General features: G+C 46.8%; 64 protein-coding genes, 2 tRNA genes, 1 other RNA gene and 17 pseudogenes. 35 read left to right on the top strand and 49 right to left on the bottom strand.

Going from position 1 to position 95,222, the window contains the following annotated elements; all coding sequences use genetic code 11:
* Positions 1 to 199: 199 nt before the first annotated feature.
* The 7 genes and pseudogenes from TZ48_RS17265 to TZ48_RS17235 all read right to left on the bottom strand — a co-directional run bounded on the left by TZ48_RS17265 (position 200) and on the right by TZ48_RS17235 (position 5,850).
* Positions 200 to 643: a hypothetical protein gene (locus TZ48_RS17265; protein ID WP_112480070.1), complete on the bottom strand. Its 444-nt coding sequence runs from the start codon at positions 641 to 643 to the stop codon at positions 200 to 202.
* An 11-nt stretch (positions 644 to 654) separates the two neighbouring features.
* Positions 655 to 2,432 (bottom strand): annotated as a pseudogene (locus tag TZ48_RS17260) (S8 family peptidase).
* A 319-nt stretch (positions 2,433 to 2,751) separates the two neighbouring features.
* Positions 2,752 to 3,245: pseudogene (locus tag TZ48_RS17255) on the bottom strand (peptidylprolyl isomerase).
* A 137-nt stretch (positions 3,246 to 3,382) separates the two neighbouring features.
* Positions 3,383 to 3,473: transfer RNA gene (locus TZ48_RS17250), tRNA-Ser, on the bottom strand.
* Positions 3,474 to 3,632: 159 nt separating this feature from the next.
* A tRNA-Pro gene (locus TZ48_RS17245) sits at positions 3,633 to 3,709 on the bottom strand.
* A 65-nt stretch (positions 3,710 to 3,774) separates the two neighbouring features.
* Positions 3,775 to 5,594 (bottom strand): annotated as a pseudogene (locus TZ48_RS17240) (DUF3413 domain-containing protein).
* A 28-nt stretch (positions 5,595 to 5,622) separates the two neighbouring features.
* A complete protein-coding gene (locus tag TZ48_RS17235; RefSeq protein WP_042474173.1) occupies positions 5,623 to 5,850 on the bottom strand; it encodes a YejL family protein in 228 nt (75 codons plus the stop codon).
* Positions 5,851 to 5,934: 84 nt separating this feature from the next.
* On the opposite strand from TZ48_RS17235, the gene yejK reads away from it, so the two are divergent.
* The 4 genes and pseudogenes from yejK to asd all read left to right on the top strand — a co-directional run bounded on the left by yejK (position 5,935) and on the right by asd (position 11,016).
* A complete protein-coding gene (gene yejK, locus TZ48_RS17230) occupies positions 5,935 to 6,933 on the top strand; it encodes a nucleoid-associated protein YejK (protein WP_112480069.1) in 999 nt (332 codons plus the stop codon).
* Between the two features lie 88 nt (positions 6,934 to 7,021).
* Complete coding sequence (locus tag TZ48_RS17225) at positions 7,022 to 8,365, top strand: Hpt domain-containing protein (RefSeq protein WP_112480068.1); 1,344 nt, start codon at positions 7,022 to 7,024, stop codon at positions 8,363 to 8,365.
* A 163-nt stretch (positions 8,366 to 8,528) separates the two neighbouring features.
* Positions 8,529 to 9,722, top strand: coding sequence for a GAT domain-containing protein (locus tag TZ48_RS17220; protein ID WP_112480073.1), 1,194 nt, complete (start codon positions 8,529 to 8,531; stop codon positions 9,720 to 9,722).
* Between the two features lie 176 nt (positions 9,723 to 9,898).
* Positions 9,899 to 11,016, top strand: a pseudogene (asd, locus tag TZ48_RS17215) (aspartate-semialdehyde dehydrogenase).
* Positions 11,017 to 11,089: 73 nt separating this feature from the next.
* Here asd and TZ48_RS17210 read toward each other — a convergent pair.
* The gene (locus tag TZ48_RS17210; protein WP_112480067.1) at positions 11,090 to 11,944 is read right to left on the bottom strand and encodes an ion transporter; all 855 of its coding nucleotides are present in this window, start codon (positions 11,942 to 11,944) and stop codon (positions 11,090 to 11,092) included.
* Between the two features lie 148 nt (positions 11,945 to 12,092).
* Positions 12,093 to 12,731 carry a YchE family NAAT transporter gene (locus TZ48_RS17205; RefSeq protein WP_112480066.1) on the bottom strand — a complete coding sequence of 213 codons (639 nt, stop codon included), beginning with the start codon at positions 12,729 to 12,731 and terminating at the stop codon, positions 12,093 to 12,095.
* A 657-nt stretch (positions 12,732 to 13,388) separates the two neighbouring features.
* On the opposite strand from TZ48_RS17205, the pseudogene adhE reads away from it, so the two are divergent.
* Positions 13,389 to 16,088 (top strand): annotated as a pseudogene (gene adhE / locus TZ48_RS17195) (bifunctional acetaldehyde-CoA/alcohol dehydrogenase).
* Positions 16,089 to 16,215: 127 nt separating this feature from the next.
* Here adhE and TZ48_RS25335 read toward each other — a convergent pair.
* The 4 genes and pseudogenes from TZ48_RS25335 to sodB form a co-directional block, all read right to left on the bottom strand.
* The gene (locus TZ48_RS25335; RefSeq protein ID WP_239670939.1) at positions 16,216 to 16,503 is read right to left on the bottom strand and encodes a Rossmann-fold NAD(P)-binding domain-containing protein; all 288 of its coding nucleotides are present in this window, start codon (positions 16,501 to 16,503) and stop codon (positions 16,216 to 16,218) included.
* Entirely contained in the window at positions 16,479 to 16,889 is a 411-nt protein-coding gene (locus TZ48_RS25330) for an SDR family NAD(P)-dependent oxidoreductase (protein WP_239670938.1), read from the bottom strand. Before TZ48_RS25330 ends, TZ48_RS25335 begins: the two co-directional genes overlap by 25 nt.
* A gap of 231 nt (positions 16,890 to 17,120) precedes the next feature.
* Positions 17,121 to 17,624 (bottom strand): VC2046/SO_2500 family protein, encoded by a 504-nt coding sequence (locus tag TZ48_RS17185; protein ID WP_112480064.1) that lies wholly within the window; start codon positions 17,622 to 17,624, stop codon positions 17,121 to 17,123.
* A 110-nt stretch (positions 17,625 to 17,734) separates the two neighbouring features.
* A pseudogene (sodB, locus tag TZ48_RS17180) lies at positions 17,735 to 18,318 on the bottom strand (superoxide dismutase [Fe]).
* A gap of 299 nt (positions 18,319 to 18,617) precedes the next feature.
* Here sodB and TZ48_RS17175 point away from each other — a divergent pair.
* Both TZ48_RS17175 and TZ48_RS17170 read left to right on the top strand, forming a co-directional pair.
* Positions 18,618 to 18,956: a Grx4 family monothiol glutaredoxin gene (locus tag TZ48_RS17175; protein ID WP_042474195.1), complete on the top strand. Its 339-nt coding sequence runs from the start codon at positions 18,618 to 18,620 to the stop codon at positions 18,954 to 18,956.
* A gap of 749 nt (positions 18,957 to 19,705) precedes the next feature.
* Positions 19,706 to 20,449, top strand: coding sequence for a methyl-accepting chemotaxis protein (locus tag TZ48_RS17170; RefSeq protein WP_420822952.1), 744 nt, complete (start codon positions 19,706 to 19,708; stop codon positions 20,447 to 20,449).
* Positions 20,450 to 20,535: 86 nt separating this feature from the next.
* Here the strand turns inward: TZ48_RS17170 and TZ48_RS17165 are convergent, their stop codons facing one another.
* A complete protein-coding gene (locus TZ48_RS17165) occupies positions 20,536 to 21,603 on the bottom strand; it encodes a PLP-dependent cysteine synthase family protein (protein ID WP_112480062.1) in 1,068 nt (355 codons plus the stop codon).
* A 123-nt stretch (positions 21,604 to 21,726) separates the two neighbouring features.
* Here TZ48_RS17165 and TZ48_RS17160 point away from each other — a divergent pair, with 123 nt between their 5' ends.
* From TZ48_RS17160 to TZ48_RS17150, 3 genes are all read left to right on the top strand, one after another.
* A complete protein-coding gene (locus TZ48_RS17160) occupies positions 21,727 to 22,188 on the top strand; it encodes an Lrp/AsnC family transcriptional regulator (RefSeq protein WP_112480061.1) in 462 nt (153 codons plus the stop codon).
* Between the two features lie 172 nt (positions 22,189 to 22,360).
* The gene (locus TZ48_RS17155) at positions 22,361 to 23,536 is read left to right on the top strand and encodes an iron-containing alcohol dehydrogenase (RefSeq protein WP_112480060.1); all 1,176 of its coding nucleotides are present in this window, start codon (positions 22,361 to 22,363) and stop codon (positions 23,534 to 23,536) included.
* Positions 23,537 to 24,985, top strand: a complete 1,449-nt coding sequence (locus TZ48_RS17150; protein ID WP_112480059.1) for a coniferyl aldehyde dehydrogenase — start codon at positions 23,537 to 23,539, stop codon at positions 24,983 to 24,985.
* A gap of 59 nt (positions 24,986 to 25,044) precedes the next feature.
* Here the strand turns inward: TZ48_RS17150 and tesB are convergent, their stop codons facing one another.
* On the bottom strand, positions 25,045 to 25,905 hold the full coding sequence (tesB, locus tag TZ48_RS17145) for an acyl-CoA thioesterase II (protein WP_112480058.1): 861 nt from the start codon (positions 25,903 to 25,905) through the stop codon (positions 25,045 to 25,047).
* A 222-nt stretch (positions 25,906 to 26,127) separates the two neighbouring features.
* On the opposite strand from tesB, the gene TZ48_RS17140 reads away from it, so the two are divergent.
* Complete coding sequence (locus TZ48_RS17140; RefSeq protein WP_112480057.1) at positions 26,128 to 26,580, top strand: YbaY family lipoprotein; 453 nt, start codon at positions 26,128 to 26,130, stop codon at positions 26,578 to 26,580.
* A gap of 19 nt (positions 26,581 to 26,599) precedes the next feature.
* Here TZ48_RS17140 and TZ48_RS17135 read toward each other — a convergent pair whose 3' ends face one another.
* Positions 26,600 to 26,902: an MGMT family protein gene (locus tag TZ48_RS17135; RefSeq protein ID WP_112480056.1), complete on the bottom strand. Its 303-nt coding sequence runs from the start codon at positions 26,900 to 26,902 to the stop codon at positions 26,600 to 26,602.
* 50 nt (positions 26,903 to 26,952) lie between these two features.
* On the opposite strand from TZ48_RS17135, the pseudogene TZ48_RS17130 reads away from it, so the two are divergent.
* The 4 genes and pseudogenes from TZ48_RS17130 to TZ48_RS17110 all read left to right on the top strand — a co-directional run bounded on the left by TZ48_RS17130 (position 26,953) and on the right by TZ48_RS17110 (position 32,336).
* Positions 26,953 to 27,692: pseudogene (locus TZ48_RS17130) on the top strand (VP0952 family biofilm-associated protein).
* 207 nt (positions 27,693 to 27,899) lie between these two features.
* Positions 27,900 to 27,996: signal recognition particle sRNA small type (ffs, locus tag TZ48_RS17125), an RNA gene on the top strand.
* Between the two features lie 398 nt (positions 27,997 to 28,394).
* Positions 28,395 to 30,536 (top strand): amidohydrolase, encoded by a 2,142-nt coding sequence (locus tag TZ48_RS17115; RefSeq protein WP_112480054.1) that lies wholly within the window; start codon positions 28,395 to 28,397, stop codon positions 30,534 to 30,536.
* 513 nt (positions 30,537 to 31,049) lie between these two features.
* Positions 31,050 to 32,336, top strand: a complete 1,287-nt coding sequence (locus TZ48_RS17110) for a serine hydrolase domain-containing protein (RefSeq protein ID WP_112480053.1) — start codon at positions 31,050 to 31,052, stop codon at positions 32,334 to 32,336.
* A 170-nt stretch (positions 32,337 to 32,506) separates the two neighbouring features.
* Here the strand turns inward: TZ48_RS17110 and cheB are convergent.
* The 21 genes and pseudogenes from cheB to TZ48_RS17005 form a co-directional block, all read right to left on the bottom strand.
* Positions 32,507 to 33,591: pseudogene (gene cheB / locus TZ48_RS17105) on the bottom strand (chemotaxis-specific protein-glutamate methyltransferase CheB).
* Positions 33,592 to 33,596: 5 nt separating this feature from the next.
* Positions 33,597 to 34,421 carry a CheR family methyltransferase gene (locus TZ48_RS17100; RefSeq protein ID WP_112480052.1) on the bottom strand — a complete coding sequence of 275 codons (825 nt, stop codon included), beginning with the start codon at positions 34,419 to 34,421 and terminating at the stop codon, positions 33,597 to 33,599.
* Entirely contained in the window at positions 34,421 to 36,769 is a 2,349-nt protein-coding gene (locus TZ48_RS17095; protein ID WP_112480051.1) for a methyl-accepting chemotaxis protein, read from the bottom strand. The genes TZ48_RS17100 and TZ48_RS17095 overlap by 1 nt, the downstream gene beginning before the upstream one ends.
* Entirely contained in the window at positions 36,757 to 37,251 is a 495-nt protein-coding gene (locus TZ48_RS17090; protein WP_112480050.1) for a PAS domain-containing protein, read from the bottom strand. Before TZ48_RS17090 ends, TZ48_RS17095 begins: the two co-directional genes overlap by 13 nt.
* A gap of 9 nt (positions 37,252 to 37,260) precedes the next feature.
* Positions 37,261 to 37,773 (bottom strand): chemotaxis protein CheW, encoded by a 513-nt coding sequence (locus TZ48_RS17085; RefSeq protein ID WP_239670937.1) that lies wholly within the window; start codon positions 37,771 to 37,773, stop codon positions 37,261 to 37,263.
* 146 nt (positions 37,774 to 37,919) lie between these two features.
* Positions 37,920 to 40,055: a chemotaxis protein CheA gene (locus TZ48_RS17080; protein ID WP_112480048.1), complete on the bottom strand. Its 2,136-nt coding sequence runs from the start codon at positions 40,053 to 40,055 to the stop codon at positions 37,920 to 37,922.
* A gap of 239 nt (positions 40,056 to 40,294) precedes the next feature.
* Positions 40,295 to 40,549, bottom strand: a complete 255-nt coding sequence (locus TZ48_RS17075; protein ID WP_112480047.1) for a hypothetical protein — start codon at positions 40,547 to 40,549, stop codon at positions 40,295 to 40,297.
* Positions 40,550 to 40,661: 112 nt separating this feature from the next.
* A pseudogene (locus TZ48_RS17070) lies at positions 40,662 to 42,397 on the bottom strand (ABC transporter permease subunit).
* A 5-nt stretch (positions 42,398 to 42,402) separates the two neighbouring features.
* On the bottom strand, positions 42,403 to 43,908 hold the full coding sequence (locus tag TZ48_RS17065; RefSeq protein ID WP_112480046.1) for an ABC transporter substrate-binding protein: 1,506 nt from the start codon (positions 43,906 to 43,908) through the stop codon (positions 42,403 to 42,405).
* A gap of 12 nt (positions 43,909 to 43,920) precedes the next feature.
* Positions 43,921 to 44,775, bottom strand: a complete 855-nt coding sequence (locus tag TZ48_RS17060; RefSeq protein WP_112480045.1) for an ABC transporter ATP-binding protein — start codon at positions 44,773 to 44,775, stop codon at positions 43,921 to 43,923.
* A complete protein-coding gene (locus TZ48_RS17055; RefSeq protein WP_112480044.1) occupies positions 44,775 to 45,530 on the bottom strand; it encodes an ATP-binding cassette domain-containing protein in 756 nt (251 codons plus the stop codon). The genes TZ48_RS17060 and TZ48_RS17055 overlap by 1 nt, the downstream gene beginning before the upstream one ends.
* A gap of 158 nt (positions 45,531 to 45,688) precedes the next feature.
* Positions 45,689 to 47,034, bottom strand: a pseudogene (locus TZ48_RS17050) (MATE family efflux transporter).
* A gap of 193 nt (positions 47,035 to 47,227) precedes the next feature.
* Entirely contained in the window at positions 47,228 to 47,863 is a 636-nt protein-coding gene (locus TZ48_RS17045; RefSeq protein WP_112480043.1) for a hypothetical protein, read from the bottom strand.
* Between the two features lie 9 nt (positions 47,864 to 47,872).
* Positions 47,873 to 48,874 carry a 5'/3'-nucleotidase SurE gene (locus tag TZ48_RS17040; protein WP_112480042.1) on the bottom strand — a complete coding sequence of 334 codons (1,002 nt, stop codon included), beginning with the start codon at positions 48,872 to 48,874 and terminating at the stop codon, positions 47,873 to 47,875.
* A gap of 104 nt (positions 48,875 to 48,978) precedes the next feature.
* A complete protein-coding gene (locus tag TZ48_RS17035; RefSeq protein WP_162674635.1) occupies positions 48,979 to 49,932 on the bottom strand; it encodes a hypothetical protein in 954 nt (317 codons plus the stop codon).
* A gap of 78 nt (positions 49,933 to 50,010) precedes the next feature.
* Complete coding sequence (locus TZ48_RS17030) at positions 50,011 to 50,859, bottom strand: substrate-binding domain-containing protein (RefSeq protein WP_112480040.1); 849 nt, start codon at positions 50,857 to 50,859, stop codon at positions 50,011 to 50,013.
* An 84-nt stretch (positions 50,860 to 50,943) separates the two neighbouring features.
* The gene (locus TZ48_RS17025; RefSeq protein WP_112480039.1) at positions 50,944 to 51,858 is read right to left on the bottom strand and encodes a (2Fe-2S)-binding protein; all 915 of its coding nucleotides are present in this window, start codon (positions 51,856 to 51,858) and stop codon (positions 50,944 to 50,946) included.
* A 1-nt stretch (position 51,859) separates the two neighbouring features.
* Positions 51,860 to 52,699 carry an ABC transporter ATP-binding protein gene (locus tag TZ48_RS17020; RefSeq protein ID WP_112480038.1) on the bottom strand — a complete coding sequence of 280 codons (840 nt, stop codon included), beginning with the start codon at positions 52,697 to 52,699 and terminating at the stop codon, positions 51,860 to 51,862.
* Positions 52,699 to 53,664, bottom strand: coding sequence for a FecCD family ABC transporter permease (locus tag TZ48_RS17015; RefSeq protein ID WP_112480037.1), 966 nt, complete (start codon positions 53,662 to 53,664; stop codon positions 52,699 to 52,701). The genes TZ48_RS17020 and TZ48_RS17015 overlap by 1 nt, the downstream gene beginning before the upstream one ends.
* Positions 53,665 to 53,666: 2 nt before the next feature.
* Positions 53,667 to 54,662, bottom strand: a complete 996-nt coding sequence (locus tag TZ48_RS17010; protein ID WP_112480036.1) for a FecCD family ABC transporter permease — start codon at positions 54,660 to 54,662, stop codon at positions 53,667 to 53,669.
* Entirely contained in the window at positions 54,647 to 55,492 is an 846-nt protein-coding gene (locus TZ48_RS17005; protein WP_112480035.1) for an ABC transporter substrate-binding protein, read from the bottom strand. The genes TZ48_RS17010 and TZ48_RS17005 overlap by 16 nt, the downstream gene beginning before the upstream one ends.
* Positions 55,493 to 55,755: 263 nt before the next feature.
* On the opposite strand from TZ48_RS17005, the gene TZ48_RS17000 reads away from it, so the two are divergent.
* Positions 55,756 to 57,888, top strand: coding sequence for a TonB-dependent receptor (locus TZ48_RS17000; protein WP_239670936.1), 2,133 nt, complete (start codon positions 55,756 to 55,758; stop codon positions 57,886 to 57,888).
* Between the two features lie 85 nt (positions 57,889 to 57,973).
* On the opposite strand, the gene TZ48_RS16995 is transcribed toward TZ48_RS17000, so the two are convergent.
* Entirely contained in the window at positions 57,974 to 59,260 is a 1,287-nt protein-coding gene (locus TZ48_RS16995; protein WP_112480034.1) for a DEAD/DEAH box helicase, read from the bottom strand.
* Positions 59,261 to 59,611: 351 nt separating this feature from the next.
* Between TZ48_RS16995 and TZ48_RS16990 the strand changes: the two genes are divergently transcribed.
* The 3 genes from TZ48_RS16990 to TZ48_RS16980 all read left to right on the top strand — a co-directional run bounded on the left by TZ48_RS16990 (position 59,612) and on the right by TZ48_RS16980 (position 62,714).
* Complete coding sequence (locus TZ48_RS16990) at positions 59,612 to 59,911, top strand: hypothetical protein (protein ID WP_239670935.1); 300 nt, start codon at positions 59,612 to 59,614, stop codon at positions 59,909 to 59,911.
* Between the two features lie 124 nt (positions 59,912 to 60,035).
* Entirely contained in the window at positions 60,036 to 61,793 is a 1,758-nt protein-coding gene (locus TZ48_RS16985) for a putative bifunctional diguanylate cyclase/phosphodiesterase (protein WP_162674633.1), read from the top strand.
* A gap of 285 nt (positions 61,794 to 62,078) precedes the next feature.
* Positions 62,079 to 62,714, top strand: a complete 636-nt coding sequence (locus TZ48_RS16980; RefSeq protein WP_112480031.1) for a murein L,D-transpeptidase catalytic domain family protein — start codon at positions 62,079 to 62,081, stop codon at positions 62,712 to 62,714.
* A 93-nt stretch (positions 62,715 to 62,807) separates the two neighbouring features.
* Here TZ48_RS16980 and TZ48_RS16975 read toward each other — a convergent pair whose 3' ends face one another.
* On the bottom strand, positions 62,808 to 64,223 hold the full coding sequence (locus TZ48_RS16975) for a DEAD/DEAH box helicase (protein WP_112480030.1): 1,416 nt from the start codon (positions 64,221 to 64,223) through the stop codon (positions 62,808 to 62,810).
* Between the two features lie 269 nt (positions 64,224 to 64,492).
* Between TZ48_RS16975 and TZ48_RS16970 the strand changes: the two are divergent.
* Positions 64,493 to 65,874, top strand: a pseudogene (locus TZ48_RS16970) (MATE family efflux transporter).
* A gap of 72 nt (positions 65,875 to 65,946) precedes the next feature.
* On the opposite strand, the pseudogene dgcA reads toward TZ48_RS16970, so the two are convergent.
* From dgcA to mnmC, 9 genes and pseudogenes are all read right to left on the bottom strand, one after another.
* Positions 65,947 to 66,911, bottom strand: a pseudogene (gene dgcA / locus TZ48_RS16965) (N-acetyl-D-Glu racemase DgcA).
* A gap of 31 nt (positions 66,912 to 66,942) precedes the next feature.
* Positions 66,943 to 67,948: pseudogene (gene dgcN / locus TZ48_RS16960) on the bottom strand (N-acetyltransferase DgcN).
* A 108-nt stretch (positions 67,949 to 68,056) separates the two neighbouring features.
* Positions 68,057 to 68,951, bottom strand: a pseudogene (locus TZ48_RS16955) (LysR family transcriptional regulator).
* A 131-nt stretch (positions 68,952 to 69,082) separates the two neighbouring features.
* The gene (locus TZ48_RS16950) at positions 69,083 to 69,457 is read right to left on the bottom strand and encodes a diacylglycerol kinase (RefSeq protein WP_112480029.1); all 375 of its coding nucleotides are present in this window, start codon (positions 69,455 to 69,457) and stop codon (positions 69,083 to 69,085) included.
* Positions 69,458 to 69,460: 3 nt separating this feature from the next.
* The gene (locus tag TZ48_RS16945; protein WP_112480028.1) at positions 69,461 to 70,534 is read right to left on the bottom strand and encodes a DUF4056 domain-containing protein; all 1,074 of its coding nucleotides are present in this window, start codon (positions 70,532 to 70,534) and stop codon (positions 69,461 to 69,463) included.
* 145 nt (positions 70,535 to 70,679) lie between these two features.
* On the bottom strand, positions 70,680 to 71,273 hold the full coding sequence (locus TZ48_RS16940; protein WP_112480027.1) for a GGDEF domain-containing protein: 594 nt from the start codon (positions 71,271 to 71,273) through the stop codon (positions 70,680 to 70,682).
* Between the two features lie 26 nt (positions 71,274 to 71,299).
* Positions 71,300 to 72,502 (bottom strand): hypothetical protein, encoded by a 1,203-nt coding sequence (locus TZ48_RS16935; protein ID WP_162674632.1) that lies wholly within the window; start codon positions 72,500 to 72,502, stop codon positions 71,300 to 71,302.
* On the bottom strand, positions 72,499 to 73,590 hold the full coding sequence (locus tag TZ48_RS16930) for an ABC transporter substrate-binding protein (RefSeq protein WP_112480025.1): 1,092 nt from the start codon (positions 73,588 to 73,590) through the stop codon (positions 72,499 to 72,501). The genes TZ48_RS16935 and TZ48_RS16930 overlap by 4 nt, the downstream gene beginning before the upstream one ends.
* A 216-nt stretch (positions 73,591 to 73,806) precedes the next feature.
* Positions 73,807 to 75,811: pseudogene (gene mnmC / locus TZ48_RS16925) on the bottom strand (bifunctional tRNA (5-methylaminomethyl-2-thiouridine)(34)-methyltransferase MnmC2/FAD-dependent 5-carboxymethylaminomethyl-2-thiouridine(34) oxidoreductase MnmC1).
* Positions 75,812 to 75,985: 174 nt separating this feature from the next.
* Here mnmC and fabB point away from each other — a divergent pair.
* From fabB to purF, 11 genes and pseudogenes are all read left to right on the top strand, one after another.
* Complete coding sequence (gene fabB, locus TZ48_RS16920) at positions 75,986 to 77,197, top strand: beta-ketoacyl-ACP synthase I (protein ID WP_112480024.1); 1,212 nt, start codon at positions 75,986 to 75,988, stop codon at positions 77,195 to 77,197.
* A gap of 242 nt (positions 77,198 to 77,439) precedes the next feature.
* Positions 77,440 to 78,572: pseudogene (locus tag TZ48_RS16915) on the top strand (4-phosphoerythronate dehydrogenase).
* Positions 78,569 to 79,582, top strand: coding sequence for an aspartate-semialdehyde dehydrogenase (locus TZ48_RS16910; protein ID WP_112480023.1), 1,014 nt, complete (start codon positions 78,569 to 78,571; stop codon positions 79,580 to 79,582). The pseudogene TZ48_RS16915 and the gene TZ48_RS16910 overlap by 4 nt, the downstream one beginning before the upstream one ends.
* A gap of 250 nt (positions 79,583 to 79,832) precedes the next feature.
* On the top strand, positions 79,833 to 82,205 hold the full coding sequence (locus tag TZ48_RS16905; protein ID WP_112480022.1) for a FimV/HubP family polar landmark protein: 2,373 nt from the start codon (positions 79,833 to 79,835) through the stop codon (positions 82,203 to 82,205).
* Between the two features lie 11 nt (positions 82,206 to 82,216).
* Positions 82,217 to 83,938 carry a FimV/HubP family polar landmark protein gene (locus tag TZ48_RS16900; RefSeq protein WP_112480021.1) on the top strand — a complete coding sequence of 574 codons (1,722 nt, stop codon included), beginning with the start codon at positions 82,217 to 82,219 and terminating at the stop codon, positions 83,936 to 83,938.
* 218 nt (positions 83,939 to 84,156) lie between these two features.
* Entirely contained in the window at positions 84,157 to 84,960 is an 804-nt protein-coding gene (gene truA, locus TZ48_RS16895) for a tRNA pseudouridine(38-40) synthase TruA (protein ID WP_042499217.1), read from the top strand.
* Positions 84,961 to 85,135: 175 nt separating this feature from the next.
* Positions 85,136 to 86,062, top strand: coding sequence for an acetyl-CoA carboxylase, carboxyltransferase subunit beta (gene accD, locus TZ48_RS16890; RefSeq protein ID WP_112461955.1), 927 nt, complete (start codon positions 85,136 to 85,138; stop codon positions 86,060 to 86,062).
* A 42-nt stretch (positions 86,063 to 86,104) separates the two neighbouring features.
* The gene (folC, locus tag TZ48_RS16885) at positions 86,105 to 87,379 is read left to right on the top strand and encodes a bifunctional tetrahydrofolate synthase/dihydrofolate synthase (protein WP_112480020.1); all 1,275 of its coding nucleotides are present in this window, start codon (positions 86,105 to 86,107) and stop codon (positions 87,377 to 87,379) included.
* A gap of 20 nt (positions 87,380 to 87,399) precedes the next feature.
* On the top strand, positions 87,400 to 87,942 hold the full coding sequence (locus TZ48_RS16880) for an SPOR domain-containing protein (RefSeq protein ID WP_112480019.1): 543 nt from the start codon (positions 87,400 to 87,402) through the stop codon (positions 87,940 to 87,942).
* A 61-nt stretch (positions 87,943 to 88,003) separates the two neighbouring features.
* Positions 88,004 to 88,493 (top strand): annotated as a pseudogene (locus TZ48_RS16875) (CvpA family protein).
* A gap of 36 nt (positions 88,494 to 88,529) precedes the next feature.
* Complete coding sequence (purF, locus tag TZ48_RS16870) at positions 88,530 to 90,044, top strand: amidophosphoribosyltransferase (RefSeq protein ID WP_112480018.1); 1,515 nt, start codon at positions 88,530 to 88,532, stop codon at positions 90,042 to 90,044.
* A gap of 80 nt (positions 90,045 to 90,124) precedes the next feature.
* On the opposite strand, the gene TZ48_RS16865 is transcribed toward purF, so the two are convergent.
* Positions 90,125 to 91,000 (bottom strand): LysR family transcriptional regulator, encoded by an 876-nt coding sequence (locus tag TZ48_RS16865; protein ID WP_112480017.1) that lies wholly within the window; start codon positions 90,998 to 91,000, stop codon positions 90,125 to 90,127.
* A 355-nt stretch (positions 91,001 to 91,355) separates the two neighbouring features.
* On the opposite strand from TZ48_RS16865, the gene TZ48_RS16860 reads away from it, so the two are divergent.
* The 4 genes from TZ48_RS16860 to dnaX all read left to right on the top strand — a co-directional run.
* Complete coding sequence (locus TZ48_RS16860) at positions 91,356 to 92,450, top strand: response regulator (RefSeq protein WP_112480016.1); 1,095 nt, start codon at positions 91,356 to 91,358, stop codon at positions 92,448 to 92,450.
* Positions 92,451 to 92,783: 333 nt separating this feature from the next.
* Positions 92,784 to 93,158: a YbaN family protein gene (locus tag TZ48_RS16850; protein WP_112480015.1), complete on the top strand. Its 375-nt coding sequence runs from the start codon at positions 92,784 to 92,786 to the stop codon at positions 93,156 to 93,158.
* A 157-nt stretch (positions 93,159 to 93,315) separates the two neighbouring features.
* Positions 93,316 to 93,861 (top strand): adenine phosphoribosyltransferase, encoded by a 546-nt coding sequence (apt, locus tag TZ48_RS16845; protein WP_112461962.1) that lies wholly within the window; start codon positions 93,316 to 93,318, stop codon positions 93,859 to 93,861.
* Positions 93,862 to 93,873: 12 nt separating this feature from the next.
* On the top strand, positions 93,874 to 95,222 hold a 1,349-nt coding region (gene dnaX / locus TZ48_RS16840), incomplete at its 3' end, for a DNA polymerase III subunit gamma/tau (protein WP_112480014.1).

Here is a 95,222-nt window from a genome sequence, read left to right as displayed (position 1 = left end):
CAGGGCTCGCAGTATCAAGCTAAGTGGTGGACACGAGGAGACAATCCTGCTGATAACTCGGCGCAGTGGGATGTGTGGACGTTGGTCGGCGCTTGTCAGTAGGTAGCAACAGGAACCTGCAGCATGTCTGGCAGTAGTATGGGTGCTGATACGAGTTAAAATGCCTCACGTTTGTGAGGCATTTTTTAGTCGCTCAGCGCTATTGCTGCAAATACTTACCGCTATTAAGCTCAATTTTTGACGCTTTCACTCGGCTATCCGCATTGAGGTAATCACTGATCGCCAGTAGATCTTGGCCTTGTGATGCACGAAGTACTGCTGACTCTCCTTGAGCGAAGACCACATCCAGTTTTAGCTCGCTAGCAACCGCCTTGGCATCTTTCGCATTATCGACGGTAATGAAAACCAGTCCAGTTGCCTTGGAGACGTTACTGAATGGGTTTTTAAACACTTCATCTCCCGCGTGTAGCTCACCCACGTTAGCAATGTCGTCGACGGATAGTTTGCGATATTGTTCGCCATTGACTTCAAGTGCATCAGAAGGGGCAAAGAGATTTGGCGTTGCTTGCTCGACCAACTGTTTTGCATTCACGCTAGAGACAGCCATCGACAGCGCAAGAGTTGAGAATGTAATTGTTTTCATGAGGTGGCTCCTTAATGACCGAAGATACGCATAGACCAGTTTTTGAGAACGCCTGGTTGTGTGTTGTTGGCCATTGGCACTTCAAAAATAGTGGAAGAGTTGAAGTAGGCTAAGTATGAGAACACTTCATCACCGTTGGTATCGATAGCGCGCAGCGTCCATTCACCTTTGGCACTTTCACCATAGAATTGGTTCGATAGCATGAGCTGGTTTTCGTAACCCGCTACGTTTGGCTCAAGCGATTGGCCAACTAGGCCATTACGAGGTGTTTGTAGCACTGAGCGAGTGCCGGAAGGGGAGATAAGCTCAATGGCTAGATCTGGTAGGCGAGTATGATCAAGTGTGAGCTTGATCTGTACCGACTCCACCGTGAGTTCATCAGAAATGCTAATAGATGACTCGCCTCCTGCCAGGCTCGCATCGGGCACCGCAACTTTGGCTGCATTGTTCATCCATGGCGTGATGACTTGTGGCGGTAGGACATTGTTGGTCATGCGAGCGCGTTTCATCGCTTCATCTAAGTTAACCGCACCAAATCCATAGAAGGCATGAAAATCAACACCAGCGGCGTTTTTCTGCCATGGGGAGATCGCTTGATAACTCACCAGTTGACCTTCGCTGTTCTCAAAATCCAGTGACACGCCGGGATCTTCAGCATCGGTGATGCTTGCAGTCTCTGCGAGCAAAGCACGGACATCGCGCGCGGTTAACGCGTGGTTGGTCGACATAATGGCTGCAATGGCACCTGAAGTATTCGGCGCCGCAGAAGAGGTACCGTTCATGGTGCTGGTGTAATTACAGTTTGGATCGAATTCAGTCCCACCATGTAGGCCATTGATACCTAAGTCACTGCTGGTGTTTTGTCCTTGCTCACAGCCCATGAGGTCGGTGGTGACCATTGCAGGGTAGTCTTGACCGTATTCGCCGGCAGGTGCTGCCACCCAGACGTTAGTACCGACCGAAGAGTAGCTCGTGCGAGTGCCATCGGCTCTTAGCGCACTGGTAACGAGGTTGTAGTAGTTGGCGTTGTCGTAAGACTGCTGTGAGTTGTGCATTGGCAGTCCTAGATTATTGCTCCGGCAAAGAAATCACCAGGTAGAACAAAGAAGCGACCTGTGTTGAAGTAGCGATAACCATTACCTGCTGATTTAACGAATATTGCCCCGCGTCCCCATGCGTTATAGTTGCTGACGTCTTCCATCACGTCCAATTCGAGTTTGAACTCAGGATCTGTGTCATCGAAAGGAATCGGTGTGGTAGGGCTAAAGCCATAGCTTTGGTTAAACACGCGAACATCGCTGGTAGACGGGTCTGCCCCGTGAGATATCAGCCAGCCCTCGACAGTTTGGCTATCAAGCCAGTTAAAGCCCACCAATGAAGAGCGAGACGCAACGCCGCGGCCGCCTTCACCATTATTGCCCACAGCGCTTATCAAACCAGCAACAGCGGTGCCGTGACCATTTTTATCAATGGGATAGTCAATTGGAAACTCGGAGTCCTCCACTAGGTTTCGGCTACCGGGAACCACGTTGGCGGCCAGATCCGGGTGATCAATTTGTACCCCAGTATCAATCACGGCGACCTTCACGCCAACACCTGCAATTCCCATCGCTTGGGTGAGCTGTGTGTTTAGGTCATTGCCAACAACACCGGGATTGGCAGCAAAGGAGGTTTGCCCAGTGTTATTTAAGTGCCATTGTTCAGAATAGAGTGGATCGTATGCGGATGCTGTAGGGGCAATGCCTACGGTGAGCATCGCCGCAAATAAACGACTAATGCGAATTTTCATTTGTGACCTCATGTCTTTATTTAGAATGTTCCTGTCTGAAACTCCTTAAAACAGGCGAGACTAAATTAACGAGGAAATAGGGCGGCGAAAACCGTTCACATTGTGTTTACAATTGTTTTTCGAGGCATCACATTGAATTTTGTTGAAATGTGATTTGTTGCATAGATGAATTGCTTGAAATCAGCAGATTAGAGAGAAGGAGTGCGATAGATGGCAAATTTAGCGGTTGGTCAAAGGGCGTAGAAGACACGCACCATTTTTTGTCATGCTGACCTACAACAGAAGATTTGCTGTAGGCCAACGCGACGTATTTTGGGGGTTAGTCAACAATGGTGACCTTGTTTATTTTGATCGTATCTAGCGGCACATCATCATGACCTTTTTTCGTGCCAGTCATGGCTTTACCAATGTTATTGACCACATCCATTCCCGCGGTTACTTTACCAAACACCGCATAGCCCCAACCGGAGTTTGTCTTACCAGTATGATCCAAGAAATCGTTATCATCTAAGTTGATAAAAAACTGCGCTGTCGCTGAGTGCGGCGCATCGGTGCGAGCAAAAGCAATGGTGCCGGTTAAGTTTTTAAGACCGCGGTTTGCTTCATTCACGATGGGGCGTGGGTCTCTTTCTCGGTCATGTCTTCGGTATGACCACCACCTTGGATCATAAAACCGTCAATAACACGATGGAAAATGGTGCCTTCATAGAAGCCCTCTTGGCAATAGCGCAGAAAGTTTTTCGAACTGACAGGCGCTTTGTCCATATTAAGTTCAATTTCAATGTCGCCATACGTTGTGCTTAGGATAATCATGTTAGTTGCCTTGGATGAGTGAATTACGCTGATTGTAGCAGTTTATGGCTGAGTAGCAGTTGGGGTCGCCACAGGGAAGGTTCGCCGGGCATTGAAACGAAAAAAAGCCGCTGAATTATCAGCGGCTTCTTAGAATGTGGCGGAGAGATAGGGATTTGAACCCTAGAACCGCTATTAACGGTTGCCGGTTTTCAAGACCGGTGCTTTCGACCACTCAGCCATCTCTCCGTGTTGATGCGCATAATAATGGGCATCTTACTGTTTGTAAACCCCTATTTTTACTGTTTGCTTTATTTATAAGCAACTGATTCAAAATAATGGTTTGGGTGTCTAAAAACTACACATTTAAGTAGTAAAAAGCCCAAGACGAGTCTTAGGGCTTGAATATGGTCGGACTGACAAGATTTGAACTTGCGACCCCCGACACCCCATGACGGTGCGCTACCAAGCTGCGCTACAGTCCGATGGGATTAATCTAAACCAGAGCGTTTTACTGGTCAAGAGCAATTAATGTGATTAACTGCTTGATTTACTGACTTTTGGCGTAGAAACGTTGCAGCTCAGTGAATCCTTGCATCAAGATGGGAAGCTTCGGATTCTTGTTATCCAGCTTATTGTAATCTTTGTCATACAGGCTGTAGTTACCAAACTTGTCGACGACCGTGGTGTCATTTGCAGTGACCAAAGCGAGCTCCCTTGTATCACCTGCGATGATCCACTTACGTTTTCTTTCATCAAACAGGTTGCGTCCGCTGCTGAAGTTTTTTGCATTGGTGGACACACCGCTGAGATCTTCCAATATGGTAGCCGCAACATCAAGATGGCTGGTCATATGTGTGTAGTCAGCAGCAAGCTTACCTGGCCAGTGAATAACCATAGGTACGCGCAGCTGATATTGGCTGTAGTTGGTATTTGACCCCCAGCTTCGAGTTTTCGTTTCGTTAAACTCAGTGCCGTGGTTTGACGTCAAAATCACGATAGTACTTTCAAGCAAGTCCTGGTCAACCAGGGTTTGCAGGATTTTTCCAAACTCAGCATCAGCAGCCGTAGCGGCAGATGAGTACGCACTTACAAAGCGCTCTTCCGCCGTTTGTGCGTCGCTTTGTGGCTGGTAGTCGCTAAAGTTATCGACAGTGGACAGCTCAATAAAGCTAAACCATGGTTTGCTTGAACCATTAATGATCGCATCGCTCCACTGCTCAATAGCTGAATTGTCAGAGATGGTTTTATCCAGTGTTTCTGACTTGGTTGCGGTCAAATCAACCATTGGGAATTTTCTAAAAATGGTCTCACTGTAGAGATCATCTTCAAAGTTATCACCACTATAAAGCTCAAATCGATAGCCTTGATTGGCGAGGACAGACATCAGTAGAGGTTCAGTGCCCTGAGACTTAATGCTGCTGGCGTAGCTGCTTGGAAGACCATATAGCAAACCGAAAGCGCCGAAGTCGTCATTACTTGAGCTGTAGTGGTTAATGAAGTTTTGATTGTTGAGCGCAAATCCGTACGAAACAGGCATGGTCTCTGGGTTGAGCATGTCACTACGTAGGTTATTGATGCTAACGATCAGTACATTCAAATTCTCAGAGCGGCGATTGAACTCAATCTCTGTTAGCGGGTAGCGAACCAGATCCGCAGCGCCTTCATTATCTTTGAGTTTCTGTAAGTACTCTTCTCTGTCTAGTAAACCATGTTTCTCCATAAATGACTTCGCTGTCATTGGGTAGGAGAGAGGGAAATTGGCTTTTTGCACGGTGACAGGGTTATAGAAAAACGCATCTGCCAGATGAAAATGAGGTGGCTAGCGATAAAGCACACGAAAAACAGCGCTGCCAGTGGGCGACCAACATGTTTGTGAGACAGCTTGCGCTGTTTACGCCATACCCATTCCGCGAGCGCAAGCTCGGCTAAGAAAATCGGTGGGAGGACAATGAAGAGGTGCTGTAAATCCGAGCTAATGGTGCTGTTTTCGTCGCTAAACAGCAGATCCCAAACTACCGGAGATAAGTGCAGATTAATGGTTTGATAGGCCTGGGTATCAATTAATAGGACAGTAAGGCCAAATGTGGCAAAACACACCGCAATTAATCGAAACAGTTTTCGCGAAGGAACAATAAAGGTCAGCGGAAACAGCACTAACAGGTAGAGGGCAAATACCAAAAAGCCAAAGTGGCCAATCCACGATGCGAACAAGTAAAACTGTCCCAGCAAGGTATCCGGCCACGGAGAAGAGGCGATATAGCGGGTACCGATGAGCATTGCCGCAATTATATTAAAGAACGCAAACCAGTGACCCCAGCCCACTAGGCGGGAGACCTTTTCCCCGTATGAGTTTTCGCTATCTACCATCTGCCGTGTAATCTATCCGTTGTAAAGATTAGTGTTGATCTTTAGTTTCTAATGATGAAATCAAAGCCTTAGAGAATTTTTCCGCAATTGCTTGGCGTTGTGAAGGCGCAACGTTTTGATTTAAGACATTGGTTGCGATATTCCCTGCAATCATCAGTGAAAGTTCAGCGCTTGCACCGTGCTTGTCTAGAACAGCGGCAACTTCGGCAAGGATGTCTTCAACTTGTTGGTCGGTATATTTAGATGTAATTGGCATAAAGACTCTGCTAATGATAATGAAAGCGGCTTATGATACCCTACTCTGCATCACAAACGAAACAGCAACCATGATAAATTCACAATGAGTTTGAACCTATCTAACGTAATTTTACACCAGTTAGCGATAAATGAGCAGGAAGAGCTCGTCGTTCAATATCGCGAAGAGATGCTGAACAACGACAATTCAACCGAAACCTTAGTGGCGGAACTGCACCGTGTCTTTAATTCGAAAGCAGGAAAAGGATTTGGTTCCTTTACCAGTGAGAGTGATTTTCAAATTTGGCTAAGCGATCTATTAAAGGGTGAAAAAGACTTCTATAGCTTCTCTCAGCAAAGTGCTGAGCGCCTTAAAACCGAGCTTGCCAAATACCCGTTTGCAGAAGCGGGCACATTGGTGATGGCTCAGTATCAGTCACTCGCAACGGATTATCTGTTTATCGGTTTGCTGCCTTCGTACAACAGTTTGCAAGTCACCGAAGGATTGAACATCGGTTCCATCGATTACCTTGATATTGCAAAAATGGATATCGCCGCGCGTATCGATTTAACCAGTTACGGCCTGGATAAAAGCTCAAACCGCTATCTGACTTATATCAAAGGTCGCGTAGGGCGCAAAGTCGCTGACTTTTTCTTAGACTTTCTTCAAGCAGAAGTGGGTCTGGACACTAAAAAGCAAAACACATTGTTGATGCAAGCAGTAGAAGATTACTGCGCCGACGCACAGCTTGATAAAGATGAAACCGTTAACTACAAAAAGCAGGTCTACGACTACTGTAGTGATCAGCTAAAAACGGGCGACGAAGTGCAAATCAAAGAGCTTTCTGGTGAGCTTCCTAGTAATGAAGGCTCGAGCTTTTTAGATTACACTCAAGAACAAGGCTATGAATTGGAAGAGAGTTTTCCAGCCGATCGCTCGACGGTACGTAAGCTCACAAAGTTTGTCGGTGCGGGTGGCGGATTGAATCTGAGTTTTGATAGCCTGCTTCTAGGTGAGCGCGTGTTTTACGATCCAGATACCGATACTCTTACTATCAAAGGCACACCGCCGAATTTAAGAGATCAACTGACTCGAAATCGTTAAGCAGATAAAAGCGCTACTTGGTAGCGCTTTTTTGCATGCTCAAGAAAGGTCAGGGATAAGCCTTATTGTTGTTGAGAGGGAACGACGGTTGAATGTATTAAAACGTCTTAATGGCTTTGCCGTAACCATAGTGCTGTTATGGTCTATTGCCGTGGCTATAGTGGTGTATATCTCGTCGCAAGAAGAGAAAATTACCCACCTCATTGATGAAATTTCATTTAGCATCGACAAACTAAGGCAAACCCTGTTCTTAGCACAGCCTTATCGCTCACGTTTTTCTGAGCAACTTGAGCTTGAAATACAGCTTATACATGCCCAAACCGTGCAGCTCAAATCATTGACTCAATCGGATTTGCTCTCGGATGTTTCTCATACCGTCTATCTACTTGAACGATTTGTGGAGCAGGCTCAGCTCCTCGCACAAGATGAAGCGCGCATGGATACCTTTATTGCTAGCATTAATGCCAAACCAACACGGCTGAGCTCAGAAGCAGTCTCGCTGAGTGACCGACTCTCTGCGGTGGTACTGGATACTTTATTTAATGACACGGTTGAACCGCGTCAAGTGTATTTGAAGCTTGAAGACATTCAGCGCGAGGCCTATGGGCTCTCTGGCGGAGACCGTGTGCACGTTTTGGAACTCAACTCGCAAGCATCGGTGCTGCTATCACAAGCAGCGAATACTGAGTTTTTGGTTGAACGTGTGGTGAACCATCCCGTTATGACAGAACTGTCGCTGCGCGAAATGCAATCTGAGCGCGCAGTGAATAGACAAGTATTGATAGTCGTATTAGCCAGCCTTGTTGCGATTGTGTGTCTACTGCTGTGCAGTGTCAGAAAACAGCCTGAATCACTATTGACGAGTGGTCATGATGACTTAAAGGCGTATGAACCCGATTCGGTGACTCGTGAGCCACAGTTGAATAAGGCCAATGAACCACAAAAGGTAAAAACCGAAAATCGTACACCACTTGATGACGAGCCTCCGTCTTCTTTAGAGGTAGAGTCGCTGAACGAAGCAGAGCGAGTCGAGCTCGAAGTCGTGGGTGATGAGGTAGTCTCGGAGTCTGAAGAGATGGATGAGGAAGGCGCGCCAATCCAGTTTTCTGAAATGCTCAATACGTTGGATGGAGACAAAGAGTCGATGCTACTACTGCTCGGCGTGTTTGTTTCCGAGCACAGTCAAGATGCCGATAAGTTGCGCAACCTTGCTGAAAGCGATATTGACCAAGCGACCCGTGTCGCCCATACCCTAAAAGGGGTGTCTGGTAGCATCTTTGCCGAGCAGCTTCGTCAAACGGCCATTACCGCTGAGTTGCAACTAAAACAGACCCAAGCCATAGACTCTGAAGCGATAGATAAACTCGAGCAGCGCCTTAAACAAGCGATTGTGTCGGCTGAGGACTACATCTCCAACCAAAGCCAACAATAACGTCTAGTAAATCGCGAAATTTAGGCTATAAATATCAATAGTTAACGTGAATTTTACTTGGGCGATTTATAGTGGCGGTAATATATAGTTTAGTGGCTTCACCGTACTGTTGAAGTCACTAAACACTCGCTACTTTTCGACGTTGAGGCTTACGATGAAACCAATGCACCGCTTGCGCTGCGCACTTCTAATGCTGTTTATCTCTCTAATTTCTGGCTGTTCATTGCTAGAAATTCAGCTCGATAGCCAAACCACGCCACTGACGAAGCAAGAGCTCAATATGCGCTTAATGACGCGTGAGTTTAGTCGTGAGTTCTTTACTCAAGTCGAAGCAACCTCCGACTCTTTAGCCGCCAAGTATGATGAAACTGACATAGTGAATCAATCTCATATTTTACTCTGGAAGATCCATGCTGAAGAAGGGTTAGGGCAATCCGCTTATCAAGTGTCTCCAACGGCTGGTCTCATAGATACCTGGGTATTTACGGTGCAAATGGAGCAGTTTTTTATAAACGGCAATGGTAAAACACTGTTTGTCACTGAAGAGGCGGCTCAAACGGCGACTAAGCTGAGGCAAGAAATCGATCAGTTGGCAAAGTCGTTGTTTAAATCGGATAGCTATGGCTCAACCAAGGCCTTTGTTGACCAGTTTGCGGCGCTACATCCGTTTGAAAACTTAAGCTTTGCCCGAGTGCCGGCTTATCGAGAATGGTTGAAATCCGAGGGTATCGATGAAAGTGAAGTGACGACAACGCTTGGTACCATGCCAGAGGCGCTTTCCGATGTGTCTGATAGATTGTCGTTAATGTCGGAGCAAACACCTAAGCTGATGACGTGGAAAGCCCAGCTGATTGCGCTCAATAGTAATGTGAGTGGTGATGATATTCGCGGCGCGATTAAGAGCTTCCAAATCAGTGCCGATGCGTTTAAAGACTTTGTTGAAAACAACCCTGAATATATGCGCGATTTAGCTCAAAAAATGGCGATTGAACTTCAGCCGCTACTTAACGATTTAGATGTTAAGACCCAAGATAAGCTCACTCAACTTAGTGCAGAGCGTCAGGCACTCGATGACATGGTGGCGCGCGAACGCGAAGAGCTTATTAAGATGATTGAACGTGAGCGCAAGGAGATTGCCGTCATCGTCAATAGCGAGCGAGAGTTGTTAGCTCAAGATCTCGACAAAATTTCTCAGGATGTCGTAACTCTTGCCGTCGAAAAGCTAATTCAGTTGATTAAGAGCACCATTGTTTACTTTATTTTGTTCATTTTAGTGATCTTCTTTGCTCCCCTAGGGCTTGGCTATGCGCTAGGTAAAAGGGCTCAACTGAGAAAAGAAACCAAAACAGCAAACTAGTGGTGAAAAAGGCTCTGAAAAGAGTCTTTTTACTATGTATCAAACGATTATGGGCGGCTAACTGGTTGGGTTTGTGAAAAAAGTTGCTTTAATTTGTGAATTAGCTCTTGTGTTATGGCTCGGAAAATTTTATAGATGGGGGAGCCTTAATTTCAATTCACACGGAGAGTAATTCAATGAGAGTAGGTTTAGTCGGTTGGCGTGGCATGGTGGTTCGGTACTTATGCAGCGCATGGTCGAAGAAAAAGACTTTGATGTCATCGAGCCCGTATTCTACAGCACATCTCAAATTGGCATCCCTGCACCAAACTTTGGTAAAGATGCCGGCCTTCTACAAGACGCTTTTGATATTGAAAGCCTAAAACAACTGGACGCAGTGATCACCTGTCAAGGTGGCAGCTACACTGAGAAAGTCTACCCAGCGCTTCGTCAAGCGGGTTGGAAAGGGTACTGGATTGATGCTGCTTCTACTCTCCGTATGGACAAAGATTCAATCATTACCCTAGACCCAGTGAACCTTGGTCAAATCCAAGACGGTCTAATCAAGGGCACGAACACCTTTGTTGGCGGTAACTGTACCGTTAGCTTGATGCTTCTTGGTCTTGGCGGCTTGTACGAGAAAGGCATGGTTGAGTGGATGAGTGCGATGACTTACCAAGCAGCGTCGGGCGCTGGTGCTAAGAATATGCGTGAGCTTATCTCTCAAATGGGTGTGGTGAACGACTGTGTGACGTCTGAACTGGCCAACCCAGCAAGCTCTATTCTCGATATTGACCGTAAAGTGGCTGAAACTATCCGTTCTTCTTCGTTCCCAACGGATCAATTTGGTGTACCACTAGCAGGTTCACTGATCCCATGGATCGATGTGAAGCGTGAAAATGGCCAGAGCAAAGAAGAGTGGAAAGCCGGTGTTGAAGCGAACAAGATCCTAGGCTTGCAAGACAGCCCAATCGCGATTGATGGCACTTGTGTACGTATCGGTGCGATGCGCTGTCACGCACAGGCGCTGACTATCAAGCTTAAGCAAGATGTACCGATGGATGAAATCGAAGAAATCATCGCAACGCACAACGATTGGGTGAAAGTGATTCCAAACGATCGCGACATCACCGCACAAGAGCTGACGCCAGCGAAAGTGACAGGCACCATGTCTATCCCTGTGGGTCGTCTAAGAAAAATGGCGATGGGTAACGACTTCCTTAACGCTTTCACTGTGGGTGATCAGCTATTATGGGGCGCGGCAGAGCCACTGCGTCGTACACTGCGTATTATCTTGGCTGAGAAGGCTGGTTAAGTTCTCGCTCCTCATTGTTAATGTGAAGAAAGCGTCATTGAAAAGCCCTCGGAAGAGGGCTTTTCTGTCTTTGCTATTTCATCTCTTCCGAATCGACGTCAACAATTCTTTTGTCTGGTGTCGCCAATTCACTACCGCAATGCTTGCAATGCAGCGCATCACTTTCATGACCTGATTTTGAGCAGTTTGGGCATTTCACCAAGTTCCTATGGGTTTTCATTTCTTGATTGAGTTCAGCGGTGATTATCCCGGTGGGAACAGCAAGGATGGAGTAGCCAAGTAACATAGTGAGCGATGCCAAACCTTTACCAAGCGGCGTACTTGGCACGAGATCGCCATACCCAACGGTAGTAATAGTCACAATCGCCCAATAGATGCTTTGTGGGATGCTGGTAAACCCGTTCTCGGGACCTTCTATTACGTAGATGAGTGAACCAAAAATGGTCACCAATATGGCGACGGTGCTGAAGAAAACAAAGATTTTACGGCGTGACATCAACAGCGAACGCAGCAGAACATTCGAGTCTTGCAAATAGCGAACTAGCTTCAGGATACGGAATATTCGCATCACACGAAGCAATCTAATGACACCCATAAAGGTAGCCGAAGGGAAAAGAAGAGCCAAATAGGTCGGTAAAATCGAGAGCAAGTCTACAACGCCGTAGAAGCTAGTAGCATAGGCCCTGGGTTTTGGTGAACAGTACAGGCGCACTAAATACTCAATAGTGAAGAGCGCTGTAAAGAAATACTCGAGCATCACAAAGGTGTGATTCCACTCGGCAGAAAATCCTTCGATTGAGTGCAACACCAGTACAGCGAGTGACATCAAAATAGCAATGATAAGAGTAATATCAAAAATTCGACCCGCACGGGTGTGATGACCAAAGATAATGATGTAAAGCTTGTGCTTTAAGCGGTTGTTTTCCATAGCAAGAGTCTATAAGCCGTCAATATGGCTAGTATATACCCAAGAATCGCCAAGGGGCAGTTTTACGCTTTATAAGAGGAACTCAAGCACTTTAGTGGCAAAGTGCTTGAGTGAAGATAATCAAAGAATGAGAGAGTCGCAGGGCTGGTTATGCAAGGCCAGGGAATAGGGCTTTTAACCCGTTGGCCATAAATTCAATACCCAGCGCACCTAGGATCAGACCCATGATACGTGTGATCACGTTGATGCCTGTTTGTCCCAAGAAGCGAACGATAAGCGGCGCCGAGCGATACAATAACCAAGAGCAGAGCGCAAACACTACCACACTAACAATGATACCAACCGTTTCCACCATCCCAGGATAACGAGCACCATAAACAATGGTCGAACTGATTGCACCAGGGCCTGCCATCAAAGGCATGGCTAGGGGCACAACACCAATCTGCTCTTTACTGACGTACTCGGACTTCTCTTGTTTGTTCTGTTTATCTTCACCGAGTTTACCCGACATCATCGAAAAGGCGATGCTAAGAAGCAGCAAGCCGCCCGCAACACGGAACGAATCGAGAGAAATACTGAACATATCCAAAAGTATCTGACCTGCCAGCAGTGAGGTGATCAGAATAACGGCAACGGCAATATTGGCTGTCGCAGCCGTTTTGTTCTTGTCTTCTGGAGACATGTGGCTGGTTAAAGACACAAAAATTGGCATGATCCCAACAGGGTTTACCGCAGCGACCAAACCTAAGAAAAACTGCAAATAGATTGCAAATTCGATGCTACTCATAGACGAATCTCGATGATAGAAAAGGGACACAATGCAAGGCATTTATGCCCGGGTAAAAAGTGCGGCTAATGTACGACATTGTGGGCAGAGAATCGACTAAAACTTGATGACTATTTTTAACGTATAACGTCAGTGAATCAGCCGTTCGACGTGATGTGAAGATATGAATGGAATGTGAAGGAAAAGTTCGTGCCACAGCGTGGGTAACATACCTTTTTGTTGCTAAAGTGTTGGGCATGTCTAATTTTGATTATTTTTGTGTCATGGGTTGAAAGAAACTAATGTCATCTACATATACTTAGTAGCACGAGAGCGACGTTTTACTTGTTTTTCTGGTACAAAAGTGAAACTTTTTTACACAACTGCATGGGAATATGAAAAAAAAATACTGATCGGTGTTTTTTTGACCTCGGTATTTTACTCGGGTAACACTTTTAAAAACAATAGCTTACGTCGCGCAACCCTTTGGGGTTACTACTATGTAGGTAAATTACTTTTCAGAACTGATCTGAGTCAATTTTTTTCAAAGCGTGAAAGATTATACTCAGCTCTGAAAGCAGTTTACTAAGTAGAGTTGTTCTGTAGTTAAGAGATTCATTAGCAGAAGTAGCTAACTTACTAAAAAGTTTTTAGTTTTTTTATTTTAGGAGATTCATTATGCCTGTAACAAATATGGCTGAACTAGATGCAATGGTTGCACGCGTTAAAGCGGCGCAAGCGGAATTTGCAACTTACTCTCAAGAGCAAGTAGACAAGATCTTCCGTGCAGCTTCTCTAGCAGCTAACCAAGCTCGTATTCCTCTTGCACAGCAAGCAGTTGAAGAGTCTGGTATGGGTATCGTTGAAGACAAAGTTATCAAGAACCACTTTGCGTCTGAGTTCATTTACAACAAATACAAAGACGAGCAAACTTGTGGCATTCTTGAAGAAGACGACAACTAGGCACTATGACTATCGCTGAGCCTGTAGGCATCATCTGCGGTATCGTACCAACCACTAACCCAACTTCTACTGCAATCTTCAAATCTCTAATCTCTTTGAAGACTCGTAACGGTATCATCTTCTCGCCACACCCACGTGCGAAGAACTCTACTAACGACGCAGCGAAACTAGTACTAGACGCAGCAGTAGCAGCGGGTGCTCCAAAAGACATCATCGGTTGGATCGACCAACCATCTGTAGAGCTTTCTAACGCTCTTATGAAGCACGATGACATCGCGCTTATCCTTGCAACTGGTGGTCCAGGCATGGTTAAAGCAGCTTACTCTTCTGGTAAGCCAGCAATCGGTGTAGGTGCAGGTAACGTTCCAGTAGTTATCGACGAAACTGCTGACATCAAACGTGCAGTAGCTTCTATCCTTATGTCTAAAACGTTCGATAACGGCGTAGTGTGTGCTTCTGAGCAGGCTGCGATCGTTGTTGACTCTGTATACGACGAAGTTAAAGAGCGTTTCGCTTCTCACAAAGCATACGTACTAAACAAAGCTGAAGCTGAGAAAAGTACGTAAAGTTCTTCTAATCGACGGCAACCTAAACGCTAAGATCGTAGGTCAACCAGCTCCAGCAATCGCTGAGATGGCAGGCGTTAAAGTTCCAGCTGACACTAAAGTTTTAGTTGGTGAAGGTCTAGGTAAAGTTTCTTACGACGACGCATTTGCTCACGAGAAACTATCTCCAACTCTAGGTCTATTCCGCGCTGACGATTTCGAAGACGCAGTTGCTCAAGCAGTAACTATGGTTGAAATCGGTGGTATCGGTCACACATCTGGTCTGTACACAAACCAAGACGTTAACGCTGACCGCATCCGTTACTTCGGTGACAAGATGAAGACTGCACGTATCCTTGTAAACATCCCAACTACTCACGGTGGTATCGGTGACCTTTACAACTTCAACGTTGCGCCTTCTCTAACTCTAGGTTGTGGTTCTTGGGGTGGTAACTCTATCTCTGAGAACGTAGGTCCTAAGCACCTAATCAACAAGAAAACTGTAGCGAAGCGAGCTGAAAACATGTTGTGGCACAAACTACCTAAGTCTATCTACTTCCGTCGTGGTAGCCTTCCAATCGCAATGAGCGACCTAGAAGGTAAGAAACGCGCATTCCTAGTAACTGACCGTTTCCTATTCAACAACGGTTACAGTGATGAAGTAGTGAAGCTACTTAAAGCTCAAGGCATGGAAGTTCAAACTTTCTTCGACGTAGAAGCGGATCCAACGCTATCTGTTGTTAAGAAAGGTGCAGAAGCAATGCAAAGCTTCCAACCAGACGTAATCATCGCTCTAGGTGGTGGTTCTCCGATGGATGCTGCGAAGATCATGTGGGTAATGTACGAGCACCCAGAAACTCACTTCGAAGAGCTTGCAATGCGCTTTATGGACATCCGTAAACGTATCTACAAGTTCCCTAAAATGGGTCAAAAAGCTGAGCTTGTATGTATCACTACAACATCTGGTACGGGTTCTGAAGTTACTCCATTCGCCGTTGTTACAGACGACGAGACTGGTGCTAAGTACCCACTAGCTGACTACGAACTAACGCCTAACATGGCTATCGTGGACGCGAACCTTGTTATGAACATGCCTAAGTCTCTAACAGCATTCGGTGGTTACGATGCAGTCACTCACGCTCTAGAAGCTTACGTATCAGTTCTAGCGAACGAATACTCTGACGGTCAGGCTCTACAAGCACTTAAGATGCTTAAAGAGTACCTACCTTCAAGCTACGCGAACGGTGCAAACGACCCAATCGCTCGTGAAAAAGTACACAACGCGGCAACTATCGCTGGTGTAGCATTTGCGAACGCATTCCTAGGTGTTTGTCACTCAATGGCGCACAAGATTGGTGCTGAGTTCCACCTACCACACGGTCTGGCGAACGCACTACTAATCTCTAACGTTGTTCGTTACAACGCGAACGACAACCCAACTAAGCAAACTGCGTTCTCTCAATACGACCGCCCACAAGCACGTCGTCGTTACGCTGAAGTCGCTGACCACCTAGGCCTAAGCCAAGCTGGTGACCGTACTGCTCAGAAGATTGAACGTCTACTAGCATGGTTGGAAGAGCTTAAGAAAGACCTAGACATCCCAACTTCTATCCAAGCTGCAGGTGTTGCTGAGTCTGACTTCCTAGCTAAGCTTGATGAGCTAGCGGTTGAAGCGTTCGATGACCAATGTACTGGTGCGAACCCACGTTACCCACTAATCTCTGAGCTTAAAGAAGTTCTGAAAGCGGCTTACTACGGTAACGCATTCGTTGAAGGCGAAACTTTCGAAGGTACAACTGTTATCAAGAAGAAAGCAGACCAAGAAGCGAAGCCAGCTGCTAAAGCTAAAAAAGAGAAAGCTGAAGCTTAATTCAGTAGTAGATTTTCGCTAGCACGAAATTTACGGGAAAAATGACAAAGCCCCTTCAGAAATGAAGGGGCTTTTTACGTTCAAGAAGGAGGTCATGGCGCTTACGTATTAGCTTATCCTAGTTTGCCTAAGCCTCTGCACTTACAACACGGCCGCTAAAGTAGTCGTTACTAACGATGTATTCTGTCGTCCGTGTTAATTCATCTTGAATCTGAGACCAGTTGCCGTTGGCATGATGGCTATGGCTGCTCACCGGTATCACCCCGCCCACTCGAATGTTGTGCTGCTTTAGCTCTTTCGCCCAGCTCTTAGTAAATCCCGTCACCATAGACGTGGTGTTGTCTAAATCACTGTAATACTGATCGGGCTCTTGGGCGACCACGTTGACAATCACGCCTGATTGGCTCTGTGACATTCGCTCTGCAGCGACTTGGCCGAATAAGAATAGATTGGATGCCAGTAAGGAAAACTGGGTAATGAATTTACCGCCAGAGTGCCCCCAGTGAGGGTTTGCTTCGGTAAGGAAGTCCAATGGTTGACTAGAACGTTTGGGGCTCGGCCTAGTTTGGACTCGATAGAAGAAAACAAAGTCTCGACGGTTTTGAGTGATAGGTCACTCACGTGCGCCTTTTCTACGTGCTCAGTGACCTCTAGACAGCGTCGATAGGCTGAGGTCAAAGTGCTTTCATTGACATCGCATAAAACGACATAGGCACCGAGCCTAGCGAAATGCAGAGCAATCATCGCACCTAAACTGGTACCAGCAGATGTCACCAACACGACTGAATTTTTAATGATCATGTTTATCCCCAAAAAGTGGGCTACGGATTACGTATACCATTCCCTAGGTAATAACTTGGTAGAAAAACTGTGATTCAAATGTGAATAACTTCAAGTTTTTGTGTATAGAAATCAGAAAGGGTTGGTAACTTTGGATTGAATCACACTCTGTACCGAAAGAGTGGTCAGCGTTACATTACAAAGCGTCAAAAGTTGGGATAGATCTTAGAGTTTGTACTCTGGTAGTAGGAATTAAAGCTGAATTGATAAGGCGTCTTTTCGACTGGCTGTGGTCAATTGGTTGTAAAGCACATCAACGGACGGCTTTGGCAGTGATTTCTGACCAAGCTGACGCCGTGTATGACCTGATAGGTTGTGATAGACCTCTTCCGCAAGACCATGAGTATCGGTTGGGCTGTAGTTTAAAGGCTCTGGCGTGCTGTAGTGCTGAAGCTTAGCGCTCGATAAGCCGCCGTCATGGAACTGTTTGGCAATAGACGCTGAGACGGCGTAGTCATCAAGTTCGCCCTGTAGCTTTTGAGCGGTCGGTACGTCAAAGCGCTTTCTTAGCAGCGCTTCATCTGTAACTTTAGTATCAACATCTTCTGTTACCGTCGTTTCACGCGAGTCCGGTGAAAACATAGAGAGCATTAAAGCAAAGTCGGCGCGTCTGCCTTGTTCTACGGCGCGATTCAGCGACGTACCACATTGCAGTTCGTTGATTAAATTTGCTTTGTCTAAATGATGAATTTGCATAAAGCCCTCTCGTTACAAAGACTTTATCGGCAAAAGGGCAGGGAGCTTTAGCCTAGAAACAAAAAAGACCTGTCGAGACAGGTCTTTACACGAAACTTGGGAAGAGCGGATTACTTAGCTAGGTTTTCTTCTACGAATGCCCAGTTAACCAGTGCCCAGAAACCGTTCATGTAGTCTGGACGAACGTTACGGTAATCGATGTAGTAAGCGTGTTCCCATAGGTCTACGGTTAGTAGTGGAGTGACGCCTTCTTCAGTTAGTGGAGTCGCTGCGTTAGACGTGTTAACGATGTCTAGAGAACCGTCAGCTTTCTTCACTAGCCAAGTCCAAGAAGAACCGAAGTTGTTGATTGCAGAATCAGTGAACTTCGCTTTGAATTCTTCGAAAGAACCGAATGCTGTGTTGATTGCGTCTGCTACTGCACCTGTTGGTTCGCCGCCCGCGTTTGGCGCTAGGCAGTGCCAGTAGAACGTGTGGTTCCAGATTTGAGCTGCGTTGTTGAATACGCCACCAGAAGATGTTTTAACGATCTCTTCTAGAGTTTTACCTTCAAACTCAGTACCAGGAATTAGGCCGTTCAGCTTAACCACGTAAGTGTTGTGGTGCTTGCGTGGTGGAAATCTAGAGTCTCTGCTGAGATGTGTGGTTCTAGAGCATCTTTTGCATAAGGAAGTGCTGGTAGTTCGAATGCCATTGCTCGCTTCTCCATTGATTATTAGCGGGTTTTTACCCTGATTGCTTCCAAGTATATTTATTGTTGAGTCATGTGATGACCGACTGCTTGCTATTTTAGCAAGTTTTTACTTTATTAAAAGAGTCCGTGATAAAATAATTGTGATGATTTGTTTACATCACCTTTGTTTGCAAGGTATTTGGGTATACTACATCACAACCTAGTAACAAAGATATAACCGCACTATTAATGTGCTTTTTATTCTGCGGCGATTCGCTAGAATGTGAACACATTCGCAGTACAAGTATTTCGAGGACGTAATGGAAACGATCGACAAAATTAAGCAGCAAATCGAAGAGAACACAATTCTTCTATACATGAAAGGTTCACCTAAGCTACCAAGCTGTGGTTTCTCTTCTCAAGCGGCTCAAGCACTGATGGCATGTGGCGAGAAATTCGCTTATGTAGACATCCTACAAAACCCAGACATCCGCGCTGAACTTCCAAAATACGCACAATGGCCAACGTTCCCACAACTATGGGTTGAAGGTGAACTAATCGGCGGCTGCGATATCATCGTGGAAATGTTCCAGAAGGGTGAACTTCAGCCGATCATTAAAGAAGCTGCAGCGCGCAATGCTGAGGAAGGGGACGCTTAATTCCTTCTAGGCTTAAGTATTCCGGCTACCGCAGCTACGCCCGCGAAAACATCAGCGAGGCGTAGCGAGCCAGTAGCTCCTCCCCTTTATAAGGGGAGGCTGGGAGGGGGCTCTTTGTTTTTCAACTTACTAAAATGCAAGAGAAAAGAGCTTAAGAGCATCCCCTCTGACTCCCCCAGCTACGCGCCCCGTTATTAAGGGGGAGAAACTGGCTAGCGACTACCACCACAACGCCCAGCAAAAACACCCACCCAACACCCCTCTAGTCCATACCCCAATAGGGTGATACCACCAACCCCCTATCACAACTTACTCTTCCAGCCATTTTCATTTCCCGCACCAATGCTACCGTTATATGACAATAACGATAAATAAAGCACGAACCGAAAAGTGGTCTTATGTTTGCATCAAAAAAACAAGTACAACAACTCCAGCAGCAGTTGCAGTCTGAAACCGAACAGAAAGATGCCTTCGCTTGCCAACTGGCGCAATTGCAACAAGAGTTAGCTGACAAAGAGCAGCAAATACAAAAACTAGAGTCCCAACTAGAAAGACAAAAGCAGCGCTCGCGACTGTTTTTAAGCAGTGTGACTTCGCAACTTGTTGGCGCCACCGCCAATATCGAGCAGGCGAATAACCAACTGATCAACCAAAGCGATCAATTGCAGGCGAATCTGGGTGTGTTTGATAGTACTCAGCAGCAGTTGGAGGAGATGTACCAATCTTTGGATCAAGTGTCGCAGTCGGCGATGGCGAGCAAAGAAACCGTCGCGGCGCTTCAAGTGCTGACCGGCGATATCACACAGTTTATTAGCATCATTCACCAGATCTCAGAGCAAACCAACTTGCTTGCGCTGAATGCTGCTATTGAAGCGGCTCGAGCGGGTGAGCATGGCCGTGGATTCGCCGTAGTTGCAGATGAAGTGCGCTCATTGGCGGGGAGAGCGAATGAAGCCGCCAGCGAGATCTCGGGTTTGGTAGAGCGAATCGAAAGCAGCACCAACCAAGCGGGTGAAAATATTGAATTGGTGTCAGCGCAAGTCGCGGATGCTTCCACAGGTGCTTCTGACATTGTCCGCGATACCCAATCGATTTTGTCGCTATCTTCCGATACCGTTGATGTGATTTACACCACCACCGTCGATATTTATGCCTCCAGCGCCATCGCGCAATACACCAACATGTGGGCGACAGCGCATTCTAAACTGATTGGCGCTGACTTTGATGCATCACTGCTGACGTTAGGTGAACACGATACGATTTTTGGTCAAGTGATAGCTGGCCATGAGGAAACACAGCAATTGGCATCGGCGGGTGGTCCATTAGAGTACTTCCATATTAAGGCAATGGCGCTTCATGATGGGCTGAGAATGGTCGCCGATGGCAGTCATGATGTGGGTATTGTGGAGCAAATGGATATAGCGTATCGCGATTTAGTCTCTTACATCGCTCTAGCGCAGGACAAAGTGAAAGCGTCGTACGAGCACAAGTAGCGCATAAAAAAAGGGAGTGACGAATCACTCCCTGCCAACTGATGGTTGTTATTTTAAATACTTGTCATCAAGCCAAATGACAGCTATTAGGCCAACTCACCGGTCGCCTCGAATGTCTCGAGCTTATCCAGGTAAGGGCGCAGATCGCCAATATTGTTATTAATCCACTCGTGGTTGTAGTAAGTATCAAGATAGCGCTCGCCACTATCACACAGTAGAGTCACAATCGATCCGGTCTCACCGCGTTTTTTCATTTCACTCGCCAGTTGCAGCACACCATAAAGGTTCGTACCCGTAGAAGCACCGACTTTGCGACCTAAGGTCTTCTCTAGCCAATGAATCGTCGCGATACTTGCCGCATCCGGAATCGTGCGCATTTCATCTACCACACCCGGAATAAAGCTTGGTTCAACGCGCGGACGACCAATACCTTCAATCTTGCTGCCACAATCGCCAGTGATGTTTGCATTGCCTGTTTTGAAGTAGTCATGGAACACGGAGTTCTCAGGATCAACCACACACAGTTTGGTGTCGTGCTGTTGGTAGCGGATAAAACGTCCAATGGTTGCCGACGTGCCGCCTGTACCTGGGCTCATCACAATCCAGCTTGGTACCGGATGATCTTCCATCTTCATTTGGCTGAAAATAGAGTTCGCAATGTTATTGTTACCCCGCCAGTCAGTCGCACGCTCAGCATAAGTAAACTGATCCATGTAATGACCGTCTAGCTCTTCAGCCAGTCGGCGTGACTCAGCATAGATTTGATCCGAGCGATCAACCAAGTGTGCTTTACCGCCGTAAAACTCAATTTGTTCGATCTTTTTGCGTGCAGTGCACTTTGGCATCACGGCAATAAATGGCAACCCAAGTAGACGCGCAAAGTATGCTTCCGATACTGCGGTACTGCCAGAAGACGATTCAATGACCGTTGTCTCAGGGCCAATCCAACCATTACAAATCGCGTACAGAAACAGGGAACGTGCTAAACGGTGCTTTAGTGACCCCGTAGGATGTGTACTCTCGTCTTTAAGGTACACATCGATGCCATCAATGCTTGGTAAGTCAAGCTTGATTAGGTGCGTGTCTGCCGAGCGTTGAAAGTCAGCTTCAAGTTTACGAACAGCGTTGTTAATCCATTGATGGTCAGTACACATGGCGGCGGTTTCCTATTTCACGATTTCGACGATGATAATTTACCTACTAAACGGGAGAAAAACTTTGCTATATTTACTTGGTTTTTGCTAGTAAGTAGAAAAATTTTCTACCTTGGAGCTATTTTGGATATAGATAGTACAGATAAGAAGCTGTTGTCGCTGCTTCAGCAGGATGGCACGTTATCACTGAATGATCTTGCTGAAGCCGTAAACCTCACGACAACGCCGTGTTGGAAGCGCCTAAAGAAGCTTGAAGAGAGTGGTGTGATTGATAAACGTGTCGCGCTTCTAGACCCTGAGAAACTCGGGTTGTCGTTTACCGCATTCGTGCAAATCAAGACGACGAATCACTCCCATGAATGGTACCAAGCGTTTGTCGAAACGGTATCGCTATTTCCTGAAGTGATGGAGTTTTATCGTATGGCGGGAGAGTATGACTACATGATGAAAGTGCTCGTTAAAGACATGAAGTGTTTTGATGAGTTCTATAAAAAACTGGTCAACAGTATCGATGGATTGTCGAATGTCACTTCGACCTTTGCAATGGAACCTTTGAAATACACCACTGCGTTGCCAATACGTTGATTTACCAATGTGTTGATTTACCTATGTGCTGATTGGGTAAGGGTTCTCAACTTAGACTCGGCAGTCTTGCCAGCTCTGAGTAATCACTCTATAACCTATAGACAGTTTCAACTATCAATTGCTAGTGGCGGCTCAAATATAGGTTGATTGATAAAGACGAAGGAGTGTTTTTATGTTGCATCAGATGTTGGTATCGGTGAAAAAACCATTTATCAAAATGGTGCCTGTTCCCGAGCCTCAATGCATCGTTGGAAACGGTAAAGTGCTGGATGTAGCAAGCTATTGCCGTGATCTTTCTGTGACGAAACCCTTTATCGTTACTGACAGTGTGCTGCGTGGATTAGGATTGCTTGATGGTATGCTAGAGGCATTAAAACAAGCCGATATGCCGTTTACTGTATTTGATGAAGTCAAGCCCGACCCTGACTACGCAACGGTTCGCGCTGGGGCAGAACGTTATCGTCAGTCGGGCTGTGATGGGATCATTGCGTTTGGCGGTGGTTCTCCCATTGATTGCGCGAAAGCTATTGCGGCAAGTGTAAAAACTAACAAAGATGTTGCCAAGCTACCCGGCTTACTCAAAGTGCATCGCCCAATCATGCCGCTCATTGCCATCCCGACAACCTCGGGTACCGGCTCTGAAGGGACGGTAGCTGCGGTTGTCAGTGATATTGAGTCCAAGGCCAAGCGAGCCATAACCGATCCATTTCTAGTGCCTAAGGCTGCTGTGTTAGATTCACAAATCATGCTAGGCCTTCCGCCACAAATCACGGCAGAAACCGGCATCGATGCACTCACACATGCAATTGAATCCTATCTGAGCCAATACGCTAACGCCAAAACCGAAACCTTGTCGCTAAATGCGATTGCAGCCATTTTTGAATACTTGCCACGCGCATATCAAAATGGTCAAGACAGCGAAGCCAGAGAGAAAATGGCCGTTGCGAGCTTTGAAGCAGGTCTAGCATTTACTCGAACGTATATCGGGTACGTGCATGCCATCGCCCATCAGCTTGGTGCGTTTTATCACGTACCTCACGGCAGAGCGAATGCCATGGTACTGCCACATGTGCTCAAGTTTATTGCACAAAGAGATAACCAGAGACTGACAATGCTAGCGCGCACCCTCGGTTATAAAAACAGTCAAACATTCATTCAAGAAGTCGAAGCGCTGTTGGAGTTACTGAACATTCCAAAACACATTACTGAGTTAAGAGCTGAGGACATTCCGGCGCTTGCTCAGCAAGCCATTAAAGAAGCCTTTGGAGAATATCCGGTTCCCGAAGAGATGAACGTAGTTCAATGCCAACAAATACTAAAAGCGTTACTTGTTAAAGGAGCACAATAAATGAGTATGGTTACCCTAAATGAACAGCAAATGATGACGCGACTGCAAGAGCAGCAAGCAGCGTTTAAGGAAGCGCCGTTTATCAGTCGTGAGCTAAGAAGGGCAAACTTACTCAAGCTCGAAAAAGTATTACGAGATAACCAAGAAGCCATTTGTGAGGCGATTGGTAAAGATTTTGGTCATCGTTCGTCTACCGAAACGGCGCTACTCGAACTGTTTTCCTCTATTGAAGGTATTGTCGATTCTCGCAAGCAGCTTAAAAAGTGGATGCGTGACAAAAAACGTCATACCTCGATTTGGTTCTGGCCTGCAAAAAACAAAGTTGTCCCTCAGCCTCTGGGTGTCGTAGGGATCATCGTGCCATGGAATTACCCACTCTTTTTAGCGATAGGGCCAATGACGGCAGCGCTCGCTGCGGGCAACCGTGTGATGGTCAAAATGTCAGAAAATTCCCAGCATTTGTGCGAAACACTGGCCAACATTTTTGCGAGTGCGTTTACCCAAGATGAGATCTGCTTTATTGCAGAAACGGGCGGTACCGGACAGGCATTCGCCAAGCTTCCTTTTGACCATCTGATTTTTACTGGCTCTGGTGGTACGGGGCGCAAGGTCATGGCGGCGGCTGCGGAAAATCTTACGCCAGTGACGTTAGAACTGGGCGGTAAATCGCCGACGATTATTGGTCCCGATTACGATATCAAAAAGGCCATGAAACGTATCTTAGGTGGCAAGGTTTATAACTCGGGACAAACGTGTGTAGCGCCGGACTACTTATTAGTACCAGAGGACAAACTGAATCAGGTCGTGAAAGCGGCGAAATCCGTAATGAAAAGTCGCTTCAAGTCCATCGACCACCCTGACTATACCGCTGTGATTGATACGGTCTCTTTTGAGCGCTTACAGGACACTCTAACGCTTGCAAAAGAAGGGCAGGGAGAGGTGATTAACCTGATCCCTGCAAGCGAACCCGATCCAGAAACGCGTCGCTTTCCTCTTCATTTGGTGGTGTCACCGAGCACCGATGAAGCGGTCATGACGCGTGAGATTTTTGGGCCGATTCTACCGGTGATCACTTACAAGTCGATGGATGATGTGTATCACTTTATTGGAGAGCGAGACAGACCGCTGGCGCTGTACCTATTTTCTGATGACAAAGAGCTGCAAAATGCGGTGATGGAAAATACTATGTCTGGCGCGTTTACCATTAACGAAGTGATGATGCACGTGGCTCAGCATGACTTGCCGTTTGGCGGTGTAGGACCAAGTGGAATGGGGCATTATCACGGCAAAGAAGGGTTTGAAACCTTTTCAAAAATGCGCCCAGTGATGCAGCAAGGAAAGTGGGCTTCGACAGGCTTTTTGTACTCTCCGTATTCTGGGTTTGCAAGACGTGTTATTAACTATCTGATTAATAGAAAGTTTGGTAAATATCCAAACCCGAAACAGTAACGTGAATCACGGTAAACGAAAAAACGCGCCTTCTCGATTTGATAAGGCGCGTTTTCATTTTAGTCGTTAAAGCGCAGCACGCCTTCTTGAATCGTCGAGGCGACCAGTTCACCTTTCTGGTTAAAGATCTCGCCTCGTACTAACCCACGGGAATTGCTCGCGTTAGGACTTTCAATGGCATACAGCAACCACTCATTGGTGTTTACTGGGCGGTGGAACCACATAGAGTGGTCAATGGTGGCCATCTGGAATTTAGGAGCGAAGATAGAGACGCCATGAGGGTGTAGGGCGGTAGTAAGGAAGCGCCAGTCAGAAGCATAGCCGAGCACATACTGGTGAATGAGCTCATTGTTTGGAACCTCACCGTTTGCACGGATCCAAAGATATTGCTTGGCTTCAATCTTCTCAGGTTTCAACGGGTTAACAACGTGTACCGGACGCACTTCAATCGCTTCTTCGCTGCAGAACACTTCACGGATTTGCTCTGGCAAGAAATCGGCAATGCGCATCGCAAGCTCTGATTCAGAGGCGAAATTCTCAGGTCCAGCCACTTCCGGCATGGTGCTTTGATGTTCAAAGCCTGGCGCCTCACAGTGATAGCTCGCCGTAAGATAGAAAATAGGGCGGCCATTTTGAATTGCCTTTACTCGGCGAGTACTAAAACTGCGGCCATCTCGAAGATTCTCAACATCGTAGATAATCGGTTTTAGCGGATCACCCGGGTAAAGAAAGTAGCTGTGGAATGAGTGCACGGTGCGATCTTCTGCCACTGTATAACGCGCAGCAGACAGCGCCTGACCAATGACTTGGCCGCCGTAGACTTGAGGCAAGCCTAAGTGCTGGCTCTGACCTCGAAATAGCCCTTGCTCCAATTGCTCTAATTGCAGCAGTTCGAGTAATTCAGTTAATGGTTTGCTCATATATCGGTCTTTTTCTTGTACGTAATGGGCAAAGTGTGGATTTTACTGATGGATTCGTCAAGGGATACGAAGGTTTGTAGGAATAGAGTGGTTTTTTCCGCAAAATGACCGAGCTGAGGCGTCGTAACTGCAGAATTCTGTTATCTTTATTTCATAACGTAGCGATGTGTTTCTAATAGAACTATCGCTAACAGAGTTAATTGCCCCATCAAGTGAGGTCTCATGAAACTATTAAAATTTGGCGCTTTGGCGCTGCTCCTTGGCTTAGCTGGTTGTCAAACTGCGCCGCAAACCGACACGAAAACTGAAAGTAAAGAAATGGCCGCTGCGGAGCAAGAGACTATGGCATCAATCAAAGGCACCATTGCTTATCGAGAAAGAATTGCGCTACCGGCTGATGCCGTTGTGACGGTGAAACTTCAAGACGTGTCATTGCAAGATGTAGCCGCGAAAGTGATCAGTGAGCAAACCTTCACAACGGATGGAGCGCAAGTCCCGTTCGATTTTGAGCTGAGCTACGACACTCAAGAGATCAATCCGAAGCATACTTACAGTGTGAGCGCACGTATCGAAGTGGAAGGTAAGCTGCGTTTCATCTCGGACACCTCTTACCCCGTTATTACCGATGCGAATAGCACAGAGCAAGTGAACTTGCTGCTAGTGGGCGTGAGATAACGAACATGAGTTGGCAGTCTTAGGGCTGCCAACCAAATTCTTTTAAGCGCACTCGCCCCTTCACTGAAAACGTGACCCCTTCTTCCATTAATATCGATCTCTGTCTCAAAAACGAATCCCCCTTTAGTGAGATTTCTCCCTTACCGTTGATGACACGGTGCCAAGGTAAACTGCTTCCTTCAGGCAAGCTACCAAGCGCCTTGCCAACATGTCTTGCGTAGCCCGGATAGCCCGCCATTTTTGCAATCTGACCGTAAGTTGCTACTTTTCCGAATGGAATTTGGTGAATTACTGCAAAGATTTGCGCTTTGAATTGATCCATACTGAAACTGTCCCAGTTTTATTTGCCACGGAAAGGTATGAGGGGGAGCTATGGTATTTTCGGTGTTTCAATTCGTAATCACAAGTGTGCTGGCGATGATTTGTGCCAGAACCATTGGTGTGACTGAGGGTGATATACCGTGTTAGCAGTCATGATCCCGGCATTGTGGATTTTGCCGCAAGGTGGTATCGCAGGTGTGATGCTGCTGGCCTCTATGGTCGTGTATGGCTTAACCTTACCACTGCAATCTATCGCCATGTCTGTTGCCGTCTGGATATTGGTGCCAGTACTTATGGTCGCGTTTTCAAAGCGCAGTAATATTTGGATAGTCAGCATTGTCGGGCTTATCGTGCTTACGCTGAACGTAGGCATTATGCTGACACAATCGGCAGGCAAACTCGGCGGAACCCCTATGGTGACACTCGTCCAAGCCTTCTCGGTGTTCGTTGCTTGGTTTGCGGCTAAAAATTGGAGAGGCTCTACCGAACACAGTTGGTGGTCATTGTTGCTAATCCTACCTATGTGGGCGGCAGGACTTCCATACGCAGCGCTCATCGCACTTTGTATGACCGGCATGCTTGCCTCAATGGAAAGCCTTGGCAAACTGACTAGCTTCAAGTGGAACAAACTGCTTTGTTGGACGCTCCCAAGCGTTGGCTTTGCAGCGCTGGTGGTGGTGCCAACCATTGATGTCCCTAAGCCAGTGTTTGTCGTTTGGCTATGCTTACTTGGTACAGCTTGGATCACTGACTACATCCTCAACATCGAGGATGAACAGCAAGAAGTGTAGTTTCTAAACAACCACCCCCTATAGAAGCGCCTAACATCTTAAGAAACGAAGCAATGTTGGGCGCTTTGTTTAATCTGTAAGCACTTAACAGATAAAGCAAACAGTTTTGCTCGCAAGCCCTTGCAATCATCGCTCCGATGCCAGATAATCCTCCCACGCTTTGCAGCAGTGACCCTTCACCGCGCAACAGCAAAAAAATCTATGGAGCCCTGGTCCTCCCGCAACAATAGCTCGTGAACTCGGTCAGGTCCGGAAGGAAGCAGCCGCAGCGAGTGACTTGTGTGCCGGGATGTGGCTGGGGCTTCCACCCATTAAAAACGCCGCTTTTATTAGCGGCGTTTTGCTATCTGAATCTCATCAAATCAATACGCGTCAGCGTAGTTTTGAGCGTACTGTCTTGGTGTCACTCCACGGTATTTTTAAACATGCGACTAAAGCTTGTTGTGTTGGTCTAGCCCATTCTTTTTGCGACGGTCTCTAATGGCACACCCTAGACAATTTGCTTTACGGCTTCTCCGGAAAGTACTTTCATCTCATCTTACGGGTTGGGTATATTGAGATAGCCATCTAAGTCAGCCTTGACCCCATATCAAACACATATTCCGCCTAACTTACTATACAATTTGTTGAATAATCTTTTTGCTCTCCTATTACTAATTTGGATGTGCCAAAGTCCAATGAGATCTAGTCAAAGGAAAGATTATGAATGCACCATCCAACAGCGATCTATCAAGTTCACACTGCCACCACGAAGGGGAAATACACTGCTCTTGCTGTAGCCCTCTCTGGAAGTATCTACTACCGACCATTGAATTGGAGGAAGGAGAGCTTAGCTATGTAAGCTATGAGGGAAAGGTCAATAAAGCCTCCCCAACCGCTTTGATTTTTCGTACAGAGCAGAGTATCCCCATTGAACAGCGCCAATACTCAGAGTTGGGTTATATACAAACCCTTGAGGCTGGGCAAGATAAAACGGTTGAAGCCGTCGGAGTCGTAGATGGAAAAATTGTTGCGACAGGCAGTTATGAGCTGGTGAGTAAAGCAATCGCAGGTGAAGCGGAAGAGCGTATTGTACATAGTGGTCAAACTTTGCTGCCTGGGCTGGTTGAGCCTCACTTGCATATTATTCCCACTGCTGCTTTTAACTTATTATTAGACGTAGGGCCTTTCGATGGGCAAGAGTTACTGACGAATGTCTCTCCCAACAATCCGTATACCGTTGAATATATCCTTAATCGCTTGAAGTCAGCAGCAGAAGAAAATAGGGGTGATTCTCAATGGATCATGGGGCGTGACGTGGATCCGTCTTTGCTGGTCAGTGAAGATAAAGAGTTTAACGCGACGGTGCTAGATGCCGTTTCACAGACACAACCAATATTCCTTATGAACGCGTCGATGCACCTAGCCTATGTGAATAGTGTAGGGGTTAAGGAGTTAAAACAACACATCACCAGTTTTGACGTCTCTGACGATGGCATTCTGAAAGAGAGTGGTCAGATTATCCCGGTTTTGCAGTACATAACGAATCAGCTATTTCCGGATCGCAGAGCCAAAGAGATGTTTCGACGCCGTTTAGACGAGTCTGTCCGTAAGATTTTTACGCAAGCGAATGAGCGTGGTGTGACCTACATCCTCGATGCCGGGGTTGCTCCGAAAGCGAACGATAGCGATGCAGATACACCATCCGTTTCTAGCTCGTTACCAGCAACGCCTTTTGGGATTGCTGATCCGATTACTAATCAGCCGGCTTATCTAAGTTGGTGTGCATCAAGAGATGATTGTGGAGTCCGTATTTCTGGTTCGTTGGCCGCGACATCCCTTAAGGAGTTCAGTCAAAAAATAGCTGGGCATTATCAGCCAAATGCTGGAAACGAAGAGTTTAATATTGCATTTATTAAACTCGTTGCTGATGGATCGAATCAGGGCTTAACGGGCTACCAATATACACCTTATGCATGTGATGAGAACTATAACCGATACGATCAGTTGGTTGATTCATCAATGTCAGACCTTACATCTGACGACGCTGATCCACTCGCCAAGCAAACAAATGAAGGCATTTTTAACTACGGTTATCCTCTAGAGTTTAACGCTCTTATGAATCAAGCGGTAAACAACGGATGGCCTGTAATGGTGCACTCTAATGGTGATCATTCATCGACACGAACAATCAATGCTTTTCGATTGGCTGGATTGTCTAAGGAGACAAGCCATCTACGTCGAGACCGCATTGAACACGCTTCTCTGCTTTCTGATGAACATTTGGCTCAAATGGAAGAGCTGGGTATCTCACCGAGTTTCTTAATAGGGCATGTTGGATATTGGGGTTGGGTATTTCAGCAAACCATTTTTGGTACAGACAAAGCCAACTTGCTTGACCGATGCGGCTCCGCTGTGAGTAAGCATAATATGAAAATTAGCTTGCACAGTGACAACAGTGTAACGCCTCTTGGGCCGCTAAGGTTTATGGAGCAAGCCATAACCCGAATAATGGAAGGCGCTCCAAAAACGCTTCCTCCTCAGATATTAAACGAAACAGAGTGCCTGACACGTTTTCAAGCGCTTAAGTCCGTTACCTATGATGCTGCTTGGCAGTGCCATGCAGAGCAATGGGTAGGTTCGTTAGAGGCAGGAAAGTGCGCAGACTTTGTTTTACTCGAACAAAATCCACTCACCTACACCTGTGAAGCAGACGGTATTTCCGCCAAAGGAATGCGTAACATACCGGTTTTGGAAACATGGAAAGGTGGTATCAAGCGCTACTCTACGGAAGACGAAATCGAGCAACTTGTTCGCCAAAACCCTTCCTTGAAAGTGGCACTGAAAAAAACGCAGTCGGCTTGATAAATGAAGAGGCTGCAAATATCAATACTACTTGATATGACTTTGCTAGGAAGGTAGCTGCAATCGGGGGCATGATTATGTCCCTAATTGACTGAGCAGGAAAAGCTAGCCTTTCCATGGTTTCTTTGCTGGTTGTGCTTACGTTTCGTTTGTAAAAGGTAAACTTAATCCACAATACTCTCTAACGGCCTCAAACGCTGGCTGTGAAGGTTTTTATTGCAAGCATGGTTTCCACAAATGGTATTGATTAGGTGTGTGGAGATTCTATGCGGAAATGTGAGTTCGAGATAATCGGATATGATGGGGTGACCCTTGAAAATAAGAAGTCAATCAATGGGGCATGAAGATTTACTAAGGTGACTTAATAGAAATGTAGGGTTTGACCCTACATATGCGATTAGTCGTTGGCTAAGAAAACGTTAATACTGAGCCCATCAACACGAGACAGACAAGCTCGAGTTCAAGGTTCACTTTAGACAACATTTTCAGACTTAATCATAAAGAGATGCCAACATGAAAAAACTAGTTGCTTTATCAATTGCGGCCGCTATCTCTTCTGGAGCGGCAATGGCCAATGTAATCGTTAATGAAACAACAACCAACAAAGCCGTTGCTGAGACTCATGACTTTTTTCTTGAAAAAGGAAATCGCGTAAAGCTCCAGTTTCCTATTGAAGAATCGCATTTTGCTTGGCAAAACATTAGCCGCTTTTACAACACGGCTCAGATTGAGCGCGACGGTGCGGTTTATCAGTTCCCATATTCTATCGATGCAAACATTGGGAATATTAAAGCCACGGTTCAAGGGGAAGAACGTACCCTTAACCAGCATTTAGACGATTTTCCTGTGGATGCTTTCCTTGTTGTAAAAAACGGCAAGATTGTTTTTGAGCGTTATAACACAATGCGCAAAATAGACAAACACAACTGGTTCTCAAACTCGAAAATCACCACAGGTATTGAACTTGCAAAACTTGTTGAAGAAGGCAAAGTCAACGAGCAAGATCCGGTTTCCAAGTACATTCCAGAGCTGAAAGGTTCTGTTTGGGACACAGTAAAGGTAATCGATGTGGCGAATATGGCGACAGGTTTGAACGCGACAGAGCACGACGAACCTAATCCAGACTCGCGCACCAACCCAGAGCAACCGTTCTTTAAATGGTTAGTGTCTATCGGGGTATTTGATGGCGATTCAACACAAAAGCCGCTTGATGTACTCGGTGAAATGACGCGCCGCCAAGAAGCGGGCAAAACATTCGAATACAACTCGATTAACACCTTTGTTCTTGCTCGAATCATTGAGAACGTTCGCGGCTTGCCGATGAATGAAATCATTAGTCGTGATCTATGGCAGAAAATGGGTGCAAATAACGATGCTTACACGGTGGTTTCTCCGGTCGGCGGTTATCCTTTGATGTTTTTCTCGATGAACTCAACCATCGAAGATATGGCTAAATTCGGTATGCTATTAACGCCTTCGGGAACAAAACTGGGTGACGGTGCTGTATCTAAAAACGTCGTGCAACGAATCCAAGCTTCCGGCAATCCAGAAGCCTTTGAGGGTGGCTATGTCGGTAAAGTGATGGCGAATTCATTCTATAACGATACGAACTTCAAAAACGGTTACATGTTCGACACCATCTTTGCAGATGGCGATTTGTACAAAGGCGGCGTTGGCGGTCAGGGCATTTACATATCCTCAGACAAAGATCTCGTTGTGACATTTTTCTCGACAAGCACAGGTAAGAACCAAGAAGAAACGTATGCCCGAGAAATTGCGAAATACTTTGCGGACAACTAAAACGGTGTTTACTTAATCTGTATGTGATTAGCAGACAAGTTGTACTGATGGCCACATAGGTTTGCATGAGCCCCGATATATCGGGGCTTTTTTAGAGAAGAATATGTTCAACAATGATCGGGAGTTATACGCGATTAGGCTCTGCTTTTGAGTATCAACCTAGGTTAATTTCAAGTATTAGGAGTAACACTGTAAGAGGTCAGTTGCAGCAGTTCTTCCTCAATAGCCTTCAGTGATAGTTCTTTAGACACGGCGCCCAAGTTCTTGGCCGCTCTTGGCATGCCGTATACCACACTGCTTTGCTCATCTTGTGCGTAAGTTGTAGCACCTGCTTGTTTCATTGCGAGTAAACCACGCGCACCGTCTTTTCCCATTCCGGTGAGTATAATGCCGATACCTTTTTTTCCAGCCTGCTCAGCGACGGATAAGAACAGAACGTCTACGGAGGGTTTATGGAGGTTAACTGGCTCGCCATCGTTGAGTTCTGTGTAAAAACAGCCGGCGCGTTTTTGAATTTTTAGATGGTAGCCCCGGGCGCAATGTAGACATGGCCAGATTTGATCACCTCATCATGGCGCGCTTCCTGTACCTGAACCGTACATAAGCCTTGTAGTCGGGTGGCAAATGAGTGAGTAAAGCCGTTAGGCATGTGTTGGGCGATCACGATTCCAGGGCTGCTCTCAGGCAAGCATCTTAGTAACTTGGTGATGGCTTCCGTTCCACCCGTTGATGCACCAATAGCGATGAGCGCCTGTGACATTTGGCCATTAGCGAGAGTCAAGGGTTTTTGACGAATGGCAGTTCGTGCTGGAATGGTTTGGTTCGTTTTGAGTGCTGCCTGATGTGCGGCTTTAAACTGTGGTACAGCCTCTCGCAATTTTTTGATGACGTTTTTAGAAAACGAGTCAAAGTGTGTCGAGGATTGGGCAGCTAAAATTGGCTTTTGTATACAAGAGACAGCTCCTAGCTTGAGCGCCTGTTTGGCGAGCAGCGGGTTATTGGTGAAGAGCTGAGAAATAACGATCACTGGTGTAGGTCTTAGAGTCATGATTTTACCGAGAAACGCGAGACCGTTCATCCCAATTAATTCAATCGCAAGCGTGACGACATCGGGGTCTAGCTCCTTGATGAGTGCCCTAGCTTGATGGGCGTCGTGCGCGACACCGACGACGCTCATGTTTGTTTGACTGCCAATAATGGTTTTCAGGTATTGGCAGGTACCATAGTTTGAGTCTGTGATCAGTACTTTTAGCATCGTACTTATACTCGCCTGTATGCAGTTTGCTTGAGCAGCTTGAATGCGGTTTGCTCAGCAGGGCAGCTCTCTGAGTGCCCAAGGAATAGTAAGGCGTCTTTCGCTAAATAGTTGGCAAATTTAGTCAAAATAGAATACTGAGTGTCTCTATTGAAGTATATCAACACATTCCTGCAAAAAATGGCATGGAATTGTTTCTTCATTGGCCATTGATGCTCCATAAGGTTGAGTCGTTTGAAGTGAACGAGTGACTGTATTTCAGGCTTCACGGAGTACATCCTCGACGTCCTATCGAGTGAAAAAAATCGTTTTTGTTGCTCGTCAGAAACAGAGCTTAACGCCTCCAACGAGTAGTGCCCTCGTTTTGCCGAAGCAAGGACTTGAGTATTGAGATCTGTCGCCAATATTTTTACAGGCGGTTGATAGCTTTCAAAAGCCTCTGCCATGGTTATCGCAAGGCTGTAAGCTTCTTCACCTGTTGAGCACGCACTACACCAAATCCTGATAGGTTCGGTCATTCTATTGCCCACATAACGGTCGCGAACGTGTTGTTTGAGAAGATCGAAGTGGTACGGTTCGCGAAAAAAATAGGTCAAGTTGGTGGTGAGCGCATTGATAAAGTGTTCCCATTCACCATGCTCTTGATCGTTAAGTAAAGCAATATACTGAGCAAAACGGTTTAGCTGATGTGTCCTTAATCGCGCCACTAACCGATTGTAGACCAGCTTTTTTTTGTTGCTGTGAAGGTCTATGCCCACTCTTTTATAAATAAGAGAGGCGATCGCAGTAAAATCCTCATCGGTGTATTCAAAATGAGTATGTACAATCATCAAAACTCAGCCCAGTCTTCGTTGTCGCTGTTTGAGAGTAAACGGGGGCTAACGGCTCTTAAATGGTTCTCCCGAGGGGGAAGTTTCGACCCACCTGTGTCATCACTCGTATGTTGATCTCCGGTATCAAACACTGAAACATACAGCGCTAAGTTAGCAACTTGTTCTTCCAACGAACTGGCTGCCGCCGAGCCTTCTTCTACCAGCGCCGAGTTTTGCTGGGTAACATCATCAACCTCTAAAATCGCTTGGGTCACTTGATCGATCCCCGTGCTTTGTTCCACCGAGGCTTGGGTGATCTCTTCAATCAGCTGCGCTACATCCTGAATGGAATTAACCACACCAGAAATAGAATCACCCGCTTGGGAGGCTAGCTTTGAACCGGTTTCAATTTTATTCACTGAGGAGTTAATCAGGCTCTCTACCTCTTTGGCCGCAGCCGCAGAGCGCTGCGCTAAATTGCGAACTTCAGTCGCAACCACAGCAAAGCCACGCCCTTGTTCTCCCGCTCTCGCCGCTTCCACTGCTGCATTGAGAGCGAGAATATTGGTTTGGAAGGCAATGCTATCGATGACGGAGATGATATTCATGATCTCTCGTGAGCTGGTATGAATTTCCGACATATTTTCAACTACTTGCTTGACGACTTCGCCACCCTTGCGCGCATTGTCTGAGGTTTGTTTCGCGAGAAGGTTGGCCTGTTTGGAGTGCTCGGAGTTTTGTTTTACGGTAATCGTCAGCTCTTCCATGCTGGATGAGGTCACTTCGAGGCTGCGTGCTTGTTTTTCGGTGCGTTGTGCGAGATCGATATTGCCGATGGCAATCTCCTTGGTTGCCGTATTGATGGTGTCTGCAGAGACTTTTATGTGTTGAATCATCTCTTTGAGTTTACTGACGGTCAGGTTTGAGCTGGTTTTTAGTTCACCAAAAGCACCGGAGTAGTCTGCCTCAATTTGTGCGGTGAGATCCCCCTTGGCAAGTGCTGACAGCACGGAAACGATGTCAGCTAAGCTAACTTCACTTATCTCAAGTAGGCGATTCATGTTGCCACACAACATGGTGAAGAATGGGTTTTTGCCATTGAGATCCATGCGTTTGGTGAAGTCGCCATCAACGGCAGAGGCGATCACGTGCTCAATTTCTTTCTCAACGGCGATCTCTGCGGTGCGATCCGACCATTCAGTGACATAACCAATTTGCTGGCCTGTCGCGTCGATGACGGGGTTACTGACGATGCGGAAAATTCGGCCATCAATATCCACTTCCTGCACCTGCTCTTTGTTTGCCGCAATTTGCTCGTGCTCGAACTCACCGGGCAAGTTGGGTTGATGAGGCGGAGGGCATAGTCCTGGGATATTTAGGTCTTTGATTTTGGTGCCAACGAGCTGAGATGGATCAAAGTCAGGTGACAATGTCTGGAATTCACTCTCTGCTTGCTCAAACATACTGACGATTGCGGGATTCACGTAGATGATAGTATGGTCACTGTCCTCAATCATCATGTTAGTGCTGACATTATCTAGTGCGATCTTGACCCGAGTGGCAGAGATAGCTTTCTGGCGAACGGTCTCCATGTTGTAAGCCAGTTGAACTTTCATTACCTTGAGCGACTGCAAAACATCACCAATTTCATCGTTGTTTTTCACGTCGACTTCAAACAGATAGTCTTGTTTTACTAAACGTTTGAAGTAGCGTCGGATGTCATGTAAACGGTGGCTTATATCTTGACTAAACATAAAGGCAAACACGACGTAAGTGATGATAAATAGAAAGGTGAGGATTGAAGGCATGGCGACCTCAAGCCAGAATACTTGGTCACTTTTTTGGAGTATGTTGGCTGATTGACGGCGGTTTTCGGTAATCAGTGCTTGGAGGTTGTCTCGATAGTTTGCGATTTCAGACATTGCCAGAGAAACGCGCGTTCGGAAGAGTTCACTATCTTGAAGCGCAGCATCACCAGAAAGTACCGTGTTGGTGATTTCTGGCAAGATAGTCGTGGCGAGCTGAGTGCTTTGGTTTGCGATTAGACGATACTGTTCAACAGTTGAAGCGTGTTCGGTATCGAATTTTTCGATCAGCGTTGTACTGATCTGTTCAAGTTTGGTGCTGTTTTGCTTGAACTGCTGGGTTGTGGTCGCCCGCTGCTCTGAGTCGTTTGGAGACAACAACGATTGCAGTAAAAATTGATTCTCAATCCAAATCTTATCTATGCTGTGAAGTCGACTGTAGGACTCTATATGATTGTTATAGAGATGCTCGACCGCTTCCTTTTCGCTGTAGGTGCCGTGAATACCAATGCCCAGAACGGTAAGTAATGTGAACGTTGCTACTGAGACTAAGCCAAACAAGCGTTGCTTGATGGTAAAAGCGTGCAGCGGTTGGTGCGACGATTTTTCACTACCTTGCCACTTCGTATCGAGTGGTCACCTTGCTCTCCTTCTTTAAACTTTGCATATTGTGTTTTGACTTTGTCGAGTGCAGCTTTGTCGGGAATAGAGCGAATTGACATGTAACCAAGTTGAGTACCATCTTTATACAAGGGGGTTATGTCGGACTTAACCCAGAAAAATCCGCCGTTTTTTCGTTTGTTTTTAATGAGCCCAGACCAACAATTACCGGCTTTGATTTCTCGCCAAAGATCTTCAAACAGCTCTTTCGGCATATCGGGATGGCGAACAATGTTGTGAGGGCTACCAATTAACTCCTCTCTTGTGAATCCACTGACGCGTACAAAGTTATCATCCACTGAGGTAATGGTGCCGGACATGTCTGTGGTTGAAACCAGTATCTCGTTTTCTTGGAGAAGGTATTCTAGGTCGTTGTTACTCATGGGCAAACCTCACTGATTATCCTGGACAAGGGAAGCATCGCTATCGAGCTGTTCAAATAGCGCCATGTCGCGGCTAGTCATCAGCTTTTGGATGTGAACTAAAATAAGCATGAGCTCGTTTTGCGTTGCGAGCCCTTGGATATATTTCGTGTCTAGCGCACCGGCGAAGTCGGGGGCGGGTTGTATGTTATCTGCATCAATATCAACAACATCGGCGACGCTATCGACAACAATTCCGACAATGCGCTCGCCAATATTGAGAATTATGACGATAGTCATGTCGTGATAGCACACGTCTTCAAGTTGAAACTTTATTCGCATATCTACAATGGGTATTACTACACCTCGGAGGTTCATCACACCTTTGATGTAGGGAGGCATATTGGCGATGGAAGTCACTTGGGTGTACGTGATGATTTCTTGAACGGTAAGAATATCAATCCCGTAATACTCCTTTCCGAGCCAAAATGTGAGATAGCCTTTTGCATCGGGTTGGTTGTCATCGTTGGAGGAACTGTTCACTATTTTCTCTCCTATTCCCAAAAGATTGCCTCGTTTCATTGGACTAAAATCGCCGTGATTGATCGATTTTTGAACAATTAACTGACATATTTGAAAATAGTCTAGGAAATAGTTGGCCTATACCCACAAAGAGTTGCTAATGACAATTACTGCCTATGCAGAGTGTCTGACTGGCGAACCAAATCCGCCACGTCGAGAATGAGAGACACTCGTCCGTCTCCCATGATGGTAGCGCCAGAAACGCAGGGTATTTTTCGGAAATTGTGTTCGAGGTTTTTGACCACTACTTGCTGCTGCCCGAGCAAGCTGTCGACAAATAAGGCAATAGTTTTACTGCCATGTTCGATCAACACCATGATGCCATCCCTAAGGTCGGTGATGTCAGTGTCTAAGTTGAAGAAGTTGTGCAACCGGAGTACTGGAATGTAGTCTTCATGTACTTTTATCATGGTTTCGCCACTGTTCAGTCTTTTGAGACTGTGCTCTTTGGCTTGCAGTGATTCGACAATATTGGAGAGCGGGATAATGTAGACATGATCACCGACATTGATCGACATCCCTTCAAGTATTGCAAGGGTCAATGGCAGTCGGATTGACATACGTGTTCCAGTCCCAAGGTTGGACTTAACTTCCACAGAGCCGCCCATGCTGGCTATATTACGTTTTACAACATCCATACCCACGCCGCGCCCAGAGACCTCAGTGACCTGCTCGGCAGTGGAGAACCCGGCTGAAAAAATTAACTGAAATATGTCTTGTTCACTTATGTTCTGAGGCAGTGTCAGCCCGTTGTTTTTGGCTTTGTCGAGGATTTTTTGTGGATCAATGCCGGCACCGTCATCATCAACATGAACAATCACATCTCCACCGCGATATACAGCGGACAAGGTAATCGTGCCATAGGGAGGTTTGTTGAGTTTGGCTCTTTGCTCTGGCGACTCGATGCCGTGGTCAATGCTATTGCGAACCAAATGGGTGAGCGGATCGACCAACATTTCGAGCAGTCCCTTGTCGAGCTGTGTTTGCTCACCTTCAATGTTAAGTCGTATCTGCTTATTCAGGGCGTGGGAAAGATCTCTTACGATACGTGGAAAACGACCAAATACGGTGCCAATGGGCATCATGCGTACTGACATGACGGTGGCTTGAAGATCTCTGGTGTTTGCCTCCAACTGGCTGAGTCTGCCGGCGAGCAGTTCATTGCTGTTTAGCCCTAAATCGAAGGTCAGCTTTTGCAACATAGATTGAGTAATGATGAGCTCACCCACTTGGTTGATGAGCTGATCGACTTTTTGCGTGCTCACGCGAATTGAGGCTGACTCCAGAGATTTGGTCGCGTGGATTACGCGTTGGTTGCTGTCGGTTTTTTTCGGCTGTGATGAGGACGTAGGGGAAAGTGCTGGCTCAGGATTAGGGAGTATTTTGCCGCGCCATTGGTTTATTTTTTTCTCCACCAGCCCGGCTTTCATTGGCTTTAACAGGTAATCATCCATTCCTGTTTCTATACATCTTTGCTGCTCTTCATCTCCCGTCATTGCGGTCATGGCGATAATAGTTACGCTCTTGTGTGTCTCTCCCGCCGCGCCTTGTCGTATCTTTTCAGTCGCTTGATATCCATCCATAACCGGCATTTGGCAATCGAGGAGAATCAGTTGGAAAGGCTCGTCTTGCGAGGCCTTTAAGATCTCTAGTGCATGTTCGCCATTTTCTGCAACCTCTACGGAACGAAAGCCAATCTTGTTTAAAGTGAAACTGGCGACTTTTTGTATCACCTGACTGTCTTCAACCAACAGGACTTTGATGGTTGATTTTTCCGCAGCGGACAAGGGGGCGTTGGTGGAGAAAGGGGCGGCTTCTGAATTTGCTGGTGGAGTCTCTGGCGACACGGTTGCGCGCTGCAGCTCGTCACACAGAGTAGTGATTTGCGATTTGAATGACGCTGAGTCGTGATCGGTTTGATAGGAGCCTTTGAGGACGTCGAGCAAGTCACGGGCATTAAGCAGAGCATCAACCACGGCTTGGGTGAGGGTAATTTGATGATTGCGTAACTTATCGAGCAAGTTCTCGAGAACGTGGCTGACGTGAGTAATATCGTCAAAACCAAAAATACCGGAGCCACCTTTTATCGAGTGAACGGCTCTAAAAATAGCGTTGAGTTTATCCGCCAGGTCAGACTCGTCATCATTTTGGTTCATTTCAAGTAACAGGGATTCCATCTCTTCAAGATGTTCCGCCATTTCTTCAAAGAAAATGAGTTCGAATTGTTGGTTAGATTCCGACATCGCACATTGCTTCCTGCATTCTGAGAGTCTGTGAGCGTTCAAAACAGTGATGAACAGTCTTCAGCAAAAAGGAAAAAGGTTACATATCAGTATGGTTGGCAATAGGGAGATGTTCAATTGCGTTCATTATCAAGGGGTAGGCGAGGGCGTTGGAGTTACGCTAGTATGGCGGCAAAATGGAGGCAATTGAGCGCGCCAACTAAGAGAGTACGACGCGCAGAATCTATGTGTTGGTCAACTTACCCAAGCAGGATGGAAGTTTCCAATACGTGCTGAGCATTGTCCAGAAGCTGTGGATATTTGGTCATCAATTGTTTGTATTTGTCATCGATGGACTCAAGAGCACGCATCGCTCCAAACATTTCCACCGTTTGCTCTGGCTGCAGGCTGAGAAGCGCTTTCAAACCGTCTAGGGAAATGTGGTTTGCTGATTCGACTTTAGCGATCGCACCGTCGATCATTTCGAGGGTAATGTGAGAGTGGTTATTGTTCATTATCAGGCTTTTATATTAAGAGCGATGTGAGATCTTAATGATCTCAAGATTTCGTGTTGCGAGATGTTAATCTTGTTGCACGCGTTTTACCTTGATTCGGATCATGGACAGCTTAATCATCAAACAACAAATTGATCGCAACGCCCATCATAACAAGACCTACTATCGGTCCCATTACACCCATTGGTGCTCGTTCTATATAGGTAAGTTCTCCGCAATCATCAACCCCCATTCTGGTGAAGGTGGCTTAGCACCGAGACCAATGAAGCTAAGCGCAGTCAGACTCAAGGTAATGACTGGCAGTCTTAGCAATGCGTGTCTGAGTAGTGGTGGCAGAACGTAAGGTAAAATGTAATGTCTTAGCACTTTTACGCGCCCTGTTCCCCAAATGGGTGCTAAGTGAGTGTAGGGCTGTGCTTTGGCTTCATTAATAAGGCTTGAACAATGTGCCGCTAGCGGTGCCCAAGACACAAAGACGATGGCGATCATGGCGCTACTCGGATGCATCCCGGTCAACCCCGCAACCAGCAGACCCGCAATGATGTACGGTACACCTTTGGTAATCTCGATAAGGCCTTGGCTAATACGGGTGTTGAAGCCCAATAGAATACCAACGAGTAGGCTCAGTAAAGTGGCAATGAAGCCTTCTCTGAAGGTCGATAACATGCCTGCGCCAATGCGCGCCATTAAGTCTCTTCCGATACCATCGGCACCGAGTGGCGCTTCAAGGCTCGGCGCGGCTAGCCTGACGTATTGACTGGTAAAAGGGTCAGCAACCAGTGACCAGCCGACGACAAGGATCAACACCGCAAAAATTGAGTAGGCAGTAATGCGTTTTCCTTTACTCGAAGTAAACGAGAACGTTGAGTGGCTACTGATTAATTTTCCGCTCTTTAAGCTGTGCCCAAGAAGCCATTGCTGGATGAGCAGGCCGATACTGCTAATAAATATCGAGATCAATAGTAGAACTAAAAGCCCACCTTGTAGCATCGGTAAATCTTGTGCTTTTGCCGCCCCAAGAATCAGCCGGCCAATGCCTGGAATTGAGAAAATCTGTTCAACCGCAACCGCCCCGCCAGTCAAACCAATCATGATCATTGAAATCTGAGGGATCAGGCTGCTTATGGCTCGCTTGATCGCAAACCGTAAGATTTGGTTAGGGCTTACATTCGCGCTCAACCAAGTAATAACCCAAGGTTCACTGAGTACCCGTTGTAAGCTGTCTCTAAGCAATCGACTAAACAATCCGCTTGCCGGCAGTGCTAATGCGAAGCTAGGTAGCCAAACGTGTTGCCAGCCTTGCCATCCATAAGGCGGGAAAAGACCTAACCAAATAGATAAAATAAGGATCAGCACTGAGGCCACTACATACTCTGGTAGCGATATCAGCACCGTACTTAAACTGTTGTGAGTTTGAGCGAGTTTGTTCGCTTTCCATCGATAGAGCGTGTGCAGCAATCCTAGGCCGCACAGTAAAAACGTCAGCCCGAGTGCGAGTGACATTAGGAAGAGTGAGGTAGACAATGTCTGCTGAATGCCCTCTGAGACTGACGTGCCATCAATCCAAGACACACCTAAATCACCTCGAAGGGCGTCACTCAACCAATCGAGTAGTCTTTCTGTGGCCGAGCGGTCGAGTTGAAGATCTTCTCGGACCGCTGCAAGCGCTTCGGGCGTTAGCATATGTTGCTGACCAGCACGTGCTCGAAGGATAGATTGGCTTGGGTCGATGCCAGCAATATCTGGCATTAGACCAACAAGGATGACAACGACAATCAGCGACGCCAAACGCGATAGCCATGGGGCGACCGCGTTTAACGATAATTTAGGTGCACCAGCAGACATCATTAGGATTAGTTAACCTTTGTTTTAGCGTTGATTAGGCGACGCTCACTTGGGTCACGGACTGCATCCGTTACACGCTCACTTTCACCTTGAACCACACGCTCATGAAGCAGCGGGATCGCAGCGAATTCACCAAGAATTTTTTGCTCGGCTGCAATGATCGCCTTTTGACGCTGTTCACCAAGAGGCTGAAGGTCTGCGTGAGTCAGTGCCTCATCGACGGTTTTAGAACAAAACTGACCTAGGTTGAATGAACCCTTACAGCCAAAGTCACTTTGCATGTAAGCCACTGGGTCACCCGAGTCTAGTACAGTTGCACGTGACAGGATGAAGGCATCGAATTTGCCAGACAGTGCATCGTTTTCGATTTGCGCGTACTCACGGATATCAAGCTCTACTTGGAAGCCCGCGGCTTCTAGTTGTTGCTTCAGCAGGGCAGCCACTTCTGGCAGCTCTGCACGGTCGGTAAAGGTACCGATAACGATTTTCTCGCCGTTGGCTTTTTTACCTTCTTCTAGAGTTGCTGCTTCTGGACGGATTGGTGAAGCCCAAGTAAGAGCGGGACCCAGTAGACCTTCTGCGATATCAGCATGGTTTTCGTAAACGGTACGGATGATCTGCTCGCGATCAACGGCAGACGCCGCTACTTTACGAAGCTCAAGCTGACTGAATACCTCAGACTTGTTGTTCAGATAAAGAGTGTTGGTGCGCGGCATAGCAACTTCGTGGAGTAGGTTTTCATCCAGTGTCGCGATTTGAGAAACAGGCACGGCTTCCACTACGTCTGCAGTACCAGTGCGAAGTGCGGCTGCGCGAGCGAAGCCGTTTGGTACGTATTCCGCAATAACCGTTTCAATTTTGGCTTTCTCGCCCCAGTAATCATCGAAGCGCTCGAGTTTTGCGCTGGTGGTACCGTTAATTTCTACTAGCTCGAATGGGCCGGTGCCCGTACCCGTTGGGACAACACGGCCATTATCTTGGTAGGCACTGCTCGCTAGGATAGCTAACTGAGGGCTAGATAAACGACTTGGAAGCAGTGGGTCGTTGAAGGTTGTTTTAATTTCAACATGGTTTGCATCTAACGCAGTCACTTCAAGGTCAATACCATCTAGAATGCGTGGTTTTGGCGCGGCATCGAGTGCTTTTTGAAGTGAGTTTACGACCGCATTGGCATCCAGCATTGAACCGTCATGGAATTTAACGCCTTCACGAATCGTGAAGTGCCAAGTCAAAGGATCAATCTGTTCCCAAGACGTTGCAAGCATTGGCTCTGCTTCTGATTTTGGCGTTAGGTTGATAAGCGTTTCCGCTGTGCTCCAACGAGAGAGCTTGAAAGCATCGTCTGAAAGTGGCGATAGGCCTGTGCGCGGAGGCTGCATCATAGCCACACGAATCTCAGATTTTACCGCTGTGTCGGTTGCCGTATTTTGAGCTTCTTGTTTAGAATCGAAACAGCCTGTCAATGGCAAAGCGAAAGCAAGCGCACAGGCTAATTTAATGGAATGGAAACGCATGGTGAGTGTTCTCTATAGTAATTGTGAGTTGGGTTTATTTTTATTAATCGCTGAGGAAAGCGATTGGGCGTGGATTAACGCCTTGGTTGTTGGGTGAGTAGGGGTGTTCATAATGCGCTTTGCGTCATCATGCTCCACTACTTGACCACGGTCTAAGACCATAATGTCATCACACAACGCATTGGCTGCGCCTAGGTCGTGCGTAACTAAAATGAGTTTTAATTTTCTTTGCTGCTTGAGCGTGTTGAGCAGGTCAATAAGTCGCTGGCGGTTTACAGGATCAAGGCTGCTGGTTGGTTCATCGGAAACCAGTAGTTCGGGCTCGACTATAAGTGCTCGTGCAATGGCGACGCGCTGTGCCTGACCGGTGGAAAGTTGGCTTGGCGTGAGAGTCAAAAGTTCATGTCGAAGACCCACTTCTTCCAGTGCTCTTCTTGCTTTTTGTTGATGGTTGCCTTTAATTCCTAGACTTTCCAGCGGCTCAACTAAGATTTGTGCGACGGTGTAATAAGGGTTCAGACTGGTATGCGGCTCTTGTGGAATCAGTTGGATCTGCTTACATAGTTCAAGGCGCTCTTTATTCGAGGCGATTGGCAGGGTGTGTCCCAATACATTGATGTTCCCTTCTTGTGGCGCTCGCAGTCCAAACAAGAGCTCAATCATGGTAGATTTACCTGCGCCAGAAGGCCCGACTATGGCGACGCTGCGATCGGCAACCTTGAGTGACACCTTTTCTAGTGCTCTAAAGGGTTTGCCACCCAGCCATTTGGGCAGTGAGTAGTGGTGTACGCTAACGCAATTAAACTCGATACCTGAGGTCATCGTATTTTCAGACGAGCTTGTAGACTCTAAAGTATGGACTTGCATTACATAAGCCCTCTTAGAGATTGACAGAAATCATGAGTACTGCACTCTAGGGCATGTCGTGGCTCGCCGTAAGCAATCACGCGACCTTCATCAATAACCACCATTTTGTCGCAAGCAAGTGCACTATGGAGATCGTGTGTAATGAGAATGCCAGCCATGTTTGCCTCTCTCACACTTTCTCGAATCAAAGTCAGGATTTCTTGTTCAGTCACAGGATCCAGTGCACTCGTTGGTTCATCAGCAATCAGCAGGGAAGCTTTGCTTAGCAAACCAATCGCAATACAGACTCGTTGCCTTTGACCGCCAGAAAGTTGGCTTGGCAACAGCTTGAGGATTGCTGAAGGGTCAGAAAAACCTAGTCGTGTGAGTAAGGCTACGATGGTGTCTCGGTCGCCTGCTTTAGGCTTGGTTCGCCAACGGGTATGCGCTAGCGTCAGTTGAGCTTCAACTGTTACAAGCGGATTGAGCGCTTGGAGCGCATCTTGAAAAATAAATGCAGCGCGCTGCTCTGGTGGGCGTTCGATTAATGGCACATTGCATACGCTGACATTTGCTAAGAAGATGTCGCCAGAGACCGACAACGACTCCGGAGTAAACCCAGCAATCGCTTTGGACAGCATAGACTTACCAATACCAGAAGGTCCCATAACTGCCAGTATCTCGCCGGCAGCGATTTCAAACTGAATGTCTTGGAACAAGGTTCGTTCTTGCAACTGGATGGAAAGCTGATTAACGGTAAGGATTGGGGGATTCACGGAGTGGCTCTAATGACTTATGTTATAACGTAACAATGGTAACATTGACACCGTTCGATGAGAAGTGGGATCCCAAGCTGATTTTGTCTATTCTCAGCATCAAATAAGCGAACTGTTTAATTAAAAAGCGCTCTTAATGAACGCTTTTATCAATTTACTTAAGCCATTTCTTCTGTGGATGACTGGGAGGCAGCTCTAAACTCAATGCACTTCTCTTTTACTTGGACAATAAATGGATACAAGAAGCCAATGCGGCCACAGTAGAACAACGTAAAGGCGAGCCACAGACCGTGATTACCCCATAAATCGACACTCAATGCCTGAACAGCGATAAATACCATCAGAGTCGCAATGCTTGAGTCTCTTACCGGTCTTGTTGTTCCTGTTCCAGTAAAGATACCGTAAACCGTTAATCCAAAGCCTGCCACGAGGGGGAATACCAATAGCCACGGTGTCATTTGTTGGTACAAGTTGACGATCGAATCCAGGTTTGTGAACAGATAAACCCATTGCGCTTGAAATAGAGCAAGGACGATCGTGAGCAAAACTATCAAACCTGCTGTCCATTGGAAATTGAGGATCAAAACGCGTTCTAGCTTGATGGATTTTTCTCACCGACAGCTTTTCCAGCAAAGACACTCGATGCGTTTGCTACCCCGTCAAAAAGATAGCTGACGATGAATGTCATCTGCATCAAGATAGCGTTGGTCGCGAGTGTATCCGTACCAAGTTGAGCGCCCGTTCGTGCCATCATGTTGAAGAATGTTAGCAAACACACCGTGCGCAGCAGCAGGTCGGTGTTTGATGAAACTATGGTCGAAAGATCGCTTCTGGACATCTTGGAAGCTGTCATTAGTGATGACAACGATATTCCAGTCGTTCTCAAAACCAAGCTCATACCAATGGCGAACATCACAATTTGAGAGATCAAGCTTGCATAGGCAACCCCTGCTACACCAAGGTCAAAGTAGAGCACAAAAACGGCATCGAGTACGATGTTCAGAACGTTGCCAAAGACTTGGGTGTAGAGCGTCTCTTTCGCTTTCGCTTGCCCCATCAGCCAGCCGATAACGGTGTAGTTGAGCAAAACAAAGGGAGCACCAAATATAAGAATTGAGAAGTAGATTTCTGCTTGTTGCGCTACATCTGCCTCGGGTTCAATGATCCAAAGAGCCCCCTGCCACAGCAAAGATTGCAATAGGATAAATATCAGTCCAACAGACGCTGCGAGCACAAATGGCCTCATCAGGCTGCTTGCCAGTAGGTTTTGATCACCTTTACCCAGTGCCATCGCACTTTGACCCGTCGTGCTGACACGAAAGAAGCCAAACAACCAATACAAGGTGTTCATAATCACCGTACCGACGGCGACCCCAGCGATAAGCTCTGCAACGCCGAGTTGGCCAATGACAGCAGTATCGACTGCCCCAAGCAGTGGTTGCGTGACAGTCGAGATAATGAAGGGCAGGGCAATCTTGTAATAGTCTTTGTGAGAGATAGTCATAGTAGAAAACAGAGCGTACAGCGGTGATAATGAGATTGATTTGCGATATTGAATGGTAGTGGTTTCTATGAACGGTGTCATTAAAAGAATTGTGGGGATTGGTCGAAAGGTTAAAAAATCAGCAAGCAGAATGCCGCCTAAGCGTTGGCATTAGGCGGTGTTTGCGATGGTACTCAATACGTTAGGGGCGAAATTAACCTTTAAACCAGTAGCCGCCCAAAAGTGGGTTGATTGACGTCACTTTTAGTGTATCGCCCTCTGTCTGAAGCGTTTGTGGCTCAACCATGGCCATTACATCTTGGTCAAAACAGAACCCTGCTTCAAACTTAACCTCGTTAGCCCCCATTTTTTGCCCAGCTTGCATACAGTTTGCTAGCTCGACATAGATCTGCTCACCAGATTGAACAATCTTGAACGTGGCATCTTCTGAGTTACGATAGGTACCGCTTAGATCCTCTATAGCGATCCAGTCGCTAGGCGCACTAGTTCGTAACTCTATAGTGTTTTGTCCAGATTCACAGTGATAAACACCATTGAGCTGACATTGTATTTCACCCTGATTGAAGCTTAGCTTTCCTGACTGCTCACTGTAGTCACCGGTATAAACCGTTGATGACTCATTGGCATCAGTGATCGTTAGGTAAAATGCGCCTTCGTTGACTGTTAGCCCCAAATGCATGGGTTCCGACTCAATTAATTGGCTGCCAACATATTGACCTTGGTAAGCAGAAATAAAGTCACTTTGGCTCATTGCAGAGCTCGTATCTGAACTGTCATTACAGCCTGCTAACACCGCGGTCGCAGTACTCAGTAGTAATAGCTTTTTCATGCTAACTCCTTAAAACAGCTCGTTTAGCTTGTAGCGAACCCATTCTGACTTGGCTATCGAACCCTGAACGTTAGCTTGAATCGCACTGATGGTGACATAGCCTTGGCCAATAGCAATGCCTTCACTGTTTTCGGATTGATCGGCGTAGTTCGCGTCAGAGTCCATGCTGATACCCGCTTTATCTTTGTACATGCTTCTAGCCATCGCCATAGCCTCGTCCATCGACAGGCTTGGGTCATGTTTCATTAACTCGATAGCCACGTAGCCTATAAACATGTCGCTTGATGATAGATCGTCGGTAAACTTGACGATCATGTTGTCATGACCTGCATTCCATCCAACTTGAGTGTGTTTGAATCCGAGGTGGTTTGCTGGATTTTCAGGAATGTTAACGTTAAGGCCGGTGAACTTAGGCAACAAAGGAGCGCCGTCCGCTGTCTTTTCAACGAGCTGATCGAGAAGCTCAACAACGATGTTCGCCACGTCTTGTGCTTTGCTCGCTTCGCCATCGTAAGCGCTCACGGCAATCGCTGGGATACCACGTGCGATAGAGGCATTAGTAGCACCTAGCGTACCCGACATGTTGGTTGAGTAACCCACGTTATTGCCTTCATTTGGGCCAGAGATAACAAGATCAGGCTGTTTGCCCCAACGCTCCATCGCATAAACATCAATGCCATACAAAGCCGCCATTGTTGGCGTGCCTTCGGTGTAGTCTTCAAAAGCGACGGATGTATCTGTATCACCAACACAAACTTGGTCTTTGTCGAGTTGAGTTCGGTCAACCGACACCTCTTTCATAAAGTGGATAGCTCCACCTTTACCACTTTGCCCAGTGCATGGTGCGGACATGATGACGTCGTGGCCTGCTGCTTTTAGCGTTGTGTGAAGAGTCTGAATATTGGTCGTTGACCAGCTGTCATCGTTAGTCAAAACAATATTCAGTGCGTTTGCTTGAGCACTGATCCCTAAACCGATTGCCAATGTCAACGCAGCAAACTTGGTGTTCATAGTATTTCCCTTTGTGTGCTTGAAAAGTTGATAGTTAAGCTAGAAGGGATAGGTGACAGTTATGTTAAAACGAGATTTCTTCGTGATTAGAGATATCTCTAAATTTAAGTTGTTGTATCTATGGAGAAAATATTCTTATCGAGTTGATGTTGATAGCGTCCAGTTTTTGGGTCTCGGCTCTTATGGAACAGATAAGGTTTTGCTAGAGCCCCAAAATGCCCCAGCATTTCATCCTTAATTTTGTTTCTGTTTTGATCGAGCGTTTTTGCTTTCAGTCCGTGTTGTTCAAGTTCATTAATTGCTCTGGCATGGCCACCAAAACAGCGCATGATTTGCGCCAGTTCTCGGCCTTTTTCAATATCAGGTTTTGAACTAGAAGGATTAATGTAGGCCGGCAAATCGTCGATGCTCCGCTTTACATACCAGTAGTAATAGAAGAATGGTGTTTTGGACATTGCGAAGGTTTGTTCATCGATGGTGATCGTGCGTTTAGTTAAGTTGATGGTAAGCGATGACGCCTCCTTTGATGAAGAGATAGAAGGCTTTAGTTCACTGTCGGTTGCGGTGCTTTCTCCGGGTATCACACTAGGTTGATTCGGGGATTCTATATCGCTAGTTGCGCGGTCTTGCGCAGGTTTTCGTTCAGATGCTGTTCGCTGAGCTATGCAGTACATAAAAGTGGCGCTCATGACACTTATAACAATCATGAGTACTAACGAGAGAGCTGAGATTGGCGCGGTTACTCGCCAATCCATCGCGTACTGCTCATTGCCCAGTTTGAAGAGTAACTCTGCTGAATCCGCCGAGTTTGCTGAAGTTAGAGATATCTCTAAAACCTCAATGTGGCTAATAAGTGGGAGATTAAAGAGCGAAAGCAACTGAGCTGACTCAATCCAGCTTTTTATTGTTGACAGCGAATGCACTAACAGCTGATTGATATCATAGCTATTTACCAGAGCATCATTGAGAGCACTAGGAAGGTGCTCGGTGAGCAATGTTCGAATAACAAGATTTAGTGCGATATCATAGATATAAGTGAGACCAAATAGAGTCATCACACCAAAGCCGGTAGAGAGCAAGATTGCTTGGCGTTTTTTAGATAAAGAGAGAAACGTCATCATGATTGTTTTTCAGTGTTAATCACAGGGGTAACTTTTTAGCTTGTCATTATCCAGTAATTGGTTCATGACTGGGGATTGCTGCATTTTGGCAAGTAAAGATTGGCTAGTTTTGCACTTAATAGCTTTGGGAAGTGCGTTTGAAAGGTACCAACTGCCAGCTGAGGGAATAGTTTTAAGTTCGATCCGATTCTCACGTGGCCACTTTGAGAGTTCCGGCTCTATACCGATGGCAGGAATAAAGTCAACACGGCCAGAAAGGAACGCACTGACTAGGTCATTGCGGTGATGAAACCAACGAGTATTGTTGTTATCCAGTGTAATGCCTTTCTTTCTAAGCTCTATTTCAGGGATCAAGAATCCAGATTGGCTACGTTTATCGTCTAGCAGCCCTAAGCTTCGTTTATAGAAAGTCGCGGAAGACAGGTTCTGAAGTGGAATATGAGCATAAAGGTAGACAGTGTACGCGGGCAGAATCAATGCCTGTTCATAGAATGCCTGATGATCTGGAAGCAAGCCGTTAAGGACTCTTGGGCGGTTAAACAACATATCAAATTGCTGGGAAAGAATATCCTCGGAGTTGATGTGCTCTCGCGGCTTCCATGACAGCTCTACACGTGCATACTCATCGCCTGCAAGCACTGACTCACAAAAGTAACTCATCAGCTCATTGGCTTGCCAGTCAGTCGGGGTATAAATGCGAAACGTTTTGTCTCCGCTTGCGTTTGAGACCAGACAACTGAGCTGACTGAGATTGAGTGCCGAACTCGGAACGAGTGAAAATGGCATGAATAGCAAAGTGCAAGTCGATAACAGTGCGATGAATACCATCCATCGCACGGTTTGAATGCGGGCGTTTTTGAGCATAGTTCTTCCTTGATTATCAAAGAAGCGTACGCGATAAATGTTACGCTTGAGTGACTATGCTCGGTTGTAAGGTTTGGTGGTGGGTTAAATTTGTGAGATGGCCTGCTTAAGAGCGGTCTCGACTAAACCGATTTGCGTATGCGGCTCAATAAGATTGCATGTTGTACATTTTGCTTTACCGTCAATTTTATACTTTAAGCAGCAAGTTTCACGGCGAACAAACCATTTTTGGAAGCTTTTAAACTCTACTTTTTTGATCTCGTTGAGAGCGTGTCCACCGGGATGAATTTGCTCGCTTAGTGATTGAAACCATTGGTTCTGAACAATCAGGTTAGCCTTGGTTGACAGTGTATTAATCGGTTGATTGAACAGTTTTGAATAAGCCAAACCACATGAATAGAGTGCGTTGCCCCAAAACAGCTTTGCAGCGACCTTCTGAGATTTGAAGTGTGGCTGCATAGCTTCACCTAATCGTTTGATAACCTGAGCGAGTTTGCGATCGAGTTCATGATGGCAGGATAACTGCGTTGCATTGGCCACCGAAGGTAGTGCTGTTAGTGCGTAAATGGGAGTATTAGCTGCTATGGATATTTTAGACACGCGATGATCATCGTTTGTTTCAATGTGCAAATCACCAAAACTTAAGTCTGGTACACAGTTAAATCTCAGCCTTAAACCTACTAAAGAGGTAAACAGACAGGCGTTAAGTGTCTTTTGCCAAATTGGTGCTGCAAAGGCTGTTTTAGCTTGCATTAGGTCACTAAACTCGTCAATGGCCGTTGCAAATTGGTCTTCGAACCATATAGTCGCAGGTGTGCCAGCCGGTGCAGACTCTATAGCCAAGCGGAAAAATGCGTCGTGTTGATTTAAGGCAAGCTGCATGTCTTCAAGTGTTTGTGCCTCAACATCAAGTGTTGGATAAGTTTGCGCTAGAGTACTTTGAAAGTTGGCCATAGCCTCATTCAGATCAATGCTGCTGATATTTCCGTCTGAGCTCATTTTAGCCCTCTCTTACAAATGCTTTTGGCAAACAAAAAACGTTTCCGTCGATAACTTGCATCGACCCTTCTACTTTAAACACCGATCTCAGTGTTTCTTCAGTAAGTACATCTAATGGCTTACCTTGTTTGAGGATTTGACCTTTTTGCATTAACACAAGCTCATCGCAGAACTGCGCTGCTTGGCTAAGTTCATGGAGTACATACACAATAGTAAGTCCGCGTTCTTTATTGAGTCTTCGCAGTAGCTCAAGCAGCTCTAGCTGGTGGCCAAGATCGAGATAGCTAGTGGGTTCATCGAGCAGCAGCCATTTTGCTTCTTGGGCGAGACACATAGCAAGCCATACTCGCTGACGCTCACCACCTGACAATGTGCTCACCACACGTTGTTCGTAGCCAGCCAGTCCAACTGAATTGAGGGATTCAGAGACAACTTGCTTGTCTCTTTCGCTGTTGCCCTGATACCACTTTTTGTGCGCAACACGACCAAGAGCGACAAGCTGCTCGACCAACACACCCTCTGGTGCTACGGGGTGCTGTGGCAAAATGGCGATATGTTTGGCTAGCTGTTTTAGCTTCCAGTCACTTAGCGGCTTACCCAAAAAAGAAACGTCACCAGAGCGCGCTTTGATTGCGCCCGTCAACGTTTTCATCAGCGTACTTTTTCCGCAGCCATTGGGGCCAATAAATGAGGTGACTTTGCCTTCCTTCAGCTCAATATCTACACCATTTAATATCAGTGTGTTTTGATAGCCAGATATTAATGCTTTACCTACAAGTGTTGCGGTGCTCTGGTTCAATGAGTTCTCTTGTGCAGAACTAGATACGAGGGACTCTGACATTATGAGTTTCTCCTTAACAGAAACAGGAAGAACGGCACGCCGCATAAAGCAGTAATCACGCCTGCAGGGATCTCAGTTGGATACAGCAACGTTCTTGCGAGCCAATCGGAGCCAGCCAGAAAAACGCTACCTAGAAACATAGTAGTGAGCAGTGTGGGCAAGGGGGCATGGCCACTCAGCATTCTTGCCATGTGAGGAATGACAAGGCCAACAAAGCCGACGGGACCGACAGCAGAAACAGCAGGTGCAGTAATCAGTGCAGTGCCGATTAGAATCAACATTCTTAGCTGTGGCCCTTTGATGCCAACGCCACGAAGAACACTGTCGTCGTAGCGAACCCATTTTAACGGAACGAAGATAACCGCGACAAAAACGAGAGTGGTGATAAACCAAGGTAGTAGGTAACTAATCTGTTCCCAGCCGCGACCATAAAGTCCACCCGCCATCCATTGCAACGCCAGATCGGTTTTACCTTGCCCTATGGTAAAGATTAGCGCTGAGCTTATCGCGCCAATGATGGCAGTGATTGCTACACCGGTAAGCAAGGTTAGTGAAGTCCCTGCCATCTGACTGACCAATAGAATCGGAAGTGTTGCAACTAGACCTCCGAACATGGCAAATGCAATCAGTGCGGTTTCGGTATCAATGCCCCAATCAAACCAGCTAGGTAGCAGCAAGGCACAAACGGCACCGAGCGAAGCGCCAGCGTTGACACCCAATATGCCGCTGTCAGCAAGTGGGTTTTTCAGAGTGGTTTGCAAAAGATAACCAGACAGCGCCAGCATTAGTCCAGCCATTAGTGCAAGGAGTACACGTGGTACCGTGATAGACCAAAACGGGTGATAAGTACCATGTTGCCAAAATTCGTGACCTGCCTGCCAGTATGAATCAGGGGTAGTGATGATCATGGCTACGCTCACCAGGAGTAGGACAATCAATCCAGACTTTTTAATAAAGTGAGTCATGGTTACATCCTTGCTCGGTTGATGATTAGGTATAAAAACCATGGCGCACCCATCGTAGCAGTGAGCACACCAATAGGGATTTCCAATGGGGACAATAAAGTGCGAGACAGGTAATCCGCAATGGTCAGTAAGCTGGCGCCAATCAGTGCTGAAATGGCGATATTTCCTTTCAACATGCGTGCTATGTGAGGCGCGACTAAGCCGACAAATCCGACAGGGCCGAAAGCACCTACGCTTGCAGCCGTGAGGATCACAGCCAGCAGACCAAAGGCAAGCCGATATCGATTAATCTCCACGCCAACGCTTCGCGCGACAGTATCGTCAAGTAGTAAATACCCAAGCTGACGTTGGCAAATAACGAGTAAAATAGAGATTGGGACAAAGGCCATCATGAGCGGCCACAATACAGACCAATTTGCACCGGCATTACTGCCAGTAAGCCAGAAGAATAATGACTCACTATCTACTCGGTCAGAAAGCAAGATATAGGTGACAGCCGCTTGGCAGAAAGCACTCACAGATATCCCAGCCAGTGCTAAGCGAGCTGGCGTCACGCCTTGCTTCCAACTGATGGAAAGTGTGGTGATGCCGCCCATAAATCCACCGATGACGCCCCAAGCAATCATTGGCAATGGCTGCTCAAACATCATCGCAATTAACACTGCTAGTGATGCACCAGACATGACTCCCGTTAGGTTCGGGGAGGCGAGGGGGTTCTTCACAATGTCCTGCATTAAATGACCCGCAGTTGCGAGTGATGCACCACCGATAATAGCGACTAAAGTACGTGGCAGCCTAAGTTCCCAGAACACTAGGTATGCGTTTGATTCGCTAGGTTGAGTAATAAAGTTCCAGACATCAGCGACCGAAAATTGGTAGATACCATCAGTTAGTGACCACATCGTCGTACAGAAAAAACCTACAACAAAGATAAGTAGCTTCCAGTTGTTTGAGCGTGAGGTTTTCTGGTGGTGGGCCAAACTCAGTTCGGGAGACATAATGCCTCCTCTACACGCTCGAGAGTCGGTTCTGTGAACAGCTCTGGGTAGGTTTTATTGGCGATGTCCATCGCGACCCAAAGACGTGAGTAGGGACCTTCGGCTTCGCGCCAAGTCATATCAACGCTATAAACGCGTCGGTTCCTTACTGCTCGTAGGTTTTGCCACACTTTCGAATCGGTAAATTGTGGGTTCGCGGTTTTGTACATAAAGATGACATCTGGGTCGAGTTTGATCAGCCACTCCAAACCAACTTGTCCTGAGAAAGGCGTTTTTGCTGAATATGGGGAGGCGCCGTTAGCCGCCTCGATACCCAGTGCTTCCATCAGGGAAACAGCCATAAAATCAGAATAATAGGCTCTTGGCGTTACCCCTGCGCTGGTCAGAAACATTCCAGTGAGCGGTTTGCCTTTTTGATGCGTTGTTATCTTGTGGTGCATATCCTCTAGTGTGTGTAAGAAGCACTGATTTATTTGTTTCCCTTGCGCTGGTTTTCCAAGAGCGGCTGCACCGACCTCTACAGCTCTTAAACTGTCTTCCAATGTGATGAGATCGAAACCATAGGTGGGTGCGATTTCTGCATACCTTTGATAGTAGGGCGCGATCATTCGCTCTAAACCAAGAACGATTGTTGGATTCGCGTGATACAAGGCTTCAAAGCTGGTGCGAGAGCGTGAACCTAATGATCGCGCAGATTTTAGCGGTCTCAGATAACTTGGAAAGCCTTTAGGGTAGCTAGAGACAGCGACTGGCTGAATGCCTAGTGCCAAGGACAGCTCTGCGCCAAATGTAGAGATGCTTGCAACTCGTGGCTCGCTGACTTCGCTCATATTAATAGTCCTACCCCATCATCGATGAGTGCACTATTGGCAAAACAGGAAACGGAAATCGTCGCAACAAGAAGAGGAATGATTCGAAGGTGGTGATTAAAAAACATCCAGAACAAGAATGATTATCATTGATATTTACATTAATAAAGAAGCTGCTAGACTAGCACGCTTCTAATTCCCAGACAAATAATAATGAGACTCAATTGAGAGCAATAATCTCTGGGAATGTGTCGCGCATTTTTATAAACATCACAGGTAGTATTTTGAAAATTTCCAACCTAAGCCTAGCTATTGGCAGTGTGTTAGCTCTGGCTGCGCCTGCTCTTTATGCCGCAGAAACCGCAAACACAGATGAAACCATGGTCGTTACCGCGAGTCGTTCTCAGCAGAAACTGAGCGATGTGCCTCGTTCTGTCACGGTTATTGAAAAAGAGCAACTCAGCCGTGTGATGGATCAGAGCCGCAACATCAATGAAGCGTTGTCAATGCTAGTACCGGGTATGGGGACATCAGTACACGGTAACCTAAGTAGTAAAGGCCAAAACCAAATTCGTGGTCGCCGTGTTCTACTAATGATCGACGGCGTATCGCAAAACAACAGTTTCCTCGACTTTGGACAAGAGCTGTCTTCTATCGACCCACAAAATGTTGAGCGTATTGAAGTGATTCGTGGTGGTAGTGCGGTTTACGGCCTGGGTGCTCAAGGCGGTATCATTAACGTTATTACTAAGCGCCCAGAAGCTGGCGAAACTCAGTACCGCACAAAAGTAGGCACTAACTTCCAAGAGTTTGGTAGTGACTCGCTAAGCTGGAATGTATACCAAGAAGCACAAGGTGGTAACGACACTGACCAGTGGCGTATTGGCTTGGGTTATGACCAGCGTGGCGGTAGCTATGATGCAAGTGGTCATCGCCTACCGTCAATCAACAATGCTGACGATATGGATAACATCAATATAAACGGTGTTTGGAACCGTGATTTTGATGCAGAACGTTCGTTAACGTTTAACTTTGGTGTTCGACACCTTGAAGACAATGACGGTTGGTGTGCGACTGGTGGTAATGGCGTGGAAGGTAAGCCAGCGGAAGCGGTTCACTGTGGTGCGGGATACGGAAATAACGTAGTGGGCAAAACAACGGTTGGGCCGAATAACGTTAAGCGTACCTTCTCTAACTACCAGCTTCGCTACCAAGACATTGGTTTTGCTTGGGGTATGTTGGATGTAACGGGTTACTTAATGACTCAAGATACTGAAACCTATACGTTTGGCATGAAAGACAAACTGCCGGGTTCTCCAACTCAAGGTCAAACCCTCTACGGACATAACTCCACGGATTTTGACCGCTATGGTATGAAACTGAACATCTCAAGCATGGTGAGCTGGGCAGATATTACATGGGGTATGGATGTTGAGCAGCAGAGCTTCAAACAACCAAACAGCGTTGGTTACTACAATAATACACCGGATGTTGAACAGTTTGCTATTGCACCATTTAGCCAGTTTGCTAGCCAGGTAACTGACAACACCACGCTATCTTATGGTGTACGTTATGAGTATGTACGTCTGGGCGTCGATGACTTTATCGTAGGTAACACGCATAACAATGCTGGCAAAGCGGTGAAAGGCGGCAACCCTGACATTAGTGAGTTCCTAATTAACGTAGGTGCGACTCACTATCTAACAGACAACCATCAAGTGTTTGCATCTTTTGCACAGGGCATGTCGACCAATGAAGCGCTGCGTGCTATCCGTGCGGGCGACAGTGATAATGTTGAAGGTGCAATTCAACCGATTAAAACGGACAACTACGAGGTGGGTTTCCGTGGTGTAGTGGGTCTTGCCGATTACTCGCTAGCCGGGTTCTACAGCTCATCAGATCTAGGTTCAACACTTAACTATGATGAAACAAACAATCGTTTGGAAAGCACACGTGCACCTGAACGCGTTTGGGGTGTGGAGGCGACCCTAGGCTTTGACATCTTACCGAACCTTCGTAATGACAACACCGTCTCTTGGCAAGAGGGTGAACGTAAACTTGATGGTGACAACTACTGGCAGCCGCTCGACGGTACTCGCATCGCACCGATTAAAGTAACCTCTAGTTTCATTTACGACACGCAAGATTACGGCCGCTATAACTTAAACATGTTGTACTCAGGGGCACGTGATAAGTCGGATGAGATCACTGATGGCGCAGGTTATGCAGTACAAAGCTTCTTCCTAATGAACATGGGCGCGTACTATGACCTGCCAGTTGGTACGATCAACGTGGCTTTAGAAAACCTTCTTAACGACAAGTACATGACGCCATACGCACAAGCAGAGCGTAACAACTCTCGTTACTACTTCGCGCCAGGTCGTCGTATTTACCTAGGCTATGAAGTGAAATACTAGCTAGCTAAGCTATCTAACATAACGAAGAACTAATATAACAAAGGCGCCGATATCAGCGCCTTTGTTTTATATGAAAGCTCAGCAGTTATTTTCCGCCTTTTGACTTATTGCGGATTGCACGCATCATCTTAAGACGACGCTCGGCAGAGCTTTGCTCTTGTTGAGGGTTGTTCTTACGACCTTGGCGATCTTTATAAGCCGGTTTGCTGTGCATCTTAGTCAGCAGGGCATCACGGCTTTTTGGCTCGTAGCCGGCAAGTTGGATGCGCTTAATACGCTGCTGGATAAGGTTTTCAACTTGTACCAGCGTCAACTCTTCGTCGCGACTTACAAAAGAAACAGCATGGCCTTGTTGTCCAGCACGACCGGTACGACCAATGCGGTGGACGTAATCTTCTGCAAGGAATGGCATGTCGTAGTTCACAACGTGCGGTAGACCTTGGATATCAAGACCGCGCGCTGCCACTTCTGTCGCGACCATGACACGGGCTTTGCCCGACTTAAACTCTTCGAGTGCGCGGCGGCGTGAGCTTTGTGCCTTATCGCCGTGGCAAAGAACCGCCTTGATGCCATCAAGCTTAAGCTCTTTAACGACTTCGTTTGCGGTTTCTTTGTAGTTTACAAATACCAAAACTTGCTGCCAGTTTTTACGGCCAATAAGCTCAGACAGTAGCTCTAGTTTGCGCTCTTCATCAACAGGATAAACCACGTGGAAAACCGTCGCGGCCGTTGAGTTTTCTTCGTTAACAATAACGCGTTTCGGTTTACGAAGAAGATCTTGTGCCAACGCGTTCATTTGCGCTGAAGAAGTCGCAGAGAACAGCATGGTTTGTGGGTGACCAGACACACCACTCATGATAGTACGAATAGCGCTAATAAAGCCCATGTCTAACATGCGGTCAGCTTCATCGAAAACCAGGAATTCAAGGTTTGCGAGGTTGAGATTACCCAGTTCAATGTGCTCAATTAGGCGGCCAGGTGTTGCGACCAATACATCAGTACCATTCTCAAGTTTACGCTCTTGAGAGGACATTTTCGCACCGCCGTAAACAGCCGTGACCGTAAGGTCGACATACTTAGTGTAGTCCGCAATGTTGTTCGCAATCTGATCGACGAGCTCGCGTGTTGGCGCCAGAATCAGTGCTCGAGTCGTTGCACGGCCAGCTTGCTTTGGTGTATCCAGCAATTGTTGGATGATTGGCAAAGAGAATGCAGCCGTTTTACCCGTTCCCGTTTGTGCATGAGCAAGGATATCGTGTCCGCGACGTGCATGAGGGATCGCCTGTTGCTGAACAGGGGTGAGTTTTTCATAGCCGCACTCAGTGAGGGCTTGTGCTAACTCTGGTGAAAAACCTTGTGATGAAAATGACATTCTATGTTCCTAAAAGCAGATGACCGTGTTCTCTTGACCACAACAAAGTAAGTTTAGAGCGTCATGGTCAAGATGGCCGCTGATTATAAGGGAAATCTCTTACTATGTGGCGACTAATTTCGGATCTTTTCATGATCGAGGGAATGAGCCTTGCTAATACCTAAGGGTATGTCTCAATTTTGCTACTTTAAACCTTGAGTATTAGTCTCAGCTGGGCTCTTACAACAAGGCTCCTATACTGATTCGAAAGTGAACTCGAATAGTGTCTAGTCAAGATGTCACAGATAACTAAGCTCGTCTTTGTTAACTATCTATAGATACAAGAGTTTTATCATCGGATAGGGGATGTCAGTGATGAAAGTTATTCACAATGGGCACTCGCTCCATCTAAAGCAGCAGCTAGAGCAGCATTTGGATAGCAGGGGTGAGAGTCACAAAGCTCAGGCGAACTTGAATAGCACGTCGCAACGACGATGTCCGGCATATCTTGATGACATCGTTCAACCTTTGCTCAATCACTGTAGCGATGGCCTTATCGTGATGGATAAAAGTGGCGAACTGGTGTGGTACTCGGATCACCTTGCTAGTTTGTTCGCACTTTCTAGCGATGTCGCCTTTGAGCAGCTCCTTTCCTCCTTACCTGCCCGATAGAAAAGTTTGTTCGAGATTACAGTGTCTCGGTTAAAAAATCGGATGGCTTTGGGGTACGAAATTTTGATTTGCGAACGCCAAGCTCTAGCTACAATTTGGCAAAAGGCTTAGTGGCTCGGGGAATGTGCGGGTTTGCCGCTTCCCATTAACCGTGGAAGGCGAGCTGTATGGCAGCGGCTTTATTGTTTCCGATGAAACCCAAACCATCGCTAATCGTCGTGACATTGATCTTGCGATGCAGGTTTTTAGTGAGGGAAATCAGGCCATCATCATCACCGATAATCAACACGTTATCACCTTTGTGAATCGAGCGTTTAGCGACATTTCCGGCTACCAATCTGCAGAGGTCATAGGCCAGCATGTGAGCCTGTTTTTTGACTCTGATGAAAAAAGCTATTTTGGTCGAGAACAGCTCAAACATCTTGCTCGGGATCACTACTGGGAAGGCGAGATCCATTCGATGTCAAAAGAAAGGGTGCGCTATCTTCAATGGGTAAACATCAGTGCATATCCGAAGCATGCGGATAATCCGAGTAATTATATTGTTGTCTTTCAAGATATTACAGAATCCAGACGCCGAGAAAAGCGTATTGAGAAACTTGCGTATTACGACACATTAACGGGTTGTGGCAACCGCCTAGCGATGCGAAAGTTCTCAAGTCAGCTGATTCAAAACAGTCGAAGTAAAGGCACTCCAAGTAGCTTTGCACTGCTGTTTATTGATATTGATGGTTTTAAGCTTATCAATGATACCTATGGCCACGATGCGGGAGACAAAATTCTTAAGTACCTCACGCGGCGAATTAATGGAATTACTCGTCGAAGTGACCGCTTGTTTCGTATTGGTGGTGATGAATTTATTTTGTTTTTAATCGATGCTGATACCAGTCTGACTCAAAGCAAAGCGCAGCAAGTGATCGATGTGGTTAAGCGTCCTTTTCAGCTTGATCGAAATGCCATTGCGACTTCCATTTCTGTCGGTATCGTGAACTACCCAGAAGATGGTCAAGAGTTAAATAGTTTACTCAAACACGCGGATGCCGCGATGTACAAAGCAAAAACCGTGGGTAAAGGGACATTTGAGTACTGTGATCCTGAGCTATTGAGCAAGTTTAGCCGCGAGTTTCGCATCAAGAAGCAGCTTTATACGGCACTCCAGAATCAGGAACTAGAGCTATACTTTATGCCGCAGATCTCGATGAGTACTGGAGAAGTAGTGAGTGTTGAGGCACTCATGCGTTGGACGAATAAGGAGTTTGGGCAACTTTCACCGGCAGAATTTATTCCTATCGCCGAGCGCAGTGGGATGATTCACCATTTTACCCGTTGGGTAATAGAAAACGTGACACAATCTTTAGACACCTTATCACAAGGTGGACTAAAGATGATCCCATGCTCAATTAATATCTCGCCAGCGGATTTTTCCAGCGCAACGTTTTTTAACTCATTGACTGAGTTGATAAAAAATAGTCACCCGCAATATATAACACTGGAGATCACGGAAACATTATTAGTTGAGGATAGAGAGGAAACATTAAATAAGTTACTGAAGTTAAAAGATATCGGTGTTAGTATTTCATTAGATGATTTTGGGACAGGCTTTTCTTCAATGAGCTATCTTACTGATTTCCCAATAGATGAGATTAAAATAGACAAAACCTTTGCCGATAATTTGCTGCAAAGTCAGCGTTCGCAGGATATTTATCATGCTCTGATTCAGCTCTCAAACTCCTTAGGCTGCCGATGCGTGGCTGAAGGTGTTGAAAATAATGAGCAATTTGAATGGCTTAAGAAAAATCGCTGTGATGTGTCGCAAGGCTTTCTGCACTATAAACCTATGCCATTGAGTGAGTTACAAAAGTTATTGAAGACTCGACATTAAATGCTTTTTATGGTTTTTGGCGTTTATTAGATAGTAAGAAAAATGAAACTGAGTGAATACTTAACCGATTTCACTAAGCAAAGTTGTTTATTTGGTTGTGGCAACTTATTGATGTTAAAAGCATTGGTTTTCGAGAGTGTATATATTTCACGATCGCATTCAAATAATGATGTAAAAATCGGTAAATACGATTCTATTCGCCGAAAAGTTAGGCTATTATTGGCAGCTTATTAGGGACAGTGACGTCCAGTAAATTAATTAAACTTAGCTTAACTTGTTGTAATAATGGTAAAAAGTATTTTTTCGCCGTTGTGGGTGTTGGCATTGACGGCCGTTGTACTGTTTTCCCACAACGCACGTAGCGAAGTAAAACTAGAATCAGGTACGATTAAACGTATATATAGCAGTGCACAACTCGACGGAGTGGTCGATTTTCAATTATTTAAGGATGCGTACCTTGCTTATGAGAACACCACCAACCGCAGTAAGTCGTTGTTGACCATCATCGATTATTCAAAACCATCGACGGAAAAACGCTTTTTTGTCATTGATATGGATAAGAAATCGTTAGTGTTTAACACTTATGTCTCTCATGGCGTCAATAGCGGTAAGAAAACAGCGACTAAGTTTTCAAATATTATTAATTCTCGCAAGACATCCTTAGGCACCTTTTTAACCGATTCGACTTACTACGGCTCGAACGGCTACTCTTTACGCTTGGATGGATTGACCAAAGGCGTGAATGATAATGCTCGCGAGCGCTACATCGTTGTCCATGGCGCAGATTACGCCAATGAGTCGTTTCTCAAACAAAACGGCTATCTAGGACGCAGTTGGGGTTGCCCAGCATTGCCAGAGCATTTGTCTCGACAAATCATCGACACGATTAAAGGCGGAAGCGTTATTTACGCGAGTGCTTAATAGGATAAATAGATTAGGTTGAATGGCTTAATTTATTGATTACTAACAAAAAAGGCTCACATATTTTTGTGAGCCTTTTTTGTATTTTGCGAATTAACTTGGTTTCGCTTTATTAGGGCGAGAGCGATTGGGTCTTGGTTTGCGAGACTTGTTCGCTGCTTGTTCACCACCACTATTTGGTTTGCACTTGAAATTGAACTTTCTCGGCTTGCGCGGCTTGTCTGAACCTTTATTTTCCTTTGAAGCTGCACCGTTGTTCTGCTTTTGCTGACTCTGTTTTTGCTGACCCTGTGCTTGCTGCGGCTTTGGTTTCTTCGGCTTCTTAGGCTTTTTCGCTTTGATTGGGCGAGTATCGAGTTTTGATTCCGGCAGTTCATGAACGGGTTTGAAGCCCTCAAGCTCATGCCTTGGCAGCAATTTACCAATCAAGCGCTCGATAGAAAACAGCTCTTTTGCTTCGTCAGCACAAACCAGTGAGTAAGCATTACCTGTTTCACCCGCGCGACCCGTGCGGCCGATACGGTGCACGTAGTCTTCAGAGACATTTGGCAAGTCAAAGTTGACTACTTGTGGCAATTGAGGGATGTCCAAACCGCGTGCGGCGATATCGGTCGCGACTAATACGCGGACTTCACCACTTTTAAAGTTAGCCAGCGCGGTCGTGCGAGCACTTTGGCTCTTGTTACCGTGTATCGCCAACGCCGTAATGTTTTGGCCTTCTAAATAACGTGCAAGACGGTTGGCACCATGCTTAGTTCGGCTAAATACCAGCACCTGCTTCCAGTTACCATCGTGAATAAGCTTGGCAAGCATAGCCGGCTTTTGCTTTTTGTCAGCAAGGTAAATGCTTTGCTCAACTAATGCTGTGGTTGAGTTTGGTGGCGTCACTGATACTTCTACCGGATCGTTAACAAGGCCTTTGGCTAGGTCACGGATCTCATTTGAGAAAGTGGCTGAAAACAGTAGATTCTGACGCTTTTCAGGCAGCAGGTCGAGAATCTTTTTGATGTCACGATAAAAGCCCATGTCCAGCATTCTATCGGCTTCATCGAGCACCAGTACTTCCAGTTGAGAAAATTTGATGGCGTTTTGCTGATACAAATCCAACAGGCGACCTGGTGTCGCTACCATGACATCGCAACCTTTGCGGAGCTTCATCATCTGTGGGTTAATTTTTACGCCACCGTATACACACTGAGAAGTCAGTGGTAGATGAACGCTGTATTTGAACACGCTCTCGTGAACCTGTGCCGCCAGCTCGCGGGTTGGCGTTAAAATCAGCGCTCGAATGTGGTTACTCTTGACGCGAGTACCATTATCGAGATTTTGAATCAGTGGTAGAGCAAAGCCTGCGGTTTTGCCTGTGCCCGTTTGAGCGGCGGCCATAACATCTCTGCCTTCAATAACGGCAGGAATAGCTTGCTCTTGAATGGGCGATGCTTTCTCGTAACCTAATTCTTTAATCGCGCGTAGAATAGGTTGGGAAAGACCTAAAGATTCAAAACTCATAGTGATACTCAGTTTAAGAAAAGAGGAGGGCAGATTGCCGTGACGTGCCGTAAACCCAAGGATAGGGCAAGGCGCGCTATTCTGCGTGGTTTTGTGATGAAGTTCAATACAATTTTGGTTGCATTATTTCAGCGATTTAGGCCTAAAGCAGTATTGAATTTACCTGCTAAGGTGTTTATATTGTCGCCGCCTTAGACAGGCACACCCTAAAATGCACACTCGCCATCCTGCCTCCATTGGTGCATTTATATTGGTGTTAGAACTTTCCCATGCAAACGACAATCCGTCCTTTAAATCGCTTTACCCGTGAATCGGGTGCGCTCATGAACCTGTCGGTTCCTATTATTCTTACTCAGCTTGCTACTCAGGCAATGGGTTTTGTTGATACCACTATGGCTGGTCAAGTCAGTGCTGCAGATCTTGCCGCGATTGCGCTGGGAGCAAGCCTGTGGATCCCGGTACTGCTTCTGCTACGCGGCGTTATAATGGCTTTAACGCCAGTGGTGGCGTTCCATCGCGGTGCTCGTGATTTCGATAGTATCTCTATCGAGTTCTTCCAAATGGTGTGGCTAGCACTCACTTCTAGTGCGTTGTTGATTGCCTATTTGGTCAGTGCAAAGCCGATCCTAGAATGGATCGGTGTAGCATCGGAAATCATCCTATTGCGAGTGATTACGCTTACGCATTAGCGTTTGGCGTACCGGGGATTGCGCTGTTTTATACCTTAAATGGCTTTTGTGAAGGTATGAACAACACCAAGGCGCCAATGATCATTTCCGTGATAGGCCTTTTGGTGAACATACCGGTCAACTATGTGCTTATTTACGGTAAGTTCGGCTTTCCTGAGCTGGGCGCTGTGGGCTGTGGCTGGGCGACCAGTTTGGTGTATTGGTTGATGTCAGCGCTGCTGTACTCATACATTCGCGGTCATCACCATTTCAAAACCATCATTCGCTTTAGCGATGCAAAACCTAGGCTTGCTGAAATCTTTAACCTATTAAAGCTAGGTTTGCCGATTGGGATGAACATTGCAGTGTGTGGCAGCATCTTCGCCGTGATTGCACTTTTGATTGGTCGTATTGGTGCCGAAAACGTTGCAGCAGCACAAATTGCGCTCAACATTTCGAGTATGACCTATGTGATTCCAATGAGTATCTCTTTTGGTATTACTATCCGTGTTGGTCACGCTCTAGGTGCAAAAGATGATGTTGGCGCAGTGGAGCGAAGCAAAATCGGTATCGTGGTCGCGGCGATGTTGTCACTGTGCTCGGTGGCGATGTTCTTGCTGTTCCCGGATTGGATTATTCGTCTCTATACCACCGACCCAGCAGTGAGCGCGACGGCGGCGACCTTGCTAGTATTCACCGCTATGTATCAATTTAGTGATGCGCTGCAGACCTCTGCAAATGGTGCACTGCGTGGTTATAAAGATACTAAGGTTCCGATGATTTTGGCGATTGCCTCTTATTGGGGTTTAGCTCTGCCGCTCGGTGTGGTGCTCGGGCTTACTGATCATATAGTGCCTGCTATGGGCGAAAAAGGCTTTTGGGTGGGCATTTTAAGCGGGTTGACGGTTGCAGCCATATTAATGCTGCTGCGCTTGCGTTCAGTGATAAAACGTCGTGATGCGCAGTTGGCAAACGGTGCTTAAACCATTTTTTGATTGAAAACGGGCGCGATAAAGTGATTTATCGCGCCCGTTTTGTTTATAAATATGTTCCAATTACAATGTCAACTGACCTTGCTCATAGGTCAAACCCTTCTCCACATCACTCCCAAGTAGCACCGGGCCATCTAAGTCAACCACTTCAGCATTGGTCGCTATTGGTAATGCCGCTTTCATGGCCAGTGATGAACCCAGCATACAGCCACACATAATACTGAGCCCTGCGGTACGAGCCTCTTTCTCTAGCGCCAGTGCTTCGGTAAGGCCGCCGGTTTTATCGAGTTTAATATTGATCATTTCGTAACAATCAACCAGGTCGGGAAGTTGCTCTCGGGTATGACAGCTCTCATCAGCGCACAAAGGAATAGGATGCTCCATCCCTTTGAGTAGATGGTCTTGGCCACTTGGCACGGGTTGTTCAATCATGGTGATATTGAACGGCTTGAGTGAAGCAAACAGTGCATTAAGGTCAAATTGAGCCCAAGCTTCATTTGCATCGACGATGATCTTTGCGCTTGGCGCTACAGCACGGATCGCCGCGATCTTCTCTACAACGGCTTGATCGTCAAGTTTTACTTTAAGCAGTGTTGCCCCTTGGCTCACATAGTCCTTCGCCTGCTCAGCCATGTCGGACAGTTCTGCTACCGACACCGTCATTGCTGTTTCTATACTTGGAGCGATACGAAATAGTGGGGAAGGAAAGTGACTGTCGGCAAGTTGAGCCTCGAGAGCCCACAATGCGCAATCCACGGCATTACGAGCAGCACCGGCTGGAAAAGATTGCAGCTAAGTCTTGCCTCATTTGGCGTCAGTAAAGTCAGCGTTTTAGCAAACTCCGTTACTTGACTGATGACAGAATCAACAGACTCACCATACCTGGGATAAGGTGTACATTCCCCTTCTGCTTCAAAGTCTTTATAGCGCACGGTGACACGAACTAACTCTGCATGTGTTCTCGTACCGCGAGAGATGCTAAACGGTCGTGCCAGTTTAATAGAGTGATGATGAGCGCGAATAGACAGCATGTGATGAGCTTCCTTACTGTGGTCAGGGTTAAAGTGAGCGAACACGATCTGCGATTGCATCGACACCGAATCGAACCGGGTCGGTGACGGGCATAGCGAACTCTTCGCTCCATTTTAGACACAGCGCTTTCGCTTCTTTGTCAGAAATGTTTGAGGTATTGAGACAAATGCCAACAAACTGCACCCATGGATTGGTGACTCGCGCTGCCATTAGGTTGGCCTCGATGGTCTGCTCAATGCTTGGCAGTGCCGCGTGAGGTAAATGGCGAATGTGCTCGCGTCCGACTTCATGGCACAGTACCAGCGCATCAGGTTGAGCACCATGGAGTAAACCTAAGCTTACACCAGCGAAAGAAGGATTAAACAGCGAGCCTTGGCCTTCAATAATGTCCCACTCATGTCCAGTAAAGCTTGGGCTAAGCCTTTCAACGGCGCCAGAAATAAAGTCTGCAACGACAGCATCGACCGAAATGCCCTGACCTTCTATTAGAATGCCGGTTTGACCTGTGGCTTTAAAGCGTGCTTGGCTGCCTTGTTCGACAAGGGCTTTCTCAATTGCGAGAGCGGAGAACATTTTGCCAACTGAACAATCTGTGCCGACGGTCAATAGACGTTTTCCTTGGCGCTTTTTGCCTGTGCCAACATCAAGCTGAGCATCGTAATGCCTAACGTCAAACAGTTGTATGGCGTTTTGGGCAGCAAGTGAAGCGAGCTCGGGAATACCACCAAGACGTTGATGCATGCCAGAGGCGATATCAAATCCAAGATGCGCCGCTTGTACCAGCGTTTCGACCCAACTTGGCGGGATGACACCACCGGCATTCGCTGTGCCAATAACCAGCGTTTTTCGCCCCCATTGCTTTGGCGTCTCCCAAGGACAATGGCTCAAGTCCGAGCGATACGGTTTGCTCAGTCAATCGCAACTCACCCAAGCAGGCGTCTGGTCGCCATTTAACGATGCCGCGTGCGGTTTTCGCTGCGAGAGGGTCGGTTACGTCCCCAAGGAAAAGCAGATAAGGCTGAGCAATGTTCATATCGTCCCTCATGAATCTTGTTAAGTGATGGGTAAATCTTAGGTATCAAGATAACGAGGACGAGGAGCACAATCGAATACTCTAATGTGTGCACCCTATAACATTAGGTTATGGGCTGGTGAGATCCGAAAGCGTTTCTAGGAACTGCCTGCTGGCAATAGACATGGGGTGAACATCACTGGTGAGAAGCGATACGGAACAATCAATATTGTCAGTTAAAGTAACACGAGCCAAATTGGGTTCAAGCGCGTATTGCTGCGCTGTCCAAGGATCGACAATGGCAATGCCGCTGCCAAGTTTTGCAAGCTCAGCACCGGCACTGTAGCTTCTGACGCGAAAGGTCGGCGCGAAGTCTTCCTTATGAGCGGCTATCGCATCATGTAAGCGCATGCCCAGTGGGTCGCGTTCATCAAGTGCAATTAGGCCGATGTCACTGCTCAGCAATGTTGAAAGTGACAGTGATGAGCGCACGGGGCTCAGCGCCTTATGATGCTCATGGCTAAGGAGTACGGTCATAGATTGCTGCAGTAAAAGGCGATGTGATATGCCCGCAGGAGTCTCGCGGCCAAACGTGATAGCAAGATCAAGTTCATTATCTAGCAGCGCCTGACATAGTTCGGCGTGATTCCCGGTGGTAAGATCAATAGAACACGCGTTTTCCTTGGCAAATTCAGACACTAAAGGGGTGAGCAGCTTAGTAGCTAGCACGGGAGGCGCACCAATACGGATATGTTGATGCCCCGCTTTGACTTTGTTGGTTAAGGTTTGGAAGTGACCAAGCTGGCGATAGATTTTTTCCACTTCAGGAAGCAGAGTCTGCGCTTCTTGTGTCGGAACGAGTCGTCCTTTAATGCGTTCAAACAGTGAAAAGCCAAGTTGGCTGTTCGGTGTGAGCCAATACGCGCGTTACATTGGGCTGGGAAACATGCAGATTTCTCGCAGCTCCCGATACCGTTCCGGCTTGCATGATGGCGTAGAAGACTTCCAATTGTCGAAGATTCACAGTGACTCCAATAGCGCTAACTCATCAACCGTCACTGTAAAACAAACAACAAAACGAAAAAAGGCTTGATCGCAGTTGATCAAGCCTATCTCTTTTTCTGTCTAATGGCTTTCACTATTAGCAAGTTGGCGCTAACTGAAATGAACCCAAAGAATGGAGCCCCATACCATCATAGCAAGACCGATGGCCAGAAATACTGCCGCTGAGCCGAGGTCTTTTGCACGTCCCGACAGTTCGTGACGCTCAAGACCAATACGGTCTACCACGGCTTCCACAGCAGAGTTCATCAGTTCAACAATCATGACAAAGATAACACTGCCCACGAGGGCGGCTTTAGCGAATAAAGAAACATCAAGTATAGCTGCGATGATGACGGCAAAGATCAGCGCTGCACATTCTTGACGAAATGCCGCTTCGTTTTTCCAAGCCGCAATGAGGCCGTACCAAGAGTAGCGAGCGGCGTAAATAACGCGCTTTATGCCAGTATTTTTTTGAATCTCAGTCATGGTTTAGTTCAACTTTAAAGTAAGTGCGTCGTTGCGACTGTTTTCGTGCTTATCATCAACTGCCTTGGAAATGTCGCCAATCGCCTGGAACTCTTCGTGAGTCCACACTGTTTTGTCTTTTAATGAGGACGGAAGTATATCAAACGATTGAATATTGTCAGCTTTTACCAATTGCAATTGCCCATACTGCTCAAGCTCAGCAAACTCAGATAAGCTCAACGGTGTGCCGTTAGAAACCACATTAGGAATTAAATCCAAACTAAAGTGATAATCACGCGTTTTCACTACCCATTTGTTTGGTAGACGTTTGCTGCTGTCCCACCAAATGCCATCGATCTCTTTAAGCTTTTCGATACTGGTGTCTTCATCTTGAGCGTCAAGCATCTTCAGGTGCCTACGGAAATACTCTGGCATCAGAACGACGAACGCATCTTGAGTAATGTCTGGGTTAACTCGCAAAATCTCATAGGCGATGAGTGCACCGAGCATGTTCGAGTAGAGATCTTCTGGCGAAAACGCCGATGGATACTCTTTAAAGCCACCAACAGAAACTAGACCGTACCACTGAGCAATTTCGTGCCATTGAGCGAGACGAAACGCGAGTAGTGCTGCTAGCTTAGCTTCATCGTGTTGTTTTGTGTCTAGCTGGTCTAGGTTGTTAAATACGATGCGACGGTCACGCAGTTCTGGTGTCAGGTTCACTTGATAGTTGTCGCTGTCGCGCTGCTTAAGAGAGCGATATAAATAGAAGGCAAAATCGGCGGTATCTCGAACGTGCGCGGTATCGATAAAGCCGCCTTTATTGGTGAAAATGAGTCCATTCACTTCGTCTGATGCGCCAAATAGGCTGCCGACAACACTGGCTGAGCCATCATTGAATACGTGCGCGTCGACATCTTCAGTATTAAGAACGTTCTTGATTGAGTAGAAAGGAACAGGGACGCTTCCTAGCTCTGCTTTAAGGCCAGTTCCAAAGGCGCAGCATGGTCTGATCCCTACTGGTACGGTCTCGGATTCTGCAAAGCTTGGCGCGGCAGTGGTAAGAGCAAGACTCAGTAGCAATAGTATTTTTTTCATAGGAGAACCAAATCAGTGAGTGGAACAAAAAAAAGCGCAAGATTGTGCAGTGTACGCACCTGCGGTTTGTCAAAAAAATGCAATAATTTGTCGTGAGGATAATAACCGTTTGAATAAATAGTATTTACCTTTTTCTGCCAACTCGCTAATCAAGGTTTGGTGGTTCTGATTGAACTTGGTTTCGCCCGTTCTGCTTTGCTCTGTATAAAGCAGCATCAGCGTTTTCCAATAATTGCTGCGTTGTCACCGGTTCTTCAACCAGCTGATGAGCAACGCCAACAGAAATCGATAGCACGTTGAACGGATTGTTTCCCGAATGTGGAATGTTGAGTGATAGGACTTCTTGACGCATTTTTTCCGCCAAGGTCAGGGCTTCATGAGCTGAGACATTGACCAGCAAGGCACAAAACTCCTCACCGCCAATACGTGCGACCATGTGACCACAGGGAACAAGCACTTGCTTTAAAGTGTTGGCCACATAACGCAGTGCAAAGTCGCCTTGAACATGACCGTAAAGGTCGTTGTATTGTTTGAAGTGATCGACATCAATCATCATGGTCGTAATGCTGCTGACATAAAGGCTATGTGTATGATGTTCAAGCTCGCTCATGAATGGACGGCGATTCGGCAACCCAGTTAGCTCATCAGTTTCTGCGGCGATGTGCAAACGTTGATTGGCTTCTATGAGTTCCTCTTGCAGTGCGGTCATTTCTTTTTGACTGCGCAGTCGCAGATGCATTTCGCTGACTGTGGTTGAAAGCCGACTTAAAATGGCGCGTTGCGTGTCACTCCAGTCGTGTGCGCCGCGGATGTTGGAGCAATAAGAAGGCCAAATATCGCTTTACCATCAATCAGGGGAAAAATGGCTACCGAATCGATTCCTAGCTTTTTCATCATGTTGTACTCAGAATCCGCTTGGGTCTTGAGCAGTTCTATGTCACTAATCACAATAGGCTCTAAAGAGAGCAGACGACGTTGTAGTAGTGCCATCGAGCCGATATTGAACCCCTCGAAGTAAGGGTTTTCACTACCATCTGCTCGCCAGGAATAGCGATAGTGAGCAATATTGTCGTCAATAGTGAGTACGCTGAGTCTATCGATGTCGAGCAAACGGCCTATGGGCTCAAATGCACGGTACATAACTGTCGCCATGTTGTCCTCGCTGCAGGTCAGAATATTGAGTGACATATCGGCGAGGATCTGGTGCAGCTTACTTTGGGTTTTGTAGGCTTTGGTTTGAATCTCGATACTCTGCTCGAGTTGATTCTGATGATGGAGCAGTTGTCGCTCTGTACGTCTTTGTGCCGCTATTGCTCGCCTTGAAGCGTTATTGAGGTTTTGCAGTGCCTTCGCAACGTAGGAGAGTTCATCTTGACGCTGAGTCAGACTGTTGGGCAACTTTAACTTACTCGACGTTTGAGGGTTGATGGTTTTCGATATCGCATAAAGCTCGTTAAGCGGTTTAGTGACGAGCGAGTAAACCACCACTACAACAATGGCGATAATCAACAAGGCTTCTAAGGTGTTTAAAAGAAACCCTAGTGCTAACCGAGATAATACTTCTTCTTGAATCTTTGAGTCGTCTATTTGATAGGACAAGGTACCGAGCATACGGCCATTGTAGCGCAGGTCATATTGGTGAGTTTGCACACTTAATGGCTCGGTAACATTGGCTTCGAGCATAGTGCCTTCGATTCCTTTCAGTTGTATGTTCTGAATACTGTCGTCTTTACTGATGCTGATCAGTAACTGCTCCAGTTGCCGCAAATCGAGATCCCAAAGCGCTTCTGAGATAGGAAAATAGAGCGAGCGTACCTGGCGTAGGGTGTTATTTTCGGCCTGCTCCATCTCTTGCTGGTAGTCGACATAGGCTTGGATGGCAATGTTCAATAGTGCTAAAAAGCCAGTCGCGACTAACATGATAGCGATAATTTTGTGCCTAAGCCTTTTCATAGGGAAGGCTATCACTTCATCACCTCACCTGAAGAGACCTCGTCTTTGGTGGTAAACGGTTTGATGGGGTTGGCTCGAATGTCAATACTGTGAAAATCTAACCGCTGCCAATCCTTGCTTTGCAGTATGTCGAACAATTTTGAGGGGTAGGGGATCGGACGAAACAAATTGTACTTGGTTCGCTGCGGCCAAGGTTGACCATGTAAGTAGTGGTGGATTTTAAGCAGCGAGAGGCCAACGGCGGTAAAATGACCGCCTGCTAGGGATGCGACCTCTCCTTGAGCTAATGCTTCTAACACTTGTTTGGAGGTGTTTATGGTGCCGACGAATATGTCATCACCAATTTTTGATTTGGTTTCTCTAATCGCGGCAATGGCGCCAAAGGCCATATGGTCATTGGCTGTCCAGATATAACGAATGTTGTCATGTCTTTTTAAAAGCACTTTGGTTTGTTCATAGGCTATCGTTTCTAACCAATCACCATATACGCGTTGCGCCACCGTGGTGTTGTCGTTTTGCATGACAAACGATGTAGCGCCTGCCTCCCTGTTTATTGATGCCGGAGTAGACTTGTCGCCAGAAATTATTAGAAAATCACCAGGTTGTTCATCGCCTTTAGTGAACAGTTCCTGAGCGCTAAGATAACCAATTTGGTAGTTGTCTGGAAACACGCCAGGCAACAGGCGCTGTGACCATTCGAGGCTTTGGGACAGCGCTCGTTTATCACGCGATGACAAGTCGTTGAGAGCGAAAGTGACTTTAGTGCTGGGTGATGTGATTGTTTCAAGGAGTGTCAATCCAATCCCCTTTTCGTTCACGAGTATGACAAAGTCTGGATAAGGACCGCGCTGCATTCTTTCGATGAGCTTTTGGCGGGTGAGTAGTCGGTCACGTTCACCATGGATGATCTCTAGCTGCAACCCTAAAGAATCTGCCGCCGCTTGTGCATAGAGGTCGACATCATGCCAAAAGCTTTCCTGCGCAAACCCAGGATTTACGAACAAAACTCGGCTATCAGCTTGATGTGGCGTATTTTCGCCTTCCGCTGCAATGGCTGTGCCAAATAATAAATAGTAGACGCAAAGCGCCCAAATCACTCTCATAACAACACTCCCTGTGTAGAGAAAATTATGGAAGTGATTTGTTAAAACGTCGAATAGTTGTGAGTAAAATCACATGAATGAGGCAGGCGTCTCAAATATAAAACATTGGATATTAGGGAAAAGTGAATAGGTGATAGGTAGTTTTGTGCGCATCTTTGAGAGATTAGAGGGTGCTGGGCACCCTCTATATACGCTTTGAAACATACGCTTTGAAATCTAGCTTAGTGGCTTAGCTTTATTAATGCGTTTAATCCAGGTTCTCGAAGGATGGAGCTTATTGAGCACATCGACCGGTAGTGGCAGTGGGTCGCCGCACATCTCGGATGCGAGCAGTTCAGCTAACAGTGGCGCTGAGCTGAGCCCACGAGAGCCAAGGCCTAATAGGCAGTAAAGCTCAGGGTACTGAGCTAATTGATGGAGCTGGCCGCCTTGCTCTTCATAATCTTTGCTGAGCGCCTCGAAATCGGCCACTTGGCCGACAAACGGCAAATGATCGCGGCTGACGGTACGGATCCCTTGGCGAGATTGATTGTCGCTGGTGTCGACTTCATTGACCCAGTCTACACTAGGTATGCACGCCTTGAGTTTGTTACCATTTTCTTGCTGAGCTATTGAATCAAAGTCGGTATCGATGTGCTTGCGATCGTAACTGGCGCCAATACAGTGCGTCATGGTGTTTGGGTTGTGAGGTGTCATATAACCGTCGTAACACAACACCGACTTCATCGCTTCGAGTGTTTGCGTGGTAGGAATGTGGCTTACTTGTCCTTTTACTGCAGTCAAATGCAGCGATTTGGTTTGAGCAAGATGGCTAAACTCGTGACCATTGGCAATAATGACGGCATCAAAATTTGAACCCTCTGCTAGGTTAGAACCGTTGAGTTGCCATTGACCGTTATCGACTTGCTCAATCGAGTCAATTTCAGCATTAAAATGCGCGCTAAGCTTACCGCTGTTTGCGTAGTAGCGGATAAGGCCTTGAGTCAATTCTGCCGGGCAAAGCCATCCACCTAAAGGGTAATGAACGCTAGCGTGCGGCGAGTCTACGCCAATCGCTTGGCTGGTTTGCTCGGCATCGAGCTGATGAATGAGCTCGTTCGGGAACTTGCCTTCAAGCATACGTTTAAGCTTTTGCTCTGACTTCTCATCCCACATGAGCTGCGTAACGCCGCACCAATCATGGTCAAAATCAAACTGGTTTGCCGCTTTGTTCGACGAATTGTCTCGCATATAAAAACGCGGGTGCGAACACGCGTGACACGCCACGATGTTCACCATTGAGGAGTGGGTAGACGGCACCTTGTCGATTGCCAGACGCACCTTCTGCTGGTTGAGAATCTTTGCAAAATAGGGTGGTCTGAATGCCGCGTTTCTCGAGTGCAGCGATTAAGGTTGCACTGGCTACACCACCGCCAATGATGGCGACGTGTTGCGGACGTGGCTTAGCACTGCGATAGTAAAGAGGCTCAAAGTTGCTATAGGGCTGCTTTTGCGCGATATGGCCAACAATCATGTCGCGTTTGGTACCAAAGCCTTTGGCTTTTTTCATCTCAAAGCCAGCTTCAATCAGACCGCGTCGGACAAATCCGGCAGCGGTGAACGTCGCACAGGTGCAATCTTGTTTGGCAAGTTTCACCATGCCATTGAAAAGATCTTGATTCCACATCTCCGGGTTTTTACTCGGCGCAAAACCATCAAGGAACCAACAATCGACAACACCTTGTGATGGCGTCGGAACACTTGGTAGGCAGTCTTTAATATCACCAAACCAGAGGTCAAGGGTGATAGCGCCATCAGCAAGCACAAGGCGGTGGCACTCTGGCACGGCGATAGGGTAGTGGGCTTGTAGCTGTTTGGCATAGGCTGCCAGTTCTGGCCATGATTCATGAGCTTTGATCAGGTCTTGCTGAGATAATGGGTATTTTTCAAAGCTGATAAAGTGCAGCTCTTGCAACGTCGCGTTTGGGTTTTGTTGTCTGAACTGTTCGAACCACTGCCACACTGCGAGAAAGTTCAATCCGGTGCCAAATCCGGTTTCAGCAATGACAAAACGCGGCTGCTCGAAATCGTGCCAACGCTCTGGAAGTCGGTTTTGCTTCAAGAATACGTAACGAGTTTCTTCTAAACCATTGACATTGGAGAAGTAAACATCGTCAAATTGATCGGATACCGGGGTGCCCGACTCATTCCAGTCGAGTTGCGCATGAGTGATGGAAGTCATAATTTTGACACTTATCTCGTGTTATACCCTAGGTAGAAAGTTATCACAACTACATTTAGTGGGGCATCGATAGCATTTATTGATGCGAATTGTACGAATTTATGGGAAAGCTGACCACTTTTATCCTGTATCTTCGTTATCATTTAGCCGTTTTTGAATTTATAGGAATGTCACATGAAACGAGTCGTAATTACCGGTATGGGTATTGTTTCGAGCATCGGTAACAACGTGGAAGAAGTTTTAGCGTCTCTTAAAGCAGGCCGTTCTGGTATTAACGCCTCAGAGCAATTCAAAGAGATGGGCCTTCGTTCTCAAGTTTGGGGTGATTTGAAAATTAACCCAGCTGAGCATATCGACCGTAAAAAAATGCGCTTCATGGGCGACGCAGCGGCGTACGCCTATCTTTCAATGGAGCAAGCGATCGAAGACGCAGGTCTGACAGACGATCAAGTTTCAAATGACCGCACAGGTATCGTTGCGGGTTCTGGTGGTGCATCTGCGCTTAACCAAACACTTGCAGTGGATACACTACGCGCAAAAGGCGTGAAGCGTGTTGGTCCTTACATGGTACCTCGTACTATGTCATCAACTGTGTCAGCGTGTCTGGCAACACCATTTAAAATCCGTGGTGTTAACTACACAATGAGCTCAGCGTGTGCAACGTCTGCTCACTGTATCGGTCACGCGATGGAGCTTATCCAACTTGGTAAGCAAGACATCGTATTTGCTGGTGGTGGTGAAGAGCTAGATTGGTCTCAAACTATGATGTTTGATGCCATGGGTGCACTTTCTACTAAGTACAACGAAACCCCAGAAAAAGCATCACGTACTTACGATGCAAACCGTGATGGTTTTGTTATCTCTGGCGGCGGCGGCATGGTTGTTGTTGAAGAACTCGAGCACGCTCTTGCACGTGGCGCGAAAATCTACGGCGAGGTTGTCGGTTACGGTGCAACATCGGACGGTTACGACATGGTAGCGCCGTCTGGTGAAGGCGCAGTGCGTTGTATGAAGATGGCAATGCAAGACGTTGAAGTGATTGATTACGTGAACACTCACGGTACGTCAACGCCTGTAGGTGATGTTAAAGAGCTTGGTGCTATCCAAGAAGTCTTTGGCGGCAACAGCCCAGCTATCTCAGCAACGAAAGCAATGACAGGTCATGCACTAGGCGCGGCAGGTGTACACGAAGCGATTTACTCAACGCTAATGCTACACCACGGCTTTATTGCTCCAAGCATTAACGTTGATGAGCTGGATGAAGCGGCACAAGGCCTAGACATTGTTACTGAAACTCGTGAACAAGAGCTAAATACTGTGATGTCTAACAGCTTTGGTTTCGGTGGCACGAACGCAACACTAGTACTGAAGAAGTACCAAGGTTAACCCTGGCTAATCAGTTCTATGATTTCCAGAGCTGACTGGTGAAAACCAGTCGCAGACGCAAGTTTTAATCCCTGGAGAGCGGGTTAAAATCCTTTTGTTCTGGATCTTGCCCAGCCAAATGGCTGGGCATTTTTGTACCTGAATTTTGCCAAGCACCATCTTTCAGTCTCATCGACTCGACACATGCTGCTATATCTTGCACAATTCAGCCTATTGTAAGGACAACCCCTTTGGAACTTCCCATGAAGATTATTGTTGATGAGGCAATGCCTTATGCCGTTGAGCTGTTTAGCCAACTCGGTGAAGTGATCGCCAAACCTGGCCGCGAGTTAACGGCTGACGATCTTGTTGATGTTGATGCGCTCATGATTCGCTCAATTACTAAGGTCAATGAAGCGCTTTTAGAAAAGGCCAACAAACTTAAATTCGTTGGCACCGCCACCGCAGGAATGGATCATGTCGACCAAGCGCTTCTAAAGCAGCGCGGTATTTTCTTTACTGCCGCACCAGGTTGCAACAAAGTGGGTGTGGCTGAGTACGTTATCAGTAGTCTGATGGTGATTGCTCAGCAGCAAGGTTTCTCTATCTTCGACAAAACAGTGGGTATCATTGGTTGTGGTCAGGTAGGAAGCTACCTGCAAAAATGCTTGCAAGGCATTGGCATCAAGGTTCTTCTTAATGACCCGCTCAAGGAGCAGCAAGGCGACCAAAGAGTTTTTACTAAGCTTGATACTCTGTTAGAGCAGGCTGATGTCGTCACCATGCACACGCCAATCACTCGCGATGGTGAATACCCAACGCATCATTTAATCAACCAAGCTCGTCTTGATAAATTCCGCGCAGATCAGATTTTGATTAATGCTGCGCGTGGTCCTGTCGTTGATAACCAGGCACTTAAACAGCGCTTACTCAAGCAAGATGGGTTTACTGCCGTTCTTGATGTCTTTGAATTTGAACCAGTGGTTGATTTTGATCTGCTACCTCTGTTAACGTTCGCGACCCCCACATAGCGGGTTACGGCCTTGAAGGCAAAGCGCGTGGCACGACCATGATCTTTAATAGCTATTGTGAGTTTTTAGGGTTGTCTGAACGTGCAAACCCAGATGCACTTCTACCCGTTGCTCCAATTCCAGAACTGACGCTAGATCGTGCGTGGGATGAAGCAACGCTGCACAGTATGACGCAGATAATCTATGATGTACGCAAGGACGATGCGATTTTCCGTCGTGACATTCACAGTGAAAATGGTTTCGATAAAATGCGTAAACTTTATTGGGATAGACGCGAGTATGGCGCTGTCCTTGTTAAGGGTGACGAGTCTTGTAATCTCGCCCCATTAGCAGAACTAGGATTTCAAATCGAGGTAACTAAATGAGCCAACAATTTAATATCGCTGTATTTGGAGCAACAGGTGCTGTAGGTGAAACTATGGTCGAAGTGCTGCAAGAACGTGAGTTCCCGATGGGTGACATCTACCTACTTGCGAGTGAGCGCAGTGAAGGTAAGACCTATCGTATCAACGGTAAGACAGTGAAAGTTGAGAACGTGGAGAACTTCGATTGGTCACAGGTCCATATCGCGCTGTTTTCTGCAGGCGGTGAGCAATCAGCGAAATGGGCGCCTATCGCGGCAGATGAAGGTGTGGTCGTCATCGATAACTCTTCGAACTTCCGTTACGACTACGACGTACCGCTTGTAGTGCCAGAAGTGAACCCAGAAGCGATTGCTGAGTTTAGAAACCGCAACATTATTGCTAACCCTAACTGTTCAACCATTCAAATGCTGGTGGCGCTTAAGCCGATTCATGATGCGGTGGGTATCGAGCGTATCAACGTGACCACTTACCAGTCGGTTTCTGGTGCAGGCAAGAGTGGTATCGATGAGCTAGCAGGCCAAACGGCGATGCTACTAAACGGCAAACCAGTAGAGCCTAAGGCATTTAGCCAGCAAATTGCGTTCAACTGTATTCCACAAATCGATCAGTTCATGGATAACGGCTACACCAAAGAAGAAATGAAAATGGTGTGGGAAACGCAAAAGATCTTCAACGATCCAAATCTAATGGTTAACCCAACCTGCGTTCGTGTGCCAGTATTCTACGGACACGCAGAAGCTGTGCATCTAGAAACGAGCGCGCCTATTTCTGCAGAGGAAGTGGTTCAATTGCTAGAGCAAGCGGAAGGTGTTGAAGTCTTCCACGGTGAAGATATGCCAACTCAGGTTCGTGATGCGGGCGGCAAAGATCATGTGATGGTTGGTCGTGTTCGCAATGATATTAGCCACCACAGTGGTGTGAACTTATGGGTTGTCGCAGACAACGTCCGTAAAGGCGCAGCGACGAACGCGGTGCAAATTGCAGAAGTATTGATCCGCGACTACTTCTAAAAGGTCGAATGCTCAACTCTTGTTCTGCGCTGTCTGCGGGACACTGAGTGGTGCTTTGTACACCGTTGCTGTTACTTTTTAATCAAAGGCTCCTTTTTAGGGGCCTTTATACTGTTAACCAATGTAAAATTGGTACCGATATCATGCTTGAATCAAGTTTTTTAAAGGCTGACCTATAGTTTTGGAGCTAATATCCGATATAGTAACGAGATAATTTTTGTAATTTCTATCGCAGACAGCTGAGCCTTCCATGCATCAAATTTTAAAGCCTTTGTTAGTGGCGTTAGCACTAGCAGGAGCGACAACTTCTTTATCTATCAGCGCTGATACTATTCGATTAACCGGGCCTAACGGTGAGGTCATCTCGGCTCCACAATATTCGCAACCTGTCCGTCAAATTGCCAATGAAGAAAGCGGTGCACCTGCACGCTACTATGGTCCTACTGCTCAAAATGAAACCTTGTGGTCGATTGCTTCACGCTTTAAGCCCGCTGGTGCTAGCGTTCAGCAAACCATTTATGCATTCTATGAACTAAACCCAGGCCAATTCGAAAAGGGTAATATACATCAGCTGTTGCCCGGCAGTGAACTTCGTATTCCATCTAATGCGTTGATCAATCGTGTAGATCTGCAAGAGGCGCTAGCCGTTCTCGCTGCGCATCAGGCCAAACTGAACCAACCTACATCAGTCGCTGTGCCTCCTCGAGCGCCAGTACAACCGGAACCAGAGTCACAAAAGCCTCAACCTAAAGCAGATACAACGCCACCTGAGGCAAAACCTGAGCCAGTTGAAGTCACACCTAAAACCGAAGCAGAAGTGACGACTAAAGCGCCGGAGGTTCCGAACGAGCCTGATGCAACGAAAGCGTTACGAGAAGAGCTTAGCCGCTCGGAAAGCGAGCTTTTGTCTTTAGAAGAGCGAAATCACCAACTAAGGTTGATGCTTTCTGAAGTTCAGCACGAAGTGGAAGCGCTAAAAACGGAAGTGGATAACGAAGAACGTATCCGCACTGAAGTCGAACGTCAGCTCAGTGAAGAAAAGCGTAAACAGGCTGAAATGGCTCGATTGGCACCAAGCCAGCTTGATGTTTGGCTCGCCAAACCGTGGTTTGTTGCTCTGCTAGCCTTTGTACCAGCGCTGCTTTTTGGTCTTCTGGTAATGGCAATATTACGCTCTCGTAAACGTCGAAATGATGAGCCAACTGCGCAGTTTAATGATGCTCAAACTGATAGCTCGGATAAAACCGCTATGGCCGCAGCAGCAGGTGCTGGTGCGGGAGTCGCTACAGCTGCAGTTGCCAGTGATGACGATGATGATCTGTTCTCCGATGATCTATTAGCAGGCTTGGATGATGATGTTGAAGACAGCGATGCAACCCAAGAAAATGATGAGAATGACGTGTTTGCCGACCTCGATGAGGCAGACTTCGATTTCAATCTAGACGACGAAGATGATCCGTTTGCCAGCATCGATGACGATGGAGAACTCGATATTGGCGTGGTTGATCTTGATACCAGCAATAACGGTATCAGCGTTAAAGATGGCGAGAAAGCGCTTGGTCTTGAGGAAATGGAGCGTGCGCTTAACGACGTTGCGGTGCCAAGTGATGACGACGAGCTAGACTTCAACCTTTCTGACGAAGATGAAGACGACAGCAATAATGTCGTGTCACAAGATGACCTAGATAGCCTGTTTGCTGACTTCAGCCTAGACACTCCAAGCGATTTAGATAAAGAAACTGCCACACAAATTGGTGTTGAAGAGACTCTCGAGGAAGACAGCGCGTTAAATCAAGCGCAAATGGACGAGCTACTCGCTGGCGACGACTTTGACCTCGATGAAGGCGAAATCGATTTAGATGATCTTTCGGCAGACTCTCCATTGGCGTCTCTGGAAAAAATCATTGCTGAGGAAAGTGACGCTCAGGTCGCCGACGACGAGCTGCAATCTTCTGACAACGTCTCTGAGAATGTAGACAACGACGATATTGATGACCTATTCGCTCAGTTCTCGCAAATTGATGCGACTCCTGACGCTGCGCCTGATTTTCAGGCTGAGTTAGACCAGACTGACCTAGACCAGGCTGAGTTGGGCAATGATGAAGTCGACTTGCTTGACGACATGCTTGCTGATGATTTTGAGCTCTCTGAGCTGGATGACTCTGATTTAACCCTTGATGAAGTACTGTCTGCGGAATCTGCCTCGGTAGACGACGATGATGAAGATGTGCAGCTTCTTGCGGATGAAGAGACTGAGCTGGATGAAAATAGCACCGAGTTATTAGATGAAGTGCTATTTGAGAGCAACCTATCAAGTGCAAAAGATGACACGTTAGAAGATGACTTCGACTTGGATCCATTTGGCTCTGATGATCTGCTTGGCTCAGACATCAGCGACGAAGAAATGGATGCACTATTTGCTGCTAACGCACCAGACCCAGTAGCCCACCAAGCGTCCAGCTCTGAACCATTACAGGAAGACTCATTGAATGATGACGCTGAGTTAGCAGCGGAGTTGGATGATGAAGGTACTACAGAGCTACTGCCATCGGAAGATGAGCGCTTGGTTCAAATGATCTTGAGCTTTTCGAGACTTCAGAGACTGAGACCGAGCTTCACTTAGATGATGAGCCAATGGTTGAGGCTGCACTGGATGTTGATGCGCCAGAGTTGGACGTGACAGCAAATGAAAGCTCTGAAGAACCATTAGAAGTTGAGGCAGAGCAGGTCGAAACATCAGACACTGATGACACTTTTGAAGTGTCGTCGCAAGATTCAGACATCGACCCGATAGCTGATGTGACTGCAGAGCCAGACGTTGTTGGTTCGCCAGAGCTCACCTCGCAGGTTGCGTCTGATACAGACTTTGAATTTTCACCAGAAATTGAGAGCGGTAGTAACTTTTCACACGATGAAGATGACAGTGAGCAGTCTCGAAAAGATCTGGATGCATTGGTGGCGAATGAGTTTGGCCTACCTCAAGATGATGATTGGTTGGAGGAAGAGCCTCAACAAGAGCCGGTATCTGACTCGGTACAAGAAGACGATGCAGATTTCCTCGCTAATGCTCTGCAAAGTGAGTACGGCGAAGAGCAAGCGTTTGCCGATGCTGAGGGTGAGTCTGACGATGAGCCAATGCCTGAAGATTTTTCTGATGCAGACTTTGCTTTCAGCGACGACGAGCTACCGGAGTATAGCGAAGACGACGCATTTGCTGATGCCAATCTCACTAAAGAACAAGCATTGCCAGAGCCAGCGTCTGAGCCACGAGATACGTTTGCAGAACACGCGACACAAAGTGATGCAGTGAGTGAGCTTGAGGATGTGGCTAGTGATGAAGTCGCCGACCCGTTAGTGGAAAAACAGGCACAAGCTAACCAGCCAGTAGCAGAAGAGCCAGTTAACGAGCCATCATCAGCAGATAAGCAAGACGCTTTTGATGACTTTGACTTCCCAGAATTCACCGAGCAAGACGCCTTGCTCGATATGGATGACAGTGAGTCTCTACCAACTGAGGATCCTATCGCACAGCAAGCCGATAGTCATGACTTTGAGGATGAACTCTCGCTTGAATCTCTTCCAGAATACGACGAGCAGCAAGCGGCGATTGATCTTGAACCAGAGGAGCAACCTTTGGTGCCTGCACCAGAAATGGTGGGTGAAACGCTGGATCATTCGGAAATTGATGCACTTGCCGATGCGTTTAGCATGGTCGATATGTCGGCGATTGAACAAGAAGGCAATCTCGACGAGCTTTTGCAAGATAGTGAAGGGGCGACATTCTCAAACATTTCACCTGTGGATCAAACGACGGCGGACAGCGCTGGTCTTGATATCGATGCTATGCTGCAAGAGACAGCTGGCGCTGAGGCTGGTGAAGATTGGAATGGATTTACCCTTACCGACGAGCAAAGAGCGGCGATCAACAATGACATTCCAGATGAAGAGCAAGCGATTTGGAGTGGCAACGATGTAGGATCTCTTGCCAAAGCGTCCGATGAAGATTGGTCTTCACAAGATCCTGTTGCCGATTTTGATGGTCAAGAAAAGCAATTTATGACGATTGATGAGCTCATGGCGCAAGTTGACGATGGAGAGGTATCGGAACAAGAAGAGGAAGAGCTCAAGCTTGATGTTGGGCTGGATGAATTCCCAGATGTCATCGGACCGATTTCTGAGGTCGATGTCGATTCGGATTCTGAGGCTGCAGGGAATCTTGATATGGCGAAAATCTACATTGAAATGAACGATTTTGAAGGCGCGGTAAAGCTACTCGAAAAAGTATTGCTGGAAGGCTCAGGGCAAGTTGAGCAAGAGGCCAAGCGGTTACTTAGTAAGCTCTCTGAACATCAATAAAATCAAAAAAACGGTGGATTGCCACCGTTTTTTTATACGTGAACCTTAATTCGACGCGACGCAAACATTGAGTGTCGCCATCAGGTCAGGTTTTGGTTATGAGCTTTTCGTCTATGCAGGCAATTAATAACCGAGCTTTCACAGGCTCTGACTTTATACCAAGTAGAGTTGCGTATATACTTTGCCCCCTTTGACAAATCACAGATGCAGAGTTAACTATGAAAGTTGCATTAGGTATTGAATATAACGGTGAAAAATACTTCGGCTGGCAAAGACAGCGCGAAGTTACCAGTGTTCAAGAAAAACTGGAAAAGGCGCTATCTATTGTTGCCAATGAACCGATAGAGGTTCAGTGTGCGGGGCGTACCGACGCCGGTGTACACGGTACAGGGCAAGTGGTGCACTTTGAGACATCTGCGATCCGTAAGCCTGTTGCTTGGACGATGGGCGTTAATGCAAACCTACCTAAAGACATTGCAGTGCGCTGGGCAAAAGAAGTCCCAGAAGCGTTCCATGCGCGCTTTTCTGCAACTGCTCGTCGCTATCGTTATGTGATCTTCAATCACGATTTACGTCCTGGAATTTTATCTTCTGGTATCAGTCATTATCATGGCGATTTGGATGTAGAAAAAATGCATCAAGCAGGGCAGTACCTACTTGGTGAAAATGATTTCACGTCCTTTCGTGCCGTGCAGTGTCAATCTCGTAGCCCTTGGCGCAATATCATGCACTTAAACGTGACTCGCCACGGCCCTTACGTGGTGATTGATATTAAAGCGAACGCCTTTGTTCATCATATGGTGCGAAACATTACCGGTAGCTTGATTGTGGTCGGTAGAGGTGAGCAGCCACCTGAGTGGATAGAGTGGTTACTGGCACAAAAAGATCGCAAACTGGCTGGCGCTACGGCGAAAGCTGACGGTCTGTATTTGGTCGACGTCGACTATCCAGATGAGTACCAGCTCCCAGAAATGCCCATTGGTCCGCTATTTTTGCCGAATGATTTGAACTCTGGTTGGTAACTAGGTTCCAAACAGTGAAAAGTTCGCGTGATCAAGAGTTATGGCTTGGTCACAAGGATAGGTACAACCAGTTTTTTATCTACAGTTTGGCTGTAATATGGTTTAATCCCACGGCATTAATTAGAATTTCACACTTTCGCCATTTTGGCGGGGGTAACTAGAGAAAAGGTCTTCCATGAGTTGGCTTGAAAAGATTTTAGAAAAAAGCAACATCGTTAGCTCGCGCAAAGCATCTATCCCAGAAGGTATCTGGACTAAATGTACTTCATGTGAGCAAGTACTTTATCACGCAGAACTAGAGCGTAACCTTGAGGTTTGCCCTAAGTGTAACCACCACATGCGAATGAAAGCACGCCGTCGTCTAGAAACCTTCTTAGACGAAGGTAACCGTGTTGAACTCGCGACTGAGCTTGAGCCTCAAGACAAGCTTAAATTCAAAGATTCAAAGCGTTACAAAGAGCGCCTTTCTGCAGCACAGAAAAACAGTGGTGAGAAAGATGCCTTGGTTGTGATGCAAGGTGAGCTGCTTGGTCAGCCAGTAGTCGCGTGTGCGTTTGAGTTCTCATTTATGGGGGGCTCAATGGGCTCTGTTGTTGGTGCTCGCTTTGTGCGCGCAGTAGAAGCAGCAATGGAAAACAACTGTGGTCTTGTTTGTTTCTCAGCAAGTGGCGGCGCACGTATGCAAGAAGCACTTATGTCGCTAATGCAGATGGCGAAAACCAGCGCAGCGCTTGAGCGTCTGTCTCAGAAAGGACTTCCGTTCGTTTCTGTAATGACTGACCCAACCATGGGTGGCGTTTCAGCAAGTCTTGCTATGCTAGGTGACATCAATATCGGTGAGCCGAAGGCGCTGATTGGTTTTGCAGGCCGTCGTGTTATCGAGCAAACAGTACGTGAAGACCTTCCAGAAGGTTTCCAACGTAGTGAGTTCCTACTTGAGCATGGTGCGATTGATATGATTGTTGATCGCCGTGAAATGCGTCAGCGTGTAGGTAGCCTACTTGCGAAAATGACGAACCAAGCGTCACCGCTTGTCGTTTCTGTGGAAGATTCTCCACAAGAACCTGCATATGAAGTACCAGAAGCGGACGAAAAAGGGTAAAGTACTCACTAAGTTATCAAACGTTAACATATTGACGGCTAAATGAGTTCACAATCCATTCCACAAGCCACATCGACACTAGAGGTGTGGCTTGATTACTTAACCAGTATCCATACCAGTGCCATTGATCTTGGCCTAGACCGAGTGTCCGTCGTGGCACAAAAAGGTCAACTTACCAAACCAGCCCCAACCGTTATCACCGTTGCCGGTACCAATGGCAAGGGTTCGACTTGTGCATTGATGGAAGCCATTTTGTTAGATGCTGGCTACTCGGTTGGTGTCTACAGTTCTCCTCATCTAATTCGCTACAATGAACGTGTCCGTATCAACGGCCAAGAGCTGCCCGATGAGTCACACACACAAGCTTTCGACTACATTGAAAAGCTGCGTGGTGACGTCAGCCTGAGCTTTTTCGAGTACGCGACGCTGGCTGCTCTAAAGCAGTTCCAGCAGCACAAGGTGGACGTTGTACTGCTTGAAGTCGGCCTAGGTGGCAGGCTGGATGCGACCAACGTGGTTGATCATGATGTGTCGGTGATTACTAGCCTTGCAGTGGATCACGTCGACTGGCTGGGTGATGACATCAACGTCATCGGTTTTGAAAAAGCGGGCATTTATCGCTCCGGAAAACCGGCTATTTGTGGTCAGCCGAAACCGCCTGCAACGGTACCTGCTCATGCCGATGACATTGGTGCAGAGTTCTATCAAACAGGTATTCAGTTCGACTACAAGCAAACCTCAGATTCGACGTGGAGCTGGCATCACGGCACCTTCACGTTAGAGGATTTGCCTATTCCGGTTCTTCCTCTGATGAATGCCAATACAGCTCTGATGGCGCTCGGTGCGGCTAATCTAAATATTACCGACATCAACATTGTGAATGGCCTCAAAGACGCGCGTCTGGCCGGACGCATGCAAGTCATCGCAGGCACACCAGCGACCATTCTCGATGTCGCGCACAACCCTCATTCAGCGGAGTACTTAGTGACTCAGCTTAATCGTTTGTATCCCAATACTCGATTTAAAGTGGTGATAGGTATGCTGCATGACAAAGATATCGCTGAAACTATCCGAGTTTTGAATCCTCTGACAGAGCATTGGTATCCTGCATCATTGAGTGGACCAAGAGCCGCGTCTGCGGACGAACTGTGCGTCCATCTTGATTCCAACCAAACTCTGACTCGCTATGATTCGCCTGTGGCGGCATTTGAGGCGGCGAAATCAGATGCGAAACCAGACGATCTGATTTTGGTTGTGGGGTCATTCCATACGGTTGGTGAGGTGTTGGAGCACTGTGGCGGTAAAACCGCTAAGTAAAATCGAATCTAGGAGAAATCATGGTGAGTAAATTCCAAAGCCGCTTAGTGGGCACCATCGTACTGGTGGCAGTCGGGGTGATTATCCTGCCAGACCTGCTTGATGGTAAGAAGCTTCACTACAAAGAAGAGTTTGCCAGCATCCCGCTTAAGCCAGAAATTAACGCTGACGTGGAATCGTTTGAAGTACTGGAACCAGAAGAGGACATTTCCGTGCTTCCAGAAGCCCCTGTGCAAGCGACTGTGGGCGAAGAGGCTGTTCAAGAGCCAGAAGCGGATATCGTCAATGTATCAGCGCAAGAGGTACCAGAGCGTAACGATTATGCAGACAGTGCCTGGATTATTCAGCTGATGGCGCTGAAAAATGCCGATAACGCCGCAGCACTTGTCAAAGATCTGCAAAAGCGTGGCTATCAAGCCCATGTGAAACAGGAAGAGACCTTTACTCGCGTGATTATCGGTCCAGATGTTTCAAAAAGTAAATTAGAGAAGCAATTGATTGAATTAGAGGAAATTACCGGTTCAAGAGGTCAACTGCTCAAATTTAAGCCACTAAATCCATAAGAAAACGTTTGCGTCGCTCATTTTTCTGTTAAAATGCGCGCCAACTTGAGATGAAGAATTCATGAATTGGTTAGATTTTGTCATTTTGGGTGTGATTGGGCTATCGGCCTTGATCAGTTTAGTTCGCGGTTTTGCCAAAGAGGCAATGTCGCTTTTGATATGGTTTGGCGCGTTTTTTTATCGCCAGCCAGTACTACGCAAAATTGGCGGTGTACTTTACCAATATCGAAGACGACATGTTTCGTAATGGCGCCGCAATCGCTGCCTTGTTTGTTGCGACCTTGATTGTCGGAGCTCTCATTAACTATGTCATAGGGCAGTTGGTTCAGAAAACGGGACTCTCGGGTACAGACAGAGTACTTGGTATCGTATTTGGCGCTTTGCGAGGAGTGCTTATCGTCTCAGCGGTACTGTTCTTTGTTGACACCTTTACCACGCTTAACAACAGCGAATGGTGGGAATCCTCAGAACTGGTTCCACACTTTAAATTGGTCATTGAGCCGTTTTTTGAACACATCGAAGCAACTTCTAGTTTCTTGTCTGGCGCTTAGCGGCGCCAGCTAATGTCGCAAATCGAGGATTAGGACATGTGTGGTATTGTTGGAATCGTTGGCTCAACGCCTGTGAATCAGTCTATCTATGACGCTTTGACCGTTTTACAGCATCGTGGCCAAGATGCCGCTGGTATTGTTACCATAGAAAGCAATCGTTTTCGTCTGCGTAAGGCGAATGGTCTGGTTAAAGACGTTTTTGAAGCGAAGCACATGCAGCGCCTCCAAGGTAACGTAGGTATTGGACATGTTCGTTACCCGACAGCTGGCAGCTCAAGCGCTTCGGAAGCGCAGCCATTCTACGTAAACTCTCCGTTTGGTATTACTTTGGCACACAATGGTAACCTCACCAACGCCCACGAAGTTCGTGAAAAGTTGTTTGAAAAAGACCGTCGCCACGTTAACACGACGTCGGACTCTGAAGTTCTGCTTAACGTTCTTGCTCATGAAATTGACACCGTAAAAGGCAACGTGACGTCGGATGACGTGTTCCGCGCTGTCACTAATGTTCACCGTGCTATTAAAGGTGCTTACGCGGTTGCCGCGATGATCATCGGTCACGGTATGATTGCATTTCGCGATCCTAACGGTATCCGTCCTCTTTGCTTAGGTAAGCGTGAAGTGGAAGGAAAAACTGAGTATATGGTTGCTTCTGAGTCTGTTGCACTGGATGCCGTTGGCTTTGATTTTGTCCGTGATGTTGCACCAGGTGAAGCGATTTACGCCACATTTGATGGTGAGCTATTTACTCGCCAATGTGCCGACAATCCAACACTAAACCCATGTATCTTTGAGTTTGTTTACTTCGCGCGTCCAGATTCATTTATCGATAAAATCTCGGTATACAGCGCACGCGTTGAAATGGGTAAGAAGCTGGGTGAGCGTATCAAAGATGAGTTTGCCGACCTAGACATCGACGTGGTTATCCCAATCCCAGAGACATCATGCGATATCGCACTGCAAATCGCTCAAGCGATTGATAAGCCATACCGTCAAGGCTTTGTTAAGAACCGCTACGTAGGCCGCACCTTCATTATGCCGGGTCAACAGCAGCGTAAGAAATCTGTGCGCCGCAAGCTCAACGCTATCCGCTCTGAGTTCAAAGGTAAGAATGTACTGCTAGTCGATGATTCTATCGTTCGTGGCACAACGTCAGAGCAGATCATTGAAATGGCTCGTGACTCTGGTGCCAACAAAGTCTACATGGTCTCGGCTGCGCCAGAAGTTCGTTTCCCGAATGTATACGGTATCGACATGCCAAGTGCGAATGAGCTTATTGCCCATGGCCGTGATAATGATGCAATCTGCAAGCAAATTGGTGCCGATGCACTGATCTACCAAACGGTTCCAGATCTTTTGGAAGCGGTAGGTCTAGGCAACCCAGATGTTAAGCAGTTTGAAGCCTCAGTATTTAATGGTGAATACGTAACGGGCGATATCGATCAGTCGTACTTGGATTACCTTGACTCATTGCGTAACGATGATGCAAAAGTTCAGCGCGATATTCAGCAAGATTTGGCTAACTTAGAGCTTCATAACGAAGGCATCTAAGCCGCGCCTCCTAAGAGAAGCACAAAAAACCAGAGCCTTGGCTCTGGTTTTTTATTGTTTATCGATTATGGTTTAGAAACTCAGTGAAGAGAGTAGTCGATGACGAAATCGATAAACAGACGTACTTTTTCTGGTAAATGATCTTTGTGGTTGTAGAGCATATAAATGTCACGCGGGTTGGCGCTCCACTCTGGCAAAATTCGCACCAAATCACCGTTGTCGATGTGCTCTTGAATCATCACATCTGGCATCAAGGTAATACCCAGTCCAGCCGAGCAGGCGCGGCGCACAACATTGAGGCTGTTGGCTTCAAATCGAGCCTTAGTATTGTTGATGATAGACTCGCCACTGACGTTCTTAAGTTGCCATTTAATCAGTGGCGCACCTTTGAGTAGTCGATGAGACGAAAGCTCTTCCGCATGTTTTGGCTCGCCATGCTTTGCTAGGTATTCTGGGGCTGCGATCAAAACATCTTTGACTGTGCTGAGCTTGCGAGCAATAAGGCTCGAGTCGCGCTGCGGCCCAACGCGGAAGATGACATCCCACTCGGTTGGGTCGAGTTGATCGGCGTGGTTGCTCATCGTCAAATCAAGACTGATGTCGGGATATTGAGCCATAAAGTCATTGAACATAGGCATCATCAAACGTTTGGTGAGGTTTGACGGTGAAGAAATCTTCAACTTACCCGATGCCCCTTTACACTCGTCGGCAATTTCTTCTGACGTAGACGTTAGTCGTTGCAGCAAAGGCGAGCACTCATTATAAAAGCGCTCGCCCGCTTCGGTGAGTGACAGTTTGCGCGCATGACGATTGAGCAAGCGAAGGTTCAACGAATCCTCTAGTGCCTGAATGCGTCGAGTAATTGTTGCAACAGGTATCATGGTCTTACGAGAAGTTGCTGTATAACTCCCATTTTCCACAACAAGTCGGAACAGATTTAGATCATCGAGTTTCATATATTCAACTATTTGTAATTATTGGTTTTTAATATAGTCCAAAACTTGAAAAAGCCACCGGGTTTTCAGCCAGATCCTCTCAAGTCGTTTCGCGTATTTAGACATTAAGCACGGGGAAATCAGCGAATTGGACACTTTTATAGCAAAACCGAGAACACAAGATAATGCCACAATTGGGGGCATTTGTATAAAAGTGGATTTCTGCCTACAGTTAAAGTACTCAGGAATGGAGTATGTCCTGTTTTCAATAGTCAATGAATTGCATCATTGTAGCGTTTCCTTACGATACGACGTTTGATGTAAACCAAAAATAATAACAATTACACGCTCAATAGAATTTGTGAGGCGCAGTCTTATGTCTAAAACTGACAGTCAAGTTGCTGTGGCTATCGAGCAGCAACACAGTGCTAGGGTAATGGTCGTTGACGATGACCCAGTATTTAGAAGTGTAACCAGAAAGTTCCTGGAAGCGATCGGTCACCAAGTTGTTGAGGCCGGTGATGGCCTTGAAGCCCTCAAAATGCTTGGTGAGGTTCAGCCTGATCTTGTTCTCTGTGACTTGGCGATGCCGCTTTTGACGGGCATGGAGTTTACAGAAGAGGTGAGAGTGGAGTATCCGTCGCTGCCAGTGATCGTGATATCTGCAACAGGGGATATGGGGGATGTAGCCAAAGCGCTGAGAATGGGGGTGAAAGATTTTCTAACCAAACCGCTCAGTGATTATCGCTATCTCGCTGAAGCGATAGAAGTCGTATTAGAAGAAAGCTCAAGTGCCGCAGAGCAATCCGACTTTGTGAGCCGCTGGTTCCGGCTTGACGATGACGGTATTGAAAGTGAGCAGCAGGAACAAGAGCTCCATTGGCACCTGGAGTATTTGCAGCAAAATCCTAATGCAGCGAGGGAGCTACTTACGGCGCTACTCCCGGAAAAAGACTCATCACTGGGAGCTTGGCGCAGTAGTTATCGCTTATTGCAAGCCACAACCAGTTTACCGTTAGTGTTTGATTACAGTTGGTTGATGAGTGGGCAGCTCGCCTTTTATCTAGTCGATGCGGATTCTGCCGACCAAGGAGGCGTAGCGAGCACCCTGCTGGTGCGAACCTTGTTTGATGACTATGTGCGTCGATTACAGCACAACTCAGTCGACTTGAAAGGTTTAGCGCGCAACCTAGAAAAAGGCATGGCATGCGCAGCCGGAGCCAGTACCGTAGAAGCTTTGTTTGGCACCATCGATCTAGCCGAAGGCTCGGTATCTATATTACCTGCTGGCCTAGGGTGTCGATGGGATAATGGTCAGGCACAGTTTAACATCGCAGGTGGGCGACGATTGGGCGACAACTGCTTAAGCAACTTCATGACCAAAGATCTCGCACTTCAAGATGCGGGTAAGCTGACGATGAGTCGAGTTGGCTCTAGCAGCTTTAGTTGGGATATTAGTTTGATGGTGTAGTTGCTCGTTTATGAGCGAATAATACCCCTACAATTACTCGGTTTTTGACGGGTTGTAATTGAGTTATAGTAAAAATGTTAACGCTTTGGGAGGCAATTGCCTCCCTTTTTCGTACATTTTTTAGCCCAGTTCAAGCGCTAAGTTTTAGCCCAATCTAAGAGCAAGAGTCATGTCAGATCAAGAATTCAAAGAACCTTACAACATTTTTTACTTTCTAGGCTTTATCGCCGCATTGCTAATCCCAACACTTCCGGCTACTCTGACTTGGATCAGAGTAATGAACGGATACGCAGGTTTTTGACCATAAATAATTTAACCACTGTAAAGCGCTTAATGTGGAATACAGTGGGTACTATTTCTGTTGTTTTGGGCGTGGTTGGAATAGCCCTTCCTCTATTACCAACGACTCCCTTTCTTCTATTGGCTAGTGCGTGTTTTCTTCGCGGTAGTCCTGCCTTTCATCAATGGCTGCAATCTCACCCCAAATTAGGCCCTATCATTACCGATTGGGAACAAGATCGCTGCGTAACGAAAACCGTCAAGCGCCGAGGTGCAATGTTCATCGTTGCGAGCTTCTCAATATCTCTCTTTGTCGTAAAACCGCTTTGGTTAAAACTTATGCTGTTGACGCTGTTTGTGGCCACTTTTACCTTCTTTTTGCGGATTCCTGTGAAACCGCCCGTTGCTGAACACCACGAAAATCACTAACATTAGAAGGTTGTGTGCCCACCTTAATTGTGGGCGTTTTACTTATTACCTACAGAATGAACGTATCTAGCTTGCTGTTGCCATGTTATGGCTGCGACATGCCAAGACCCGTACTCTGAACGACAGGCACCCAAAGACCTTTCCAGAGATCAATACTATGACTATCGACAAAATTTCCCTTATCAAAGCCAGCATCAAAAGTATTCCAGATTACCCGAAACCAGGGATCCTGTTCCGTGATGTCACCAGTCTGATGGAAGATGCAGCGGCCTACAAAGCGACGATTGAGCTAATGGTAGAGAAGTACAAAGACCAGGGCTTTACTAAAATTGTTGGTACAGAAGCGCGCGGCTTTCTGTTTGGTGCGCCACTGGCATTAGAACTAGGGTTAGGTTTTGTTCCTGTTCGTAAGCCAGGTAAACTGCCTCGCGAAACTGTGGCTCAGTCATATGAGCTAGAGTACGGCATGGACACACTAGAAATTCACACAGACGCCATTGTTGAAGGTGACAAAGTGTTGATGGTAGACGATCTACTGGCAACGGGCGGCACCATCGAAGCAACAACAAAACTGATTCGCCAATTAGGTGGTGAAGTGGCACACGCTGCTTTTGTTATCAACCTTCCAGAAATTGGTGGTGACAAGCGCCTTGAAGCGCTGGGTATCGACGTATACAGTCTGTGTGAATTTGAAGGCCACTAATTAGGACGCCTCATGAGTTATCTCGCGTTAGCCAGAAAATGGCGACCAAAGAAATTTTCCGAAGTAGTAGGGCAGACTCATGTCCTAACTGCTCTTGAGAATGCTTTAGACCAGAACCGACTTCATCACGCTTACTTGTTTAGCGGTACACGTGGTGTGGGTAAAACGACGATCGGTCGTTTGTTTGCCAAAGGTTTGAACTGTGAAACTGGCATCACGGCAACGCCTTGTGGTGAATGTTCGAGCTGTAAAGAGATCGATGAAGGTCGCAGTGTTGATTTGCTAGAAATCGATGCCGCATCTCGCACTAAGGTAGAAGATACTCGTGAGTTACTGGATAACGTTCAGTACAAGCCGGCACGCTCGCGCTTCAAGGTTTACTTGATTGACGAAGTGCACATGCTTTCTCGTCACAGCTTTAACGCGCTTTTGAAAACGCTTGAAGAGCCACCAGAGTATGTGAAGTTTCTTCTGGCGACGACGGACCCTCAGAAGCTGCCGATGACTATTTTGTCTCGTTGTCTGCAGTTCCACCTAAAGCCAATCACCGTTGATAACATTCACCAACAGCTCGAGCATGTGCTGAGCCATGAACACGTTGAGCAGGAGCACAGAGCTTTGGCTCTGCTTGCTCATGCCGCTGATGGCAGTATGCGTGATGCGTTGAGTCTGACCGATCAAGCTATTGCGCTTGGTAATGGTCATGTGACGACTGAAGTGGTGAGCCAAATGCTCGGCACTTTGGACACTGCACAAGCCCTGCAGCTGCTGGACTCTATTGTCACTGGTGACGCGCAGCAAGTGATGGCGACGCTATCCGCTCTGGCCGACAACGGCGTTGATTGGGACATCCTGCTTTCTGAGTTAGCGACACAGCTGCATCGCATCGCTATGGCTCAAGCACTGCCAACCAGCGTGGATGGAGAAATCGCCGATGGAGACAAAGTTCGTCACCTAGCGGGTGTGTTGCCTGCCACAGATGTGCAGCTTTACTATCAGATTGTCTTAAAAGGTCGTCAAGATTTGCCGTTCTCACCGTCACAGCGTGTTGCGGTGGAAATGACGTTGCTGAGAATGCTGGCCTTTAGACCCGCGACTGAGTTGCAAGCAAGTGAAATAACCGCGACATCAGTGTCGTCGAATTCATTGCCGTCGCAATCAATGCAGTCACAATCTGCGCGACCAGCAACGAATATCAATCAAGCGCCGCCTCAGTCAGCGCCGGTTGAAACTATGTCGACACCACCAATGTCACATACTCAAAGCGCGCCACAGTATGCGGGTTCAATTCCTCAATATGAGGAAGGGCCTGAACCGTACATTGATACCTCGCAAATGAGTTCATCGCAGCCGCCGAGTCC

The sequence above is a fragment of the Vibrio variabilis genome (assembly GCF_003263785.1).
GTDB lineage: Bacteria > Pseudomonadota > Gammaproteobacteria > Enterobacterales > Vibrionaceae > Vibrio > Vibrio variabilis.
The sequence above is the reverse complement of the archived record's forward strand: the minus strand, read 5'-3'. Positions and strand labels throughout refer to the sequence as shown.

Coding starts and splice junctions, on each gene's coding strand:
- TZ48_RS17265 (WP_112480070.1), bottom strand. CDS start 643: ATGAAAACAATTACATTCTCAACTCTTGCGCTGTCGATGGCTGTCTCT.
- fabB (WP_112480024.1), top strand. CDS start 75,986: ATGAAACGAGTCGTAATTACCGGTATGGGTATTGTTTCGAGCATCGGT.
- apt (WP_112461962.1), top strand. CDS start 93,316: ATGACTATCGACAAAATTTCCCTTATCAAAGCCAGCATCAAAAGTATT.
- TZ48_RS16860 (WP_112480016.1), top strand. CDS start 91,356: ATGTCTAAAACTGACAGTCAAGTTGCTGTGGCTATCGAGCAGCAACAC.
- folC (WP_112480020.1), top strand. CDS start 86,105: ATGAGTTCACAATCCATTCCACAAGCCACATCGACACTAGAGGTGTGG.
- truA (WP_042499217.1), top strand. CDS start 84,157: ATGAAAGTTGCATTAGGTATTGAATATAACGGTGAAAAATACTTCGGC.
- TZ48_RS17185 (WP_112480064.1), bottom strand. CDS start 17,624: ATGCAAATTCATCATTTAGACAAAGCAAATTTAATCAACGAACTGCAA.
- TZ48_RS17010 (WP_112480036.1), bottom strand. CDS start 54,662: ATGTCTCCCGAACTGAGTTTGGCCCACCACCAGAAAACCTCACGCTCA.
- TZ48_RS17150 (WP_112480059.1), top strand. CDS start 23,537: ATGAGTATGGTTACCCTAAATGAACAGCAAATGATGACGCGACTGCAA.
- TZ48_RS16995 (WP_112480034.1), bottom strand. CDS start 59,260: ATGTCATTTTCATCACAAGGTTTTTCACCAGAGTTAGCACAAGCCCTC.
- yejK (WP_112480069.1), top strand. CDS start 5,935: ATGAGTTTGAACCTATCTAACGTAATTTTACACCAGTTAGCGATAAAT.
- tesB (WP_112480058.1), bottom strand. CDS start 25,905: ATGAGCAAACCATTAACTGAATTACTCGAACTGCTGCAATTAGAGCAA.
- TZ48_RS16900 (WP_112480021.1), top strand. CDS start 82,217: ATGGTTGAGGCTGCACTGGATGTTGATGCGCCAGAGTTGGACGTGACA.
- TZ48_RS17025 (WP_112480039.1), bottom strand. CDS start 51,858: ATGAGCTCAGACGGAAATATCAGCAGCATTGATCTGAATGAGGCTATG.
- TZ48_RS17165 (WP_112480062.1), bottom strand. CDS start 21,603: ATGTGTACTGACCATCAATGGATTAACAACGCTGTTCGTAAACTTGAA.
- TZ48_RS17075 (WP_112480047.1), bottom strand. CDS start 40,549: ATGAACAATAACCACTCTCACATTACCCTCGAAATGATCGACGGTGCG.
- TZ48_RS17155 (WP_112480060.1), top strand. CDS start 22,361: ATGTTGCATCAGATGTTGGTATCGGTGAAAAAACCATTTATCAAAATG.
- TZ48_RS17005 (WP_112480035.1), bottom strand. CDS start 55,492: ATGAGCGAAGTCAGCGAGCCACGAGTTGCAAGCATCTCTACATTTGGC.
- TZ48_RS17100 (WP_112480052.1), bottom strand. CDS start 34,421: ATGATTGTACATACTCATTTTGAATACACCGATGAGGATTTTACTGCG.
- TZ48_RS17135 (WP_112480056.1), bottom strand. CDS start 26,902: ATGGATCAATTCAAAGCGCAAATCTTTGCAGTAATTCACCAAATTCCA.
- TZ48_RS25335 (WP_239670939.1), bottom strand. CDS start 16,503: ATGTCACAGAGCCAATCAGGCGTGATTGTCAACGTGGTCGCCCAAGAG.
- TZ48_RS17205 (WP_112480066.1), bottom strand. CDS start 12,731: ATGAGTAGCATCGAATTTGCAATCTATTTGCAGTTTTTCTTAGGTTTG.
- TZ48_RS16850 (WP_112480015.1), top strand. CDS start 92,784: ATGTGGAATACAGTGGGTACTATTTCTGTTGTTTTGGGCGTGGTTGGA.
- TZ48_RS17015 (WP_112480037.1), bottom strand. CDS start 53,664: ATGACTCACTTTATTAAAAAGTCTGGATTGATTGTCCTACTCCTGGTG.
- TZ48_RS16905 (WP_112480022.1), top strand. CDS start 79,833: ATGCATCAAATTTTAAAGCCTTTGTTAGTGGCGTTAGCACTAGCAGGA.
- TZ48_RS17235 (WP_042474173.1), bottom strand. CDS start 5,850: ATGCCAATTACATCTAAATATACCGACCAACAAGTTGAAGACATCCTT.
- TZ48_RS17115 (WP_112480054.1), top strand. CDS start 28,395: ATGAATGCACCATCCAACAGCGATCTATCAAGTTCACACTGCCACCAC.
- TZ48_RS17080 (WP_112480048.1), bottom strand. CDS start 40,055: ATGTCGGAATCTAACCAACAATTCGAACTCATTTTCTTTGAAGAAATG.
- TZ48_RS17220 (WP_112480073.1), top strand. CDS start 8,529: ATGCACCGCTTGCGCTGCGCACTTCTAATGCTGTTTATCTCTCTAATT.
- TZ48_RS17065 (WP_112480046.1), bottom strand. CDS start 43,908: ATGCGTTTCCATTCCATTAAATTAGCCTGTGCGCTTGCTTTCGCTTTG.
- accD (WP_112461955.1), top strand. CDS start 85,136: ATGAGTTGGCTTGAAAAGATTTTAGAAAAAAGCAACATCGTTAGCTCG.
- TZ48_RS17045 (WP_112480043.1), bottom strand. CDS start 47,863: ATGAAAAAGCTATTACTACTGAGTACTGCGACCGCGGTGTTAGCAGGC.
- TZ48_RS17170 (WP_420822952.1), top strand. CDS start 19,706: ATGGCGAGCAAAGAAACCGTCGCGGCGCTTCAAGTGCTGACCGGCGAT.
- TZ48_RS16950 (WP_112480029.1), bottom strand. CDS start 69,457: ATGACTGAGATTCAAAAAAATACTGGCATAAAGCGCGTTATTTACGCC.
- purF (WP_112480018.1), top strand. CDS start 88,530: ATGTGTGGTATTGTTGGAATCGTTGGCTCAACGCCTGTGAATCAGTCT.
- TZ48_RS16930 (WP_112480025.1), bottom strand. CDS start 73,590: ATGAGAGTGATTTGGGCGCTTTGCGTCTACTATTTATTATTTGGCACA.
- TZ48_RS16975 (WP_112480030.1), bottom strand. CDS start 64,223: ATGAGTTTTGAATCTTTAGGTCTTTCCCAACCTATTCTACGCGCGATT.
- TZ48_RS16910 (WP_112480023.1), top strand. CDS start 78,569: ATGAGCCAACAATTTAATATCGCTGTATTTGGAGCAACAGGTGCTGTA.
- TZ48_RS17110 (WP_112480053.1), top strand. CDS start 31,050: ATGAAAAAACTAGTTGCTTTATCAATTGCGGCCGCTATCTCTTCTGGA.
- TZ48_RS25330 (WP_239670938.1), bottom strand. CDS start 16,889: ATGATCATTAAAAATTCAGTCGTGTTGGTGACATCTGCTGGTACCAGT.
- TZ48_RS17040 (WP_112480042.1), bottom strand. CDS start 48,874: ATGAACACCAAGTTTGCTGCGTTGACATTGGCAATCGGTTTAGGGATC.
- TZ48_RS17175 (WP_042474195.1), top strand. CDS start 18,618: ATGGAAACGATCGACAAAATTAAGCAGCAAATCGAAGAGAACACAATT.
- TZ48_RS16945 (WP_112480028.1), bottom strand. CDS start 70,534: ATGAAAAAAATACTATTGCTACTGAGTCTTGCTCTTACCACTGCCGCG.
- TZ48_RS16865 (WP_112480017.1), bottom strand. CDS start 91,000: ATGAAACTCGATGATCTAAATCTGTTCCGACTTGTTGTGGAAAATGGG.
- TZ48_RS17060 (WP_112480045.1), bottom strand. CDS start 44,775: ATGCAAGTCCATACTTTAGAGTCTACAAGCTCGTCTGAAAATACGATG.
- TZ48_RS17210 (WP_112480067.1), bottom strand. CDS start 11,944: ATGGAAAACAACCGCTTAAAGCACAAGCTTTACATCATTATCTTTGGT.
- TZ48_RS17090 (WP_112480050.1), bottom strand. CDS start 37,251: ATGAGTAACAACGACCTAGAATACCTTCTCCAAGAAAACGAGATACTG.
- TZ48_RS16880 (WP_112480019.1), top strand. CDS start 87,400: ATGGTGAGTAAATTCCAAAGCCGCTTAGTGGGCACCATCGTACTGGTG.
- TZ48_RS17030 (WP_112480040.1), bottom strand. CDS start 50,859: ATGCTCAAAAACGCCCGCATTCAAACCGTGCGATGGATGGTATTCATC.
- TZ48_RS16980 (WP_112480031.1), top strand. CDS start 62,079: ATGGTAAAAAGTATTTTTTCGCCGTTGTGGGTGTTGGCATTGACGGCC.
- TZ48_RS16940 (WP_112480027.1), bottom strand. CDS start 71,273: ATGCATCTGCGACTGCGCAGTCAAAAAGAAATGACCGCACTGCAAGAG.
- TZ48_RS17140 (WP_112480057.1), top strand. CDS start 26,128: ATGAAACTATTAAAATTTGGCGCTTTGGCGCTGCTCCTTGGCTTAGCT.
- TZ48_RS17020 (WP_112480038.1), bottom strand. CDS start 52,699: ATGTCAGAGTCCCTCGTATCTAGTTCTGCACAAGAGAACTCATTGAAC.